At 60.7% G+C, this 86,130-nt stretch carries 67 protein-coding genes and 1 pseudogene (1 of these 68 cut by a window edge); 55 read left to right on the forward strand and 13 right to left on the reverse strand.

Annotation, left to right across the window (positions count from 1 at the left end):
* A protein-coding gene (locus tag DF196_RS03385; protein WP_109056485.1) for a trimeric intracellular cation channel family protein crosses the window boundary here: on the forward strand, positions 1–166 show its 3' end. Its footprint begins 614 nt before the window's first position; 166 of the gene's 780 nt are visible here — the last part of the coding sequence; the start codon falls outside the window, past its left edge; it ends in the stop codon at positions 164–166.
* A gap of 57 nt (positions 167–223) precedes the next feature.
* Here DF196_RS03385 and rpsT read toward each other — a convergent pair whose 3' ends face one another.
* Positions 224–484 (reverse strand): 30S ribosomal protein S20, encoded by a 261-nt coding sequence (rpsT, locus tag DF196_RS03390; protein ID WP_007052167.1) that lies wholly within the window; start codon positions 482–484, stop codon positions 224–226.
* A gap of 157 nt (positions 485–641) precedes the next feature.
* Here rpsT and lepA point away from each other — a divergent pair, with 157 nt between their 5' ends.
* The 7 genes from lepA (at position 642) to DF196_RS03425 (ending at position 7,616) form a co-directional block, all read left to right on the forward strand.
* Positions 642–2,522 carry a translation elongation factor 4 gene (gene lepA, locus DF196_RS03395; RefSeq protein WP_109056546.1) on the forward strand — a complete coding sequence of 627 codons (1,881 nt, stop codon included), beginning with the start codon at positions 642–644 and terminating at the stop codon, positions 2,520–2,522.
* Complete coding sequence (gene hemW, locus DF196_RS03400; protein ID WP_109056486.1) at positions 2,522–3,886, forward strand: radical SAM family heme chaperone HemW; 1,365 nt, start codon at positions 2,522–2,524, stop codon at positions 3,884–3,886. The genes lepA and hemW overlap by 1 nt, the downstream gene beginning before the upstream one ends.
* A gap of 66 nt (positions 3,887–3,952) precedes the next feature.
* The gene (locus DF196_RS03405; protein ID WP_109056487.1) at positions 3,953–4,276 is read left to right on the forward strand and encodes a MarR family winged helix-turn-helix transcriptional regulator; all 324 of its coding nucleotides are present in this window, start codon (positions 3,953–3,955) and stop codon (positions 4,274–4,276) included.
* A 325-nt stretch (positions 4,277–4,601) separates the two neighbouring features.
* On the forward strand, positions 4,602–5,402 hold the full coding sequence (locus DF196_RS13655; protein WP_109056488.1) for an MFS transporter: 801 nt from the start codon (positions 4,602–4,604) through the stop codon (positions 5,400–5,402).
* A 27-nt stretch (positions 5,403–5,429) separates the two neighbouring features.
* A complete protein-coding gene (locus tag DF196_RS13660; protein WP_206603770.1) occupies positions 5,430–6,014 on the forward strand; it encodes an MFS transporter in 585 nt (194 codons plus the stop codon).
* 108 nt (positions 6,015–6,122) lie between these two features.
* Positions 6,123–6,905 (forward strand): class I SAM-dependent methyltransferase, encoded by a 783-nt coding sequence (locus DF196_RS03420; RefSeq protein ID WP_109056489.1) that lies wholly within the window; start codon positions 6,123–6,125, stop codon positions 6,903–6,905.
* Between the two features lie 45 nt (positions 6,906–6,950).
* On the forward strand, positions 6,951–7,616 hold the full coding sequence (locus DF196_RS03425) for an NUDIX hydrolase N-terminal domain-containing protein (RefSeq protein ID WP_109056490.1): 666 nt from the start codon (positions 6,951–6,953) through the stop codon (positions 7,614–7,616).
* A gap of 13 nt (positions 7,617–7,629) precedes the next feature.
* On the opposite strand, the gene DF196_RS03430 is transcribed toward DF196_RS03425, so the two are convergent.
* Positions 7,630–8,202: a TetR/AcrR family transcriptional regulator gene (locus tag DF196_RS03430; RefSeq protein WP_109056491.1), complete on the reverse strand. Its 573-nt coding sequence runs from the start codon at positions 8,200–8,202 to the stop codon at positions 7,630–7,632.
* 100 nt (positions 8,203–8,302) lie between these two features.
* On the opposite strand from DF196_RS03430, the gene DF196_RS03435 reads away from it, so the two are divergent.
* Both DF196_RS03435 and DF196_RS03440 read left to right on the forward strand, forming a co-directional pair.
* Positions 8,303–9,604: an NADH:flavin oxidoreductase/NADH oxidase family protein gene (locus DF196_RS03435; RefSeq protein WP_109056492.1), complete on the forward strand. Its 1,302-nt coding sequence runs from the start codon at positions 8,303–8,305 to the stop codon at positions 9,602–9,604.
* A gap of 182 nt (positions 9,605–9,786) precedes the next feature.
* Positions 9,787–10,482, forward strand: coding sequence for an SDR family NAD(P)-dependent oxidoreductase (locus tag DF196_RS03440; protein WP_206603773.1), 696 nt, complete (start codon positions 9,787–9,789; stop codon positions 10,480–10,482).
* On the opposite strand, the gene DF196_RS13250 is transcribed toward DF196_RS03440, so the two are convergent.
* Together DF196_RS13250 and DF196_RS14030 are read right to left on the reverse strand one after the other, a co-directional pair.
* A complete protein-coding gene (locus DF196_RS13250; RefSeq protein ID WP_146194691.1) occupies positions 10,439–11,038 on the reverse strand; it encodes an aldo-keto reductase family protein in 600 nt (199 codons plus the stop codon). The two genes, DF196_RS03440 and DF196_RS13250, sit on opposite strands and share 44 nt — an antisense overlap.
* 485 nt (positions 11,039–11,523) lie before the next feature.
* Entirely contained in the window at positions 11,524–11,652 is a 129-nt protein-coding gene (locus DF196_RS14030) for a hypothetical protein (protein ID WP_277745262.1), read from the reverse strand.
* A gap of 323 nt (positions 11,653–11,975) precedes the next feature.
* Between DF196_RS14030 and DF196_RS03445 the strand changes: the two genes are divergently transcribed.
* The 3 genes from DF196_RS03445 to DF196_RS03455 all read left to right on the forward strand — a co-directional run bounded on the left by DF196_RS03445 (position 11,976) and on the right by DF196_RS03455 (position 14,984).
* Positions 11,976–13,016, forward strand: a complete 1,041-nt coding sequence (locus DF196_RS03445) for a LacI family DNA-binding transcriptional regulator (protein ID WP_109056493.1) — start codon at positions 11,976–11,978, stop codon at positions 13,014–13,016.
* A 107-nt stretch (positions 13,017–13,123) separates the two neighbouring features.
* Entirely contained in the window at positions 13,124–13,957 is an 834-nt protein-coding gene (locus DF196_RS03450) for an ArsR/SmtB family transcription factor (RefSeq protein WP_109056494.1), read from the forward strand.
* Positions 13,944–14,984 carry a DMT family transporter gene (locus DF196_RS03455; protein ID WP_158276255.1) on the forward strand — a complete coding sequence of 347 codons (1,041 nt, stop codon included), beginning with the start codon at positions 13,944–13,946 and terminating at the stop codon, positions 14,982–14,984. The genes DF196_RS03450 and DF196_RS03455 overlap by 14 nt, the downstream gene beginning before the upstream one ends.
* Positions 14,985–15,099: 115 nt before the next feature.
* Here the strand turns inward: DF196_RS03455 and DF196_RS03460 are convergent, their stop codons facing one another.
* Entirely contained in the window at positions 15,100–15,711 is a 612-nt protein-coding gene (locus DF196_RS03460; protein WP_109056496.1) for a TetR/AcrR family transcriptional regulator, read from the reverse strand.
* Positions 15,712–15,917: 206 nt separating this feature from the next.
* Here DF196_RS03460 and DF196_RS03465 point away from each other — a divergent pair, with 206 nt between their 5' ends.
* The 11 genes from DF196_RS03465 (at position 15,918) to DF196_RS03515 (ending at position 35,272) form a co-directional block, all read left to right on the forward strand.
* Positions 15,918–16,619, forward strand: coding sequence for an ABC transporter ATP-binding protein (locus DF196_RS03465; protein WP_109056497.1), 702 nt, complete (start codon positions 15,918–15,920; stop codon positions 16,617–16,619).
* A 112-nt stretch (positions 16,620–16,731) separates the two neighbouring features.
* Positions 16,732–20,028: an ABC transporter permease gene (locus DF196_RS03470; RefSeq protein WP_109056498.1), complete on the forward strand. Its 3,297-nt coding sequence runs from the start codon at positions 16,732–16,734 to the stop codon at positions 20,026–20,028.
* An 82-nt stretch (positions 20,029–20,110) separates the two neighbouring features.
* Complete coding sequence (locus DF196_RS03475) at positions 20,111–20,833, forward strand: amidohydrolase family protein (protein WP_146194692.1); 723 nt, start codon at positions 20,111–20,113, stop codon at positions 20,831–20,833.
* Positions 20,767–21,891 (forward strand): amidohydrolase family protein, encoded by a 1,125-nt coding sequence (locus tag DF196_RS03480; protein WP_146194693.1) that lies wholly within the window; start codon positions 20,767–20,769, stop codon positions 21,889–21,891. The genes DF196_RS03475 and DF196_RS03480 overlap by 67 nt, the downstream gene beginning before the upstream one ends.
* A 300-nt stretch (positions 21,892–22,191) precedes the next feature.
* The gene (locus DF196_RS03485; RefSeq protein WP_146194694.1) at positions 22,192–22,614 is read left to right on the forward strand and encodes a hypothetical protein; all 423 of its coding nucleotides are present in this window, start codon (positions 22,192–22,194) and stop codon (positions 22,612–22,614) included.
* A gap of 364 nt (positions 22,615–22,978) precedes the next feature.
* A complete protein-coding gene (gltB, locus tag DF196_RS03490; RefSeq protein WP_109056502.1) occupies positions 22,979–27,550 on the forward strand; it encodes a glutamate synthase large subunit in 4,572 nt (1,523 codons plus the stop codon).
* Position 27,551: 1 nt separating this feature from the next.
* Positions 27,552–29,090 (forward strand): glutamate synthase subunit beta, encoded by a 1,539-nt coding sequence (locus tag DF196_RS03495; RefSeq protein ID WP_109056503.1) that lies wholly within the window; start codon positions 27,552–27,554, stop codon positions 29,088–29,090.
* Between the two features lie 456 nt (positions 29,091–29,546).
* Positions 29,547–30,455 (forward strand): C39 family peptidase, encoded by a 909-nt coding sequence (locus DF196_RS03500; protein ID WP_109056504.1) that lies wholly within the window; start codon positions 29,547–29,549, stop codon positions 30,453–30,455.
* Positions 30,456–30,758: 303 nt separating this feature from the next.
* Complete coding sequence (locus DF196_RS03505) at positions 30,759–32,399, forward strand: peptide ABC transporter substrate-binding protein (protein WP_109056505.1); 1,641 nt, start codon at positions 30,759–30,761, stop codon at positions 32,397–32,399.
* Positions 32,400–32,718: 319 nt separating this feature from the next.
* On the forward strand, positions 32,719–34,668 hold the full coding sequence (locus DF196_RS03510; RefSeq protein WP_109056506.1) for a DUF5696 domain-containing protein: 1,950 nt from the start codon (positions 32,719–32,721) through the stop codon (positions 34,666–34,668).
* Positions 34,669–34,807: 139 nt separating this feature from the next.
* Positions 34,808–35,272, forward strand: a complete 465-nt coding sequence (locus DF196_RS03515; RefSeq protein WP_109056507.1) for a hypothetical protein — start codon at positions 34,808–34,810, stop codon at positions 35,270–35,272.
* A gap of 302 nt (positions 35,273–35,574) precedes the next feature.
* Here DF196_RS03515 and DF196_RS03520 read toward each other — a convergent pair whose 3' ends face one another.
* Entirely contained in the window at positions 35,575–36,633 is a 1,059-nt protein-coding gene (locus DF196_RS03520; protein WP_109056508.1) for a zinc ribbon domain-containing protein, read from the reverse strand.
* 309 nt (positions 36,634–36,942) lie between these two features.
* Here DF196_RS03520 and glgA point away from each other — a divergent pair, with 309 nt between their 5' ends.
* Complete coding sequence (glgA, locus tag DF196_RS03525; protein ID WP_109056509.1) at positions 36,943–38,193, forward strand: glycogen synthase; 1,251 nt, start codon at positions 36,943–36,945, stop codon at positions 38,191–38,193.
* A 228-nt stretch (positions 38,194–38,421) separates the two neighbouring features.
* Positions 38,422–39,270, forward strand: coding sequence for an ABC transporter ATP-binding protein (locus DF196_RS03530; protein WP_109056510.1), 849 nt, complete (start codon positions 38,422–38,424; stop codon positions 39,268–39,270).
* A 489-nt stretch (positions 39,271–39,759) separates the two neighbouring features.
* On the opposite strand, the gene DF196_RS03535 is transcribed toward DF196_RS03530, so the two are convergent.
* Positions 39,760–40,707 carry a zinc-binding dehydrogenase gene (locus tag DF196_RS03535; protein WP_109056511.1) on the reverse strand — a complete coding sequence of 316 codons (948 nt, stop codon included), beginning with the start codon at positions 40,705–40,707 and terminating at the stop codon, positions 39,760–39,762.
* 286 nt (positions 40,708–40,993) lie between these two features.
* Between DF196_RS03535 and DF196_RS03540 the strand changes: the two genes are divergently transcribed.
* Both DF196_RS03540 and DF196_RS03545 read left to right on the forward strand, forming a co-directional pair.
* On the forward strand, positions 40,994–41,836 hold the full coding sequence (locus tag DF196_RS03540) for an HAD family hydrolase (protein WP_109056512.1): 843 nt from the start codon (positions 40,994–40,996) through the stop codon (positions 41,834–41,836).
* 96 nt (positions 41,837–41,932) lie between these two features.
* Positions 41,933–42,790 (forward strand): nitrilase-related carbon-nitrogen hydrolase, encoded by an 858-nt coding sequence (locus tag DF196_RS03545; protein ID WP_109056548.1) that lies wholly within the window; start codon positions 41,933–41,935, stop codon positions 42,788–42,790.
* Here the strand turns inward: DF196_RS03545 and DF196_RS03550 are convergent, their stop codons facing one another.
* Entirely contained in the window at positions 42,791–43,759 is a 969-nt protein-coding gene (locus DF196_RS03550) for a hypothetical protein (protein WP_146194695.1), read from the reverse strand.
* Positions 43,760–43,785: 26 nt separating this feature from the next.
* On the opposite strand from DF196_RS03550, the gene DF196_RS03555 reads away from it, so the two are divergent.
* Positions 43,786–44,004 (forward strand): hypothetical protein, encoded by a 219-nt coding sequence (locus DF196_RS03555; RefSeq protein ID WP_241519567.1) that lies wholly within the window; start codon positions 43,786–43,788, stop codon positions 44,002–44,004.
* 87 nt (positions 44,005–44,091) lie between these two features.
* Here the strand turns inward: DF196_RS03555 and DF196_RS03560 are convergent, their stop codons facing one another.
* The 3 genes and pseudogenes from DF196_RS03560 to DF196_RS13795 all read right to left on the reverse strand — a co-directional run.
* Complete coding sequence (locus DF196_RS03560; protein ID WP_241519568.1) at positions 44,092–44,943, reverse strand: SDR family NAD(P)-dependent oxidoreductase; 852 nt, start codon at positions 44,941–44,943, stop codon at positions 44,092–44,094.
* Positions 44,944–45,223: 280 nt separating this feature from the next.
* Positions 45,224–46,078 (reverse strand): aldo/keto reductase, encoded by an 855-nt coding sequence (locus DF196_RS03565; RefSeq protein ID WP_109056515.1) that lies wholly within the window; start codon positions 46,076–46,078, stop codon positions 45,224–45,226.
* Positions 46,079–46,353: 275 nt separating this feature from the next.
* Positions 46,354–46,563 (reverse strand): annotated as a pseudogene (locus tag DF196_RS13795) (metallophosphoesterase family protein); the annotation flags it as partial.
* A gap of 102 nt (positions 46,564–46,665) precedes the next feature.
* Between DF196_RS13795 and DF196_RS03575 the strand changes: the two are divergent.
* Positions 46,666–47,409 carry a putative ABC transporter permease gene (locus DF196_RS03575; RefSeq protein ID WP_109056516.1) on the forward strand — a complete coding sequence of 248 codons (744 nt, stop codon included), beginning with the start codon at positions 46,666–46,668 and terminating at the stop codon, positions 47,407–47,409.
* A 265-nt stretch (positions 47,410–47,674) separates the two neighbouring features.
* Positions 47,675–48,418 carry a thiaminase II gene (tenA, locus tag DF196_RS03580; RefSeq protein ID WP_109056517.1) on the forward strand — a complete coding sequence of 248 codons (744 nt, stop codon included), beginning with the start codon at positions 47,675–47,677 and terminating at the stop codon, positions 48,416–48,418.
* A gap of 6 nt (positions 48,419–48,424) precedes the next feature.
* Here the strand turns inward: tenA and DF196_RS03585 are convergent, their stop codons facing one another.
* Entirely contained in the window at positions 48,425–49,147 is a 723-nt protein-coding gene (locus DF196_RS03585) for an alpha/beta hydrolase (RefSeq protein ID WP_109056518.1), read from the reverse strand.
* Positions 49,148–49,297: 150 nt separating this feature from the next.
* Here DF196_RS03585 and DF196_RS03590 point away from each other — a divergent pair, with 150 nt between their 5' ends.
* The 24 genes from DF196_RS03590 (at position 49,298) to DF196_RS03695 (ending at position 84,534) form a co-directional block, all read left to right on the forward strand.
* Positions 49,298–49,969 carry a DUF1819 family protein gene (locus DF196_RS03590; RefSeq protein ID WP_109056519.1) on the forward strand — a complete coding sequence of 224 codons (672 nt, stop codon included), beginning with the start codon at positions 49,298–49,300 and terminating at the stop codon, positions 49,967–49,969.
* 41 nt (positions 49,970–50,010) lie between these two features.
* Positions 50,011–50,736 (forward strand): DUF1788 domain-containing protein, encoded by a 726-nt coding sequence (locus DF196_RS03595; protein ID WP_158276256.1) that lies wholly within the window; start codon positions 50,011–50,013, stop codon positions 50,734–50,736.
* On the forward strand, positions 50,733–54,473 hold the full coding sequence (brxC, locus tag DF196_RS03600; RefSeq protein WP_109056521.1) for a BREX system P-loop protein BrxC: 3,741 nt from the start codon (positions 50,733–50,735) through the stop codon (positions 54,471–54,473). The genes DF196_RS03595 and brxC overlap by 4 nt, the downstream gene beginning before the upstream one ends.
* 119 nt (positions 54,474–54,592) lie before the next feature.
* The gene (pglX, locus tag DF196_RS03605; RefSeq protein ID WP_109056522.1) at positions 54,593–58,243 is read left to right on the forward strand and encodes a BREX-1 system adenine-specific DNA-methyltransferase PglX; all 3,651 of its coding nucleotides are present in this window, start codon (positions 54,593–54,595) and stop codon (positions 58,241–58,243) included.
* A gap of 1 nt (position 58,244) precedes the next feature.
* Positions 58,245–59,618, forward strand: a complete 1,374-nt coding sequence (locus DF196_RS13255) for an ApeA N-terminal domain 1-containing protein (protein ID WP_146194696.1) — start codon at positions 58,245–58,247, stop codon at positions 59,616–59,618.
* A 185-nt stretch (positions 59,619–59,803) separates the two neighbouring features.
* A complete protein-coding gene (locus tag DF196_RS13420; protein WP_158276257.1) occupies positions 59,804–59,941 on the forward strand; it encodes a hypothetical protein in 138 nt (45 codons plus the stop codon).
* 282 nt (positions 59,942–60,223) lie between these two features.
* Entirely contained in the window at positions 60,224–61,519 is a 1,296-nt protein-coding gene (locus DF196_RS03610; protein ID WP_193852558.1) for an ATP-binding protein, read from the forward strand.
* On the forward strand, positions 61,516–64,152 hold the full coding sequence (pglZ, locus tag DF196_RS03615; RefSeq protein ID WP_109056523.1) for a BREX-1 system phosphatase PglZ type A: 2,637 nt from the start codon (positions 61,516–61,518) through the stop codon (positions 64,150–64,152). The genes DF196_RS03610 and pglZ overlap by 4 nt, the downstream gene beginning before the upstream one ends.
* 33 nt (positions 64,153–64,185) lie before the next feature.
* The gene (brxL, locus tag DF196_RS03620) at positions 64,186–66,444 is read left to right on the forward strand and encodes a BREX system Lon protease-like protein BrxL (protein WP_206603772.1); all 2,259 of its coding nucleotides are present in this window, start codon (positions 64,186–64,188) and stop codon (positions 66,442–66,444) included.
* A 106-nt stretch (positions 66,445–66,550) separates the two neighbouring features.
* Positions 66,551–67,651 (forward strand): tRNA (adenine-N1)-methyltransferase, encoded by a 1,101-nt coding sequence (locus DF196_RS03625; RefSeq protein WP_109056525.1) that lies wholly within the window; start codon positions 66,551–66,553, stop codon positions 67,649–67,651.
* 193 nt (positions 67,652–67,844) lie between these two features.
* Entirely contained in the window at positions 67,845–68,402 is a 558-nt protein-coding gene (locus DF196_RS03630) for a SixA phosphatase family protein (protein ID WP_109056526.1), read from the forward strand.
* Between the two features lie 227 nt (positions 68,403–68,629).
* The gene (gene metE / locus DF196_RS03635) at positions 68,630–70,933 is read left to right on the forward strand and encodes a 5-methyltetrahydropteroyltriglutamate--homocysteine S-methyltransferase (protein WP_109056527.1); all 2,304 of its coding nucleotides are present in this window, start codon (positions 68,630–68,632) and stop codon (positions 70,931–70,933) included.
* A 163-nt stretch (positions 70,934–71,096) separates the two neighbouring features.
* The gene (gene metF, locus DF196_RS03640; protein WP_109056528.1) at positions 71,097–71,945 is read left to right on the forward strand and encodes a methylenetetrahydrofolate reductase [NAD(P)H]; all 849 of its coding nucleotides are present in this window, start codon (positions 71,097–71,099) and stop codon (positions 71,943–71,945) included.
* Positions 71,946–72,126: 181 nt separating this feature from the next.
* Positions 72,127–75,315 carry a bifunctional [glutamine synthetase] adenylyltransferase/[glutamine synthetase]-adenylyl-L-tyrosine phosphorylase gene (locus DF196_RS03645; RefSeq protein WP_109056529.1) on the forward strand — a complete coding sequence of 1,063 codons (3,189 nt, stop codon included), beginning with the start codon at positions 72,127–72,129 and terminating at the stop codon, positions 75,313–75,315.
* 289 nt (positions 75,316–75,604) lie between these two features.
* Positions 75,605–76,567 (forward strand): aspartate carbamoyltransferase, encoded by a 963-nt coding sequence (gene pyrB, locus DF196_RS03650; RefSeq protein ID WP_109056530.1) that lies wholly within the window; start codon positions 75,605–75,607, stop codon positions 76,565–76,567.
* A complete protein-coding gene (locus tag DF196_RS03655; protein WP_109056531.1) occupies positions 76,567–76,986 on the forward strand; it encodes an aspartate carbamoyltransferase regulatory subunit in 420 nt (139 codons plus the stop codon). Before pyrB ends, DF196_RS03655 begins: the two co-directional genes overlap by 1 nt.
* Complete coding sequence (locus DF196_RS03660) at positions 76,983–78,512, forward strand: dihydroorotase (RefSeq protein ID WP_109056532.1); 1,530 nt, start codon at positions 76,983–76,985, stop codon at positions 78,510–78,512. The genes DF196_RS03655 and DF196_RS03660 overlap by 4 nt, the downstream gene beginning before the upstream one ends.
* Before the next feature lie 158 nt (positions 78,513–78,670).
* A complete protein-coding gene (pyrF, locus tag DF196_RS03665) occupies positions 78,671–79,642 on the forward strand; it encodes an orotidine-5'-phosphate decarboxylase (RefSeq protein ID WP_109056533.1) in 972 nt (323 codons plus the stop codon).
* Positions 79,643–79,726: 84 nt separating this feature from the next.
* A complete protein-coding gene (locus DF196_RS03670; RefSeq protein WP_109056534.1) occupies positions 79,727–80,551 on the forward strand; it encodes a dihydroorotate dehydrogenase electron transfer subunit in 825 nt (274 codons plus the stop codon).
* Positions 80,539–81,522, forward strand: coding sequence for a dihydroorotate dehydrogenase (locus DF196_RS03675; protein WP_170114966.1), 984 nt, complete (start codon positions 80,539–80,541; stop codon positions 81,520–81,522). Before DF196_RS03670 ends, DF196_RS03675 begins: the two co-directional genes overlap by 13 nt.
* 142 nt (positions 81,523–81,664) lie before the next feature.
* The gene (gene pyrE / locus DF196_RS03680; protein WP_109056536.1) at positions 81,665–82,360 is read left to right on the forward strand and encodes an orotate phosphoribosyltransferase; all 696 of its coding nucleotides are present in this window, start codon (positions 81,665–81,667) and stop codon (positions 82,358–82,360) included.
* A 137-nt stretch (positions 82,361–82,497) separates the two neighbouring features.
* The gene (locus DF196_RS03685; RefSeq protein WP_109056537.1) at positions 82,498–82,686 is read left to right on the forward strand and encodes a hypothetical protein; all 189 of its coding nucleotides are present in this window, start codon (positions 82,498–82,500) and stop codon (positions 82,684–82,686) included.
* A 106-nt stretch (positions 82,687–82,792) separates the two neighbouring features.
* Complete coding sequence (locus DF196_RS03690; RefSeq protein ID WP_146194697.1) at positions 82,793–83,554, forward strand: hypothetical protein; 762 nt, start codon at positions 82,793–82,795, stop codon at positions 83,552–83,554.
* Positions 83,551–84,534 (forward strand): HlyD family secretion protein, encoded by a 984-nt coding sequence (locus DF196_RS03695; RefSeq protein ID WP_109056539.1) that lies wholly within the window; start codon positions 83,551–83,553, stop codon positions 84,532–84,534. The genes DF196_RS03690 and DF196_RS03695 overlap by 4 nt, the downstream gene beginning before the upstream one ends.
* A 344-nt stretch (positions 84,535–84,878) precedes the next feature.
* Here the strand turns inward: DF196_RS03695 and DF196_RS03700 are convergent, their stop codons facing one another.
* Entirely contained in the window at positions 84,879–85,802 is a 924-nt protein-coding gene (locus DF196_RS03700) for a LysR family transcriptional regulator (protein WP_109056540.1), read from the reverse strand.
* Positions 85,803–86,130: the final 328 nt, after the last annotated feature.

Consider the following 86,130-nt stretch of genomic DNA (forward strand, 5'->3'; position numbering starts at 1 on the left):
GTCGGTGGCCTTCAATGTGACCATGCCCGGCGCGATGCGGCGTACCCATGTGTATCTGCCGGAACGGCGATACCTGAAGCGTCCAGTCATCCATCCCCATGTCGACGAGGATGAAAGTGACGAAGAGGAAGACGATGATAACGAGGACGGTCGGGAACAGCAATAAAAAATCCCGCGAATCACGGAGACTCGCGGGATTTTTTAAACCTTAGCGGTGTTCAGCTCACAGAGCGTTGATCGCAACGGCCAGGCCGGACTTGCGGTTGGCAGCCTGGTTCTTGTGGATCACACCGGCGCCAGCAGCCTTGTCCAGCTTCTGGGCGGCGACCTTGTAGGCGGCCTCGGCGGCGGCCTTGTCACCGGCGGCGATGGCTTCGCGGGTGGCGCGGATGGCGGTCTTCAGGCCGGACTTCACAGCCACGTTGCGAAGGTGCGCCTTCTCATTGGTGAGCACGCGCTTCTTCTGCGACTTAATGTTTGCCACGTTTACTCCAAACGATGTGTATTACAAGGACATACAAAAGTATGAGGATAGCACGAACCCCGGAAAAACCCGCGCGAAGCCACGCCGCATACAGCCCCTCGGATAGAATAGGACGAGTTTGAGTCATTCTTAAGAGGTTCCAAGAGGAGGAATGTCGTTGGTCGTCCAACACAATCAGCCGGGTTCCACCGATCAGTCCCTGATCCGCAACTTCTGCATCATCGCGCACATCGACCATGGCAAGTCCACCGTGGCCGACCGCATCCTGCAGCTGAGCGGCATTGTGCCGGAACGCGAGATGCGCGACCGCTTCCTCGACCGCATGGACATCGAGCAGGAGCGTGGCATCACCATCAAGTCCCAGGCCGTGCGTGTGCCGTGGACGTTTGACGGCACCGAATACACGCTCGGTATGATCGACACCCCGGGCCACGTGGACTTCACCTACGAGGTCTCCCGCGCGTTGGCCGCATGCGAGGGTGCGGTGCTGCTCGTGGACGCCACCCAGGGCATCGAGGCGCAGACCCTGTCCAACCTGTACATGGCCATTGACCATGACCTGACCATCATCCCGGTGCTCAACAAGATCGACCTGCCTTCCGCCGAGCCGGACAAGCACGCCGAGGAGATCGCCGGCCTGATCGGCTGCGAGCCGAGCGACGTGCTGCGCGTCTCCGGCAAGACCGGTGAGGGTGTGGCCGAACTGCTCGATCGCATCGTGCTGGAGGTCCCCGCGCCCCACGGCGACCCGGACGCTCCCGCCCGCGCGCTCATCTTCGACTCCGTGTACGACTCGTACCGTGGCATCGTCACGTACATCCGTATGGAGGATGGCGAACTGCACGACCGTGAGAAGGTGCACATGATGGGTATCGGCATGACGCACGACCCCATCGAGATCGGCGTGATCAGCCCGGACATGACCCGCACCAAGGCGCTCGGCGCCGGCGAGGTCGGCTACATCATCACCGGCGCGAAGGACGTGAGCCAGTCGAAGGTGGGCGACACCCTGACCTCCGCCGTCCGACCTGCTACCGAGCCGCTGCCCGGCTACCGTGACCCCAAGCCAATGGTGTACGCCGGCCTGTTCCCGATCGACAACGCCCAATTCCCCGAACTGCGCGACGCACTTGACAAGCTCAAGCTCAACGACGCCGCCCTCATCTACACGCCGGAGACGTCCGTGGCGCTGGGCTTCGGCTTCCGTTGCGGCTTCCTTGGCCTGCTGCACATGGAGATCGTCAACGAGCGACTTTCGCGCGAGTTCGGCCTCGACCTCATCCAGACCGCCCCGAACGTCACCTACGATGTGACCGCCGAGGACGGTTCCGAGCATCACGTGACCAACCCGAGCGAGTTCCCGGATGGCAAGATCAAGAAGATCGTGGAGCCGATGGTCGCGGCGGACATCATCACCCCCAAGGAGTTCATCGGCGCGGTCATGGATCTGTGCCAGGACCACCGCGGCATCATGGGCACGATGGAGTACATCTCCACCGACCGTGTGGAGATGCACTACCGCATTCCGCTGGCTGAGATCGTGTTCGACTTCTTCGACCAGCTGAAGTCCCGCACCAAGGGCTACGCCTCGCTCGACTACCACGAGGACGGCGAACAGGCTGCCGACCTCGTCAAGGTAGACATCCTCATCCAGGGCGAGAAGGTGGATGCCTTCAGCGCCATCGTGCACCGCGACAAGGCGTATTCGTACGGCGTGATGATGACCAAGAAGCTGCGCGAGCTCATTCCCCGTCAGCAGTTCGAGATTCCGATCCAGGCCGCGATCGGCTCGCGCATCATCGCGCGCGAGAACATCCGCGCCCTCAGGAAGGACGTGCTCGCCAAGTGCTACGGCGGCGACATCACCCGTAAGCGCAAGCTCCTCGAAAAGCAGAAGGCCGGCAAGAAGCGCATGAAGATGCTCGGCCATGTGGAGGTGCCGCAGGAGGCGTTCATCGCCGCCCTGTCCACCGGCGAGGACTCCAACGACCGTGACACCAAGGACAAGATCCGCGCTGCGCAGAAGACGGAAGGCTGATGACCTACGAAATCTACATCCACGTGCCGTTTTGCATGCGGCGCTGCGGATACTGTGATTTCAACACGTATACGGCCGCGGATCTCGGTGCGGGGGCCTCGCGGGGCAACTATGCCAACATGGTCATACGTGAGATGGAGCTGACCAGGCAATGGCAGCTCGACCACGGCATCGAGGAACCGGCGGCCGACACCGTGTTCTTCGGCGGCGGCACGCCAACCATCCTCGCCGCGGACGACCTCGTGACCATGCTGGGCGCCATCCGCCGCATCTGGGGCATCGCCCCAAACGCGGAGATTACCACCGAAGCCAATCCGGACACCGTCAACGAGTACTACATCAACCGTCTCGCCGAAGGCGGCTTCACGCGCATCTCCTTCGGTATGCAATCCGCCGTGCCGCACGTGCTCAAGACCCTCGACCGCACGCATACCCCGGCGAATGTGGCGGCCGGTGTCGCGGCCGCGAACAAGGCCGGGCTCCGCTCCAGCGTCGACCTGATTTACGGAGCGCCGGGGGAGAGCCTCGACGATTGGCGCACCTCCGTCAAGACCGCCATCGATCTCGGTGTCAACCACATATCCGCATACGCGCTGACCGTGGAGCCTACCACCAAAATGGGCCGCCAGATCGCGGCCGGCACCCTGCCCAAGCCGAACGACGATGACGAAGCCGCCAAATACGAGATCGCCGACGACCTGTTCACAGCCGCCGGCCTCGAATGGTATGAAGTCTCCAACTGGGCGAAGCCCGGATATGAAAGCCGACACAATCTCGGCTATTGGCGCAACGTCGACTGGGCGGGCCTCGGGCCGGGGGCGCACAGCCATTACAACGTTGTGGCCGGCGGCCTCACATCCCCACTCGCGGATATACCGCCTACCGGCAATGCCTTCGCATCCTCCGGCGAAGATGAGCAAGGGCTCGACCGTTCGGAGGAGGTCCCCGCCGAGATCAGTACCGATGCCACCTCCACCCACGCCCTGCGCGCATGGGACATCGCCCATCCGCGCCTGTGGGGCACCGCCATCAATGAAAGCCGCATACCCTGGGGCGGCAGCGAGGAAATCACGCCGGCCGAAAACCTCGAAGAGCTCATCATGCTCGGCCTGCGCATCCGTGAAGGCCTTGACCTGGACCGCATCAATCGGGCCATCACTGCGGTGGGGAAGCAGCCCGCCGCGGCCGGCAACGAAATGGGACTGAAACTCATCGATGTGACGCAACTGCAACCGATGGTCGAGGACAATCTCGTCACCATTGCGTTCGATGCCGAACATCACACCCGCGTCATCCCCACACGCAAGGGCCGTCTCCTCAACGATGCCGTCATCGAAACGTTCTTCGATCTCGTCGGCGTGTGAGTCGTCGAGGCGCGGGGAACGTCAGCAGCCGATGCGCTCGCGCACGGCAGCGGACAGTCGCGCTGCCTGCTCACCTTGAGCGGTCTCGGTCCGGTCAGCCAGCGCAGACTCGCGGCGATTCTGGGCATTCGTTCGGCGTCATTGAGCGAGCTACTCGGCAAAATGGAGGCGCGCGGATGGATCGCGCGCACACCGCACCCCAAGGATGGGCGTACCAACATGGTCGCGCTCACCGAGGAGGGCAAGGCCGAGGTGATGCGCCGGCGGCCGGCCGGCAGCGGTGCCTCCGGAGAGTTGCTTGCGGCGCTTGACGACAATCAGCGCGCGCAGTTCGGGGAAATCCTTACGGCGATCAAACGCCATTACCAAGAACTCGATCAGCAACGTTGATACCCGTAATCCGTCGCCTCTCAGTCAGCTGTGCTGACCCGGGGAAGTCAAGATGCACGGGAATCGAACGAAAACCATTAGGCTCTGTTAAACCAAGATTGACATGAATTCCCTTGGACTACCCCTCAGTCGGCTTCGCCGCTAGCTCGTCCTGCAATTAGGGACGAACTTCGTTCGCGTTTTACTGGCTCGACTTTCGTCTCGCACATTGCCTGCAAACAGCTCCGCTGTTTTCTTTGCGGCAATGTCCTGACAAGGGGAGCCAAGAATAAGGGGCATGTCAGTCTTGGTTTAACAGAGCCAACCATCAATCACACGAAACACCATGTCTCATCCTGAACAAATCTCGTTAAGCGACCGTCGCCGTGCGCTCATTTTCGCCAATATCATGCTCTCGTGCATCGCCACCACCATCATGGCCACGGCGCTCACCACGGCCCTGCCGCCCATCGTGGCCGACCTGGGCATCACCATGCAGACCGGCCAGTGGCTCACCAGCGGCTACTCGCTCGCCATGGGCATCGTCATGCCGCTGACCGCGTTCCTCATCACGCGGTTCCCGACCAAACCGTTGTACCTCGCCGGCGCGGCGCTGTTCATCGTCGGCTCACTGGTCTGCGTGGCGCCGGTGCCGTTCGCCGTCATCATGATCGGCCGCGTAGTGCAGGCGTGCGGCAACGGACTGCTCATGTCGATGGCGCAAGTCGTGCTCATGACCATTTATCCGGACAACCGCGGCACGATTATGGGCTGGTACGGGCTTGCGGTCGGCGTCACGCCGGTGATTGCACCGACATTGTCCGGACTGATGGTGGATGCATTCGGATGGCGGTCGATTTTCTACCTGGTGATCGGCGTGATGGCGTTGTCGCTGATTGCGGCGTGCTTCGTATTCGGCAACGTACTCAAGACGTCGAAGCGATCCTTCGACGTGCTGTCCTTTGCGGTGAGCATCATCGCGTTCGGCGGCGTGACGCTCGGCATCGGCAACATCGGTTCCATGCCGTTCGTCAGCACGACGGTGCTGCCGCCGTTGGTGCTGGGTGCCACGGCTTCCATATGGTTCGTGATGCTGCAGCTCAGGCGCGAGCGCCCATTCCTCGACGTACGTATCCTGCGCAACTAAGGGTTCGCGTTGAGCGTGATCGGCAGCATGCTACTGTACTTCGCGATGATGGGCTCGTCCGTGATGCTGCCGCTTTACGTGCAGACCATCAAGGGTGGTTCCGCGTCGATGGCCGGTCTGGTGAGCCTGCCCGGTTCGCTCGCCATGGCGATCATCAGTCCGATGGCCGGCCGATTGTACGACCGGTTCGGTGTGCGGCGACTGTTCTTGATTGGCGGCATTTGCCTGACCGCAAGCAACTTGTGCATGGGACTGCTGCCGTTGGTGGCGTCAATCTGGGTGGCCGCCACAATCAATGTGGTGCGCTCGCTGGCGATCGGTTGCCTGATGATGCCGCTCGTGACATGGGGCACCGCCTGTGTCGGTGAGGGACGTCTCGCTGACGCGAACGCGCTGCTCACCGCATTGCGCACGATCGCCGGTGCGATCGGCCAGGCCGTGTTCGTCGGGATGATGACCGCCCTGGCAGCCTCCGCGCACTCCGGAGGCATGGGACTAGCCGCAGCGAACATGCACGGCCTGAACTTGACGTTTCTAGCGATGGGTGCGTGCGCGGTCCCGTTGATCATTATCCCGCTCGTGCTCCTACGTGGTGAACGAAGCGTGCGATAACAATATCGGCCATGGGCGGTACGCGTCGAGAATTGTGGTGATTGACTTCGAGCGCTCGAAGTTGGTATATCTGCTGATGATGCAAAACATCCATCAGGAGGCGGCCGGATGATATCCGATGAGAACATAGATCACGGTGTTCCCTTTGATTGGGGGCGCGTATCAGACGAGTATGCGCGGTATCGTGACATTTACCCGGTGCGGTTTTACCAGAGGATTCTCGACCGTGGCCTGTGCCGTGACGGGCAGCATGTTCTTGATTTGGGCACCGGCACGGGTGTGATTCCGAGATCCCTGGCCCGGTATGGCGCGACATGGGTCGGCATCGACATCTCCGAACAGCAGATCGCCCAAGCACGGCGGCTTTCCGAAGGCATGGGCATCGAATACCGGGCGATACCGGCGGAGCATATCGATTTTCCCGATGGTACGTTCGACGTGATCACCGCATGCCAATGCTTCTGGTATTTCGACCATGAGACGATCCATGGCATCCTGCATCGCATCCTCAAACCTAACGGGCGTATCCTCGTGCTGTATATGGCATGGTTGCCGTTCGAGGATCCGATTGCGGACGCAAGCGAACGACTGATCCTGAAATACAATCCGAACTGGAGCGGCGCGGGGGAGCGAATGCGGCCGATCGACATTCCTGCCTGCTACGCGGACGGCTTTGCACTCATCCATCATGAGGAATACAAGCTCACAGTACCGTTCACGCGCGAAAGCTGGAACGGACGAGTAAAAGCATGCCGTGGCATCGGCGCATCCCTTTCCGCGCACGACATCGCAGCGTGGGAGCAGGAGCATAAGGCGCTGCTCGAACGCATCGCTCCAGAACGGTTTGAGGTGCTGCATTATGCCGCTATGGCCGAACTGAAACGCATTTGAATAGTGATAATGGTCATAGACAAATCTGCAACGAATGGCGGCATCATGAACGAACCAGCATCAGCATCACCAGCATTATCGACATCATCGGCTACGTCGTCGAATCGTATGCTGCTCGATTGGAGCAAGGAGCTGCAGGCTCTTGCCCAGACCGGGTTAATGTACAGTCAGAATCCGTTCGACCGGGAACGGTATGAACGGATACGCGCTATAGCGGTTGACATGCTCGCCATGCAGACCGATATGCCGGTCGAACACATACGCGGCCTGATCAATGCTGGATACCCGACGCCGAAACTCGACACCAGGGCGGCAATCTTCGATGCGGACGGTCGTATCCTGCTCACGCACGAAAATAGTGGTGAATGGTCGCTTCCCGGTGGTTGGGTTGATGAGAACCAGTCCGTGCGGTCCAACACGATCAAGGAAGTCAAAGAGGAAGCTGGACTCGACGTAACCGCCGACCGACTCATCGCGGTGCAGGATTGTGCCAACCATAACGGACTGTCGTTTCCATATGGAGTGATCAAATTCTTTGTGTTGTGCACCCGCATCGACGGGCAATTCGAGCCGAACATCGAAACGACGGAGATCCGCTACTTCGACGAAGACCAACTACCCCGACTTTCCACGACGAGAAATACCGCAGAGCAGATCGCCATGTGCTTTGCCGCCCACCGCGACCCCGACTGGACGACGTTGTTCGAGTAGATGAGTGGTTTCTCTATTCCACGCCGCGCAGCAACGTATGTGCGTAGTCGTGCAACTGTTCGCGGGTGAGCGTGTGCCCGCGCAGATACGCCCAGTCGAGCACCAGCATCACCGTGTTCGCGTAATGGTCGGCGATCAGGTCCGCCGGCAGTGTGAAGCGGTCACGGTCGATGCAGGTGCGGATGATCTCGCGCGCCTGACGCTCGATGAAACCGTGCAGGCTGGAGAACAGTGGTCCCTCGGAGGAATTATTCCTCAGGATCGCGCGTAGCAGTTCGGTGTTGGACTCCAGCAGATCCGCCATGGCGTCCAGCGCCGTATCGATGCGATGCTCGGGCGCGGTCGATGCGAGGTCGGCGAGGTCGGCCTGCCTGGACAGGGCGGTCCAGCAGTAGGCGAGCAGGTCGTCGCGGTCCTCGAAGTAGTTATAGAACGTGGCGCGCGGATATCCGGCGTGTTCGCACAGTTCGTTGACGCTGATGTCGGCGAACGGTTTCTCGGCGAGCAACGCCGTGATCGCCTCGAAGAATGCGTCGAGCGTGCGCTGCGTGCCGCGTGTGATCTTGCCGTTGAGGTCCTTCTTCATGATTTACCAGCATATCCTATCGTCCAGAATTTTACAATTGTCTAAATCCGTGTTATGTTGGACAACTGTAAAAACATAGACGTATGGAAAGTTTGATGCCATGACGAACGACACGACCAAGACGGCGACGCCGGTCGCCGAACCGCTGACCCTGCCCTGCGGCGTGACGGTGAAGAACCGGTTCTACAAATCCGCGATGAACGAGGCACTCGCCGGGCGCAACTGTGCGCCGACCGAAGCGCACGTGCGTCTGTACCGCACGTGGGCAAACGGCGGTGCCGGCGTGCTCGTCACCGGCAACGTGATGGTCGACCACACGCAGCTGGGGGAGCCGGGCAACGTCGCCGTCGAGGACGAACGTGACCTTGCCATGCTGCGACGCTGGGCCGCGGCCGGCACCGAAAACGGCACGCACTGCTGGATGCAGATCAACCATCCCGGCCGCCAGTCGCCCATTACCATCAACCGGCATCCGCTCGCGCCAAGCGCCGGCACAGTGGACGGCGACTACGGTAGGTTCTTCGCCGAACCCACCGAGCTGACCCGAGACCAGATTCGCGACATCATCCGCCGGTTCGCCAACACCGCGCGCATCGCCAAGAAGGCCGGCTTCACCGGCGTCGAGATCCACGCGGCGCACGGCTACCTCATCAACCAGTTCCTCTCGCCGCTCGACAACCGACGCACCGACGAGTATGGCGGCAGCCTCGAAAACCGCGCCCGCTTCCTGTTCGACGTATTCGACGCCGTGCGCGAGGCCGTCGGTCCGAAATTCCCGATTGCGGTGAAGCTCAACTCGTCCGACGTGCCGATCGCCGTCAAGGTCAACGAGCGCAACGGCGCGCCGGGCGGATTCAATGAAGAGGAATCCATCTGGGTCATGAAGCAGCTTGAAGCCCGCGGCGTCGACCTCATCGACATCTCCGGCGGCACGTACTCCAAGCCCGTCATCCAATCCAACGACGGCGCCGCCGAGGACCGTCGCCGCGGCGTCTACTTCACCGACTTCGCACGCCGCATCAAAGGCGAGCTGACCGTGCCGGTCGCCCTGACCGGCGGCTTCCGTTGCGCGGCCGACATGGAGCGTGCGCTCGGCGAGGGCATCACGCAGATGATCGGCATCGCGCGTCCTCTGGCGATCGTGCCCGACATGCCGAACCGCATCCTCCGTGACGGCTGGCGAAGCACCGTGTCGTTGCCGAGGATAACGACCGGCATCAAGTCGCTCGACAAGGCGTTCGGCGGCATCCTGGTCATCAGCTGGTTCGAGCTGCAGATGAACCGCATCGGCCGTGGACGACGCCCCGATTCGCGCATCGGCGGCATGCGCGCGCTCCTGTTCGCCCTCAAACAGCATGGCCCCGCGGCGCTCGCCCCGCGTCGCCGCAAAGGGCATCAGTGAGCCGAGGACGCCAACGGACGACCGGAACAAGCCATCGTGCACATTGAAACGGTGGGAGATACGCGGGAATATATGAGAAAGGATCATGTAATGGACATCGCCATCATCACCGGCGCGTCGTCCGGCCTCGGCCGTGAATTCGCGCGCCATATCGCCAACCGATATCAACAGCTCGATGAAATCTGGCTGATCGCGCGCAGGCCGAACGCCTCAAGGCGCTCGCGTCGGAGCTTGCCTCATCGACGCACGCAGCCTTTCGCGTCGTACCGCTCGACCTTGCCGACTCCTCCAATTACGGCGGCCTCGGCGAACTGCTGGCCGACGCGAAGCCGGTGATACGTGTGCTCGTCAACAACGCCGGTTACGAGCGCGAAGGCCTGCTACGTGACATGGAACCGAACGACATGCTTGCGATGATCGATCTCAACGTCACGGGGATGACGATGATCAACCGTACATGTCTGCCATACATGAGCCGGGGAAGTTTCGAGATCGTCACGGGCTCGGTATCCGCATTCGCGCCGATGCCGTGGCAGGCGGTCTATGGGGCCAGCAAGGCATACGTGCACTCGCTCGTATTCGCGATTCGCGAGGAGGAACGCCGCCGCGGCGTGAACATCATGCTGCTCAGTCCCGGCAACATGGACACCGAAATGAACGTGCGCGGTTCGGGCGGCGGCAAAATCGGCATGCTACCGTACCTGAACCTTGCCAGGACAGTCGAACGGTCGTTGAGCCTCGCGGAGCGCGGCTGCGGCGAATACACGCCGCTGATGCTCTACAAGGCGTACCGTTTGGCGGCCAAGCTTGTTCCCGCAGCGGTTATGGCACGGTTCACTCGCCTGGACTCGGGCGGTACGAATGGTCGGGGTCTATGACGTCGCGGGCGGGATGGCAGGAGACGTCGCCGGCGATGAATCGTCGCGCATGCATGCCGCTGGTGACTGCCGGGATGTCGGATTCCGTCGCAATCCTTTGTATGTTCGCGTGCTGAGGAACCGTGTCGCTTCGGCGTCGTCGTAGCCGCGGAACAGGCTTTCGCCGGTATCGCGTGCGGCGATGCGCTCCATGTCCTCGTCGGCGAGCTCGAAGTCGGACGCGGCGAAGTTCTGCTCGATTACGATTGCGGTGCACGGATTTCGGGATGCACACGATGCCGCGCTGCAGCAGCCAGCGCAGGATCACCTGCGCCACTGACTTGCCGTATTTCGCGCCAATCGCCTTCACGCGGCCTTCGTCCAGCAGTTCCTCCATCGTATGCCACGAACCGTAGTGGTCGCCGTACGGCTGGTGGATGAGATATAGGTGAGATAGTCGAGCCCCCAGTCGTGCCATCGGCCGGTCGAACGCGCGTCGTTCCGCATCATAATCCATCGCTCTACGGCGGTTACGTATTGGGGTCAGATGGGCCGCATGGGCGGTGGTTCTGCTCATCGGCAGCCCGCTCTATACCCCCATCAGCCGAGCCATGGCCCGCACCAACGGCTTGGTGACGGGCACGGGGTAATGGGCTGAGCGAGGCGATAACCGAGCGAAGGTCGCATTGAGTCCGGCCGTAGACCAGTCCGTTCTTGCAGGGGCCGAAGGCGGGAACATCGCGATAAGTCCGCAGTGGCTATTCGCCTTCGGATTTGACGCAGTGGGTTTGCCTCATGCTCCTTGCAGGGGGCCGAAGGCGGGCCGTACGGCTGAGTAATCAAATTACCTAAGCGTGATGATGGTAACTGGCTGATATCGGAGCCAAAACAAAAAAGTGAGCGGACGTCGTTGTCCGATATATTCACTTATCGCCGGAATGCGACCCGGCATATTGAATTATCGAATCTTCAGTTGTGTGACCATATCCGGTCGGGGGAGAAACGCCGCTATCTGCGTTCTCGGAGCGCTATTGGAAGCGCTTAGGCAGTGAAAGCCGTGATTCAGCGAGCGTTCTTGTCGACGTCGTTGATGATGTCGGCCATCACCTTGGAGTTGGACAGGCCGGCCTGAGCCATGGAGTTGACACCGTACATAGCGAGACCGCGCAGCATGGAATCCTTGATGGACATAATATGTTCCTTTCGTTGGGTCAAAGCCTTGGGCCTTGAACTTGTTTTTTTGTTTGGTTTCTTTCTGAAACCGGTTTCAGAATAGCGCGATGAATCCCCCTTCGCAAGTTACCGTGCGGTCATCGGCGTTTCGCGCGATATTCCGCCATTCTTACTGTTGCCTCAATCGAACCGGTTCGAGATTGTGTCGCCCCGGTTACGGGGGTGTGAGGGATATGCAGGCGTGCGTCTGGCGGCGATGTCGAAGACCGACTGTCGCCGTTGTGCCGCCATCTTCCTATTGTTGGGAACAGAGATACCAGAGGTGACGCAAAGGGGAGAACATGGCGAAAAGCACGGGGCGCGCACGTCCGGTGATCAAGGACGTGGCCAAACTGGCCGGCGTATCCGCGCCGACGGTCTCCCGCTACCTCAACGGCACCGTGAACGTCACGGAGGACAAACGCCGCCGTATCGCCGAGGCCATCAAGGAACTCGGATACGAGCCGAGCGTGGTGGCCCGCGCCCTGTCCAACCGCGAGATGGACTCGGTGGTGGTCTTCGCCGCCAACCCGGACGCCTTCTCCACCTCCGCCACCAATCACGGCGTAGAGGCCGCCGCCCGCAAACGCAGGTTCCTCGTCACCATCGTCTCGCTGGACGAATCGGACATGGATTCGGTCGAAGCCCGCGTGCGCATGGGATTGGCCGTGCGCCCTGCCGGCGTCATCGTGTACGAATACGGCTGGGCCGGCGTCGAGGCGCTCAAGCGACTGCCCCGAGATATCCCCACGGTGGTGGTGGGCGGCGGCTTCGGCGACGGCGACTACCAGGTCATCAACGCCGAGCGCGACGGCGGCCGTTGGATGACCATGCACCTGCTGGACATGGGGCACAGCACCGTGTTCCATGTGGCCTGGGATAAGGAAACGGGCGATAACTCCCGCACGAACGGCTGGCGTGACGCGCTTGAGGAACGGGGTATCGAAGTTCCGGAGCCGGTTCTGGTCCCGGCCGGCGACCTCAGGAGAGCGGTGGCCGCGGGCAAGGCTTTGGGGCGCCGCAAGGACGTGACCGCCGTGTTCGCCGCCAGCGACGAAATCGCCATCGCGGTGATGAAGGGACTCAGGGAATCCGGCCGCAAGGTCCCGCAGGACGTGAGCGTGGTGGGATTCGACGACATGGACTTCGATGCCATGTGGGAACCGCCACTGACCAGCTACACCCAGAATTTCCACGAGATGGGGGAGCGGGCCTTCCGCATGCTCTACGACCAGGTGCGTGCCAAGCGTGCCGGCCATGAGCCGCCGCAGTCCCAGATCGAGGTGGTCCAGGGCAAGCCGCGCCTGCGCGCGTCCGAAACCTCGCCGCGAACCAGAGCGTGACCGCCAACTGCAGGTACTGGACCGACTTGAAGTCGGCGGTGCGGTCGATACGTATATCTCGTTCATATGCAAGTAACATGGAAACCGTTGATTGGTAACATGCTTTCATGTTTCATGAAAATATGAAATGTCATATGCATGCAGCCGAGATTGACGGTGCCAATGTGCATGCCATGGACAAAGCATCCGCCGGTCGCACGTCTCCGGAACTATCCGCAGCGAATTTCGCCCGCGTGCTAGGTCATCCATTGCGAATTTCAGTGGTTCGCCTGTTGGCCAATCGCGGTTCCATGTCATTTACCTCGTTGATGGAGGCATTGCATGTCTCGCAGGGGTTGCTTGGCAACCATCTTGCACGACTCCTGGATGGAGGCGTTATCGCATGCCAGAAAAGCGGACGAATCAGTTGGTATTCCGTTCCGGATGCCCGCATTGCTGAAGCGGTGGAAAATTTATTTGGCGCGGCTGGTGCCGCTCCGATGAAACCTGCCGGCCCGCCGTCAGGCATGTGCTTCGCGCGACGCTGTACCGATCATGTCGGTGGTCTGCTCGGTGTGCGTCTGCTTGACTGGTTGATTCGCAATCATGTCATCGCCCTCGATGGGAATGACTATCGGGTGATTGGAGCGGCCGGACGATTCGAGCCGCTGCTCGGCGATGTCATGCATATCGGACCGACCTCCAAGAAAATCGCCGTGGGATGTCTGGACACTACGGAAGGGCGCGACCATCTCGGCGGTGTGCTTGGTGCCCGGTTACTTTCTGGCCTGCGCGATCTTGGATGGGCTGAGGAAATTCCGGGAAGTCGTACGTTGATTCTTACATGCCGGGGAGTGCGGCAGCTGAGTGATTTGAATGTCATCGATGCCTCGGAATTCCCGCAACAGGATTTCGGTGATGGCGTCGATGCGGCAACGGAAGGAGCGCATGATGGCCAATGATAATAAAGCCGGCATGCTCATCGGGCGCGCGGCCATGGCCGCGGCATTTGGCGCCGCGGCGTTATGGGCGACCACCGGGATATTCGTACGATGGTTGGATGCCGTCCCCCTGGGAACGTTGATATGGCTCAGATTCGTCCTGTCGTCCGCCGTTGTCGTGCCGGTTACTCTGATTATGGGCCGAAAATCCGTTCGGTCGGCACATGCGCGATTGAATGGCACCATGATGGAGGGGAGTGACGCGGAATCGCATGACGCTTTTGCCGGTCGAAACTTCAGGGGCATGCCGTTGAAGCCGGTCGAAATGGGGCTCGGATGTCTTATGACCGTCTACTATATTCTTGCAACTGCGGGTTTTGCGCTCGGGCCGGTAGCGTTGACTTCGCTGATCGTTGCAATGTCTCCGGCGGTGACGATCATCTGGAAATTGATTGAGCGTGGCCACGTACCCCGCCGCGAGTTGATTGGATTTGCTGTATCCGTTGTCGGCGTCATGGGATATTGCGTCCCGCTGCTGAAAGGCGTGGGACGGTTCGGCCGCACTGCCATCGTCATTGCGGTTGTGGCGGCGATTGGCGCCACATTGGTCAGGGCATTATATTCGATTGCGCTATGGCGTCAAGTTGGTGGTGGGCATGATGTCAATGAGGCATCCGTCAACTGTGTGACGTTTCTGGACGGTGTGATTCTGGCTTTGCCGCTGATGCTGTTCACGCATGTTCATCTTGCGGTTTCCGGGACGCAGCGGTTTCCCGTGTTATCCGGATTTGCGAGCATATGGGCGATGACGGGTGTCATGGTGTTGCTGGTGTTTGCGGCTACGATATTGCCAAATCTCTTGAATACGTGGGCTTCGACTCATCTTGAGCCGACCGCCAACATGATTATCGGTATGGTCACGCCTCCCCTTTCGGGCATACTTGGATGGTTGTTGTTGGATGAGACGCTCACGATCATGCAGATTATCGGCATGATAATCACCCTGCTTGGAGTGGTGGTATGCAATACCACATCTCATCCGGAGTAATGCCGGATTGGATACGAAAAAGGGATGTGACAATGTTTACTGATGCAGTGGTCTGGCGTGCTCTCTCATTGGTTGCGGCATAGAATAGGTTTCCTGCTCTCATCTTTGGAAACGGTCACCACAGCACGTCGATGGGTGCCGTGGTCTTGTTGGTCTCGATGATGCGGCAGATCTGCTCGGGCGTCTCCTTGCAGCCGCGGCGGATCCACAGCCAGATGATCGAGGAGACGGCGGAGACCAGGATCTCCATCGCATAGTCGGCGGGGATGCCGTTGTAGTTGGTCTTCGGTTCAGCGCCGAAACGCTGCGCCTGCGCAATGATGAGACGCTTGAGCACCGCCTTAAGCCGGTCGTAGAGCTGCATGTCGTTGCCGGAATGGGAGATCGCGTCGAAGAACGCGAAGTCGTCCTTGACATAGTGCAGCGCCTTGGCGATGGAATCCTCCTTGAAGGCGTCGCAGATGGCCCTGCCATCGGACGTCACCGATTGGCCGCCCTCGTCGGAGTTGTCGATGAGAATCCGCGTGAGGTCGTCGATGGTGTCGTCGATGAGCTGTTGGCGCAGGTCGAACTTGTCGATGTAATGCATGTAGAACGTGCCGCGGTTGATACCGGCCGTGCGGGCGATGTCGCTCACGGTCATGGCGTCGAAGCCCTTGGACTGCGCCAGCGTGGTGAATGCCGCCTTGATCTTGGCTTCCGTCTTGGTGTTGCGCTTGCCGGCCATGTGATCCTCCTTTGCGTCATGCCTCCATCATCATATCAACACGTTGTCGATTTAAAAGCCGAATCACCACTTTCCGCGACAATGTCCAAATTGAACGATTCCGGCGAATGTGGTCATTGACCCCCGTTTTCACATGGCTTTACGATGCAGATAAATCAACACGTTGTTTATTCAAAGTCGTATCACAGGGGAGCGGACGCACCGACATGGCATACATCGAAATGGCTCACAGCTTCAAGCGCTACCACATGGGAAGCACCACCATCACGGCCAACAACGACGTGAGCTTCGGCATCGAGAAGGGCGAACTGGCCATCATCCTCGGCGCGTCCGGCGCCGGCAAATCCACCGTGCTCAACATCCTGGGCGGCATGGACACGAACAGCGAGGGCCAGGTCATCATCGACGGCAAGGACATCTCGAACTACACCGCCCGCCAGCTCACCGACTACCGTCGCTACGACATCGGCTTCGTCTTCCAGTTCTACAACCTCGTGGCCAACCTCACCGCCAAGGAGAACGTCGAACTCGCCTCGGAAATCGTGAAGGACGCGCAGGATCCGGTTCAGACGCTCATCGATGTGGGATTGAAAGACCGCATCGACAACTTCCCGGCCCAGCTGTCCGGCGGCGAACAGCAGCGCGTGGCCATTGCGCGAGCGGTCGCCAAGAACCCGAAGATCCTGCTGTGTGACGAACCTACCGGCGCGCTCGACTACAACACCGGCAAACAGGTGCTCCAGATTTTGCAGGACCAAAGCCGCAAAAAGGGCGCGACCGTGGTCATCGTGACCCACAACTCCGCCATCGCCCCTATCGCCGACCGTGTGATCCACATGCACGACGCGCGCGTCAAATCCATCGAGGTCAACGAGCATCCAATGGACATCAAGGACCTGGAGTGGTGAGCATGAACGATTCCCGCCGATGCAACAATCCATGCAAGTTCCACAAGCCTCGCAAGCCGCGTAGACCGAAACGGTCGAGCCGGCCGGAACAGGCAAAAGGAAAGTGATCGTGATGCGCAAACGCATGCTCTGGAAGGACATCCGCACCACCCTGGCCAAAACCAAGGGCCGGTTCCTTTCCATCGTGAGCCTGATGACCCTGGGCTCGTTCGCGCTCGTGGGCCTGTTCGTCACCGGCCCGGACATGCAGATCACCGGCACCGAGTATTACCACGGCAACAACCTGGCCGATGTGACCGTGATCAGCGATTACGGCCTGACCCGGGGCGACGAACGCATCATCCGCGAAACCGAAGGCGTCAGGGACGCCGAATTCGGCTACTTCAAGGACGTCGCCATCCGCGGCAGCGAGCACAGCCTGCGCGTCTTCTCCACGCCGCGGACCGTATCCACCTACGAGGTGGTGGAAGGTCGACTGCCGCGCGCGAACAATGAGATCGCGCTCGATTCGAAGGAACGCGACAAATTCGCCGAAGGCAGCACCATCAAAATCGACGAGCGTCCGGACATCGCCGGCGACACGGTGTTGAAGCGCAAGGAATTCACCGTGGTGGGCTTCGTGAATTCGGTCGAAGCCATCTCCAACCTCAACATGGGCCAGTCCACGGCCGGCACCGGTGAACTCGACGGCTACGCGGTGGTGAACCCGGACGTCTTCGATTCACAGGTGACCATGATTGGCCGCGTCACCTTCACCGACACCCACGACGTCGACTACTGGACCGTCACCTACCGCGACCGCGTGCAACGGCACAAGAACACGCTCACCAAACGACTCGCCAACCAGCCCGAGGCGCGCGCCGCCTCCATTAAGGAGGACCGCCGCAAGCAGATCGACAAGGCACAGCGGCAGGTGGACGACGCCAAACAGCAGCTCGCGGACGCCGAACAGCAACTTACGGACGCCAAAACCCAAATCGAGGACGGCAAGGACCAGATCGCATCCAGCTCCGCCGAAGCCGCGAACCAGGCAGCCTCAGCCATCGCCGAACTCTCCGGCGCATTGGCGCAGATCGCCTCCGCCGGCTCCACCATCACCTCCGCCCAGACCCAGCTGGCGGCCGCCGCCCAACGGCTGGCGCAAGGCCAGGGCCAGCTCGACTCCTCATGGCAGCAGCTTGTCCAGGCCAAAACCCAACTCGACCAGGCGCGGGCCATACTCGACGCCGTCAAACCGGTGCTCGACAAAACCGGCCGATTGCTGAACCTGTGGGAAAGCACCGGTCTGACCGGTCCGCTGTACCGCAATCTCGCCGACAAATACGCGCAGGCCCTCGACGCCTACAACGAGGCCGTGGCCGAATACAACAACGCATTGGCCCAATACCAGAACGGTCTGCAGCAATGGCAGGACGGCGCTGCGAAACTCGAACAGGGCAGCGAGGAATACCAGAAGAACGCGGCGGCGCTCGCGGACGCCGGCAGGCAACTTGCCTCCAAGCAGACCGAACTCGGACAGGCCGTCTCCCAGTCGGCCGGCAGTGCGTCGGGCGGCGCCTCGCAACTCATCGAAGGCCAACGCCAGATCGAGAAGGCCGAAGACGAGTACGAGGCCAAAAAGCAGGAATACGAGGACGCCAAGCCCGAGGCCGAACGGAAGATCAAGGATGCGGAACACGACATCCGGCTCGCCCGCGAAAAAGTGGATTCGCTCGAAGTGCCGGCCTACTCCATCGACGGCCGCCGCGAGGGCCTGACCTCCGAAGGCTACCGGGTGTACGAGATCATCGCCGGAATCGTCAAGAAACTCGCCGTGATCTTCCCCGTGTTCCTCTACTTCGTGGCCGCACTCGTCACCTTCACCACCATGGGCCGCATGGTGGACGAGGAACGCACCAACTCCGGCACACTGAAGGCGCTCGGCTACCGTGACACCGACGTGCTGAAGAAATTCACATTCTACGGGTTCACCGCCTCCACGCTGGGCACGCTCATCGGCGTCGCGGCCGGCCACACGCTGCTGCCGCTCATCGTGAACCACGCCTACAGCACCGGCTTCACCGTGCCGCGCATCGCGCTCGCCTTCCATCCCGTGATCACGGCGGTGGCGTTCGTGGCGGCCTGGGTCAGCGCCGTGGTACCGGCCACGTTGGCCGCCGCCCGCGAATTGCGCGAGAAGCCGGCCGCGCTATTGTTGCCGAAACCGCCGGCCAAAGGCTCGAAGATCTTCCTCGAACGGATCAAACCCCTGTGGAACAGACTCAACTTCACCCGCAAAGTGACCGCCCGCAACCTGTTCCGCTACAAATCACGCGGCTTCATGACCATCTTCGGCGTAGCCGGCGCGGTGTCGCTGCTGACCGCCGGACTCGGCGTACAGGCGTCCATCGGACAGATCGGCGAGCGCCAGTTCGGCGAACTCATCCACTACGACCTGATCGTGGCCGAAAACGCCGACAACAACGACGAGCAGCATGAGACCGTGGCCGAGGCGATGAAGCCGTCCGCCGTGAGCGAATCCATGCCGATTCGTTACGAGGAGCTCACCAGGACGGCCGGCAAGGAGGGGGACAAGCAGTCCATCACCCTGCTGGTGACCGACGACGCCTACAATTTCGGCGATTACATCACCCTGCGCTCGCGGCCCGGCCATACGCCGCAGGTGATCACCGACCGCGGCGCCATCATCTCCGAACGCATGGCGGACATGCTGGACGCGAATGTGGGGGACCGGATCACCGTCACCGATCCGGACGGCGCCGAACGCACCGTGCGCGTGGACGGCGTCACCGAAATGTACATCGGCCATTTCATGATCATGTCCTCGGGCGGATACGAGCGCATGTTCGGGGCGGACTACCGGTCGAACGCCTACCTGGTGCGGCTCAAGGATTCCGGCGTCGCCAACGCCGAGAAGCAGGGCGCGCGGTTCATGACCACCGACGGGGTCAGGGGAGTGGTGCAGAACACCACGATGAAGAACCAGGTGGCCACGATCGTGGACTCGCTCGACCAGATCATGGAAGTGCTGATCCTTGTGGCCGGACTGCTCGCCGTGGTGATCCTCTACAACCTCACCAATCTCAACGTCTCCGAACGTATCCGCGAGCTGTCCACCATCAAGGTGCTCGGCTTCCACACGAACGAGACCACGATGTACATCTACCGCGAAACCATCATGCTTTCGGCCATTGGCATCCTCGGAGGCTATGCGTTCGGCGCGGGGCTCCACCGGTACATCATCACCGAAGTGCCGCCGGACGAGGTCATGTTCGATCCGGCCTTGGGCTGGCTCGCGTTCGCGGCGCCGCTCGTGCTTGTGGTGGCGGTGCTCGCGGCCCTCGGCTGGGTGATCTACCGGCAGCTCAAGAACGTGGACATGCTCGCCGCGCTCAAATCTGTGGAATGAGTGGGCCGGGCGGGACGGAATCGGGATCGATGGTACCGTCGCGTCCTAGCCGGTTCCCGGCAGGCGTGGGCGATTGCTGACCATGACGACAAATCAATATGACCATTACGACAATCAGGAGAACGCTGTGAGATATCTCAGCAAAATCGATTTCCAATCGCATTATCTGCCGCCGGCATACCTGGATTTCCTCAAGCGGCATTACCCCGGCGACCCTGACGGATATCCGACGCCGGACTACTGGACCATGGACTGGCAGCGCGACAAGATGCGACTGCTGGGCGTCGCCTACGCTCATCTCATGCTCTCCTCGCCCAACATCTGGCTGCCGGATGCCGGGGAATGCCTCGACCTGGCCCGTCGCATCAACGACCAAGGCGCCGGCATGGCGGCGGAGGATCCCGCGCATTTCGGACTGATTGCCACACTCCCGTTGCCGTATGAACGCGAATCCATAGTTGAGGCCAGGCGGGCGTTGGACGAGCTGCATGCGGACGGGGTCGGCCTGACCACCAATCATCACGGATGCTATCTGGGTGACCCGCGACTTGACGGACTGATGCGCGAACTCGATGCGCGCGGGGCCCTGGCGATCATCCATCCCACGGCCCCGGCCGTACTCGTGCCCGACGTCTGCGAGGGACTGTCCCTGCCAGCGTTCGAATACTTCGTGGAGACCACGCGCGCGTTCACCAACATGGTGATGCACGATACGTTCGTCAGGTTCCCGAACATCAGATGGGTGCTGCCGCACGCGGCGCGTTCACTTCGGTGCTCGCCGACCGGTTCGAGAGCTTCGCGCTGATTCTGCGCATGAACGACCCCGATCGCCGTGCGGACTTCAAGGAGGCCATGGCCCACGTGTATTTCGACGTCGCCGGATTCAGCGAACCCAAGCAACTCGCCGACCTGCTGCTCGATGTCCCCGAATCGCATCTGCTCTATGGTTCGGACACGCCTTACACGCCCATCGAGGCGTGTCTTGGCCAGGCCCGGGCGCTGGAGGAGACCGACAAGCTCACCGATGTGCAGAAGATGGCGTTGTTCACCGGCAACGCTTTGGCCGTTAATCCCCGACTGGCTTCGATTCCGGCGTTCGCGCAGGCCGTGCATGAGCCGGTGGCGGCTGCCGGGGATGAAGGCGCCGGGGTCATTCATGTTCATACCCAATCGGCTGAGGAGGCCGGCGGCGCCACGCAATCAGGGCGTCGGCACTGGACGGCGCGCCTTTGGCGCCGGCTGTTCCCCAAGCGCCATGTGACGATGCCGGTGCCCGTGCCGCCGAAGGACGCGCATCGGGCCGTGGCTCGCACCATCGCCGAAGAGAAGGCGTTGCGGTTCGACCTGGATCCCGCGGACGATCCGAGACTCGCCGACCGATACGTCGTGCACCTTGCGTCACCCGTCGGCGAGGTCGTCATCCCGGTAATCGTGGTGTTCGATGATGCCGACAGAACGACCTTCCACGGCAAGGCAAAGGTGATGGGTCTCGTCGCCGCGTATCGCGATGGGCGCTGCAAGAGTCGGGGAGTGGGAGCCGGGGATGTGAATGAGCCGGAGGAGATGAGGGATATGACGGGGACGGGCGCCGGGGTCTCCGGGGCCGGGGATGTCGGGGTTCCTGCGCGTGACGAGGTTACTTCAGTCGCTTCGGCTACTGACGTCACTTCAGTCGCCGACGTCACTTCGGCCACCGAGGCGGAGTACGTCTTCGATATCCGCGTGCGACTGCCCTTCGGCCCGTTGGCGGTGCATCTTGACGTGACGGTGGACGAGCGCTCCGGCTCGGTCCGCGGTATCGCGACCGCTCCCCATCGCAAGCCCATGACGCTCACCGGACAGCGGATCGGGGCGTCCGCATAGCTGATTGTGGGATTCGGGTGTGCGTCGGTATGAGCCTCGGGGATGCCGCGTGGGGTGAGTGATTCGTTTTTATCAGGTTGCTCACCCTTTCGTTTGTACTGGTGAAGTTCAGGAATGATAGGTAGATATTGCGTTTCTGGACACGTCCCTGTCCGGTTCCGTCCGGATTGGTCGAACGGCGCATTTCCGAATCATGGCCTCGAAAGGGCTTCCGGTCGGTTCATAGCCTGGAATCGGCATGAAATGGCTCGTGTCGGTAAAATTTTACCGGGCTTCCGGAACGCGGTTACCATGGCATCCATGACTCGAACAAACGTTCTAGGATTGGAGGGTGTCATGGGATTGAAGCGGGTCTTTCGCAGGTGCAAGCATTCCACGCTGGCGGATACGTCGGGTTCGTATACGGTGGTGGCGGCGCGTATCCGCGCGGCCGAGACGAGCCGTTGCCCCGAGTGCGAGGCCGAACGCGCGCTGGGTCATGACGTGCCGCGGTTCGTGCCCTTGTGGGACGAGGAGGGCCGTGCGGTCGAGGCGGACCATATCCGTCGCCGGGTGTTGCGGCAGGCGTGTGTGCTGGTCGTGCATGCACCGCAGGACGAACTGCCGTTGTATGACCGGCTGATTGAGCGGATCCGTTCGCTTGGTGATGTGGAGTGGTGGCTGGATCATCGGGATGATGCGCTCGTCTATCTTGCACACACGATCCAGCCCGGACTGTACTGAGAGTCCGGGGGAGTGCGGGCCTGTGAGAAGTCGTTGTGGCATATTTCATGTGCGTTGTATGTTGCCGATGCGGCTTTGTATGAAAAATCACACTGCGGGCATATCCGATACGGGTGTGAGGCCGCATCCACCGGTACCTGGGGTCCGACACCCGATAGCGCTGCTCCTACGGACAATGGGCGGTCTGATCCCAGCTGGGAGAGCCCAATCGGAAAATCGGTTACGATTGGGTATTGACTTTTTCCGCAACTCGGTATATGGACAGCGAAACGTAAAAGACATACCGCGACGCTACGCTGTCAACAGCAACTTAGAGGAAGAGGCACGTTTGTGAGCGCGCCCATAACCAATTGAGGTGATTTCGGTGACATTCAAAGCCCCGCTTGATCTCACGGTCCATGCTCCGGATGGCATGTACGACCCCTCCAACGAGCATGACGCCTGTGGTGTGGGTATGGTCACCACCCTGAACAAGCGACCCGAACGCAAGATCGTCACCGACGCCATCGAGGTGCTGGTCAACCTCGACCACCGTGGTGCCGTGGGTGCCGAGGAGAACACGGGCGACGGCGCCGGCATCCTGATGAGCATGCCGGACGAGTTCATGCGCGCCACTGTTCCGGCCGATCTGCCGGAAGCCGGCCACTACGCCGCCGGCATCGCGTTCCTCGACCGCGACATCGAGACCTCCGGCCAGCAGGAACAGGCCATCGCCAACATCGTGCGCGAGGAGGGCCTCGAAGTGCTCGCCTGGCGCGTGGTGCCCACCAACCCGGACGGTCTTGGCCTGCAGGCGCTCGCCGCCATGCCCGGCTTCAAGACCCTTGTGGTGGCCTCCCCGGACGGCTCTCTCGGCGGCCTCGAACTCGACCGTAAGACCTTCCGCATCCGCAAGCGCGTGGAGCATGAGGTGGGCGTCTACTTCGCCTCCCTGTCCGCCCGTACCATCACGTACAAGGGCATGCTCACCACCATGCAGCTCACCCACTTCTTCGAGGACCTGAACGACGAGCGCATGAAGGCCACCGTGGCCATCGTCCACTCCCGCTTCTCCACCAACACGTTCCCGAGCTGGCCGCTGGCCCAGCCGTTCCGACTGCTGGCCCACAACGGCGAAATCAACACCATCCAGGGCAACCGCAACTGGCTGTCCGCCCGTGAGGGTCGCCTGAGCTCCGAACTGCTCGGCGAGTTCAAGCCGCTGCTGCCGATCACTACTCCGGGATACTCCGACTCCGGCACCTTCGACGAGTGCCTCGAACTGCTGCATCTCGCCGGCCGTTCCCTGCCGCACGCCATCTGCATGATGCTGCCGCCGGCCTGGGAGAAGAACCCGGACCTCGACCCGGACGTGCGCGCCTTCTACGAGTACAACAACACGCTCATCGAGCCGTGGGACGGCCCGGCCGACATCGTCTTCACCGACGGCACCCAGGTGGGCGCCCTGCTCGACCGTAACGGCTTCCGCCCCGGCCGTTGGCAGCTCACCGACGACGGCTACATCGTGCTGGCCTCCGAGGCCGGTGTGATCCCGGAGATCGCCCAGGAACACATCGTGTCCAAGGGCCGTCTGGAGCCCGGCAAGATGTTCCTCGTGGACACCGCCGAAGGCCGCATCATCCCGGACGAGGAGATTAAGAAGAACCTCGCCTCCCAGCACCCCTACCGCAAGTGGGTCGAAGGCAACTCCGTGGAGCTCAACGACTTGCCCAAGCGCGAGCACGTCAACCACTCCGGCCAGTCCGTCCAGCGCCGCCAGCGTGCCTTCGGCTACACCGAGGAGGACCTGAAGCTCCTGCTCACCCCGATGGCCAACACCGGCAAGGAGCCGTTGGGCTCCATGGGCAACGACACCCCGCTGCCGGCCCTGTCCAGCCGCAGCCGCATGCTCTTCGACTACTTCACCCAGAAGTTCGCGCAGGTCACTAACCCGCCGCTGGACTGGGAGCGTGAGGAGATCGTCACCTCCCTCGAATCCGCCATCGGCCCCGAGCCGAACCTGCTGGCCGATTCCGAGCTGCACGCCAAGAAGATCCTCATCCCGCTGCCCGTGGTCAACTCCGACGAGATGGCCCAGCTCAAGCGCCTCGACCGCGCCCGCGTGCTCGGCGACTACTACCGTCCGTACGTGGTCAAGGGCCTCTACCAGGTCGCCGGCGGCGGCAAGGCCCTGAAGGAGCGACTCGACGAGATCTTCGCCGAGGTGGACGAGGCCATCGAGAACGGCAAGAACTTCCTCGTGCTCTCCGACCGCGACTCCAACCACACGTGGGGTCCGATCCCGTCCCTGCTGCTCACCTCCGCCGTGCAGCATCACCTGCTGCGCCGCCACACCCGCACCCAGATCTCGATGGTCGTGGAGGCTGGCGACGTGCGCGAGATCCACCACGTGGCACTGCTCATCGCCTATGGTGCCGCCTGCGTGAACCCGTACCTGGCGTTCGAATCCGTGGAGAACCTGGCTCGCACCGGCTATCTCAAGGTCGACGCGGACACCGCCGTGAAGAACCTCACCAAGGCCCTCTCCACCGGCGTGCTCAAGATTATGTCCAAGATGGGCGTCTCCACCATCATGAGCTACCGTGGCGCCCAGCTGTTCGAGGCTGTGGGCCTCAACCAGCAGGTCGTGGACGAATACTTCACCGGCACCACATCCCGCGTGGGTGGCGTGGGCCTCGACGAGATTGCCGAGGAGGTGGCCATCCGCCATCGTGTGGCCTATCCGAACCAGTGGACCGCGGCCCCGCACCGCAACCTGCGCACCGGCGGCGACTATAAGTGGCGTCGTACCGGCGAGGACCACCTCAACGACCCGGAGGCCATCTTCCTGCTCCAGCAGTCGACCCAGCGCGGCGACTACCAGATGTTCAAGAAGTACTCGCACCACATCAACGACACGTCGAACCGACTCATGACCCTGCGTGGCCTGATGAAGTTCAACTCCAACCGCAAGCCCATCGACATCTCCGAGGTCGAGCCGGCCAGCGAGATCGTCAAGCGCTTCTCCACCGGTGCCATGAGCTACGGCTCCATCTCCCAGGAGGCCCACGAGACGCTCGCCCTGGCCATGAACTCCATCGGCGCGCGCTCCAACTCCGGTGAGGGCGGCGAGTCCGAGGACCGCATCAACGACCCGCAGCGCTACAGCCGCATCAAGCAGATCGCATCCGCCCGCTTCGGCGTGACCTCCGATTACCTGGTGCACGCCACCGACCTGCAGATTAAGCTCGCCCAAGGCGCCAAGCCTGGCGAGGGTGGCCACCTGCCCGGCGCCAAGGTTCCGCCGTGGATCGCCAAGGTCCGCCACGCCACCCCGGGCGTGGAGCTCATCTCCCCGCCGCCGCACCACGACATCTACTCCATCGAGGATCTCAAGCAGCTAATCAACGATGCGAAGATGGCGAACCCGAAGGCCCGCATCCACGTCAAGCTCGTCTCCGAGTTCGGCGTGGGCACCATCGCGGCCGGCGTGGCCAAGTGCCATGCCGACGTGGTGCTCATCTCCGGCTACGACGGCGGTACGGGCGCGGCCCCGCTCAACGCCATCAAGCACGCCGGCACCCCGTGGGAGATCGGCCTGTCCGAGACCCAGCAGACGCTGATCCTCAACGGCCTGCGCTCCCGCATCGTCGTCCAGTGCGACGGAGAGCTCAAGACCGGCCGTGACGTGGTCATCGCCGCACTGCTCGGCGCCGAGGAATTCGGCTTCGCCACCGCGGCGCTGATCGTCGAAGGCTGCGTCATGATGCGCGCCTGCCAGAAGAACACCTGCCCGCAGGGCATCGCCACCCAGGATCCGGAATTGCGCGCCCGCTTCCGCGGCAAGCCCGAGCACGTGGTCAACTTCTTCATGTTCATCGCTGAGGAAGTGCGCGAGATCCTCGCCCAGCTCGGCTTTAAGACGCTCGAGGAGGCCATCGGCCATGTCGAGTGCCTGGACCAGAACGAGGCCATCAAGCGCTGGAAGTCCGACGGCATCGATCTGACGAACGTGCTCAAGCAGGCCGGCCCGGTGCCGGGCACCATCCTGCACCAGACCATCGAGCAGAACCACGAGCTGGATAAGGCGCTGGACAACAAGCTCATCGAGCTCGCCCAGCCCGCGCTCGACCACAAGGAACCCGTGCGCATCGAAATGCCGATCCGCAACGTCAACCGCACGGTCGGCACCATGGTCGGCTACGAGATCACCCGCCGCTACGGCGAGGAGGGCCTGCCGGACGACACCATCGACATGACCCTGCACGGTTCCGGCGGCCAGTCCATCGGCGCGTTCATCCCGCGCGGCGAGACCCTGCGCATCTACGGCGAAGTCAACGACTACGCCGGCAAGGGCCTGTCCGGCGGCCGCATGATCGTGCGCCCCGAGGACAACGTCACCTTCGACAAGCACGAGAACGTCATCGCCGGTAACGTGACCGGCTTCGGCGCCACCTCCGGCCAGATGTTCGTGGCCGGACGCGCGGGCGAACGCTTCGCCGTGCGCAACTCCGGTGCCACGTTCGTGGTGGAAGGCGTGGGCGACCACGGCTGCGAGTACATGACCGGCGGCACCGTGGTGGTGCTCGGCCCCACCGGCCGTAACTTCGGTGCGGGCTTCTCCGGCGGCAACACCTACGTGCTCGACCTCGACATGAAGAAGGTCAACCCGGGTGCCATCAAGTCCGGTGCGCTGCTCTTCAAGTCCCTGGACGCCGATACCGCCAAGCTGGTGTATGGCCTGATCAAGCAGCACGCGGAGGAGACCGGATCCCAGTTCGCCGCCGCCCTGCTCGAGGACTGGTCCAATACGGTCAAGCGTTTCACGCACGTGGTGCCGAAGCAGTACCTGGCCATGACCAAGGCCATGGAAGACGCCAAGGCCAACAACATCGATTTCAATTCGCCCGGAGCCTGGGAAGAGGTTTACGAGCACGTTACGGAAGGAGTGCGCTGACATGGGCGACCCGAGAGGATTCCTGAAGGTCCGTACCCGCCGCGAGCTGGCCGAACGCCCCATCGAGGAACGTATCAAGGACTGGTTCGACGTGCACGCCGAGTCCGGCCTGCAGCCTTGGACCAAGGAGCAGGCGGCCCGCTGCATGGACTGCGGCACCCCGTTCTGTATGACCGGCTGCCCGCTGGGCAACGTCATCCCGGAGTTCAACGACCTGGTGCGCCAGGGCAAGTGGGAGGATGCGTACAACCGTCTGTCGCAGACCTCCAACTTCCCGGAGTTCACCGGCCGCATCTGCCCGGCCCTGTGCGAGCAGGCCTGCGTGCTTGGCATCCACCAGCCGCCGACCATGATCAAGAACGATGAGGTCACCATCATCGACCAGGCTTGGGATCTTGGTTACGTCAAGCCCCTGCCGCCGCAGCGTCTGACCGACCAGACCGTGGCCGTGGTGGGTTCCGGCCCTGCCGGCCTCGCCGCCGCCCAGCAGCTCACGCGCGCCGGCCACACCGTGGTCGTCTACGAGAAGGACGACGCCATCGGCGGTCTCATGCGCTACGGCATCCCGAACTTCAAGCTCGAGAAGGGCCTGATCGACCGTCGCGTCAAGCAGATGGAGGCCGAAGGCACCCGATTCTACACAAACGTCGAGATCGGCAAGGACATCTCCTGGGACGACCTGCGTGATCGCTACGACGCCGTCGTGGTGGCCATCGGCTCCCGCGTGCCGCGCGACATGAAGATCCCCGGCCGCGAGCTCGACGGCATCCACTTCGCCCTCGACTTCCTGCCGGACGCCACCCGTCGCGTCTTCGGCGTCAAGCCTGTCAATGACATCACCGCCAAGGACAAGCACGTCATCGTCATCGGCGGTGGCGACACCGGTTCCGACTGCCTCGGCACCTCCATCCGCCAGGGCGCGAAGGACGTGACCGTGCTGCAGATCATGCCGAAGGAACCCGAGACCCGCCCGGCCAACCAGCCGTGGCCGACCTTTGCCCGCACCTACCAGAAGACCACATCCATGGCTGAGGGCGGTACCTACCTGTACAACACCGACTCCGTGAACTTCATCGGTTCCGAGGAGGAGCAGGCCAAGGTCAAGATCGAGAACTCCACCACCGCCGAAGGCTTCGTGGCGGACGAGCACGGTCACGTGACCGGCCTCAAGGTGGTTTCCGTGGCTCCCGGCGAGAATGGTCCGTTCACCCGTCAGCCCGGCACCGAGCGTGTGCTGCCCGCCGACCTGGTGCTCATCTCCGTGGGCTTCCTGCACCCGGACACCACCACGCTGCTCGACCAGCTGCCCGTGGAACTGGACAAGCGCGGCAACATCGCCCGCAATGACAACTTCGCCACCAGCCAGGATGGCGTGTTCGTGTGCGGCGACGCCGGCCGCGGCCAGAGTCTCGTGGTCTGGGCCATCGCCGAAGGCCGCTCCTGCGCTGCAGCCGTGGACGAGTACCTCTCCAGCGAGAAGACCAGCGAGCTGCCCGCCCCGATCAAGGCCAGCGACCGCCCGATGATGCTGCCCCGCTGATACGGTTCTCCGTTCCGGTTCTGCATCTTCCTGTTAGCTCCCCTTCCTTCCGGAAGGGGAGCTTTTGTTTAGCCTTGTCAAGATTGACATGCCCTTTATTCTTGGCCTCCTTGTCAGAAGAGCTTGCAGCGAAGCCGACTGAGGGTAGCCCCCATCGGATTCGTGTCAAATCTTGGTTTAACAGAGCTTTTTCAGGCCATCCTCGGCTCTCCTTGTCAGAGGAGCTGCTCGCTGGAAGCGGTCTAGGGGTAATAGGCGTACGGCCCTCAACCGCAGAAGGGCAGCGTCACCTGAAACCGACACTATGTATGCGGCCGGACCATGCAGCCGCATACATAGTGTCACTTTTGCGTTCCTAACCGTCACTATGTATGCGGGACCTTCGTTCGGCCGCATACATAGTGAGGTTTTGCATGTGCGCACGGTACTATGGATTCATAGGAAAGGCGGCACGCAATGAAGCGCACGCGAACAGCCATACTGGCTTCCATCACCGTTCTCGCCGTACTGCTCGGAACCATCGCACTGATGTGGAGCATGGACCGGATTCCGCTGTTCTCCGCAGCCAACTCCAGCGGCAACCGGTCCGTCCAATCGCAGGAAATCACGCCCGGCGAAGACCAATCCGAAATGAAACGTGCCGTCCCCGAATCCGCGGTACTGCATGACCCCAAGGAACTCGCCGGCCTCAACGCAGGCGTGGACGACACCTATCCCGGCGACGAATGGTCCTGCAAGGCGGCAGGCGAGGAAGCCGACTCCCTGCCTGAATGCGCGGACAAGGTAAACCGGACCGAGACAAACAACACCGGCCGCGTGATCCTCGACGTGCCGCAGCGTGTGCAGGAAACCGGCTATTGGTGCGTGCCGGGCGCCCTGCAGATGGTGCTGGCGTACAAGGGGATAGACGCGAGCCAAACCACGCTGGCCGAACGCATGAACACCAAGCCGGTGACCGGCACGGAATACGTGGATCTGGCGCGCGTGGCCAACGCCTACCTGTTCGGTGAGGAGACAGCGACGCCTTCCGGAGCGGGGTATCGTGTGCAGACCATCGCCATAGGGGATAGGGACCCGTCCGTCGCGCAGACGTTCGCCGATCGGGTGAAGGCCGATCTCGCCGACGACTATCCGGTGTTCGCCGCCGTGGACGTCCACGTGCTCTACCCATGGTTCGGCCACGGCAACCATGTGGTGGTCGTCATGGGCTACGACACGGATGAGACCGGAACCATCACGCAATACCACATCCTCGACCCGTCCTACAACATGCAGGATCCCGTCCATGCGGGCCATAAGGTCGTGGATGCAGCCACCATGATGAGCGCCATCGTGGATAACGAGGAACCCGCCTACATATGGTGAGGCAACCAACCAGTTTGGCTCTGTTAAATCGGAATTAGCATGGTCGATATTCCTAACCTCCCCCATTAGGAAAGCTAGCTGCGGAGTCACCTGAGGAGAGGAAACCAATCGGATCCATACCAGTCTCGATTGAACGAAGTCTTAGCCTTGCATACGTTTGACCTTCGTCTCGCCCGATACGACCATCCACCGCGCCACACCGCGTGCGTCTGTATTTCGGGAATCTGCATACATAGTTAACAAACGGCTCCTAAAGTATCTGCCCGTTGTCAAAAGACGGCACATCTACTTTGGGAGAGGTTCATGAAGAATCGTCACATCACGACGCTGGTCGCGGCGGGCGCCGCGCTCGTCATGCTGCTCAGCGGTTGCGGATCGACCGGCACATCCAACAACGCCGGCAGCACCGCAGGCTCCAACATCATTTCCGTGTACGGCAGCGAGCCGGCACACCCGCTGTTCCCCGGCGCGGTCACCGAGGCCGGCGGCGGCAAGGTGGTCGACCAGCTGTTCGCCGGCCTGGTCACCTACGACGCCAAGGGCGGCATCCACAACGAGGTCGCCGACAGCATCACTTCCAGCGACAACGCCACCCACTACGTCATCAAGATCAAGAAGGGCTGGAAGTTCACCGACGGCACGCCGGTGACCGCGCACTCCTTCGTGGACGCCTGGAACTACACGGCCAACAGCGCCAACAAGCAGGGTAGCGCCAGCTTCTTCAGCACCATCGAAGGCTACGACGACCTGCAGAAGTCGGACGTGGACCCGAGCGCCACGCTCTCCGGCCTCAAGGTCGTGGACGACTACACCATCGATGTGAAGCTGAGCCAGCCCGATTCGGCGTTCCCGGTCAAGGCCGGCAGCCACGCCTACATGCCGCTGCCGGAATCCGCGTTCAAGGATCCGAAGAAGTACGGCGAGAACCCGGTGGGCAACGGCCCGTACAAGTTCGTCTCCTGGACGCACAACCGCAGCATCAAGATGGTCAAGAACCCCGATTACAAGGGCAACCGCGTCGCCAAGAACGACGGCCTTGACTTCATGATCTACACGTCGCCCGATTCCGCCTACGCCGATCTGCGTGGCGGCAACCTCGACTTCACGCACGCGATCCCCGCCACCGCGTTGAAGACCTTCCAGTCGGACAAGACCATCAAGGCCTACAACCAGCCCGGTGGTAACACGCTCACCTTCACCATCCCCGAGTGGCTCGACCACTTCGGTCAAAACGAAGAGGGCAACCTGCGTCGCCAGGCCATCTCCATGTCCATCGACCGCAAGACCATCGCCGAGAAGATCTTCAACAACACCTCCACCCCGGCCGTGGACTTCCTGGCGGCGCCGATCAGCGCCTACTCCAAGAACCTCAAGGGCAACGAGGTGCTCAAGTACAATCCCACCAAGGCCAAGGAGCTGTGGGCCAAGGCCAACGCTATCTCCCCGTGGAGCGGCGACTTCAAGATCGCCTACAACGCCGACGGCAACGCCAAGGGCTGGGTCGAGGCCGTGTGCAATTACGTCAAGAACACGCTCGGCATCAAGGCCGAAGGCGCCCCGATGTCCACCTCCGACGAGTTCCTGTCCAACGTGGACTCCGGCAAGATGACCACCGCCTACCGCAGCGGCTGGGGCCCCGACTACCCGTCCGCCGACAACTACCTGGTGCAGCTGTACGCCTCCAGCTCCGCCGACGGCAAGGGTGCGAACTCCGGCAACTACAAGAACCCCGAGTTCGACGCGCTCATGGACAAGGCCCTCTCCGCGCCCTCCACCGAGGAAGCGGACAAGTACTACCAGCAGGGCGAGGAGATCCTGCTGCAGGACCTGCCGGCCATCCCGCTGTGGAACCAGAACGCCACCGCAGTGAGCACCACCAACGTCTCCGGAGTCGAATTCGACTACGGCGGCGGCCCGGTGTTCACCGAACTGACCAAGAAGTGATGATGCGATATCGGTGATATCGCTGATATCGCAGCGACGTTCGTTGTGTCTCGTCCGCCGGTGTCGGTCGGATACAGTCCGGTCCGGTACCATGGATGAGGCTTGAGACGAACGTCCGTCGACGCCCGCCGGCCATGTGTGACCGGCGGGCGTTTTGCCGTGAATCGGCCCGTATGTGAACCGTACGATTCGCATGGATCGCATGATTCGTACGGGTCGACTCGCGTCAGGCATCGTGGACCACATCGTACTTATCAGGACAATGACGCCCCGGACAGGGGAGTCGAGAACACAGAACAAACAGGAGCACAAACACATCATGGAATTCACCGCAGCCGGCACCACCGTGCGATTCGATGAGCGGACAGGGCAGTTCGCGTTCCAACGCGACGGCGCCGAGTGGAACACCGTCATCGATGATGGACCCCGCGGCACCGAGGCCTCCGCCGGCACTGAGACCATCAGCGCCCAGCCACGACTGGAAACCAGGCAAGGCACATTCGCGTTCACGGACGCCGCCGCCATCACGCATGAGAACCGCGAAACCGGCACCGGCGTTGGCGTGCGCAGCGTGTACACCGGCTTCGGCCACAGTGCCTACTCGTTCGCCACCTACGTGTGGATCGAACGTGCCTCCGGCGACGTGCTGTTCGAATGGATCCCACTCAACGAAAGCGGACTGGACGTCACCAAGGTGGTCTGGCCCGCCGAGATGGCGTTCGACCGCGCCGAAAGCCACGACGTGACCCTCATCACCCATGAGCAGGGTGTGATGATCCCCAACACCTGGCCCACGCCGGTGGCCACCAAGGACATCGCCTTTGAGGGTCGTTTCGAGACCGCCGGCGGCTACATGCCTTGGTTCGCCCAGCTACGCGCGGACGGCCACGCCTACATCGCCATCTGCGAGACCCCGTGGAACGCCGGCTACGGCATCGACCATCCCGCGGACGGCCCTTACACGCACGTCGGCACCTGGTTCGATCCGAGCCTGGGCACGATGGACTACCGCCGCGTGGTGCGTTACCGCTTCCTCAACCACGCCGACCACAACACCGTCTGCAAGTCCTACCGCTCCTACGTCAACGAGCGCGGCCGTCTGCGCACCCTTGCCGAAAAGGCCGCGCGCAACCCCTCCGTGCGTGACCTCATCGGCCGTTCCTGGGTGCACGTGGGCATCAAGACCAAGGTGCAGCCGGATTCCTACTACTACGACAATGACCACCCGGAGAAGAACGGGTCGCTGGTCACCTTCGCGCAGCGCGTCAAGCAGATGCGCACGTTGCATGAGATGGGTGCCGGTCGTCTGTACATGCATCTGGACGGCTGGGCGCAGCCCGGATACGACAACGAGCACCCCGACTACCTGCCCGCATGCCAGGAGGCCGGCGGCTGGGAAGGCATGAAGGAGCTGGTCGACACCTGCCACGAGCAGGGCGACATCTTCGGTACGCACGACCAGTACCGCGACTACTACTTCACCGCGAAGACCTTCGACACGAACAACGCCATCCGTCTGGCGGACGGCACCATGCCCGAGCATGCTCGCTGGGCCGGCGGACACCAGACCTACCTGTGCGCCGAACTCGCTCCTGACTACGTGCGCCGCAATTTCGCCGAGATTGCCGCGCACGGCATCGAGCTCGACTGCGCGTACCTGGACGTGTTCACCTGCAACGAAGGCGATGAATGCTCCAACCCCGAGCATCGCATGACCCGCCGCGAATGCTACGAGCGCCGCGCCGAATGCTTCGAATACCTACTCTCGCACGGTATTCTCTCCTCCTCCGAGGAGGTCTCCGACTGGGCCGTGCCGAGCCTCGTGTTCTGCCATTACGCGCCCTACGACTTCCAGATGCGTTCCCCGGACGCGCCGCGCCAGGGCGTTCCGGTGCCGCTGTACAACCTCGTCTACCACGACTGCGTCATCGAACCGTGGATGATGGACCGCGTGGTGGATGGCGACGACTACATGCTATACGCCCTGCTCAACGGCGGCGCCCCGTACCTCATCCGTGACGCCGCGTACATCGGCGTGGACGGCGACATGGACGCCGAACAGCGCGCCCGTACCGAAAACGAGATCGAACGCTGCCATGAGGTCGCCGCATTCCATGAGAAGGTGGGCATGCAGGAACTGGTGCGCCACGAATTCGTCGATGGCGACCCGCTGGTCCAGCGTTCCGTGTTCGCCGGAGGCGCGTCGGTCACCTGCGACTTCCACACGCAGACCTACCACATCGACGGTATTGATGGCATCGACGACTGAGCGTGATTCACCGGGGGAGCGCGGCACCCTCGTTCATGCCGCGCATTCCCCGACCATACGCGCGTGGATATCGTGCGTATGGTCGGCGGCAAGCGAGTAATATAGCCAACAGTGTCATCGTTGAAACAGGAGTAGTGAGATGCCAAATCGTGCAGAACGTCGTGCCCAGGCCAAGGCCAACCGCAAGGGTATTCCGTCCCAGTATGATTCCACCCGCGGCCGCGGCCGTGCGGGCATGATCGACGAATACCAACTACAGGAGCGTTCCCGTCGTCTGCAGGACGGCGAGTCCCTGGGCCCGTGGAAGCCGAGCGCCGTGGTGGAGTCCGAGCCGGAGACCGTGCTGAACACCAACCCGGATTACACGAATCCGAAGATGTTCAAGGCGCCGCACTCCGTGCGTCAGTGGTTCCGCGTGGGCAGCTGGACGCTCATCGCGCTGGCCATCATCGCGTTCTTCGTGGTCATGTGGCTGCCGAGCCACCCGATGTGGCTTATCGCCACTGTGTCCGGCGTGTTCATCGTGGGTGTGGTGAGCCTGTTCTTCACCGCTGGCGATTCCAAGCACAACCCGAACCTGGACCAGAACGGCACCGCCGTCTGATTTCGGTTTGCCGCCGCTGCGATATTGCTTGAGGGGTCGGTGATTGCTTTTCTGTTTGGAAGGCAATCACCGACCCCTCAAGCGTTGGGAACGGTTGTTGTGGGCTCCACACAATGTGGCTCCGGCATGGTTATGCGCGCACGGTATGGCAAAACTCGCACGGTGTGGTCCTTCGCGTCCGTCCAGGCACCACAGATTGGCGGAATAAAGCCATTTCTCATCGCCGCACCGTGTGGTTTTCGCCACACCGTGCGCGATTTACCACATCGTGCGCAAAGTGTGGCTCGGGACCAAGTGCTCATTTACTGGAGAAAGTGCAGTGTCGGAGGCATGGATTCGGTCAGCGGATCGCCGGCGGCTCGATCGGTATTGGGATAGGTGATTTCTACGGCAGCGATTTTCGCGTCGGTCACGATTTCGCGGATGTAATAGATGGTGTCGTCCTTTTCATAGCTCAGATACACGGATTGGCCGGCCACCAGTTCGAATGCCGGATCAGCGCCGGCGTTTTCCTTGAGGAAGTCTAATTCGTCCTGCGGCGAATGGAACAGGGCGTTGTTCTGCCCCCAGACGGCGATCTGCACACCCGAATCGGGGTCGGAGAACTTCACTCCATCACCGTTGTCCGATTCTGGGCCGCGGTTATAGCTTGCCGGAACGTTCACGGCATAGGCGAAGCGCCCGTTGGAGTACGTGGCGGTGCCGGTGTCCGTGCTCTTCTTATCCTTGCTGTTTTTCGTTTCCGATTGACTGTCAGACTTCTTCTTCGTGTCAGTCGAATCCCTGGCATCGGTCTTGGTCTTGGACTTGGATTTGCCGGACTGCTTGGTGCCGCTGTCTGATGATGAAGTATCGGACTTGCCGCCATTCGCGGAAGCCGAAGTCGTGACGGTATTCGACTGTTCGTGGCCAAGATGACCGCTGCCGTACGCGACGATGCCGACGATGCACAGCACCACCGCGATGATGGCGGCGATGAGCACGACGATGACGATTTGGGACTTCACCGTCTTGCTTGACGTCGGTGATCCGGATGAGGACGCCGGAATCGACGTGGACGGCCGTTGCCGTGCGTCGCTCACGCCGGGCTCCTGATAGTTCCGCTGACGATAGTCCTGTTGCGCGTAGGTTGCGGGGACGGCCGAGCCGGACGCCTGTGCGGGCGTGGTCGGGCGTGCAGGCGCGGTGGGAGGCAACGGTACCGGGCCGACCGGAATAGGGGAGGTGGGGATGCCGTCGGATGGCGTGCCGTCACGCAGCGTCCTGTCGGTCAACGTCCTACCGTTGTCCTGAAATGCGCCGCATTCCTGGCAGAACGTATCGCCGGGCTGCAACGGCGCACCGCAATGCAGACAGTTCATGACCTGCTCCCTTCCTGCGTTTAGCTCCCACATTACACATGCGCTTACACAGGGAGTGTGCCGGGTATTTCCCTGTTGCGGGACGGAGTTCACGCAGCGGGGACCGGACCATGATGAATGGGATCCCATGAACCGGCTCCAGTGGAACCGTTCGGATGCCGGATGGGCCATGGATTGGTCCTCGGAAGCCAGCAGCAGTCGTGGCGTTTTATGCAAAACGCACGTCCGAGGTTGTGCGTTTTGCCGTATGCGGTGTTTTAAAGTAGGAGGTGCTTGATTACTGACGCACGCACGAAGGAGAGCAGGCAGATGAAAGTTGATATTTTGACCCGTGAATACCCGCCGAAGGTCTACGGCGGCGCAGGCGTCCACGCCGAGGAGCTGTCCAAGGTACTCGCCGAACGCATCGACGTGACCGTGCGCGCGTTCGACGGCAAGCGCACCGAAGCGGACATCCCCGCCATCCCGCATGCGGACGAGGCCAAGGGCAGCCTGAAGGTCGTGGGCTACGACGTGCCGGCCGAGCTGTCCGACGCGAACCCCGCGCTGAAGACCTTCGGCGTGGACCTGCAGATCGCCAACGATGTCGACGCCGACATCATCCACGCCCACACCTGGTATGCCTGCCTGGCCGGCTACCTGGCCAAGATGCTGCACGGCACCCCGCTGGTCATCACCGCCCACAGCCTGGAGCCGTTCCGCCCGTGGAAGCGTGAACAGCTCGGCGGCGGCTACAACCTGAGCTCCTGGGCCGAGAAGGACGCCTATGAGCACGCCGACCGCGTGATCGCTGTCTCCGGCGGTATGAAGAAGGACATCCTCGCCGCCTACCCGAGCCTTGACCCGGACAAGGTGGTCGTGGTCTACAACGGCATCACCATGTCCGAATTCGCCACCCCCGCCGACGACGATCCGGGCTGGAAGGTCTTCGAGCGCTACAACATCGACCGTTCCAAGCCCACCCTGCTGTTCGTGGGCCGCATCACCCGTCAGAAGGGCCTGCCGTACCTGTTGAAGGCCCTGCACTTCGTGGATCCGGGCGTCCAGATCGTGCTGTGCGCCGGCGCGCCGGACACCCCGGAGATCATGGAGGAGGTCAAGACTTCCTTCGCCGAGCTGGACAAGGAGCGCGGCAACATCATCTGGATCGAGGAGATGCTGCCGAAGAACGAGCTGAGCGCCCTCGAGCACGGCTGCGACGCCTTCATCTGCCCGTCCATCTACGAGCCGCTGGGCATCGTGAACCTTGAGGCTATGGCCTGTGGGCTGCCCGTGGTCGCTTCCGCGACCGGCGGCATCCCCGAGGTCGTGGTGGATGGCGAGACCGGCTTCCTGGTGCCGATCGACCAGCTGCACGACGGCACCGGCACCCCCACCGACCCGGACAAGTTCGTGCACGACATGGCCGACGCCATCAACAAGATCATGGCCGACCCCGAACTGCGCAAGAAGATGGGTCAGGCCGGCTACGAGCGTGCCCGTGACGTGTTCAGCTGGGAGTCCATCGCCGACGAAACCGTCAAGGTCTACCAGTCCGTCCTCGACGAGCAGAAGAAGTAAGTCCCGGTAGTTTCACGGATAACGACGGCTCCCCTCAGTCGCTCACGCGACAGCTCCCCTCAGTGAGGGGAGCCGGTTTTTATGCATAGACATTGGCTCCCTATGTGAGGGGAGTCTTTAAATATGATCACAGAGTTATCGGCTCCCTTCTCTGAGGGGAGCTGTCACTGGTAGGTGACTGAGGGGAGCCCACGTATCAACCTACGTACCAAAAGGAACTTTGCCCACATGTCCGACACCGTCCTCCAACTCGACAACGTCGAATTCCGCCGCAACCGCCGCGTGATCATCACCGATGTGAACCTGACCGTCAAGGCGGGGGAGCGGTGGGTGCTGTTCGGCCCCAACGGTATCGGCAAATCCACGGCGGTCGGCATGCTCGCCACACGCACTTTCCCTTCCGAGGGCCGCGTGTTCATCCTGGGCCATCAACTCGGCAAGTACGACGTGTTCAAGCTACGCACCCGAATCGGCCTCGCCTCCGCCGACCTAGGTCGTCAGTTCCCGGACTTCGAGGATCCGCTGGACGCCGTGGTCACCGGCCTGTCCGCCGTGACCGGGCGCTGGCAGGACACCTACACCGAAGCGGAATACGCGCGCGCACGCCAGCTGCTGCACGATTTCCGTGTGGGCTACTTGGAAGGCAAGCAGATGTGGCGCCTTTCCGAGGGTGAACGCACGCGAGTGCTCATCGCCCGCGCACTCATGGGCGATCCGGAACTGCTCATCATGGACGAGCCGACCACTGGCCTCGATCTGGGCGGCCGCGAGCAGGTGATGCGCACGCTGAGCCGCATCGGTGAAGAGAGCTCCGAACGTGCGGTGGTGCTGGTGACCCACCGTCTGGAGGAGATTCCGGCCGGATTCGACCACATCGCCATCATGGGCCGTAAGCCCGTTTCCGCAGAGGATGCCACCAACGACGGCATCGACGCGATGGGCAACCCGTCCGCCGGTACCATTGTCTATTCCGGCCCGCTCGAGGAAGGTCTGACCGACGAACGCCTTTCCGACCTGTTCGGCATGCCCATCGAAGTCGAGCACAGCCACGGTCGCTGGTCCGCCTACGCGGTGTGACACAGCCGGATTGACACTTCTTCCGATTTGGCTGCCGAACTGCGGGAATCAGGTATTACCGCGTTAAGTTAGGATTGGCGCGGCCCCTGTGCTCTTGGACTTCCTTTGTCAGGGGATCTGGCGATGGAGCTGTCTAAGGGGCGCCCCAATCGGATTCATGCCGATTTTGGTTTAGTTAGTCTTAATCCTTTGGCTCTGTTAAACCAAGATTGACATGCCCCCCTTATTCTTGGCTCCCCTTGTCAGGACATTGCCGCAAAGCAAACAGCGGAGCTGTTTGTAGGCGATGTACGAGACGACAGTCGAGCCAACAGAACACGAACGAAGCTCGTCCTCAATTGCAGGACGAGCTGGCGGCGAAGCCGACTGAGGGGTAGTCCGGTGGGATTCATGTCAATCCTGGTTTAACAGAGCCAATCCTTTTGGCGAATTAACGGGTTTGACGAAGCCGTGACATAGTGGCTCCGTCAAACCCGTTCGTAGCTAGGCTCACTCGTAACTGATGACCAGTCGACCGACCACTTCGCCGCGTTCCAGTCGTTCGATGGCCTCCGGCACCTCGTCGAACGAAACAGTGGTGGTGACCGGCGTGAGTTTGCCGGTGCGCATCAGCTCATAGATGCCGCGAATATCGTCCGGCGTGCCGCCGTTGGAACCGCGCAGGTCGCACTGGTTGACGATGAGCGACTTGGAATCGATGGTGGTCTCCAATCGGCCCATGCCGACGAGCACCACCACACCGCCCAACTTGACCACGTCCACCGCGTCGGCGGTGGTGTCTCCGAAACCGGCGAAGTCCACGATCACGTCGAAGAACCCCTTCGGATAATCCTTGATGGAGCGTCGCGCGTCCAGTGCACCCAGTTCCTTGGCAAGCGGCCAGATATCCTCCTTGATCTCCGCCACGTACACCTCGGCTCCCAGCAAGTGGGCCACGCGGGCACCGATCTGGCCCAATCCGCCAAGTCCGATGATGCCCACCTTGTCGCCGGCCTTCACGCCGCCGCGACGGACCACGGCTGCATACGAGGTCATGCCTGCATCGGTGGCGGCGGCGCCGTTGACGAAATCCACTTCATCGGGAATGCGCACCAGCGCCTGCGTTCCCACCATGATCTTCGGACCGAAACCGCCGTCGAACGAAGAACCTGGGCAGCCGGCCGGCGTCGTCGGACAGATCGCCACGCGGTCACCCACGTGGAAATCATTCACGCCTTCACCGACCTGACTGATCACGCCGGCATCCTCATGACCGAGTGTGACCGGCACCTGTGCCAGCATGGTCATCCAGCCGGGGTCGGTGAGAATGCCCACGTCGGTGTGACAGATGCCGGCCGCCTTCACGTCGACGACCACCTGCCCCGGTGCGGCGATCGGTTCGGGCAGTTCGGTGAGCTGCAATGGTTCGTTGGTACCGGTGAATCTCCATGACTTCATGACGGCTCCTTACGTCAATGACGCATCCTTGCGTCGTTTCGGGTTCCGTTCCATCATCGGAATCGGAACCATCGCCGAGCTGATGACTGCGGTGATGCACATCATCGTACGGCGGAACCGTGGGCGAATGCGGCAGTGAAACACGGGAACATGTGAGGCCGCCGTGGACATCCGGAAGCGTTCCGTTACCCGTGAATGAACGTGGGTGTGCGGATGGAACGGCTGGTATATTCAGTCGTTGATACAAGGGTTCGATCGAACTTAACGCGCGGCGAGGAGACGACGGATGGTTGCAAGCAAACTGGTGTTCATCGACATTGATGGCACGTTGGCGGACGAGAAACACATCGTACCGGAATCGGCGAAGATCGCATGCCGCCAGGCGCAGGCCAACGGGCATAAACTGTTCATCTGCACCGGCCGTTCCATGCCGAAAATCGAACGCAGCATCCTGGATCTGGGTTTCGACGGCGTGGTCTCCGTGGCCGGCGCCCAGGCGAACGTGGGGGACCGTGTGCTGTTCCAGCATCTCGTGCCTGCCGAGGCCGTGAACGCGGCGATGGCGTACTTCGCCGAGCATCATATCGAAAGCTACCAGTGGCAGGGCGCGGACGGCATGTACATTTCGGAAGGGTATCGCCGCCACTTGGAGTCGAAGGGCAAGGCGTTCGACCGCGGCGAGTTCGCACGGTTCTGGCATCTGATCGACGAGGTGGAGATTCCGGCCGGTTCCACGCTGGGGCAGACGATTCACGTGAGCAAGGGTTCGTACTTCACCGGGCCGGATCCGGACGTGACTTTCGAGGACACAAAGCGTGATCTGAGCCCGTGGTTCGAGCTCGTGCACGGCTCGTATGACAAGATCTCACCGAACAACGGCGAACTGCTCATCGCCGGGTATGACAAAGGCACGGCCGTGCGCGATGTGGCGGCGGCGCTCGGCTACGACATCGACGATACGATCGCCATCGGCGACTCCGACAACGACACCGCCATGCTCAAGGCCGCCGGCACGTCCGTGGCCATGGGCAACGCCGTCCATGGCATCGAGAAGTTCTGCGACATCACCACCACCGATATCCACGACGACGGCCTCGCCAACGCCTTCGCCATCCTTGGCCTGGTGTGACTGAAGCATATGCGTTGATGTATCTTTGGCTCCCTCTCCGAGGGGAGCTGTCGGCAAAGCCGACTGAGGGGAGTGACAGACATGTCCGCAATACCAATGAATGCAGCCGAATTACCGGTGGCGGTTGCGCAGTTTACGGTGGCGCGGGAATCGGAACGCAATCTGGAGATGATTGATGCGTTCGCCAAGGATGCGGCGGCCGACGGTGCGAGGCTGCTGGTGCTGCCGGAGGGACTAATCGCGCGTGATGGGGATGATGACTCGTTTGCGGCCTCACATGCCCAGCCGATTGATGGTTCGTTTGTGGCGGGATTGCGCCGAATCAGCAGGATGCGTCATATCGTATTGATGGGTACGGTCCATGTTGCTTCGTCGGACCAAAAAACCGTGCGTGATGAGGCCGGAGTCGCATGTGAGGCCGGTGCGGACCAGCGTGTCTCCAATGTGTTCCTCGTCATTCGCGAAGGTGAGATTGCGGCGGCCTATCGCAAGCTGCATCTGTACGATGCGTTCGCCGCGAAGGAATCCGAGGTAGTATGCCGCGGAGATGAGCTGCCTCCCATAGTGGCCATCGATGGCTGGCATATCGGTGTGATGACCTGCTATGACGTACGGTTCCCCGAAACCGCGCGTTCCCTGGCTGTACGCGGTGCCGATGTGATTGTGGTCAGCGCCGCATGGGTGCGCGGCCCGCACAAGGAGTATCACTGGAAGCTGCTGACGGCAGCCCGGGCGGTGGAGAACACCTGCTATGTGCTGGCCTGCAGTGAGGTGAGCAAACGCAACATCGGCTGCAGTCGCATCATCAATCCCATGGGTGAGGTTATTGTCGAAGCTGGAGACGACACTGCCACGATAATCACTGCCAAGCTCAGCCACGAATCGCTTGAATCCGCGCGCCAAATCCTGCCTGTACTCGAGAACCGCCGATTCGCCGATCCGCGATTGCGCTAATTACAGGTCCTGCGAGTCACCAAGAATGATGTAGTCCGAATCGTAGCGTTCGATGCCGGGCGTTCTCATATAACCGAAAACGGTCCGATTGAGATTACCGTCGAATGCGTGAATCACCGGTCGTACGGCAATGGGTTCCAGTTTCGTAATGCCGATCGAGTCGTCAGTGAGCTGCATGGTGAGCCAAGCCATGTGATGACGCACCTTCCAGCCAGGCCGAGGGTCAGTGCCTCCGCCGGCCTCATTCCAAAGCGTCGCCGGAATATAGGCAAGCATACGGAACTCGATTGGGGCGGTTCCCGATTGGAACAGGATACGGGGGATGGGATATGAGCTGATATCGTCGTCGCCGTCATCACGGTCGGGTTGCCGGACTATGGATATCTCCGGTCCGAAGTCATCGGTACGCACGCCAAGCGTTCGTGGGTCACGCACGAGCCTGCGGCGATCTCCGCCGTGAAGAAGATCGGACAGCAGGCTCCACGCGGCGCCGATAATTATCGCGGCGGGGATGACGATCATCAGTACGCAGATGAGGATGAGAATCACATCGGTGAACGTGACCACAAGATGCGGGTCGTCACCGTGGTTGGTGACCAGCATCTGCCCGAACCGGTACTGGATGCCGCCGATGCCGGTGATGATGAAGGACAGCAGAACAATAACTCCGATGATGCCCATGAGCGTGGTAAAAACGTTGCCGCCTCTCCTGCGCCACAGTGCCGAACGGGCAATCTGACGCGAGCCGCGCAACCATATCGGATGAGGCAACGTATAGGCCGTGCCTATGCCGTTCCGTTCGATTGTCTGCCCGGCATCCACAGGAATTCCCATGGCATCATTCCAGCACCGCAAGGTGAACGGAGAATGGCGCGGCGTTTCCGAAGAAGGCAGCCGTATATATTCGGGATGACCGAAGATAGAGAATGCGGCTATGACGATGCGAGGGAATGCACGCAACGTTGCCATTATGCTGGCCTGAGAAGGAGGGCGGGATGAACGATAACGAAATGGACAAACGATGGCTGAAGGCGTTGCAGACCAAGAACATCGCTGTTCGGGGTCGTGCGAACGGTGATGAAGACCGGAGCGAAGGCAAGCGGAAGGGCTCATGCAAAACGGCTGCGCACTCCGCATTCGGAACATCGGTGCAACGTGCGCAACCGTTCAAGGCGACCGGTCACAAGGGCGGCATCAGCAGGCAGGGGAGCTGATTCGCTGTGCCTGTGACCGGGTCTTCGATGTCTTCAGTCCTCGATCTGCCTGTCCTGCCTGCAGAGGAATGGAAGACGTACGTGTCTTTAGTACACGGAGTAGCCGCCGTCGACCTGAAGGTTGGTGCCGGTGACGTACGAGGAGGCGTCGCTGGCGAGGAAGAGCACCGCGGTGGCGATTTCCTCGTTGGTGCCGAAGCGGTGCATCGGCACGGGCGCAGTCATCACGTCGTGTGCCTCGGGCACGATGCGGCCCTCGAAGATGCCGGACCACACGTAGCCGGGCGAAACCGCGTTCGAACGGATGCCGTACGGGGCCAATGCGGCCGCCAGATAGCGCGCGTACTCGTAGATGCCGGCCTTGGACGCGCCGTATGCGGCAACCGGTGAGGGTCCGCCGGCGATGAAGTTCGCATTGTGCGCGGACAGAGACGACGTGAACACCAGCGAGCCTCCGTGTCCATGCTCGCGCATGATGTGCTGGGTAATCTGCGCGGTCAGGTACGCGCCCGTCAGGTTGATGTCGATGGTCTTCTGCCAGACCTCATACGGCTCGTCCGCGTCGTCGCCGGGCACGTTCACACCGGCATTGATGAACGCGACGTCCACGGTGCCGAGCTCATCAACGAGCGAGGTCTTCAGCGCATCGACCTGCTCCTTATCGGACACATCGCAGTAGAGCGGCACGACCTTCACGCCGTAGCGTTCGGACAGTTCCTGCGCGAGCGGCTCAAGCGTCTCCTTGGTGCGCGGCAGATCGACGATCGCCACGTCGGCGCCCGCCTCGGCCCAGGCGGCGGTCACATTACGGCCGAGGCCACCGGCGCCGCCGGTGACGAAGCCCTTCTTGCCGGCCAATGAGAACCGGTCCATGATGCGATGGGCGGGGTCCTTCCACTGGTCGAGCGGATACTGGTCGAAGATTGTGGCGTCGGTCATACGGTTCCTCCGTTCTGTTCGGTGTGGCGGCGTCATCGTCACCATCGTCAGAGCGAGCGTACCATACGAGGTCTGATGAATTTCGTATTGCGCAGACGAAAATCTCCGGTAGCGAATCCTCCGCCGAAGGGGCGGGGCTTGCGCTACCGGAGATTCGATTCGTGTCGCTGGATGAACCGATATGTCGGAGATTCCGCTCCCAGCCAATGCGGTTAAGGCATGTGGTTGAAACATGCGGCTGGGCGGGTCACCAGGCATTCGGGCTTGTATGGAAACAGCCTTACGCTTCCTCATGCCAGTGGGGGTTCTGGCCGAACGTGTAGCCCTCCGGGTTGTCCATCGCGGCGATGTCCTGCATGTCCTGCTCGTCCAACGCGAAACCGGTCAGGTCCAGGTTCGCGCGCTGACGCTCGGCATGCATGGACTTCGGAATCGCCACGTCACCCAACTGCAGGTGCCAGCGCAGGATAGCGGCCACCGGCGAGACGCCGTGCTTTTCGGCGATGCGCACGATGGTCGGATCCTTGAGCATCTGGTTCGCGCGTCCCAGCGGACTCCATGCCTCGGTGATGATGCCGTGAGCCTCGTCGTAAGCGCGCTGCTCGTTCTGCTGGAAGAACGGGTGCAACTCCACCTGGTTCACGGCCGGGGTGACGCCCGTGGCGCGGATCAGAAGATCAATGTGACCCGGCAGGAAATTGCTCACGCCGATATGCTTCACGATGCCCTGCTTCTGCGCGTCGACCAGCGCCTGCCATGCCTCCACGAACTGGCCCTGCGAGGGGTTCGGCCAGTGGATGAGGTACAGGTCGATGTAGTCAAGACCCATGCGCGCCACCGACTCCTCGATGGTCGTGCGGGCCTCGTCGTACTGGTGATGGCGGCCCGGCAGCTTCGAGGCCACGATGATGTCCTCGCGCGGCACCTCCGACTCACGGATAGCCTTGCCCACCACGCCCTCGTTCTCATAGTTGAACGCGGAATCAATGAGACGATAACCGACCTCAAGCGCCGACTTGATGGCCTCCACGCCGGCGAAACCATTGACCTTATACGTGCCGAAACCGATGGCCGGAAGCTCCAGCCCGTCATGCGCCTTGCGCACCGGAATCGCCGGCGGTTCCATAAGTGTCATAATCGCTCCTTTGCCGTTGTGCCTGCTCCGAGCGAGTGGCCGGGGCAGAGGTTGGTACTGGGCTGATGCCCTGTCATGGACCACTGTACTCGCCGTGTTCTCGTTGAGCCGGGAGCCGATCGACTTCTGCGGTATGGCCGTTATGACAGTCGAATCGTTGACGGTTTTTCTCGAGGTGAATCGTTTGCGCACCGAATACCAAGCGAACGTGTCTCCTCTGGTGACAGGAAGGGAAGGACTCGCTGAGGACGGATGGATAACTCGGAAGCCGGTCTTCAGAAAGTAGGCATGTCGAGCGAAACGGGGGAGCGCGAGACGCCATCGTCTATCCCATGCGCCGCTGATCGGTCGTTGAACCATGTGATGATCTGCGACTCGTTCACCGGATACAGGTTCCAGGCATCAAGTCCGACATTGACCGACTCCGGTCGGGCTCCGTCGGGGGAGAGCTGATGGGTGTGCCCGTACAGGAGCCTGCGGCCATCGAGCCGACTGAGGAGTAGTCCGTGGGATTCATGTCAATCTTGGTTTAACGGAGCCTTTGGTTTTAAGCTGTCAATATCGCGAATTCCACGGGAAGGATGCACATGGAAACGTTGCCGGCATTATTACTGGTTGCGTCGCGATGGTTCCTGTACTGGACGGCGTACTCATTCGTGGGCTGGGCGTGGGAGACCATGCTCAGCGTGGTGCTACGCAAACGGTTCGAGGACCGCGGCATGCTCAATGGCCCCATCTGCCCGATTTACGGTTTCGGCGCCCTTCTGGTGCTGGGACTGCTGCACGACGTGCGTGATCCGGTTGCGTTGTTCCTTTCCAGCGGCGTGATCGCCTGCACGTTGGAGTATGCATCATCATGGGCCATCGAGAAGCTGTACCATGTGCGGTTCTGGGATTACACGGGCAAGCCATTCAACATCAACGGCCGCGTGTACCTCAACGGATTCCTGGCATTCGGCGCCGGCGCCACTGCTGTGGTGTTGGTGGTCCAGCCGTGGATGACGGCCATCGTGGAATCATGGCCGGAACTTGCGGTTGCAATCGCGGCGTCCGTGCTGTTCGTGGCCACGGTGGTGGATTGGGTGATCACCCAGGCTGGCCTGCACAGCTTCGACTCCCGCCTCGCGCGCGTTGCCGAACAGATCAAGATGCTCAAACTCGAACAGATCGAGGCTATCGACACGCGCATCGACATGGCCGACGAAATGCTCACCCGTTCGCTCAGCTGGCAGCAGCGCCGACTGGTGCGCATTTTCCCGGGACTGACCTCCCTGCGTAACCCTGATGTCGCCTCCCGTGTCCGACGGATACTGGAGCGTCGCGGCTGGTGACCGGCGATCGGTGTTCTGGTTTGGCCCGATTCGTCCGATGTTTGAACGATCACGAATGCCATATTCCCGACCGATTCTCGACCCGCAGTCGTGTGCAACGTATAATGGGCGACGTTGCAGGGGAACCTTCACCGGAACCGAACACGTGCGCATCGTCATGCCGCGCGTTTACCGGCCGATCCAGTCGGCTGTCCGGCGGGTTGAGAAAGGCTTGGCCTGACCCTTGGAACCTGTTGGCCAACACCATCGAAGGGAGCAATCACCCATGACTTTCGACACATCCGCATTCGGACCGATCACACTCGACCACATCCCGCCGTTCGCGCAGCACCTGCGCGAGGCCGCCGACCAAGTGTGGGAGGAGGGCTACAACCAGCCGTTCCTGCGTGAGCTCGGCAACGGCACGCTCGCTCGCGAGAAGTTCGCGTTCTACTTGCTACAGGACTACCGCTACCTCAACGACTACGCCAAGGTCCACGCGCTCGCGCTCACCAAGACCCAGGATCCGGAGATCATGCGATTCATGGCCGACGTGCAGAACGGCATCTTCAACGTGGAGTCCGCCATGCACCGCAAGTACATGGCCAGCTATGGCATCAGCGCCGAGGAGATGAACAACGTCCGACAGTCCGCGTTCGCCCGCGCCTACACCTCCAACATCCTCTCGATCGCCTACGGCAACCCGCTCGTAGACGTTCTGGTGGGCGTACTACCGTGCGCCTGGGTGTACGCCGACTACGGCCAGCGCCTCGCCCGCGAATTCGCCGATACGCTCGAGTCGAACCCGTACAAGAGCTGGGTCGACATGTACAAGACGGAGGAGTTCTGGAGCTCGTCCGCATGGCTCATCGCGCACATCGAGCAGCTGGTTGAGGGCCTGAGCGAGGAACGCAAGGCCGAACTCACGGACATCTTCGTCACCGGTGTGCAGAACGAATACATGTTCTGGGCCTCCGCCTACGACATGCAGTACTCCTGGAAGCCGGAGTGGGACGCGCCTCGCGCGTGACGACGGCTAAAGCGACCGCACGAAAGCGCGGATGTCGCTGATCTCCTCGTCGCAGATGGCATGGCCCATGCCGGGGTAGCCGTGGTATTCAAGATGGCCAGCGTCGTCGAGCACCTGACGGGCGGTGCACTGGTCGAGCAACGGAATCGTGTGGTCGTTGGAGCCGTAAGCCAGGAAGAAGCGGGTCGGTGAATTCAGCCGGGCCGCTTCCTCGCCCTTGAAAGACGGGCTCAGCAGTATCGCCGCGTCGAACAGGTCGGGATACGCCTTGACCATCCGATACGACAGATACCCTCCCTGGGAGAAACCGACCAGTGCCTTCTTGCGATGCGCGAATGTCGGGGAGTCCAGCAGCTGCGTCACGGCCTCGCCGACCGCCGTACATTCGCGACGGCGTTCCTCAGTGCTGCACCCGTCTGGATACCAGTAGGTCCCGCCCATGTACGGGCGGTCGTACGTGCCGCGGAACGAGAGGTAGCTTGGTTCGATTGTTGATTCGGCGGGCGATTCGGCCAGTACTGCGGTATTAGCCGAATCGGTTTCGACGCGCGCGCCGCCCGTGCCGGTCGTGCCGTGCGCTGCATGGCTCGCACCATTCGTTATACGGTCCGCATACACCGCATCGATGATGCGCACCATCTCGCTCTCGTCATTGCCATACCCATGGAACATCACGAACAGCGGGTCGCTGCCGCCCGCATCGATCTGACTAGTCACCCGAAGACGCATAGTAAATCACCTCTTAACCAGCGAGTGTAGCCTCAAAAGCAACAGCAAGTTCCACGGTCTTCGCATATGTCCCACGAAAAATGCGATGTCATATCCCCTCCAAAGTGTATTCTGAAATATTCTTGTCAAAAAACGACACGAGGAGCGGCAATGCCAGGTTCGTACGGTACCGAGACCATGCAGGACGAACAGCGTTATCGTCTATCGTTCACGGTCGGGGGACTTCTCGCCCCGCAGGGACACATCATTGCTGCGCTGTTCATTGCCAATGACGTTCAGGAAGACGCAGACGATCATGGAAGCGAACTGGGGGAACGTATTACACGAATCCGCCGGCAGGCCATTGATGAGAATGTTCTTTCTATTCGTACTCAGGCGGCAAGCACCCGTACGGTCAGCGAAGTAGCCAAACGTCTGAGCACGCTTACCGAGACGGAACTCCGTTATTTGGCTTCCGGTGATACTCCGGCCAGTGACCAGCAGGCGTTCATGTGGGTGGCGATGTGCCGCTATTACGCCCTAGTGGGGGAATTTGCCAGCGAGGTGCTGCGTGACCACTATCTGATGGGTATGCCGACCGTAACCCGTGAGGATTACGATCGTTTCATTCTCGCCAAGGCAATGTGGCATCCGGAACTGGAGAAAATCAGCACAGCGACGGCGAACAAACTTCGTTCGAATGTATTCAAGGCAATGACCGAGGGCGGATTGATAGAGCGGGGAAGTGACACGCTCCGGCCTTCACTGCTCAGCAAAACCGTGACCGGTATCCTTGAGAGCAGGCCGGAATCATTCCTGTTCTTTCCGATGAGGGAACACTGAGAGGCAGTGAAACAATGCCAGTGAGAGGAGACAGGGCAGCAATGGCAATTGACGACACCGCGCAACGTCAATCCCTCGGTATTGAGCGGGATTTCGACGGGCTGTTCCACTACATGCAATCCAAACGTTTCCGTAACGGTGAAGACACCGGTGGCGAGCCGGCGAACTATATCTACGCCTATCCTCCGGACAAGGAATTGGAGGTCGAACGGCGTATTCCGATGCTGGTGAGCCGACTGCAAGGCATGGATCCCGTGGATGCCGATGACTCCGCGCCGTCGGTATTGGTCATCGACCTGTACAGGCTGGTCATCCAGATCATGAAGGACAACGACGTCTTCGATACTGCCATCGAACAGGAACCCGAAATGCATGGCGATGCCGACGAATCTGAAAATGACTCGTGGCCGGCGCTGCAGGAAGACGATTTCTACCAGGCGCTCGCCGGCATGCTCGGTCCTGACGGCGACGATTTGAAGGAGACGCTCAAGGCACTGTATAAGCGTGCAAAGGCAGACAATGAGGCCGATCTCGTGTTCCTGACCGGAGTCGGCCAGGTATACCCGTACATCCGCACGCATGCGCTGCTCAACTGCGTGCAGGAGGTCATAGACGAACACACGCCCGTAGTGGTATTCTTCCCGGGAACCTACGAGAAGACCGCGTCGACCGTATCGGTGATGCGTCTGTTCGACCGGCTCGACGCGGACAACTACTACCGTGCATTCAGCCTCAACACCGCGATCATGGAAGGAGCCGACGCATGAGCGACATGAACGAATCGCGAGACAGCGCATTGCAGTTCAGGAACATCTTCGCCAGGAACATCGAAGACAAGATCGACGGCGTCATCAAGGCCAGCGACGACAGCAACCTCATCGACGAGGTGAACGAATACGTGCTGACCAACGAGATCCAGACCAATCTCGAACGGTTCCTTGACACGTACAACGACCCATCCGCCGACTACACGAACGGCGTATGGATCTCCGGTTTCTTCGGCTCGGGTAAATCCCATCTGTTGAAGATCCTCTCCCATATTCTAGGCGATATCCCCAAGCCTTTCCTCACGGCCGGCACCGAGCCGCCCAGCCGCATACAGGTCATCGACATCATGAAGGCCAAAGCCCGCGACGCCGAGAACCACGAGCTTGAGGGACTGCTGGACGCCAACCTGCGTATCCCCGCCACCTCGCTGCTGTTCAACATCGACAGTAAGGCGCAGAAGGGCAGCAAGACCGTGCTCATGGATGCGTTCATCCGCGTGTTCGACGAGGCCCGCGGCTATTACGGTGCCAACAAGTATGTGGCGAAGATGGAACGTGACCTCGATGCCAACGGGTGCCTGGACGAATTCATGCGCCAATTCGAATCGATCGCCGGCAAACCGTGGTCCAAAGGTCGCGCACAGGCCGCGTTCTCCGGTCCGAAGATCGACAAGGCGTTCGCCGCAGCCACCGGCGATGAGATCAGGGACATTCTCAAGGATTACCAGAAACAGTACAATCCGACCATCGCCGATTTCGCCGACGACGTGAATGACTGGCTACAGCGGCAGGATGACGGTCGCCGCCTGATTTTCCTAGTGGATGAAGTCGGCCAGTTCATCGGTTCCAGTACGGATCTCATGCTCAATCTGCAAACCGTGACGGAGGAACTGTTCGCGCGCACCAACGGCCGCGTGTGGGTGATTGTCACCTCGCAGGAGGACATCGATGCCGTGATCGGCGACCGCTCGGTCAGCCAGGGACTTGACTTCACGAAGATCAAGGGCCGGTTCGCCGTCAACCTGAAACTCTCCAGCGCCGACGCCATCGAAGTCATTCAGAAACGACTATTGGCCAAAAACGAGCAGGGCGAAACGGCTACGGAGGAACTGTGGCAAGCCTACCGCGACGAGCTCGACGCCCTGTTCACCTTCCAGGGCGAAGGTGGCGCACGCCAGTTCAAAAACCTCAAATTCGGCACTCAAGAGGACTTCATCGCCACCTACCCGTTCGTCAACTACCAGTTCCTGCTGTTCCAGGATGCGATGCGCGGCATGAGCGCCGCCGGATTCTTCGAAGGCCAGCATCGTTCGGTCGGCGAACGTTCGCTCCTGTCCACGATCAGCAGTGCTTTGGTTGAGCACAAGACCGATGCAGTCGGCGGCCTGATTCCGTTCAGCGCCCTGTACGACGGCATTTCCGGCACCATCCAGAGTTCGGTGAACCACCGCATCATCGAAGCGGAACGCGAACTCGCCCCGGATATGCAGAAGCTGGCCCTGCCGCTGCTTAAGGCGCTGTTGCTGGTTAAGCAGGTCAAGGATTTCAAGGCCAATGTGCGCAACCTGCGCATCCTTGTTCTCGGCCGGTTCGGCGAGGATCTGCCCGAGCTGGAACGGCGTATCCAGGATACGCTGAACATGCTGGAACGGCAGAACTACGTGCATCGCACCGGCGACGAATACGAGTATCTGACCAACGACGAACAGGCCGTCGAAAGCGAGATCAAGAATGTCGACATCGAGGACCGGCAGATTCGCGACCGCTTGGGCAGAATCGTCAGCGAGGACATTCTCGGACAGCCGTTGACCGTCGAATATGGGCAGGGGCGGCAGAAAGTGAAGTTCCGGTACGGTCTGACCATCGACAACGTGGCGCAGGGACGGACCTATCCGATTACGCTGCACATCGTCACCCCGATGGACGACATACCTCTGGACGCCAAGATCATGCGATCGTCCGGCGAACGCGGGGAACTGCGCGTGATTCTTGACGGCGACGGCTCCAATTTCATGAACGACCTGACCATGGTCGAACGTACCGAGAAGTATCTCCGTCTGCACGCCAACGAGCAGGGTTCCTGCAAGCACATCCTTGACGCCAAGCGCGGCGATCTCGACATCATGAAGCGGGAACTGAAAGCCACGGTGTCCAAAGCATTGTGCTCGGCCGTCATCGCCTACAACGGCGCCACGTTGGACACGAAGGCGCGCGAAAGCGCGACCGGCGTCATCACGGAGGCTATGCATACGCTGATCGGACGCTTGTACACCAACTTCCGACTGGTGGAAGGTCTTGCGTACACCGAACGTGACCTTCCCGCCGTGCTCGCCGACGCTTCGGACTCCGCACCGTCGCTGGACGGCACCGATTCCGTGCAGACTCGTCTGGATCTGCCCGCACAGGACGTGTACGATTATGCGGCCGGTCAGATTCATCGCAATCTCGTGCCGACCGTCAGGGACGTCATCGCGCATTACGAGAACGAGCCGTATGGCTGGCCGCTGGCGGATACACTCGCATGCCTGTGCTACCTGTACGGTACCGAACGGATTCGCCTGACGATTGACAGCAATCGGATTCCGCGCACCGATGTGGTCAAGTATCTGACCAATCAGAAAAAGATCGAAAGCATGCGCGTGGAGATTCCGAAGCGCTATGATGCCGCCAAACTCCGGGAACTGCGCAACTTCACCAACGATTACCTTGGTCTGACTGCAGACAAGCTGCCCGGCGATGCCGAAGACATGGCGCGCGTCATCAGGGACGGGTTGCGCGAACAGATACGTGCGATCGAACAGATGAAGGCTGCCAATGGACAGTTCGAGTTCGTCGCGGCGCTTGACGAACCGCTGGAACGATTGAGGACCGTGGCCGCCAAGCCCGAGGAATGGATACTGGACGTCTTCCCCTCCGCCGGTGAGGATGACAATACCGACCAGCTGCTTGACGACAAGGAAGACGTGATCGACCTAGTCCGCAAGGTGCTCAAAGGCGCTCAGCGCGACGTGCTGACCGGTGGCCTCGACTGGATCAGGACCAACGATTCCAACTTCACGCTCGCTTCCTCCGATCTGCAACGGGAGCGTGACGAAGTGCGCGCCACGGCAGCCGATCCGAAATTGTTCCAAGGCAACAAGGTCAACCTGTTCAAAACCAGATTGGCGGAACTCCAGCAGCATCTTGGCGAATTGGTGGGCGCGGAACGCAAACGGGCGCTGGCGACCGTCACCACCGTGCGTGAATCCCTCACCGGCATCGACTCATACCGTGCCGCCCGAGAGGACGCTCAACGGCAGGCTCTGCGCTTGCTGGATGATGCGGCCGTGAAGATCAAGTCTGCGAAGTACATCGCCGACATCCGGCAGACCGCGGACACCGTACGCGGCAGTCTGTACCTAGCGTTGGTCAACCAGTTGGATGCAGCCAAGGAACAGCCGGAACCGCAGGTGCTGTCTGACGTTCACGATGAACCCGGAAAGCCGGCGGAGTCTCAGGACTCGCAGAATCCGTCTGCGGGGGAGACGCTGCCCGATGTCGTTACGCCAGCCGAGCCCGGTCCCAAGCATGTCGAGGTGGTACAGGCCGAGTCGAAGCCGGTCGAGCGCACCATCCGCGTCGCGCCTCCGCGCCCCAAACCGATGCTGCGCACGGAAAACGACGTGGACGAGTTCCTCGACGAATACCGTCGCAAACTCATGGCTGCCATCCGCGAAGGCAAACGCATTTTACTTTGAGCCAGTTTTTGCGTGGATTTAAAATACGTTTTTAAATCCACGCAAAAACCGAGGACGTGCAATGAACGTATATTTCGGGTCATAGCAGACCGGAATCGAAAAACGATAAGGATGAAGGTATGAACACGGGTAAGTTGCAGGCGTTTGCGGCTGGGGCGCGCGTGGAGCTGATGAAGGCGGTGCGGGCCAAGTTGGATGCGGCGATGGAACCGGATTCGGCGGCGAGCGTGGACAATCCGCGCGCGTTTGAGAAACTACAGGATGAGATTCGTAACAATGGCGGTGGCGAGCAGGGGCGTGCCCGGACCGCGGAACGTCACGCCTACCGTTGGTTCAACCGGATTATCGCCCTGCGGTACATGGATGCGAACGACTTCACCAGCCCGCATGTGGTGTCCGGCGAGGATGCGGACAATCCGAACGCCTTGCCGGCCATATTGTCGGCGGCCAAGCGTGGCGAATTCGACGAGGACGTGTTTGGATTAAACGTTGGCGCCAAGACCAAGCTGGTGCCCACGATCACTGCATTGTTGGACGGCAGCAAGACCAGCAACGATCCGCAGGGTGAGGCGTATGGATTGCTGCTGCGCACATACTGCGATTACTGGCATAGGTCCCTGCCGTTCATGTTCGATGATGCAGGCGCGGCCGACGAGATCTTGATGCCGGCCGACCTGCTCGCCTCAGATTCGGTGTTGCGCAAAGTCGCGGAAGTGATGACCGTGGCCGATTGCGTGGGCGACGAAGGGCAGGGCAATGTCGAGATCATCGGCTGGCTGTACCAGTTCTACATTGCCGAACGCAAGGATGAGGTCATGGCCGGCTTCAAGAAGAGCAAGAAGGCCGGCGCTACCGAAATCCCCGCTGCTACCCAGCTGTTCACCCCCGACTGGATCGTGCGGTATCTGGTCCAAAACACCGTCGGCCGCCTCTGGACCCAATCCCATCCCGAATCCCAACTTTGGAAGTCTTGGGAGTACTACATCCCAATGGCCCCCTCTGACGAGGGGGCTGTCACCGAAGGTGACTGGGGGAGAGAAGAAAAGAGTCTGAAAATCACCACCCCGGAGGAATTGACCGTCTGTGACCCCGCCTGCGGCTCCGGCCACATGCTCACCTACGCCTTCGACCTCCTCTACGACATCTACGACGAAGCCGGATACTCCGCCAACGAAATCCCTGCTCTGATTTTGCAGCACAACCTCTTCGGCATGGAGATCGACGAACGCGCCGCCAACCTCGCCGCCTTCGCCCTGACCATGAAGGCCCGCGGCCGTTATCGCCGTTTCTTCCGCAAGCAGGTCCAGCCCAACATCCAGCGCATCACGCCCGAATACTTCACCGAAACCGAAGTCGAAGAGCTGAACGAGATGTATGGCGTCACCTTCGACGCCGATACCTGGAACACCTACCAACATGCCGACACCTACGGCTCCCTCATCCAACCTCCAGCAGACCTTACAGCATTAGCGGTGTCCTCGGCCCCCTCTGACGAGGGGGCTGTCAGCGAAGCTGACTGGGGGAGAGACCAAGGTTCGCTACTCTTGAGTACTGATTTACAGGAACGCTCCAAAGTCGTCCTCAGCCAAACCCGCTACCTCGCCCGCCAATACGCCGCAGTAGTCGCCAACCCGCCCTATATGGGCTCCAACAACATGGGCAATGAGCTGAAGCGGTATGTGACGGAGCACTACAAGGACGGCAAGGCAGATCTGTTTGCTGCGTTTATCCTACGTAACCTGCGACTCATACAACCAAACGCCTTGCTTGGCATGATTACTATGCAAAGCTGGATGTTCCTCTCCTCGTTCGAGGAACTTCGAAAGAACTTGCTTGCAAAGAACTCCATAGAAACGATGGCGCATCTCGGGGCTGGCGCGTTCGACAGCATCGGTGGTGAGGTTGTTTCCACCGCAGCATTCACGATCCATAAGGGCCAGGGCAATGGCAAAGGCATGTACTTGCGTTTGGCTGACGTGAATGGAGATGACAATCAGTCCAACATGTGTGCCGGTGCTGTGCGGGGCGAGCATAACGATCTCATGTTCACCGTCAACCAGCAGGATTTCGCCCAGATTCCCGGCTCGCCGATTGTGTATTGGCTGTCCGATGCCATGCGAAAGACATTCACGATGGGTAAACCATTGGAAGAAGTCGCGAAACCGCGTCAAGGTTTGGCTACGGCTGACAACAATCGCTTCATCCGTGAATGGTGGGAGGTTGCTCATTCGCGCAGTTCGTTTGATTGCAAATCACATGAGGAAGCGGTAGCGAATGGCAAACGTTGGTTCTGTCATCTCAACGGAGGCGAGTTCCGTAAGTGGTACGGGAACCAAGAGTTCGTAGTCAACTGGGAAAGTGACGGTGCTGAAATTAGAAATTTCGGCATGGAAGATGGCAGAAGGCCGCGTTCTAGGGCGCAAAACACTGATTATTATTTCAAATCGTCTGTGTCTTGGTCGAGAATCGGTTCCGGACAGGTGGCTTTTAGATTAGTTCCACGAGGATTCCTATTCTCCGATACGGCTCCTTCCATTTTTGCAATGCCAGAAACCTTGAATGGTTTGATTGCATTTAGCAATTCTTCTGTGGCTATGGCCATGCTTGCAGCAATCGCCCCTACTTTGCACTTCGAAGTCGGTCAGATTGCCTCGTTGTCCATCATAGATGGGCTTGAAAATCTGAATGATGGTAATGTCGAGTCCTTGGTTTCAACTTCTAAAATTGATTGGGATTCCTGCGAAACCTCGTGGGGGTTCTCTGAGCTGGATATTCCGAGCGGCTTAGATAATGCTGTGCTATCCAGCGGCGTTCCTGCTTATATTGCCCGCTGTAAAACCATCGCCGAGAAACAGCGTCAGTGCGAGATCAAGAACAACGAGCTGGTTGCGGACGCCTATAACGTGCGTGACGAAGTGCCGTGCGATGTGCCGATCGAGCGTGTCTCGCTGAAGCGCAATCCGGCGTTCGCATACCCGAAGAACACGCCCGTCGAACGTGACGAACTCATGACCAAAGACATCGTCAAGGAGATTATCTCCTACGCGGTAGGCTGCATGTTCGGCCGCTACTCGCTCGACAAGCCGGGGCTGATTCTCGCGTCCCAAGGCGAAACCATCGACGACTACCACGCGCAAGTCCCGAACCCCTCGTTCGAGCCGGATGCGGACAACGTCATCCCCATCACCGACGACGAATGGTTCGAGGACGACATCGTCACCCGCTTCCGCGACTTCCTGAGCGTGGCGTGTGGCGAACAGCATCTGAACGAGAACATCGCTTACATCGAGCAGGTGCTCGGCAAGCCGCTGCGCAAGTACTTTGCCACGGATTTCTACGACGATCATGTCAGCATGTACAAGAACCGTCCGATCTACTGGATGTACTCCAGCCGCACCGACAAGAAGGGCGCGTTCAAGGCGCTCGTCTACTTGCACCGGTACACGCCCGTTACCACGAACACGGTCCTGAAGTACCTGCGCGAGTTCACCGCCAAGCTCAACGCACAATCCGAGGCCCTGCTCACCTCCGGCAAGCCCGCCGAAGTGCGCAAGGGTGAGAAGTTGCGCGTATCCATCAAGGAGTGCACCGACTACGAGCGCGATGTGCTCTACCCACTAGCCACCCGCAACCTCCCCATCGACCTCGATGACGGCGTCCTCGTCAACTACCTCCGCCTAGGCCCCGCCCTCCGCACCATCAAACCCATCGAAGCCAAACGCCAAACCGTCCAATCCTGGACCTGGCCCACTCACCCATTAGAGGACTGAAATGTCTGACGAATTGCCGCAATTGAATGAACCTTTAACTGGATACATTGTTCTGGACAATAGTCCTGAACGGGAAATACCTGCGGTTCTTCGCGATACAGGAGAACGAATTGAACTTATGATTCCGTTTAAGGATATTCGAACCATACCTGGGAATTGGTTCGTGTCCTCTTGGCTGGGCGATGAGGGAGGCCTAGTTGTCGGTTCGCAAGTTCCGGATTCCATACCGCATGAACTATTGTTTGTTTGTAATGCGCGCAGCTTTACGCTTGTGGGATGCCGCGGATCGGGCATGACTATGTCCATGGGATTAGGTCCTGGCACTGGAACGGTCGTCCCCACATACATGGTTTGCGGCGGACGGCATAGCCATTATGCAGAGATCAATGGTCTTAGAACACAATGCTTGGATTTAATTCGTTGGTTCGATTTACCTTCAACGTCATTAATCATGAAGCAAGATGAGGTGGGGAGATGTGACAATGTCAATGTTTGCTCTACTAAAATCCCGCCTCTTAGTGTTGATGAACGGGTAGGTTTAGTTATTCGTCCAGTTTTTGAAGTATCGGAATCAAGTAGAACCGATTCGATTATTTCACATGAGTCGGTGCTGATTGAGACGAAGATGGAACATGTAGCGAGTTGGGAAGAGCATCTGTCTATTCATCGTGCCATCAAGGACCTTATATCGATATCGGATTGGAATTCACGAGAATTCACTGATATGACAGCGATGCGATCAGACGACCCGAAACTGATTGTAGAGGGTAAGGTGATGCAAGATAAATGGTCCTCTGTAGTTTCTTACTATCCTCTTGTGCAAAGAAATAATGCTGCTAATTTTCAAGATACTTTTCTTTTTTCATATCAAGATATGGGTGTCGCGGGAATTAATAAGTGGATTACCCTACGTGAGAATTGTAGGAAAGGTACGGCACTGATATCCTACCTTGCTCGAGATCATAAGCATCTGGCATTGGAAACCTTGTCTATGCTTACTGGCACTGCCCTTGAATGTGTTGGTTGGTATATAGTTCAATCCGAACATCAGGAGAATCGAATAAAAAAGCGTTCTGATAAAGAACAGCCAAAAACATATAAAGATATGTTGGATGCAGTTGCAGAGAAACTTGGTGTTGATTTCCCATTTAAAAGTAGTGATGCATGGGCAAATAGTATGAAAAATACTTATATAAGTAGTAAACATGTTGATGCAGGCAATGTTGATTTTCAAACTATGTATCAGGCAACGATGCAAAGTTTGGTTATATTAAGAATGTGGCTAGGTGCTCAGATTGGCGTAAATATAGCTATTATGCGGCAAAGACTTTATCAAGATGGAATAGGGAAAAATATTCGGAACATGCTTGCTTAATCACTTGCATATAGAAAGGTGGGCCGGTTAATGGACTATTTGTCTGGTGAATCCAAGAACGTTGAGTATAAGGTGACGTTGCCGGATCGGAGCGTCAAGTATGTGAAGACGGCGGTGGCGTTTGCCAATGGCGAGGTGGGCGCATCATTTTCGGCATCGAGGGCCAGACGCTGAACGTGGTTGGCGTGCCGGACGATCAGGTGTTCACCATCATGGACGCCATCGCCGACAGCTGCGAACCGCTCATCATTCCGGACATCTCCATGCGCGACATTGGCGACGGCCTTCTCCTACATGCGTCAAGCAAGCACAGGGGACGTTAGTGACCTACTGGGTGTGCAATCGCGGCGAGCAAGAGAAGTATTGTCCGAGCTGGTGACTTTAGGACTGCTGCAACGCATCGGTGCTGCGCGCTTCACTCGTTATGTACTGGTTGCCGATGCGGACGCTGTGAGCGAGAATCGGCATTAAAATGTGTCGACTATGCTTGACGCATTTGGAGAAAAGACAATATGGTTTCGACTATACTGGAAACTATCGGTGGATTCATCCTTATGTGTCGAGTATGATCGAAACATGAGGATGTTGTTCCGCAAGCGTTGCACATGAAAGACGGTGATGCCAAAGTGGTCAGAACGTTATATGCTCGTCCGCGATATCAGATGCTGCTTGAACGATACCGGGACATTGACCAAATCAAAGTGTTGCGTGGTGTGCGTCGTTGCGGAAAATCCGCAATCCTGACGATGTTCATGCGTCGCCTTATGGCTGATGGCGTTCCGGCAAAGAATATCTTTTACAAACGATTCGATGAATTCGGCATGCCCGCTATGCAGACGGCAGATGATCTCACCAGGGAACTTTCCGATGCGATGGATGCGCGCGATCCGCAGACCATGTTCTATGTGTTCCTTGACGAGATTCAGGAAGTTTCTGGCTGGGAACACGTAGTCCGTGGACTCCATACCAAAGACGGTGTGGACGTGACGGTTACCGGGTCCAATGCCCATTTCCTTTCCTCCGATCTGGCCACGTTGCTTGCAGGACGATATATTCCAATCGACGTATTCCCGCTATCGTTCCAAGAGTATTTGGAGTTTCGCAAGGAGTCCGGTGCCGCGTATGGAAGCGTGGACGAGGCATTCTCCGCGTATCTGCGTTTCGGAGGCATGCCGGGGCTATTCTCACTGAAGGAGCAGGACGAAGACGATATCGCCCGCGAACTTTCAGCGGTATTCGACACGGTCATTCTCAATGATGTGGCCAAGCGCCTTGGCATTCGTGACCTGCCATTGCTGGAGCGACTCGTCACCTACCTGTTTTCCACATCCGGGAATCTCTTCTCAACTCGCAAGGTCGTCGGTGCGCTGAAAAGTGGTGGCTATCGTGTCTCGCAGGACACCATCGAAAATTACATCGATGCGCTTGAACGCGCTTACATTCTCAACGGTCTTTGCCAGAGTGGGCTCAAGGGTAAGGAACTGCTGAACCCGTTGCGTAAGTTCTATCCGGTGGATACCGGGTTACGTAATCTGACCACTAATTTTTCCGTCGAGGATCTCGGATTTCAGTTGGAAAATGTCGTCGCCAATGAGTTGCTGCGTCGGGGTAATCAGGTATCGATCGGTGCGGTGCCGATGGAGACTTCAGGTACATCCGAAATTGATTTTGTCGCTGTCAATCATCAGCGTCGCGCCTATTATCAGGTCACGCAAAGTCTGATTGACGAGAAGGTCTTTGAGCGAGAAATAGCCCCGCTGCGTGCGGTGGGGGATTCTTTCCCCAAGTTCATCCTCACGTACGATCATGCGCGTGGCGGCATTACTTCAGACGGCATCCATATCGTATCTGTCATGGATTGGCTGCAGATCAACGACACGGAAAGAAAGGATTTCGTATGAACGGCGGCGTGCAGATCGGACGATTGTTGGCGTCCCGGTTCGCGGTATTCGACGGGACGCCGTATAGCGCCGGGCGCATTGTGTTCTGGCATGACGAACATGGCGAGTTCGCGGACCAGCTGGACGGTATCGCCGGGCCGGATGCAGCCGACGAGACGTTGCGCGATGTCCAGATCGTGCGTCTAGAACGAAATCCGTTCGCGTTGAAACATCGCATGCTCATCGAACAGCCGACCGAGAAGTTCCTCGTGTATCTGACCGGCAAACTGCCCAAAGACGAAGACAATTGGCTGTTGGATCTCGAACTGGCATACGGTCCTCTGTTCACCGCCGACAAGCTGTCGATGATCGTCAACGAACTGTTCCCGCGCGAAGCGTCCGCCGCCACTCGCGATACGTGGCTCACTATCATGCAACGCACCAAACCGTTCTTCGAGGACGACGAACTGGTCGAATCGTTGGCAAGCCGTTTGCGTGCCAATGATGACGAACGTGATTTCCAGGCGAAGATGATCGCCGTGCTCCTAGGCTTGCCGGCGGGGGAGCACAGTCTGCAATCGATTTGGCGCCAGTTGCTTGAACATTACGCGCGAGGTGACACGGACGGCATCGAACGCATCAAGGCGATGGGACTGCTCGACTATCACTGGACCGGCACGCGCGGCATTTATCGGTTCGATTCTGCAGATGAACTGGCGCATCCCACGGTGAAGGATTTCGTGCTATGGCTGTTCCGCCTGGCATGGAACGGGTTCAGTGACGCCGAACATGGCGCCGACTACTATGCGAACATCCGCCGTGACTTCGACATGTGGCGCAACGATCCGCGGTTCGCGCCGGTGATGCGGACCTTGGCTGAGGACGTGTTCTCCGACCTGTCGCTCGACCATGACATCGCTCGTATGGGACTGGACGAGTTGGTGTCGCATGGCGTCTTCCGTGAAGTCGACGAGCAGCTCGTGGAACTGCTGTACGCGGACCTCGGCAACGAGAACATCGCCGACGACGACGTGCAACGCATCGTCGCATCCCGCCAATATGGCCTGTGGCATGACGATTTCACCAAGGATTATGCCGTCATCGCCGCCGCCAGCGCATTGCGGGCTCAACTGCGTGCGGCACGGCCCGTCATGGCATCCATCACATCGACACAAGCCGGGTTCAGGATCTACGCCGACGACCTGTACCGTGTCGACGGCTGTTACCGTCGGTTCATCGCCGCATGGAAGGCGAGCAGCCGACCGTTCAGCGGCAGAATGGTCGCGGAAAGCCTTGAACAGGAATACGCGCGCTATCAGGCCGATCTTGGCATTGCATGGCAGACGCAGGTCAACACGATGACCGACTGGTCGATCGACGATGTCCCCTCGCAAACCGACTTCTACGTGCACAATGTGAAGAAAACGATCGACGCCGGCAAGAAGATCGCCGTCATCATCTCCGACGCGCTGCGATACGATGTCGCCGCGGAATTCCGCGAACGCTTGACCTCGCAAAGCCGCTGGAACGCCACAATGGACGCGCAACTGGGCGTGCTGCCCTCCTACACGCAATTGGGCATGGCCGCGCTGCTGCCGCACGCGACACTCGCACTGGATCCGGCAGACCACTATTTTGTGCTTGCGGACGACCAATCAACCAAAGGCACGAACGCGCGAACCTCGATCCTTTCCTCAGTGAACGGCATCGCAGTGGACGCGGAAACGCTGATGAACATGAAACGGGACGAATACCGAGAACTGGTCAAATCCTGCAACGTGCTTTACGTCTACCACAACGTCATCGACGCGACCGGAGACAAGGCCGCAAGCGCGTCGGACGTATTCGGCGCCTGCGATCGTGCGCTTGATGATCTGGACAGCATCGTCAAGCGACTGGCCAACGCGAACGTGACCAACATGATTGTCACCGCCGACCACGGTTTCCTCTACCAGGACCATGATGTGACCGATGCCGAATGGCTGAGCGAAAACCCCTCAGGCGACGTGATCTGGCAGAAAAAGCGACGGTTCGTCATCGGCTCCAACCTTGCGAACAAACCCGCGTTCGTCACGTTCTCCGCTTCACAGGTCGGATTGGGCGATCCGAACAGCGAGCACGTGACCATACAGATTCCCAACGGCATCCATCGGCTACGCCTCCAAGGTGACGGCGCACGATACGTACATGGCGGCGCTGCACTGCCGGAAATCGTGGTGCCGGTCATACACATCAACAAAGGCCGTTCGGCCTCCGGCGACGCACGCCGGGTGGAATTCCGCATCCTGCAGAATACCGACCGTATCACTACCGGACAGATTACTGTCGACTTCCTGCAAACCGAACCGGTGGGCGGCAAGATATCCGAACGCACCGTGCTCGCCGGGCTGTGGGGTGTGGAACCCGACGGGCAAGCCACGCTGATCTCCAACGAAGTGCCGCTCGCCTTTTCGTCCACGTCCAAAGACTCGGCCGAACGCCACGTTCCGGCCACGTTCCTGTTGACTACGGACGCAGACCGGTTCAACAACACCGTCATTGAACTGCAGCTGAGCGAGCGGATTCCCGGCTCTAGCCAGACGCGCAGACTCGATACCAAGGCGGAATATCGGCTCCAGCGCGGGCTGGTGATCGACGACGGCTTTGACTTCTAATGCGAAGCAAAACAGACAGGTAGGGTAGAAACCATGATCAATGAAGAGCATGTGGCAAGCAACTTGTCGTCCGACCAAGGCAGCGTTCCGCCAATGAGCGAACTGGACCGCAAAGTGACCGCCGAATTCTCCGGCTACACGGTACGCAAGGATCTTGTCAGCAAAGTCAAGGGTAACGCACTCGTTCCCTCGTATGTGCTGGAATATCTGCTCGGCAAATACGCGACCACCACTGACGCGAGTAGCGTACAAGCCGGCGTGGAACGTGTTCGGGCCATCCTCGCGGACAACTACGTGCATCGTGAGGAGGCCAATCTCATCCAGTCGAAGATCCGCGAAAAAGGCCGCTACCAAGTCATCGACAAAGTACAGGTCGCGCTCAACGAAAAACTTGATCAGTACGAGGCTTCATTCGAAAACCTCGGTATCAGCAGGGTCATCGTCGATTCGCAGACCGTCAGGAATAATCCCAAGTTGATGGTCACCGGCATCTGGTGCATGTGCACGCTGGTGTATGCCTATTCGGGAGATCCCAAAGAAGTGCCATGGCGCCTGCATCGGCTGATGCCCGTGCAAATGTCGCATGACGACCGAGAGAACTATCTCGCGATGCGCTCGCGGTTCACGGCCGAGGAGTGGATCGACCTACTTATGCAGTCGGTCGGATTTAATCCTGCGCAGTTCTCGTCGCGCGCCAAAATGTTGCATCTGGTGCGCATGATCCCGTTCGTGGAGCGCAACTACAACCTGATTGAACTCGGTCCGAAAGGCACCGGCAAGTCGCACATCTACTCTGAGTTCTCGCCGCACGGCATGCTCATTTCCGGTGGCGAGGTGACTGCGGCGAAACTGTTTGTCAACAACACAACCGGGCAGATCGGTCTGGTCGGTTTCTGGGACACGGTGGCGTTCGACGAGTTCGCCGGCAAAACCAAAAAGGCCGACCGCGCGCTCGTGGACATCATGAAGAACTACATGGCGAACAAGTCGTTCTCGCGCGGACGTAACACCATGCAGGCGGAAGCGTCGATGGTGTTCGTGGGCAACACGTCTCACAATGTGCCGTACATGCTCAAAAATACGGACCTGTTTGAGGAATTGCCTGCCCAATATCACGATCCGGCCTTCCTTGACCGCATCCATTACTATCTGCCCGGTTGGGAGTTCGAGCAGATACGCAGCGAGATGTTCACCTCCGGTTATGGTTTCGTGGTCGATTATCTGGCCGAGATTCTGCACAATCTGCGCAATGTGGATTACGGATCCGCGTTCGAACGGTACTTCACGCTTTCGCCGTCATTGTCCACCCGTGACAAGGATGGCGTGCGCAAGACCTTCTCCGGTCTGATGAAGCTCATCTATCCATCAGGCGAGGCGACGATGGATGAGATGGAGCCGCTGCTGCGTTGTGCCGTCGAAGGACGCAAACGTGTCAAGGACCAGCTCTGCCGTATCGATTCCACCATGGCGGAGGTCGATTTCAGTTACACGCGCGCTGGCGTTGCGGAACCCATCGTCGTGCACACATTGGAGGAAAACGACTATCCGGAACTGTATTGGCGCGGCAGGCTTGAAGATTATGCCGATGATGGGAACGCACTGAAGCCGGAACAATCGTCGGTGATCTCGGCTGCCTTGGAGAAGACGTCCGATACGACGGTTTCTGAAATCGACGGTTCGATAACGCCGATACCTGTCCAGTCTCAGACGATATCCCGGCCTGAATCCGTCGCGTCCGCTGTGCAATCCATGACTGTGCTTCAACCGAAGCTATCCCGTATAGAACGGGCTGCCGCAGCGGCCAGGGAGGGGCGTCTCGAATTCTCGGAAGATCAGTTGGGTGTCACCTATAACAAACTGTTCTGTGCATTCGTTGCCGGAGCGCACCATATTACGCTAAAGGACCCGTACATTCGTAAGCCTTACCAGATTCGTAACCTGACAGAATTCCTGGAGACCGTGCTCAATTACACGGATCGAGGTGAGGAGGCTCAGGTGCATCTGGTGACCGGCTATACGGATGAGCAGCATATCGATAACCAGATTGAGGATCTGAATAGGGTGCAATCCGTATTCGACCAGTTGGGCATCACGTTCACCTATGAGTTCAGTGATACTGGTCATGATCGTTCCATTGTCACCGATACCGGATGGATTATTACGTTGGGCAGAGGACTCGACATCTTCCAGCCATATGACAGTGATTGGCTGAACCCGCTTACACGGCAGCAGCGGCTGCGCAGAGTGAAGGAGTTCTCCGTCATCTACCAGCGCATCCAGCCGAAGAGCTGAAGCGGCACCCACATGCCGTACACTTGTACCGTTTGCGTACATGTGCATGATGCCGGTTGATGGCAGAATACTGGAATCGAAATCACGAACACTTCAAGGAGGGACTATGGTCAGGCGCGGGCCGCTGGGCGCGGGGGAGAAGGTGCAGTTCACCGACCGCAAGGGCAAGAAGATCACTGATCAGCTGGTGGCCGGCGGGTCCACGCAGACCGAGCACGGGCTCATCCTGCATGACAGCGTGATCGGCCAGTCCGAAGGCACCGTGATCGTCACCGTGCACGCCAAGCGCGAGGCGCAGGTCAACCAGGTCTACCCGGAGAAGGACAAGAACAAGCCGTGGAAGTCCTCGCGCGCGATCGGCGGCTGGGAGTACGCGGTGATGCGCCCGCGTCTGGCCGACTACGTGCTGTCCATGCCGCGAGGTGCCCAGATTATGTACCCCAAGGACATCGCCCAGGTGATCCAGCTCGGCGACATCCGCTCTGGCATGCGCGTGCTTGAATCCGGTGCGGGTTCCGGCGCGATGAGCGTGAACCTGCTGGACGCCGTGGGGGAGTCCGGCCACCTGACCACCATCGAGCTGCGCGCCGAATTCGCGCGCGTGGCACAGGCCAACGCCACGCTCTATTACGGTGAACAGCCGGCTTGGTGGGACCTGAAGACCGGCGACTTCGATTCCGTGGCGGCCGGACTGCCCGAACACTGGTATGACCGAATCATGCTGGACATGCTCGACCCGTGGAACCGACTCGAGCAGGCGTATCGTGTGATCGCCCCCGGCGGCGTGCTCGTGGCATACGTGACCACCACCACGCAGATGAGCCGCATGGCCGAGGCCCTGCGCGCGGCCGGCTGCTGGACCGAGCCGCAGATCCAGGAGACGCTGGAGCGTACTTGGAAGGCGCAGGGGCTCGCCGTGCGCCCGGACCACCAGATGATCGGCCATACCGGCTTCCTCGTGGTCTCGCGCGCCATGGCCCCCGGATTCGAGGCGTTGAAGAAGCGCGAACGCTATTCCAAGGACACCGTCACCGACGTAGACGAGCTGACCGACGAGCAGCGCGAGGCCCGTTTGGAGGAGCTGGAGCTACGCGACATCTCCGACCACAAGCTGCGTAAGGTGTTGCGCGACCTCGACCGTCAGGTGGGCGCGCTCGGCGAAACCGGCGAGGTTGGCGACGGAATCGTCGGCGAGCCAGCCGAATAAAACATGTGGCACCCCCGATGTGCCCCCGACATTTTTACGGATGTCCGCACGCGCCTATGATGGTGACAATACGGATAATCGAATAAGAGGCCGCCGTGCGATGTGTATGGCGGCCGCGGCGCGACGGCGTACGTGCATGCACATGCGTGCACACGTTGTTGTCGCGCGGTCGGGCCCTCGAAGGGAGCCATTGATGGGTATCAAGCTGAGCAAAGTCGCCAAAGCGGCCAAGAAGTACGAGCATATCCTCGTCATCATGCGCCATGCCAAGGCGGAGCCGTTCGGCGAGAAGGGCGACGTGGAACGCCGGCTCACGGACAAGGGCCTGAAGCAGGCGAAGATCGTGGGCAAGGGGCTGGAGGAGCTGGGCCTCAAGCCTGACCAGATCTCCTGTTCCGCGGCCACTCGCACCCGCCAGACGCTTGACCGCATGCTTAAGATCTTCGGTGACGACCCGATCGTGGATTACCGCATCAACCTATACGATGGCGGCGTGCAGTCCGTGTTCGACGAGCTCTCCCACGTCAAGCCCAAGATTCGCGTCTTCATGATCGTGGGCCACGAACCCACCGTCTCCATCGCCTCCCAATGGCTGGCCTCCGCCGATTCCGACGCCGAACGACTCGACCTGCTCAACCTCGGCCTTTCGCCGGCCGGTGTGGTGATCATGGGTTCCAACAAGCCGTTCGACGAATGGCAGGTGCACAACGGCGACCTGCTCGCGGTGATCAACGTCAAGGATTTCGACTGATTCGCCTCGCTTGGGATTATTAGGATTAATCGGAGTCGGTGCCGGTCGCATCGGGCTCCTCCTTGGGCTGACCGGCGCAGGTGTCTCCTCCTATAGTGGTCCGAAACGGGGGATGGAAAGTCCGGTATAAGTATTTCCTATAACGACACCCAGCACTTTCTTATGGGTTTGAACCGCCGATGGTTTGATACCCTAATCGGGTTACGAACGCATACATTGGAGGATTCATGTCCACTCTGACTTCCGTCTCCGGCTTCCCGCGCATCGGGCAGAACCGTGAACTGAAGAAGATCATCGAAGGCTACTGGAAGGGCGCCAACGACCTCGCCGCCGTCAAGTCCACCGCCGCCGAACTGCGCGCCAAGCACTGGAAGCTGCAGCAGGCCGCCGGCATCGACCTGATTCCCAGCAACGACTTCAGCTACTACGACCAGATGCTGGACACCGCCATTCTCCTCAACGTGATCCCCAAGCGTTACGAGCGCCTGGCCTTCGAAAACCAGGAGGACACGCTCTTTGCCATGGCCCGTGGCTACCAGGGCGACAAGGGCGACGTGACCGCCCTGCCGATGAAGAAGTGGTTCACCACTAACTACCACTACCTGGTGCCCGAGGTCGAGCCCGGTGAGGAGATCAAGCTCAACTCCACCAAGCCGTTCGACGAGTTCAACGAGGCCAAGGCCCTCGGCATCCTCACCAAGCCGGTGCTCATTGGCCCGTACACCTTCCTCAAGCTGGCCCGCACCGATCAGGCCACCGAACTGGAATACGACAAGGGCCTGGTCAACGCCGTGGCCGCCGTCTACGCCGAAGTGCTCGCCAAGTTCAACGAGCTCGGCGCCCAGTGGCTCCAGCTCGACGAGCCCTACCTGGTACTCGACAAGGAACCGGGCGACGTGGAGCTCTTCAAGACCCTCTACACCAAGATTCTGGCCGCCAAGGCCGGCGTCAAGGTGCTGCTCAACACCTACTTCGGCCATATCGCCGACGTGTACGAGACCGTGAACCTGCTCGGCTTCGACGGCATCGGCCTGGACCTCAACGAAGGCCGTGAGGAGAACCTCGAGGCCGTGGCCAAGTACGGCGTCGCCTCCGGCACCACCATCTTCGCCGGCGTGATCAACGGCCGCAACATCTGGCGCAACAACTACGCCACCTCCCTCGGACTCGTGGACGCCCTGAAGCAGGTCACGCCGAACGTGGCCGTCTCCACCGCATCCTCGTTGCTGCATGTGCCATTCAGCACCGAAGGCGAGACCGGCATCCCGGCCGACGATCTCAAGCACTTCGCCTTCGCCGTCGAGAAGCTCGGCGAGCTCAAGGAAGTGGCCGTCCTCGCCGACGCCACCGAGGACGAGAAGAAGGCCTCCACGGCCCTCGCCGCCAACCAGGCCCTGTTCGACGGCACCCGCGTGGCCGCCGACCCGGCCGTTGCCGCCCGTATCAACGGCCTGACCGCCGACGACTACGTGCGCCAGCCCGCCCGCGAGGAGCGCCAGAAGCTCCAGCGTGAGGCCCTCGGCCTGCCGCTGCTGCCCACCACCACCATCGGCTCCTTCCCTCAGACCAAGGAGGTACGCGCCGAGCGTGCCAAGCTGCGCAAGGGCGAGATCACCAAGGAAGCCTACGACGAGTTCATCAAGGCCCAGATCGACGCCTGCATCAAGCATCAGGAGGAGATCGGCCTGGACGTGTTGGTCCACGGCGAGTTCGAGCGCAACGACATGGTCGAGTACTTCGGTCAGAACCTCAACGGCTTCCTGTTCACCAAGAACGCCTGGGTCCAGTCCTACGGCACCCGTTGCGTCAAGCCCCCGATCGTCTGGGGCGACGTCTCCCGCGCCAAGCCGATCACCGTCGAGTGGTCCGCCTACGCCCAGTCCCGCACCGACCATGTGATGAAGGGCATGCTCACCGGCCCGGTCACCATCCTCAACTGGTCCTGGCCGCGCGAGGACATCACCCACGAGGAGCAGACCAAGCAGCTGGCCCTCGCCATCCGCGACGAGGTGCTCGACCTCGAGGCCGCGGGCATCAAGGTGATCCAGATCGACGAGGCCGCCCTGCGCGAGAAGCTGCCGCTGCGCAAGTCCGACTGGCACGTCAAGTACCTCGACTGGGCCGTGCCCGCCTTCCGTCTGGTGCACTCCGCCGTGAAGCCCACCACCCAGATCCACACCCACATGTGCTACTCCGAGTTCAACGACATCATCCGCGACATCGACGCAATGGATGCCGACGTGATCTCCTTCGAGGCATCCCGTGGTGATCTGGTGGTGCTCGACGCCATCCACGACGCCCACTTCGAGACCGAGGCCGGCCCGGGCGTCTACGACATCCACTCCCCGCGCATCCCCTCCGAGCAGGAGATCGAGGACCGCATCTACGAGATCCTCAAGAAGATGGACGTGGAGAAGGTCTGGATCAACCCGGACTGCGGTCTGAAGACCCGTGGCAACGCCGAGACCTGGCCGAGCCTGGAGCATCTGGTGGCCGCCGCCAAGGCCGTGCGCGCCAAGCTCGCGAAGTAGCCGGATAGGTATTGGCTCCCCTCTTTGAGGGGAGCTGTCGCCATAGGTGACTGAGGGGAGTCGGAATGATCACTTGCGATGTTCCCCTCAGTCAGCTGCGCTGACAGCTCCCATCAGGGAGGGGAGCCGTATTATGTCGCATTCTGTGCTAAGGAAAGACAACATGCATACGCCGATGTTTTCGCTGGAGGTGTTCCCGCCGAAGCGCAACGCCCCGGTCGGCACCATCTATGACACGCTTGACGGGCTCGAAGGCCTGGATCCCGACTTCATCTCGGTGACCTACGGCCATGGCACGCATACGGACCGCACCGCCACCGCCCGCATCGCCAACACCATCCGTCAGGAATACCACATCCCTGCCGTGGCCCACCTGACCGCCCTCTACTCCGACAAGGCGAAGGTGGACGAGGCTCTCGACATGTTCGAGCAGGCCGGTGTTGAGGCGGTGCTCGCCCTGCGTGGCGACTACATCGAGGGGGAGAAGACCGTCGGCGTCTTCCCGCACGCCAGCGACCTCGTGGCCTACATCCGCGAACGCAAGCCTGAGCTCAAGGTATTCGGCGCCTGCTACCCGGAAGGTCACTACCAGTCCGCCTCATTGGACGAGGACATCGAGCATCTGAAGATTAAGGTGGACGCGGGTGTCACGCACCTGATTTCCCAACTGTTCTACGACAACGACGACTTCTATCGCTTCCTCGACAAGGCCCGTGCGGCCGGCATCGACGTGCCCATCGAGGCCGGCATCATGCCGGTGCGGGGTGCGAAGTCCGTGCGCCGCATGGCCGAACGCAACGCTTCGCGCATCCCCGACCATCTCGCCGCCATGCTCGACCGTTGGGAAGGTAACGCCGAGGCCCTGCACGCGGCCGGCATCGCTTACGCCTCCCAGCAGATCGCCGATCTGGTGGCCCATGGCGTGGATGGTATCCACCTGTACTCGATGAACCACGCGGCCACTACGCGCCGCATCTGGCGCAACGTGGAGCCGCTGTTCACCGTCGACTGACGGTGGCATCGGTCATATGACCGATACGGTGTTTTCCGCTGCCTCCCGGCAGCTCATTCGGCTACCCTTCAGTCGACTTCGCCGACAGCTCCCCTGCCAAGGGGAGCCGAGGAGCGTGCATTCCCTGATTTCCGCCCGACTCGCGCGAAAAGCTCCCATCGGACGGTTAAACTGGAATTCCATGGAACCAAAGACGACGTTCAATCCCAGCGCAATGGACCTCATCCGGGCGGGACTGCAGGATCTCGACAAATCCCGCACGCTGTTCGACCAACTCAAGGCGGACGGCATCCCCGATGAGCGTCGTGCCGAACTGCTGGGCATGCTGTCCCACGCCTGCGACCCGGACGTGGCGTTGCGCAACTTCGTGGACATCGTCAACGCCATGCAGTCCAGCGGCCGTGATCTGAGCCGCGTGATGCCGGACGGTGCCGCGCTCAAACGCCTCGTCACCGTGCTCGGCGTCTCGGACGCCATGGGCAAGTTCATGCGCTTCAAGCCGGACCTCGTGGAGGCCGCGGCGGTGGACAACTGCGACAGCCACCTGTTCAACCACGCCCAGCGCCGCGCGCATCTGCTCAGGGCGGTGGGCGCCGACCCGGACGAGCCGGCCCATCCGGTAGCCACCAAGGACCTGGCCGAGGCGGCCACGGCCCTGCGCGCCAGCTACCGCAAGCAACTGGCCGCCATCATCGCCCAGGATGCCGTGGCGGACGACCCCACCGCCATCCAGCCGACCATCAGCCGCGAACTTTCGGACCTTGCGGACGCGGCGCTCGAAGGCGCGCTGGCCATCGCCCGCCACGAAGTGCCGGGCAGCGAACACGTGCGCTTCACCATCATCGGCATGGGCAAACTCGGCGCCCAGGAACTGAACTACGTCTCCGACGTGGACCTTATCTACGTGGTCGAGCCGGCGGACAAGGAAACGGATCATCAGACGCTCATCCGCGTGGGCACCAAGATGGGCACCATGCTGCAGCGCGTCTGCCAGTCCGCCATCATGGGCGTCGCTGAACAGCCGTTGTGGCAGATCGACGGCGGGCTGCGCCCCGAAGGCAAGGATGGCCAGCTGGTCCGCGTACTCGACTCGCACAAGACCTATTACGAGCAGTGGGCCGAGAACTGGGAGTTCCAAGCCCTGCTCAAGGCCCGTCCGGTGGCCGGCGACCCCGACCTCGGCAAGGCGTACATGGACATGACCCGCCCGTTCGTCTGGACGGCCTCCAAGCGCAAGAACTTCGTCTACGACTGCCAGAAGATGCGTCAGCGAGTCGAGAACCTTATCCCCGCGCCCCTGAAGGACCGTGAGATCAAACTTGGCCGAGGCGGCCTGCGCGACGTGGAATTCACCGTGCAGATGTTGCAGCTCGTCCACGGCCGTACCGACGAATCACTGCGCACCAGCAACACGCTCGACTCGTTGCAGCGCCTATCCGAAGGCGGCTACATTTCCCGCAAGCAGGCCGTGCGCATGTCCAAGGACTACCGGTTCGAGCGCGTGATGGAACACCGCCAGCAGATCTGGTCGCTGAAGCGCACGCACCTGTTCCCGGACCTCGGCCGCGCCTCGGTGGGCGGGCTGGAGAAGAAGCGCGACATCGACGTGGACGAACTCAACCGGAACCAGGAACTGCGTCGCCTCGCCCGCGCCTTCGGCCTTCATCCGGAGGAGCTCGTCGAAAAGTACGACGATGTGCGCCGCGAGGTCCGTCACCTCCATCTCGACATCTACTACCGTCCGATGCTGCCGGTCAACGCCCAGCTTGAGGACGACCAGATCAACCTGAGCGTCGAAGTGGCCCAAGAACGATTCGCGTCCATCGGCTTCGGCGACCCGCAGGCCGCCATCCGCCACGTGCAGGCCCTCACCGCCGGTGTGGGCCGCGCGGCCAAGATCAACCGCATCATCCTGCCCGCCGTGCTGCAATGGCTGGGGGAGGGACAGAACCCGGACATGGGCCTGCTCAACTGGCGCAAGCTGGAGGAGAACTTCGGCACGGACTCCAGCTACCTCGGCTTCCTACGCGACTCCACTTCGGCGGCGCAGCGCCTGTGCCACATCCTGTCCAACTCCCGGTTCCTGGGTGACGCGCTCAACAAGTCGGTCGAATCCATCAGCTGGCTTGGCGACGATGACGACCTCAAGGCCCGCACACGCGAAGCGCTGGACGTACAGACGCATTCGGTGCTGGAACGTTTCGGCTCCAGCATCAACGAATTCGCCAACTCCGTGCGCGCCATGCGCCGTCACGAGATCGAACGCATCGGATTGGCCTGGATGAGCGGCGTGATGGACGATGCCACCTGTCTGAAAGCCATGACCGACGTCTACGATGCCATCATCGATGCCTCGTTGACTTGGGCCGTGCGTCACCAGACCGCGGCGTTCGGCGTCGCGTCCGCGCCGGCGGACATCGCGGTGATCGCCATGGGCCGCTATGGCGGACGCGAGGTGAACTTCAGCTCCGACGCGGACGCCATCCTCATCTACCGTCCCGCCGACGACGCCGATGACGCGCAAGCCAACGCCTTCGCCAAGAAGACGGTGGAGGACCTGCGGGCCATTCTGCAGGGGCCGACCACGTTGGAACCGAAGATCGAGCTCGATCTCGACCTGCGTCCGGAAGGCAAGAACGGGCCGATCGTGCGCTCGTACGCCTCATGCGAGGAATACTACGAATCCTGGGCATCGACCTGGGAACGCCAGGCGCTGTTGCGTGCGCGCTACGCGGCTGGTGACGCCGAACTCGCCCGCGACTTCCTTATCAACATCGCGGACCCCCTGCGCTACCCGACCGTCGAACTCACCGATGCCGAGCTGCAAAGCATCCGCAAGCTCAAGGCACGCATGGAGGCCGAACGACTGCCACGCGGCGTGCGTCGCGAACGCCACCTGAAACTCGGCAAGGGCGGCCTTTCGGACGTGGAGTGGACCGTGCAGCTCATGCAGCTGCAACACGCCGGCGATATCCGGGATCTGCGCGTTAACGGCACCCTGGAGGCACTGGACGTGCTGGAGGCCAAGAAACTCATCAGCCCGATGGACGCCATCCAGCTGCGCAAGGCATGGATGCTATGCACCGCGGCCCGTAACGGCAACTACCTGTGGTCCGGACGCGCCAACCAGGCGGACATCCTGCCGGACGACATCTACTCGCTCGGCGGCATCGCCGTGTATCTCGGCTACGGCGCGCATCGCGGACAGCATTTCGAGAACGACCTGTTGGGTGTCATGCGCAAGTGCCGCGACGTATGCCAGCGGCTTTTCTACGGCCAGATCGAGGAGACCGCACAGCAGCCGGCGTCCCCGCGCATGCACGTAATCGCCCCGAGACTCGTCGAAAACCGCCGTCGCGCCCAGCGGTAGGGGAGCGATCCGCTCGTGAGTTATTCTGGCTCCCCTCTCCGAGGGGAGCCGTCGTCGAAGACGACTGAGGGGAGTTTCGTCTGATTCATGAGGTTCCTTTCAGTCTCCTACGGTGACAGCTCCTCTCAAAGAGGGGAGTCACGATGGAATCGTCGAAACCCCCGGAATCAAGGGTGAACACTCGGTGAACGCGGCTGTCCGAAAAATGGCGTAAGTTAGATTAGGTCACACAAGGGTGGCCACCTGAAACCAACGAGCGAAAAGGTGAGCCTTGTCTGAAGAAACACCCATGGTCGGCAAGAGCGTGGTGACGCTGGACGACCTGTCTACCAATCAGATTCTCGAACTACTGCATAAGGCCGAGTACATCGACGCGCATCGCAAAGAGGTGTCCCACACCTGCGAGGGCCGCGTGCTCGCCACCTTGTTCTACGAGCCTTCCACTCGAACCCGCCTGAGCTTCGAGACCGCCATGCTGCGCCTCGGAGGCAAGGTCATCGGCTTCGCCGGCGCGCAGCTGGCCTCCGTGACCAAGGGCGAGTCCATCTCGGACACGCTCAAGACCGTCTCCAACTACGTGGACGTGGTCGCCATCCGTCACCCGAAGGAGGGTGCGGCGCTGGTGGCCTCCCGTGCGGCGAGCGTGCCGGTGATCAATGCCGGCGACGGCGGCCATATGCACCCCACGCAGACGCTGGCCGACCTGGCCACGCTGCAGTCTCGCTTCGGCCGCATCACGAACCTGACCGTGGGCCTGTGTGGCGACCTGACCTTTGGCCGTACTGTGCACTCCCTGATCGAGACCCTGTGCCGCTTCGGCAACGTGCGTTTCGTGCTCATCAGCCCGGACGAGCTCAAGACCCCGCAGTACGTCATCGACCGCATCAACGCCACCCCGAGCTGCTCCTACGTGGAGGTGCGCGACCTGGCCTCCGTGATCGGCGACCTCGACGTGCTGTACATGACCCGCGTGCAGAAGGAGCGTTTCTTCAACGAGGACGACTACCTGCGCCTGAGGGACACCTACATCCTCGACGAGGACAAGCTCTCCCTCGCCAAGCCGGACATGGCCGTGCTCCACCCGCTGCCGCGCGTCAACGAGATCGCCGTGGAAGTGGACGACGACCCGCGCGCCGCCTACTTCGAGCAGGTTAAGAACGGCATGCTCATGCGTATGGCGCTCGAAAGCTCCGTGGTGGGCGACGAACTGCCCGGATACGAACCGCTCAACCCCAAGGAGGTCCAGGCCTGATGGAAGTCACCAGCATCGTCAACGGCATCATCATCGACCATGTGCCGGCCGGCACCTCGCTCAAGGTGCTCGAATACCTCAAGATCGACCCGTCCAAGACCAAGCTTGCGCTCATCATGAACACCACGTCCCAGCGCTACGGCTCGAAGGACATCATCAAGATCGAGGACGACAAGGACATCGACCTCGACGTGCTCGGCTTCGTGGCCCGCCAGGCCACCGTGGATGTGGTCCGCGGCGGCACGATCGTGGAGAAGAAGACGCCGCACCTGCCCGAGCACATCGTGGGCGTGATCAAGTGCGTCAACCCGCGCTGTGTGACCACCACCGAGCCCGGCATCAAGCAGATGTTCCACCTCGTGCACTCCGAGCGCATGGAATACCGTTGCGATTACTGCGACGAGGAAGCCAAACTGTGAGCATCACCCTACGCAACATCAAGGTCTGGAACACCGGCGAGATCATCGACCTGGTGGTTCCGGGCCTTGCCGACGCCTACTTCGCCGACACGGACGCCTTGCATGATGGCGCCGACATCGACGCCACCGGCCTGACGCTGGCCCCCGGCTTCGCCGACCCGCACGTCCACTTCCGCGACCCCGGCCAGACCTACAAGGAATCCATGGTCTCCGGTTGCCGCGCCTCCGCGTCCGGCGGATACACGAACGTGCTCATCATGCCGAACACGCTGCCCGCGCTCGACGGTCAGGCCGTGACCGAGGAGGATGCCGCCGCCGACAAGCCCGGCGCACGCGAGGTGCTGGACGCCGGATGCGGCAACGTCATCGATTTCCTGCAGCAGTACGACGCCGCCCACGACGTCAAGCTGCCGGTCCGCTACGACCTGTGCGTCTGCGCATCCAAGGACCGCGCCGGTCGCGAGGCCAGCGACACCGCCGACTGGCTCAGGTACGTGCCCGGATTCGAGGACGACGCCAAGACCGCGGCCATGAACGAGCACCCCGTCACCGCGATCAGCGACGACGGCTCCGCTGTACCCGAGCCGATTCTCGACGACGTGCTGGCCAACGCGAAAGCATCCGGCCTGTGTCTTATCGAGCACTGCGAGCATCACGACACCGGCGCCGTCAATGATGGCCTGGTCTCCCGCAAACTCGGCGTGCCCGGCATCCCCGAGGACACCGAACTGAAGATCGTGGCCCGCGACATCGAAGCGGCCCGCAGGACCGGCATCCACGTGCACTTCCAGCACGTGAGCACCGCGATCTCGTTCGATGCGATCCGCAAGGCCAAAGCCGAGGGACTGCCCATCACCTGCGAGACCGCGCCGCACTACCTCGCCCTGAGCGACGAAGCGCTGCTCGAATACGGCACGCTGGCCAAGATGAACCCGCCGCTGCGTTCCGAGGACGACCGCAAGGCCACCATCGCGGCCATCGCGGATGGCACCGTGGACCTGCTTGCCACCGACCATGCACCGCACACTATGGAGGAGAAGGAACTTGGTTTCCTCAAGGCCCCCAACGGCATCATCGGCCTCGAATGCGCGTATGGTGTATGCCACAAGGTGCTGGTGGACGGCGGGTTCATCTCCGACGAACGCCTCATTGAACTCATGAGCGTGGGACCGGACGAGCTCATGGGCCACGAGCCCACGGACATCGCCGTGCTTGTGGAGGACTTCGCCGAACCCGCACCCACCGGGGATGACCCGGATGGCGTGATTGCGGGGGAGACGGCCGATGCCGCCGGCCACTCCGCCGACGGGACGAAGCGCGAGGGCGTCAACCGCCTGCTCGACCTGGGCAGCGTGGAAGGTTCCGAGAACGTGGACCTTGTGGTGCTCAACACCGACGAGGAATGGACCGTGGATCCGGAAGCGTTCCACTCCAAGGCCCGCAACACCCCGTTCGGCGGCTGGAAGGTCACCGGACGCCCGCTCGCCACCATCATCGGCTCGCAGTTCATGTTCAGCCGGCTGTAACACATTCGTACGTAAGGTAACTGCCCCTTAGTCAAGTTCCGCTTGCCATCCCCTCAGAGAGAGGGAGCCGAGGTACTCTATTCCGGCTTCCTTTCTCTCAGCGGAGATGGCAGCGAGGCTGGCTGAGGGGAACCCCGAAAAAGAACGAAAGGACTTCGATGGACCGCCTGATCGAAGCAATCGAAAACACCCAGAACCCGTCCGTCGTGGGCCTTGACCCCACCGAAGCGCTGGTGCCCCCGCAAGTGGTGGCCAGCTTCGCCGACGAGGTGCGTGATTCGGTGGAATCCCCTGAAGAACTGCCCGCCGCCCAACTGGCTGTGGCGTACTTCGAATTCAACCGCACCATCATCGACGCGATTGCCGACATCGTCCCCGCCGTCAAGCCGCAAATCGCCATGTACGAAGCGCTCGGCCCGGCCGGCGTGGACGTGTACACGATGACCTGCGAATACGCGGCCCAGCAGGGTCTGTACGTGCTCGGCGACGTCAAGCGCGGCGACATCGGTTCCACCGCGGCAGCCTACGCCCATCACCTGAGCGGCGTTGCCGGCGGCGAAAGCAGCGAGACCTTCGACCCGTGGCATGAGGACGCCGTGACCGTGAACCCGTACCTCGGCACCGACGGCATCACCCCGTTCGTCGAGGCCGCAGCCGCCGCGGACAAGGACATCTTCGTGCTTGTGCGCACCTCCAACCCGTCGTCCAGCGAGCTGCAGATGCTCGACCTGGCGGACGGCAAGAAGGTCTACGAGCACGTAGCCGACCTCGTGGAAGGCTGGGGTGCCGAGACCGTCGGCTCGCACGGCTACTCCCGCGTGGGCGCCGTGGTGGGCGCCACCCATCCCGAGGAAGGCCGTGCGCTGCGGGCCCGCCTGCCGCCCACGTTCGTCCTGGTTCCGGGCTACGGCGCGCAGGGCGGCACGGCCCAGGACGTGGCCGGCATGTTCGACGAGCAGGGCTCCGGCGCTATCGTCAACTCCTCGCGCGGCATCATTGGTGCTTGGAAGAAGACCGGCAAGTACTCCGAATCCATGACCGCCGACGAGGCGCTCGGCCTCGTGGCCGACAGCGCACGCCAGGCCGCGCTCGACATGCGCGATAATCTGCGCGTGGCCGTGTACCGCTGACATTTCCCGACCTGGTAGAGCATGTGCTCCGGCACGGCTCTCCGGCCGGTCCGAAGCACATCGACAATCGCGAATAGGAACCTTATGACTACCTTCACCCCGACACATGACGTGGTGGCCGAAGCGCAGGCGGCGGGCTTCTTCCCGCCCCGCCACACCGTCGAGATCACCGACGCGCGTGCGCTGGCCGACCGTGTGATGCGGCTCACTTTCCGTGACCCGTTCATCGCCTCCCACGCCAAGCCCGCCCAGTTCGTCAACCTGTTCACCCACGACGACTTCATGCTCATGCCCCGCCCGTTTGGCGTGAGCGAGGTCGAAGGTGATGAGGTGAGCGTGATCTTCGCCGTCATCGGCCACGGCACCGAACAGCTCGCCCAGCTCAAGGCCGGCGACACCGTGGACGTGCTCGGCCCGCTCGGACGTGGCTTCAACCTCAAGCAGGACGCCAACTACATCCTCGTGGGCGGAGGTCTCGGCGTGCCCCCGCTGATCTGCGCCGCGCAGAAGATCGCCTCCCTGGCCGGCTCCGTGGCCACTTCCGTGATCGGATACCGCGACGAACGCTTCGCCGAGGAGTATGTTTCCCGCCACACCGACCGTTCGTGGAGCATCACCAACGCCGAAGGCAATGTGGTGGACCTGCTGAACCAGCTGGAGACCTCCGGCGACCTTGACGTGGACGGCCTTAAGCCAGTGATTCTCTCCTGCGGCCCGTTGCCGATGATGAAGGCCGTGGCCGCATGGGCCGCCAAGCGCGGCATCCCGGCACAGCTCAGCATGGAGCAGCGCATGGGCTGCGGCTACGGCACCTGCGTGCTGTGCACTGTGGACACCGTGGACGGCAGACTCAAAGTCTGCACCGACGGCCCGGTGTTCACCCGCGAACAGCTCGGATGGGGAGAGTGAGCATGAGCGAGAACGCTACGACAAACGCCAACGACAACCACATCAACATCTACGAGGCTCACGAGTGGAAACACCCCACCAAGGTGGCCGGCGTGACCTGGAAGAACCCCGTGGGCACCGCCTCCGGCACGTTCCAGTACGCCGCCGTGCGCTGGTTCTACGACGTCAGCGAGCTCGGCGCGGTGAGCACCAAGGGCTGCTCGCCCGTGCCGTGGGAAGGCAACCAGTCCCCGCGCACCGCTGAAGGCCCGGCCTCGAACCTCAACGCCGTGGGCCTGCAGAACCCCGGTGTGGACCACTATCTCGAAGACGACCTGCCCAAGCTCAAGGCCGCCGGCGCCCTGGTGGTGGCCAATGTGGCCGGCCACTGCGACGACGACTACATGCAGGTGGTCGCCAAGCTCGCCGATTCCACGGCGGACATGTTGGAAATCAACGTGAGCTGCCCGAACGTGACCCACGGCGGCATGAGTGTGGGTACCGACCCGGTGGCCCTCGCCTCTCTCATGGACAAGCTGCGTCCGATGACCGATAAGCCGCTGGTCGTCAAGCTCACGCCGAACGTCACCGACATCACCGTGCCGGCACGCGCCGCTGTGGAGCATGGCGCGGACGCCTTGAGCATGATTAACACGTTGTTGGGCATGCGTCTGGACATCCGCACCGGCGAGCCGATCATTGCCAACAAGACCGGCGGCGTATCAGGCCCGGCTGTGCTGCCCATCGGCATCGCGGCCGTGTACCGCACGCGCACCGCCCTGCCGGACATCCCGATCATCGGCATCGGCGGCATCGACTCCGGCGAGAAGGCCCTCGAATACTTGTACGCCGGTGCGAATGCCGTGGAAGTGGGCGCGGCCGCGCTCTTCGACCCGGTGGCACCACTGCGCATCGCCCGCGAACTGGACGACCTGCTCGACGCACGTCCCGAACTCGCTGCTAAACTGGCCGCAGGCAAAACTTGGCGATAACACCTGCCTGGCTCCCCTCACCGAGGGGAGTTGGCGGCGGAGCCGACTGAGGGGAGTGACCTATGCCGATCACTCTCCCTCAGTCACCTATCGGTGACGGCATCCCTCGGTGAGGGGAGCCAGAAATACAGAGGAGAACGTTATGGCAGAAACGCTTGCACATCGCTTTACGGAATTCCTGTTGGAATCCAACGCTTTGAAGTTCGGCGACTTCACCCTGAAGTCCGGCCGTCAGAGCCCCTACTTCATCAACGCCGGCGCCTTCGACGACGGCAAGAAGATCGCCACCTTGGGCGCCTTCTACGCCGAGAAGATCAGCCAGGCGATCGTGCACAACACCATCCCGCGCGACATCGACACCGTGTTCGGCCCGGCCTACAAGGGCATCCCGCTGGCCGTCTCCACCGCGATCGCGCTGACCGCCGGCCACAACATGACCGTGGGCTACACCTTCGATCGCAAGGAGAAGAAGGATCACGGCGACGGCGGCTGGATGGTCGGCACCCCGCTCACCGACGGCATGAAGGTGCTGCTTGTGGACGACGTGATGACCGCCGGCACCGCCGTGCGCGAGGTGATCCCCAAGCTCAAGGCCGAGGCCAACGTCGAGGTCGTAGGCCTGGTGCTCTCCGTGGACCGCATGGAGAAGACCAAGGATTCAGATTTGTCCGCCGTCAAGGCCGTGGAGCAGGAGTTCGGCTTCCCGGTGCTCGCCATCGCCAACGTGCGTGAGATCTTCGACGCCGCCGCCAAGATGAAGAAGTCCGACGGCACTCCGCTGCTCGACCAGGACATCAAGCAGCGCGCCGAGGCGTACCTCGAGCAGTACGGCGCCTGATAGGGCAAATCACGCCTAACTAATTCGAATTCATCGATAACGAAGAAACGCTCCTTGCAAACCAAGGGGCGTTTCTTCGTTATCGGGCCTACTATGAAGTCGAATGCAACGGAACCTGCATGGAAGGAGCATCGGCCATGGACATGATGGTGTCTGTTATTGCAGTGGCTGTTATGGCGTTGGGGTATTTCGCCGGCACACAGCATTATCTCGATTCGCGTGCGGACAAGCTGGCGAAAGGCGGTACGTTGGACCGGCAAAACGCCAAGGAAGTTCGCGAGCTTGCCGACAAGGTGGATCCGAACCGGTACTATCCGTCGATTTGATGCCGGTATAGGGCGTCAATGGCTTCGGCGGCGTATTCGGCGATGTCAAGATGAACATTGGGTGACTTCGCTGTAGACCGCGGTACCGGCTCACTACAGTGGAAGTATGAGTGATGATGCGCGGGCCCAAGTGCCGATGGATGGGGGAGAAACGTCGGGCAAACCGGGCGGCCGCCGGAAGGATATTGTCCGCATCGCCATCGCGGTGATTGTTGCTGCCGTATTGGTGTTTGCCGGTGCTTTCGCTGTGGGTCGGTTCACCGAAAACCCCACAAAAGATCAGGCTTATCTGGACGTGGAGGCGAAGGCAGCCAAAGTCGAGGAACAGGTCGCGAGCAACCGCAAGAAGACTGAGGAACTGACCACTCAGCGCGACGACTTGCGCGAACAGGCAGCCAAAGCCGAAAAGCAAATCGAGGACGACAAGAAGGCTTTCAGCCAGTACGGCGGCAACACGGCGGTGGGGGCCGAACCGCTGACCATCGAATCCATCACACTCAAACCGGACACGTTCTACGAAGAATACGGCGCGCAATCCGGCCTGACCAAGTACCTGTACCCGCAGATCACGGTACGCAACACCTCGGGGCATGTGATCTACGACATCAGCCTGCGCATGGACATCATCGGCGCGGACGGCAAGGTGCTGAAGAACGGTGCCTCCGCGTACGTGGATTACGTGGTGCTCTACCCCGGCAAAACCGCAGTGTGCGAGGGTATGATTCAGGACGAAGGATTCTCCGGCGCCACGTTGAAGCCGACCGGATACTACATGAGCATCCCCAACACCAGTGGTGACGGCGGCTCCGACAAGACGACCGACAGTCACGAATTCGGCAAGGACGTCAAGACGGTGGTGATCCCATGAGCGACGAACACGACGAACAGACCGGGCATCAGCGTGACGAACACGATGAACAGACCGGGCATCAGCGTGACGAACACGCCGAGCATATCGAGCACGGCAAGGGGCCCGGCCGGCATGACGCCGGGAATCATGAACCAGAACTACAGCGGCTGTTCACTCATCAAGGGCCGCTGAACACCTCGGTTCCCACCAATGAGAACATGACCATAGGCGACCGGGTATTCCTGCTGTTGGACAAAGCATTCACCAGTCTCGGACAGGCTGCGGGAATGATTACGCGAGTGGCTTCCGGAAAGGCCAGCGCTGACGAACGCGCACGTTGGGATGCCGCCAAGGGCCCGCTTGCCGTGGCAGCCAAAACGGCTGGAATCGTGGTCTGCGTGCTTGTGCTTGCGGGAACCGGCGTCATCGCCTACCGTCTCGGCGGTCAGTCCGTGATAGTCAAGGACACGCCGCAATACCAGAAGGCAAGCCAGAACCTCAAGTGGGCCAATGTGGACCTGATGGAATCCGAGCAGGATGTGGCCAACCGTCAGAAGCAGATCAAACAGGCCAAAGCCACCATCGATCAGGCGAAGCAGGATCGCGAGAAATACGGCAATGTCGTGGATGAGGTCAAGCAGGCGCAGCAGCAGAACAAGGAACCGGCACTGACCGTAACCGCGATCGGGGATCCCACGCAGAGCTACCTGTATTACGAGACGCCGATAACCGTGCACAACAACACGCAACAGGCGTATTCCTCGTTCAACGTGTATTTCCAGGCGCTGGATGGCGACGGCAACGTGCTGCACTCGGCGTATGCGATGGGCGAAAGCGAGACGACCTGCGAGCCTAACGCCGATTGCGCTCTCAGCATCTTCGACGATTTCAACCCGGCCGGGTCGAAGCTGATGCCCACCTACTGGGGTGTGACCGCGACCAGCGGTGGCAGCGAATACGGCCGTTACGGTGCTGATGCGATGAGCAAGCAGTTCTAGGCGACGTAACGCGGTTCATACGGGAATGGCAGCAGGGGCCCGATTCCGCCGTGTGTTGCCGGCCGTCATGCATGAGCGCGGTTTGAGACGTTTGCCGAATCCATGTTCGATGAAACCGTCACTATGTATGCGGTTCGACGAGAGCGCCGCATACATAGTGACGGTTTCGCTGCTTGAAACGACATTAAGTACGCGGCACCTTCGTTGAGACGCATACATAGTGACGGTTGGAGACGGCACCGCGCAGGGCGGGGTGTGATTATGACGCGAATTCATATGAAAGTGGGTAAGACAACTCCCGATGGGAGCTGTCTTACCCACTTACTCGTCTCCGCGTATGACTGTCAGTCGATGAGCTTATAGCCGTGGTCGGCCACCACGGACTTGAGCTTGGTGAGGTAGGTTTCGGCCGCCTTGGACAGTTTGGCGCGCTCGTTGGTAATCCAGCCCACCAGCATCGTCTCGTCGGTGTCGAGCGGGACCGTGACAATCTTCTCGTTGTTGAGGTCGCCGTTGTCGATGCCGGTGCAGACTGTGTAACCGTTGAGGCCGATGATGAAGTTGAGGATCGTGGCGCGGTCGGTCACGTTGATTTGCTTGGGGGAATACTCCGGCCAGACCGCCTCTTCGTAGAAGTAGAAGGAGCCTTCTTCACCCTGCTCGTACTGGATGAACGGGTAGGGTTTCAGATCCTCCATGGTCACAACCTTCTTGGAAGCCAGCGGGTTGTTGCGAGAGATGAATACGTGCAGCGGGGCGCGGAAGAGCGGATGGAATTCGAGGTGCTTCTCGCGCAGGAGCTTGCCGATCACGTCCTTGTTGAAATCGGACAGGTAGATGATGCCGATTTCGGACTGCATGTTGGCAACCTGGTTGATGATGTCGCGCGTGCGGGTCTCGCGAATGGTGAACTCGTATTCGTCGGACTTGATGGAGTTGATCATCTCCACGAACGCCTCGACGGCGAACATGTAGTGCTGGGTGGAGACTTGGCACAGCTGCTTGCGCGGCTTGGCGTGCTTGTAGCGCTCCTCGAGCAGGTCGGCCTGGTCGAGCACTTGGCGGGCGTAGGTCAGGAACTCGGCGCCGTCCACGGTCAGGGCGATGCCCTGCGAGGAGCGGGTGAAGATCTCGATGCCCAGCTCGTTCTCCAGTTCCTTCACGGAGGAGCTCAGCGCCGGCTGGGAGACGTACAGGGCGTGCGAAGCCTCGTTCATGGACCCGCATTCGACGATTTTGACGATGTATTTCAGCTGCAGCAGTGTCATAAATAACGGTTATATCAGTATGGTGCGTCAAAGGTTGGAATTATAACGATTCCCACGCAGGTGCACTCTAAGAACACTCTATTTTTTTCGGTATCGGTTGTGGAACCGGATGGAGCGAAATCGAAGATTTCGCGAACTTATTTCGAATGGAGTACGGACTCTCGGCGTAACAACCGTCTTGCTGCGCAACTTGATTTGATCGATGATCTCGGTGGCCAAAGCAAAGTCCGAACAGTAAACGTCGGTGGGTACGAGGTGCCTCATTTGAAAATGAGCGCGTAATCCGGAGTGGTGCCTCACCTGTGGTGAGCGTGAAATCCTAGTCCGC

It is taken from the genome of Bifidobacterium callitrichidarum (assembly GCF_003129905.1).
Taxonomy (GTDB): Bacteria; Actinomycetota; Actinomycetes; order Actinomycetales; family Bifidobacteriaceae; genus Bifidobacterium; species Bifidobacterium callitrichidarum.

Bases quoted from the DNA above. Each gene is read 5' to 3' on its own strand.
- hemW (WP_109056486.1), top strand. From the start codon at position 2,522: ATGACCTACGAAATCTACATCCACGTGCCGTTTTGCATGCGGCGCTGC.
- DF196_RS13655 (WP_109056488.1), top strand. From the start codon at position 4,602: ATGTCTCATCCTGAACAAATCTCGTTAAGCGACCGTCGCCGTGCGCTC.
- DF196_RS13660 (WP_206603770.1), top strand. From the start codon at position 5,430: ATGCTACTGTACTTCGCGATGATGGGCTCGTCCGTGATGCTGCCGCTT.
- DF196_RS03420 (WP_109056489.1), top strand. From the start codon at position 6,123: ATGATATCCGATGAGAACATAGATCACGGTGTTCCCTTTGATTGGGGG.
- DF196_RS03425 (WP_109056490.1), top strand. From the start codon at position 6,951: ATGAACGAACCAGCATCAGCATCACCAGCATTATCGACATCATCGGCT.
- DF196_RS03430 (WP_109056491.1), bottom strand. From the start codon at position 8,202: ATGAAGAAGGACCTCAACGGCAAGATCACACGCGGCACGCAGCGCACG.
- DF196_RS03435 (WP_109056492.1), top strand. From the start codon at position 8,303: ATGACGAACGACACGACCAAGACGGCGACGCCGGTCGCCGAACCGCTG.
- DF196_RS13250 (WP_146194691.1), bottom strand. From the start codon at position 11,038: ATGAGCAGAACCACCGCCCATGCGGCCCATCTGACCCCAATACGTAAC.
- DF196_RS14030 (WP_277745262.1), bottom strand. From the start codon at position 11,652: ATGTCCATCAAGGATTCCATGCTGCGCGGTCTCGCTATGTACGGTGTC.
- DF196_RS03445 (WP_109056493.1), top strand. From the start codon at position 11,976: ATGGCGAAAAGCACGGGGCGCGCACGTCCGGTGATCAAGGACGTGGCC.
- DF196_RS03450 (WP_109056494.1), top strand. From the start codon at position 13,124: ATGTTTCATGAAAATATGAAATGTCATATGCATGCAGCCGAGATTGAC.
- DF196_RS03455 (WP_158276255.1), top strand. From the start codon at position 13,944: ATGATGGCCAATGATAATAAAGCCGGCATGCTCATCGGGCGCGCGGCC.
- DF196_RS03460 (WP_109056496.1), bottom strand. From the start codon at position 15,711: ATGGCCGGCAAGCGCAACACCAAGACGGAAGCCAAGATCAAGGCGGCA.
- DF196_RS03465 (WP_109056497.1), top strand. From the start codon at position 15,918: ATGGCATACATCGAAATGGCTCACAGCTTCAAGCGCTACCACATGGGA.
- DF196_RS03470 (WP_109056498.1), top strand. From the start codon at position 16,732: ATGCGCAAACGCATGCTCTGGAAGGACATCCGCACCACCCTGGCCAAA.
- DF196_RS03475 (WP_146194692.1), top strand. From the start codon at position 20,111: ATGACGACAAATCAATATGACCATTACGACAATCAGGAGAACGCTGTG.
- DF196_RS03480 (WP_146194693.1), top strand. From the start codon at position 20,767: ATGGGTGCTGCCGCACGCGGCGCGTTCACTTCGGTGCTCGCCGACCGG.
- DF196_RS03485 (WP_146194694.1), top strand. From the start codon at position 22,192: ATGACTCGAACAAACGTTCTAGGATTGGAGGGTGTCATGGGATTGAAG.
- DF196_RS03495 (WP_109056503.1), top strand. From the start codon at position 27,552: ATGGGCGACCCGAGAGGATTCCTGAAGGTCCGTACCCGCCGCGAGCTG.
- DF196_RS03500 (WP_109056504.1), top strand. From the start codon at position 29,547: ATGAAGCGCACGCGAACAGCCATACTGGCTTCCATCACCGTTCTCGCC.
- DF196_RS03505 (WP_109056505.1), top strand. From the start codon at position 30,759: ATGAAGAATCGTCACATCACGACGCTGGTCGCGGCGGGCGCCGCGCTC.
- DF196_RS03510 (WP_109056506.1), top strand. From the start codon at position 32,719: ATGGAATTCACCGCAGCCGGCACCACCGTGCGATTCGATGAGCGGACA.
- DF196_RS03515 (WP_109056507.1), top strand. From the start codon at position 34,808: ATGCCAAATCGTGCAGAACGTCGTGCCCAGGCCAAGGCCAACCGCAAG.
- DF196_RS03520 (WP_109056508.1), bottom strand. From the start codon at position 36,633: ATGAACTGTCTGCATTGCGGTGCGCCGTTGCAGCCCGGCGATACGTTC.
- glgA (WP_109056509.1), top strand. From the start codon at position 36,943: ATGAAAGTTGATATTTTGACCCGTGAATACCCGCCGAAGGTCTACGGC.
- DF196_RS03530 (WP_109056510.1), top strand. From the start codon at position 38,422: ATGTCCGACACCGTCCTCCAACTCGACAACGTCGAATTCCGCCGCAAC.
- DF196_RS03535 (WP_109056511.1), bottom strand. From the start codon at position 40,707: ATGAAGTCATGGAGATTCACCGGTACCAACGAACCATTGCAGCTCACC.
- DF196_RS03540 (WP_109056512.1), top strand. From the start codon at position 40,994: ATGGTTGCAAGCAAACTGGTGTTCATCGACATTGATGGCACGTTGGCG.
- DF196_RS03545 (WP_109056548.1), top strand. From the start codon at position 41,933: ATGAATGCAGCCGAATTACCGGTGGCGGTTGCGCAGTTTACGGTGGCG.
- DF196_RS03550 (WP_146194695.1), bottom strand. From the start codon at position 43,759: ATGGCAACGTTGCGTGCATTCCCTCGCATCGTCATAGCCGCATTCTCT.
- DF196_RS03555 (WP_241519567.1), top strand. From the start codon at position 43,786: ATGAACGATAACGAAATGGACAAACGATGGCTGAAGGCGTTGCAGACC.
- DF196_RS03560 (WP_241519568.1), bottom strand. From the start codon at position 44,943: ATGACCGACGCCACAATCTTCGACCAGTATCCGCTCGACCAGTGGAAG.
- DF196_RS03565 (WP_109056515.1), bottom strand. From the start codon at position 46,078: ATGACACTTATGGAACCGCCGGCGATTCCGGTGCGCAAGGCGCATGAC.
- DF196_RS03575 (WP_109056516.1), top strand. From the start codon at position 46,666: ATGGAAACGTTGCCGGCATTATTACTGGTTGCGTCGCGATGGTTCCTG.
- tenA (WP_109056517.1), top strand. From the start codon at position 47,675: ATGACTTTCGACACATCCGCATTCGGACCGATCACACTCGACCACATC.
- DF196_RS03585 (WP_109056518.1), bottom strand. From the start codon at position 49,147: ATGCGTCTTCGGGTGACTAGTCAGATCGATGCGGGCGGCAGCGACCCG.
- DF196_RS03590 (WP_109056519.1), top strand. From the start codon at position 49,298: ATGCCAGGTTCGTACGGTACCGAGACCATGCAGGACGAACAGCGTTAT.
- DF196_RS03595 (WP_158276256.1), top strand. From the start codon at position 50,011: ATGGCAATTGACGACACCGCGCAACGTCAATCCCTCGGTATTGAGCGG.
- brxC (WP_109056521.1), top strand. From the start codon at position 50,733: ATGAGCGACATGAACGAATCGCGAGACAGCGCATTGCAGTTCAGGAAC.
- pglX (WP_109056522.1), top strand. From the start codon at position 54,593: ATGAACACGGGTAAGTTGCAGGCGTTTGCGGCTGGGGCGCGCGTGGAG.
- DF196_RS13255 (WP_146194696.1), top strand. From the start codon at position 58,245: ATGTCTGACGAATTGCCGCAATTGAATGAACCTTTAACTGGATACATT.
- DF196_RS03610 (WP_193852558.1), top strand. From the start codon at position 60,224: ATGAAAGACGGTGATGCCAAAGTGGTCAGAACGTTATATGCTCGTCCG.
- pglZ (WP_109056523.1), top strand. From the start codon at position 61,516: ATGAACGGCGGCGTGCAGATCGGACGATTGTTGGCGTCCCGGTTCGCG.
- brxL (WP_206603772.1), top strand. From the start codon at position 64,186: ATGATCAATGAAGAGCATGTGGCAAGCAACTTGTCGTCCGACCAAGGC.
- DF196_RS03625 (WP_109056525.1), top strand. From the start codon at position 66,551: ATGGTCAGGCGCGGGCCGCTGGGCGCGGGGGAGAAGGTGCAGTTCACC.
- DF196_RS03630 (WP_109056526.1), top strand. From the start codon at position 67,845: ATGGGTATCAAGCTGAGCAAAGTCGCCAAAGCGGCCAAGAAGTACGAG.
- metE (WP_109056527.1), top strand. From the start codon at position 68,630: ATGTCCACTCTGACTTCCGTCTCCGGCTTCCCGCGCATCGGGCAGAAC.
- metF (WP_109056528.1), top strand. From the start codon at position 71,097: ATGCATACGCCGATGTTTTCGCTGGAGGTGTTCCCGCCGAAGCGCAAC.
- DF196_RS03645 (WP_109056529.1), top strand. From the start codon at position 72,127: ATGGAACCAAAGACGACGTTCAATCCCAGCGCAATGGACCTCATCCGG.
- pyrB (WP_109056530.1), top strand. From the start codon at position 75,605: ATGGTCGGCAAGAGCGTGGTGACGCTGGACGACCTGTCTACCAATCAG.
- DF196_RS03655 (WP_109056531.1), top strand. From the start codon at position 76,567: ATGGAAGTCACCAGCATCGTCAACGGCATCATCATCGACCATGTGCCG.
- pyrF (WP_109056533.1), top strand. From the start codon at position 78,671: ATGGACCGCCTGATCGAAGCAATCGAAAACACCCAGAACCCGTCCGTC.
- DF196_RS03670 (WP_109056534.1), top strand. From the start codon at position 79,727: ATGACTACCTTCACCCCGACACATGACGTGGTGGCCGAAGCGCAGGCG.
- DF196_RS03675 (WP_170114966.1), top strand. From the start codon at position 80,539: ATGGGGAGAGTGAGCATGAGCGAGAACGCTACGACAAACGCCAACGAC.
- pyrE (WP_109056536.1), top strand. From the start codon at position 81,665: ATGGCAGAAACGCTTGCACATCGCTTTACGGAATTCCTGTTGGAATCC.
- DF196_RS03685 (WP_109056537.1), top strand. From the start codon at position 82,498: ATGGACATGATGGTGTCTGTTATTGCAGTGGCTGTTATGGCGTTGGGG.
- DF196_RS03690 (WP_146194697.1), top strand. From the start codon at position 82,793: ATGAGTGATGATGCGCGGGCCCAAGTGCCGATGGATGGGGGAGAAACG.
- DF196_RS03695 (WP_109056539.1), top strand. From the start codon at position 83,551: ATGAGCGACGAACACGACGAACAGACCGGGCATCAGCGTGACGAACAC.
- DF196_RS03700 (WP_109056540.1), bottom strand. From the start codon at position 85,802: ATGACACTGCTGCAGCTGAAATACATCGTCAAAATCGTCGAATGCGGG.